This window comes from Bacillus sp. FSL K6-2971, from assembly GCF_038006405.1.
Classification (GTDB): Bacteria; Bacillota; Bacilli; order Bacillales; family Bacillaceae; genus Bacillus; species Bacillus pumilus.
In genome coordinates this window covers 3,673,747-3,789,089 of sequence record NZ_JBBOVD010000001.1, presented here as the reverse complement: position 1 = coordinate 3,789,089, position 115,343 = coordinate 3,673,747, and the positions used below count along the sequence as shown (strand labels likewise).

Here is a 115,343-nt window from a genome sequence, read left to right as displayed (position 1 = left end):
GCTATCATTCATTTTGCAGCGGAATCCCATGTTGATCGCAGTATTGAATCGGCAGAGCCCTTTATTCAAACCAATGTCCTCGGTACCTATCGTATGCTGGAGGCAGTCTTAAAGGGCAAGGCGAAAAAACTTATTCATATTTCAACAGACGAAGTATATGGAGATTTGGAACTGAATGATCCGGCTTTCACAGAACAAACACCACTTTCACCGAATAATCCTTATTCAGCAAGCAAGGCAAGCTCAGACCTGCTTGTAAAATCTTATATCCACACTCACCAATTACCCGCAATGATCACAAGATGCAGCAACAACTACGGACCGCATCAGCATGAAGAGAAATTAATACCGACGATTATTAGAAAAGCAATCAATGGAGAAAAAATCCCGATTTATGGAGATGGCCAGCAGATTCGCGATTGGCTGTATGTAGAGGATCATGCGAGAGCTGTAAAGCAGGTCCTTGAAAACGGAACAGCTGGGCAGGTGTACAATATCGGCGGTGGCAACGAGAAAACGAATCTCGATTTGACCAAAACCATTCTGACGCAGCTCGGGATCAGTCATGACCGTATTGCGTTTGTTGAAGACCGTAAAGGACATGACAGACGGTATGCGATTGACGCCAGTAAGCTAAAACGGGAGCTTGGCTGGACGCAGGAGACGTCATTTGAAGCAGGTATTGAAAAAACGATCAATTGGTATCGTGCCAAATATGATCAGAGCGAAGAAGGGTGACCGATGAAAGTTTTAATCACCGGTGCAGGCGGGCAACTAGGGAAGGAATTGAGCAGACAGCTTAAGGAGAAAGACATCACCGTCATTGCCTTAACGAGGAGCATGCTCAATATCGCAGATCAGCAAGCAGTCAGACATGCGATGAGACACTTTCGTCCTAATATTGTTGTCAGTGCAGCAGCATATACCTCTGTAGATCAGTGTGAAACAGAAACGGAAAAGGCGTATCTTGTTAATGGCATTGGCGCCTACTATACAGCGCTGGAGGCTAAGAACATAGGGGCTGATGTGCTACATGTCAGTACAGATTATGTGTTTGACGGGCAAGCAGACACGCCTTACCAAGTCGATGCACAGCCAGATCCTCACACCATTTATGGAAAAAGTAAAAAACTTGGTGAGGAATTGCTTCATCTTGTATCAGACGAAGTGAAAATCATCCGTACATCGTGGCTATACGGACATGAGGGACATAATTTTGTGAATACCATCCTTCGGCTCGCAGAAACAAAGGATCATTTGCGCATCGTGAATGACCAAATAGGCTCACCTACTTATACAAAAGATGTCGCAGAGGCCATCATTCATTTATTTGATCAACAGGCAGGAATTTATCATGTCAGTAACCGAGAAAGCTGTTCCTGGTTTGACTTTGCGTCAGAAATTGTGACAAAAAGCGGCCTGTCTACGACCATTGAGCCAATTTCCACAGAAGAGTACGGCTTCCAAACACCTCGTCCAGCCTATTCTGTGTTAGACCTTCAAGCGATTGAAGCCACAGGTTGGAAGCCGAGACATTGGAAGGATGCGCTTCACGAATTTTTGCAGAAAGAAGGGAGATGGCATCAGCATGATTGATGGTGTACAAACGAAAAAACTCATGAAACATTGTGATGATCGCGGTTTTTTTGCAGAGCTCATTCGAGATGATGAGCCCATGCTGCAACGTTTTGGGCAGGCATCGTGGTCGAAAAGCTTTCCAGGTGTGATCAAAGCCTTTCATTATCATGAAAAGCAAGATGATGTTTGGTTTTTCCCAGCAGGTCATGCTCAGGTCGTTTTATACGATTTGCGTGAGGACTCTCCTACAAAGGGTCAAACCGATGTGTATTATATGGGGGAAGACAATCCAATGCTCCTCCTCATCCCAAAGGGTGTCGCACATGGCTACCGGGTACTAGGCGAGACGCCGCTGCAAATTGTCTATTTCACGACAGAATCCTATGACCCGAAAAACCCAGATGAAAAGAGAATCGCTTGGAATGACGAGACAATCGGATTTGATTGGGAAACGACATTTAAATAAAGAACAAAGGCCTTTCGCAGGAGAAAGGTCTTTTTTTGTTGAAATACATTCTATAAGTGTCATTTTATGTATTTTTCTAAGTTAAGCAGAAAAGGGATGTGGATGAGTTTGTCTAAAAGAATTGCATTTGTAACAGGGGCAAGTACAGGGATTGGAAAGGCAATCGCCATAAAGCTTGCCGCCCAGGACCATGTAAAGGTCATCATCAATTCTAGAAATCAATCCTTACTAGAAGATGCGCGGCAGCATATTGAGCGTATGGCAGAAACAAAGGAGCCGGTGTCTCTTTTCTGTGGTGATATGTCGCATGAAGGAGTGCGAGCTGAGGCCTTTGCGGCAATAGATCAAGAGTTTGGCAGACTGGATGTGTTGATTAATAACATTCCAGGAGGGAAGCCAGATACTTTTAATTCATGTGAAAGTGAGCAGATGCTGGCAGCATTTTCTCAGAAAGCCCTAGCGTACATTGATATGATGAAACGTGCGGCAGCGATGATGAAAAGACATGAATATGGCCGGATCATTCAAATTGTCGGGAACCTTTGGAAGGAACCTGGTGATCAAATGTTTACGAACAGTATGATGAATGCAGCGATTATCAATGCTAGTAAAAATGCAGCCACACAGCTTGCGCCTTCAGGGATCACAGTGAATTGTTTAAACCCAGGATTTATTGCTACAGATCGATATGAACAGTTTATCGAAAACATGATGCGTGAGCAGTCATTATCACGGGAAGAAGCTGTACAGGCTGTTGCGTCAGGGATCCCGATGCAAAGAGTAGGTTCAGCGAGTGAAATGGCTTCATTGGCGGCATTTATCGCATCAGAGGAAGCCTCCTATGTCACCGGACAGCAAATATCTGTCGATGGTGGTTCGATGAAAAGTATATAAATATGAAAAACCCGCTATATGCGGGTTTTTTGTTGAAAACGAATCGGCAGTATATGCAGCCGATCGATAAAAAGGGCAAGCTGTTCAATTGGCGCCACCATTGAGATGCGGACATGATGTCTTCCATGTGTTCCAAACACACCCCCAGGCGTCACGACGACATTTGCATGCTCGAGTAAATAGTCGGCAAATGCATGAGAATCCTCGAAATCATCAGGAATCGGTGCCCACAAATAAAAGGCGCCGGCTGGACGTTCAATGGTCCAGCCAAGCTGCTTCTCCGCTTGACGGATGAAGAAAGCCATTCGTTCAATGTAGACTTCTTTCAATGATTGAATATGACAGTCATCACTTTGTAAAGCGACGGTGGCGGCATGTTGAAATCCACCATACATACTGACAAACACATGATCCTGGAAGGCGTTAATGGCATGAATGATGTCCTCATTGCCTACAGCAAAAGCGACTCTCCATCCTGCCATATTGAATGTTTTGGATAAAGAATATAATTCCACTCCTACGTTTTTCCCAAGAGGAGCCTTTAGAAAGCTCACTGGTTTTTGCTCATAATGAAAGGAACCATAAGCAAAATCATGAATCACATGCAGATCGTGAGCGGACGCAAATTCTGCAGCCTCTTCAAAAAAAGCTTCATTCGCCACAGCACCAGTTGGGTTATTCGGATAATTTAAGAAAAGCACCTTTGCCTTTTTTAACACGTCTGGATCAATTGAAGAGAAATTCGGCAAATAGCCATTTTTCTTTTCAAGCTGGATGCAATGTGGCTTTGCGTCCGCCATCAAGATACCTGAATGATATTCTGGGTATCCCGGATCGGGGACGAGGGCAATATTCCCTGGATCAAGCAGGCACTGACTCATCACATAAAGCCCTGTTTTTCCTCCATTGAAAAGGGCAATTTCCTTCTTCCGGTCAACCTCAATGCCGAATTCCTTTCTGTAGAAATCTGCAATGGCTTGCTTGAAAAAGTCAAAGCCTCTAAAAGGTGCATATTGCTGAAATTGCAAAGAGCCTGCTGCCTCTTGAAGGGCATTCACAATGTGCGCCGGAGTAGGAAGATCAGGATTTCCCTGACCAAGGTTCACAATGTTCGCTCCGTGTTGTGTTTTATGCGCAATTTTCTCAAATACGGTTCCAAATTTTTGTTCTGGCAGCCGTTCAATCATGTTAGATGGTAAGATCTTCACCACGACATCCTCTCTTTCTTATCCCTTCACTAATTCATCCATTAACTGAATGGCTGCCTGCTTTTGAATGTTACGGATGGAGGCGGCAACATCCTGAGAAGACGACCCTTTTAATTCAAGAGACACGATGCCATTAAATGCTTCAAATAAAGATAGATCTACAAAGGTTCCTTTAGGTGGGACAGATTCGCTGATGATGACAGTATCTCCAACTAAAGTGTCCTGCGGAATATGCACATGATCAATGGTGATGTGTGTGGCCTCAGGCGGAATGTGTCCGCTCTCTTTGAAATGCTGAGGGTATAAATGACAGTCTGCTACATAATGCGTATGTCCAGAAAGTAGTTCTTTTGGCAAATTAGCTTTTTTTCCATCGACTAATACATCAATCAGCAACTTAGCCATATCCACCCCAAAGACCTTTTTGATATTCGGAATCATATTCCAGCCAGCAAATCTAGCTGCTGATTCGATCAGTCCGGTTTCTCGATGTTTCATAAGCTTGATTTCTGTATGAGTGGCACAGTTTTCAAGACCTAATCCTTCATTTGCTTTCCTCGCTGCCTCAATGATGATTTGCTGGGCTTCATTGTCTAGGATCGACGGAGTGATATGAGCCGTTTCTGTAAAGCCGATTTGAGGGGTCTTATCATGAATGACAAAAGGGATATATTCACCCTCAACAACTAATCCTTCTACACTGACATAATCAGAATAGCCGTCGTCTTGATACCAATCCTCGTAAGCCCCCTCTAAGTACGTTTCAGCGACAAACGGTGCTTCATACGTCACAGCGTTTGGAACGGGAATGGTTTGCAAATAGGATTGTACGTTTAAAAAGAGATCATCACTGCCGGATCGGTCATGAAAAAGGGTCACGCCAATGGAGCTTGCTAAATATGTAGGCTTTAAAATAAGCGGTGTACCAATATGTTCAATGGCTTGCTGAAAATCAGCTAAAGTCGTGACAGGCTGAGTTTTTACTGCTTTGACCCCAGCTGCGTTGAATGCAGCCCTCATTTGGCTTTTATCACGCGCTAATTCAGCTGCCTTTACCCCAGCGCCGCGCAGCCCAAGTCGCTCAGCGGCTTTTGCCATTGGTGCAATGAATAATTCATTATTGGTGGTGATCGCATCCGCTTTGAAAAAGGAAGCGACGCGAACTAGGTCGTCCACCACCTCTTCCTCGGATTTTAGATAATCATCATGTGCCCAGTAAATCGAATCTGGGTGTTCAAAAGAAGGGTTTTTGTCAAAATAATCTCGATCTTTGATGACCGCAATAGAGTATTTTTCGATTAGCTCAGCGTGTCCCTTTGTAATAGCAAAAGGTCTCAGGATATAAGAAACGATATGATACGATGCAGCCACGCTTTCGTAAAACATATGGGGCGGGCATCCTCCTAGATCAGCAATGACAAGTACGGTTTTTTTACTCAATGAAAGCACTCCTTTTTATCTAGCGGTGTAACCGCCATCTGCTGTGACAACACTTCCAGTCATATAGCTGGATAGATCAGAGGCAAGAAACAGCATGACGCTCGCAATTTCTTCGGGTTTTCCGAGACGAAGTAATGGGTTCACCTTTGCTTTTTCCTTTTTAACAACCTCAAGGCTTTCTGAATGATTGTCTGAAAAGGATTTTTCATTTAATGGTGTATCAATAATGCCTGGGGCGATACAGTTCACTCTGATTTGATGGGCGGCATAGTCGACCGCCATCGATTTGGTGAGCTGGATGACACCGCCCTTTGTTGCGTTATAGGCAGGGATGTCAGGCCAGCCGACAAGACCCCCGACAGATCCGGTATTGATAATACTTCCGCTTTTCTTTTCAAGCATATGCGGCAAAGCATGCTTACTCATGAGAAATACACCCGTCAGGTTGACCTGTACAATGTGATTCCAATCCTCCAGCGTCATCTCGTGAACGGGAGAGACAATTTCAATGCCTGCATTGTTAATCAGCACATCGATTGTCCCAAACTGGGTCAGCACAGACTGAACGGTTTTTTGACAGTCAGACTCATTCGTAATATCTGTTTTGAAAAACGCAACATGCTCGTGCGCCAATGATTCGACGAGCTGTTTGCCGCTTTTTTCATTGATGTCAGCCACTGCGACTTTTGCTCCGTGCTCAAGGAAAAGCTTGACTGCGGCAAGCCCAATTCCCGATGCACCTCCTGTAATCAGGACGACTTTTCCGTCGAGGTTCATTTCTTCACCTTAGACGTTTTTGGCTTCAACCGATTATAGCGGGGAGGGAAGAAGAGATTAATAGACTTTGATGCTTCCGGCTTTGGATTTATCGCACCGTGGTCTTCCCTAGGGTCACAAAAGTAGGTAGTACCAAATTCCATTTTCTCTGTAAAGCCTTCAATCGTCATATCATAACCTCCGCTAATGCAAATGCCGATTTGTTCATTCCGGTGTTTGTGAAAAGGCATTTCTCCGCCATTTCCAGGAATGTTGGCTATCATGAGCTCCATCCAATCCTCAACAAAAAAGGTCACTTCCATGCCAGGAAGTAAATCTCGTGTTTTGAAAATGTCTAAGAAATAAGTAGGAGGCGCCGTGTATTCTTCGCCATCTTTTAATCTCTTAATATCAATAGCAATCACTTCTTCATCTGTCAGGTTAGAAGCGCCGTGAGGGACAAAAGGTGGTGCGATATACGCTGATTCTAAAGGGGTAAGCAATTGGGTCGATGGGCCGACTGTCATTTGAAGCTCGCCTTTTAATACGATGCCGATTTGTGCTTCGGGATGCTCGTGAGGTTTAATGATCGTGTGAGGAGGGATGTATGAGATGAGCACTTCCGTATCACCTCTGACCGTGGAATATTGTGTGACACCATTCTCCCATTCTATTTTTTTGGCTTGTGGAAAATATCGTTCTTGCGTTTTTTGTTCAGTTTGCATATTATATCTCTCCTTTTCCGAATATGGACCAGCTCATAGGAATGCTTTTAAACGTTCGAACGAAGGTGAGGCCATATGTGGCTCTGGCTACCTCATTGGTTAAAGCGAAATCAAATTCGCCGTCTCTTACTTTTTGTGCGGCAGTACTTGTCGAATTGACTAGCTCAAATTCAGCATTTTGGTGAATGAAATATTGAATCAAATTGACAGGTGCAGGGTGAGAGACAATTTTTAAATGGTGGAGCATTTGTTCTTGAAATGGAAAATCTGGTCTGACAGCCAAGCCATACATGGGTGTGTCACATCTGAAAATTTGTAAGAGCTGCAGGTCAGGTCTCATGTAGAAGTGTTTGATTCCTTCGTATGCGTGTGGAACGAGAGTGTATTGGAGTGCGTGAGAGAGAGTATGTTCAATGCAAGTTTCGAATGTGTCATAAAGGGATAGTTTCGTATGAGTGCCGAGAGTAGTGGTGGAATGAGAGATGAAGTGTTTTGCTGCGTATTCACTGCTTGTCCCCTTAGGGCCTAGTGTATTGACTGTAAACATCTTAGGTGAAACGATGGGCTCTTCTTTGAAATGAAAAACATCATTCTTTAAGATCATGTTTACCATCCAATCTTTTTCAAATTTTTACTAGATTATAAAAAATAAAATTGGCAATTGTCAACAAAATTTATAAAAAATGTATTTTATGATGATATTAAAAATTGATCTAAAAAACTGCACATACCTAGATGTGCAGTGAATTGAACTTACGTTTCAAATGTGTTTTTATGTTTCTGCTGTAAGGTTCGTTCACGTTTATAGCTGACGAAGCTAATAAGAAAACCAACAAGCGTAACGAGAGCACATACAAGCCCTACCGTATGATAGCCGAAATGGACATAGACAGGTCCCATAAGAGCGGAACCAAGCATAACGGCAAGATTGGACGCAAGGCTGTAAAAAGCCATCACTTTGCCTCGGTGGGTTTGGGAGCAGTCACTTAGAACAGTGCTCAAAAGCGTGACAGATAAACTTTGCATGGCACCCCAAATAAATAGGGCAAAAATCAGCAATGTCCATGAGAAAGGAGCATAAGGAAGTAAGGCGAGAACGAGCGTAATGCCGCCCAGCACAAAGAAAAGAGAACGAGTTTTGCCAAACCAGTCTGCTAATTTCCCTGTAAATACACTCATGGAAAAACCGACACCGTAAGCCATGATCAGAAGTCCTGCCGTCGATTGCCCTCCAGAAAACAAACTTTGTAGATACGCTCCTAAAAACGAGTACATGCCATAAAATCCAAGCATATTACAAAATGTCACGGTCAAATAGGCGGGGACACGATCAATTTTCAAAGCTCCCCATAAAGAGCCAGCTTTCTCCCTAGCTTGAGGTGTTCCTATATTCGCTGTGGCGGTTTGTTTACGAGATTCAAGGATGACGAGCAGCAGGACAATGAGACTCATGATGGCGAAAATCCAAAAGGTCCATCGCCAGTTTAAACTCTGCCCGATGAAGGCGCCAATTGGTACACCAAGGACAAGAGAAAGAGACCAACTCGACACAATGAGCCCCATCACTTTGCCTCGATATTCATAAGGAACCCGGTCACCCACAAGCGCATAGGCTGTTGGCACAAATACACCGGTCGCCAGCCCAGAAATAGCACGGCCTGCAAAAAATACGGCCAGATTCGGGGCAGCCGCACACATTACGGTGCCAATCAAAAAGAAAGAAAGCCCGATAATCAGGCATAGCTCCCTTGAATACCGGTCCCCTAAAGGAACAAGCAGCGGGGCTCCAACCAGCACAGCTAACCCATAAATGCTGATGGAAAGGGCGAGAATATCAAGAGAGTGCTGAAAAGAGTTTGATAAATCAGGCAGCAGTGGTGAAATCACCAGTTCTTCCGATCCCGCCGCAAAGACGCCAAGTGTGAGCGCAATGGCAAGTGTGATGGGAAATGTTTTAGAAGCCTGGCTGTCTAAAGATTCTTTCATCAGGTGATCCCTCCAAACTTGCTTTTTCATTCAATTCCGTTAAAATAAATTCTACCATTATTTAGTTTTATTTTACATTTCGCATCATAAGTATTATCATAAAATACTTTTCAAATGGAACGATTTTTGGATAGGAGAGGTACGAATGAAAATCACCGGTGTTGATGTGCATATTTTAAATGAATTGAAAGAAGATGCCCGCTTATCTATGAGGGAATTGTCCAAGCGGGTCAATTTATCCGCACCTGCGGTAGCAGAAAGAGTGCGTAAATTAGAAGATGCAGGGATTATCGAAGGGTATTCGGTTCAGGTTAACTATAAAAAATTAGGGCTTATGATTGACTGCCTGCTGGAAGTCACAGTGCTAAACGGGGAGTATCAACGTTTTGTGGCTTTTATGAATCAGCATCCACGCGCTTTTTTTGCTTATCGAGTGGCAGGGCAGTCATGCTTTTTCATTAAGCTGTCTGTCGCTTCCCTTGAAGAAATTGAAGCCTTTATTCAGGCAGTGTCTGGGTTTACCAAAACAGTATCTCATATCGTCTTATCAGGGCACTCTTTTTCTCATCCCATTCAGGAACGTGTGAAACCAATAGAAGAGCCAGAAGTGACCGTGGTGAAATAAAAAGTTTCAGATTGTTGACACAGGGCTAAAATGATCTTTATTTTAGCCCTGTGTCTTCTTTTCAGCTCAGCGTGATAGAAAACCTTTGAAGTCTAGGAAGGGCGAGCGCCGGAGCGGAGCGAATTTGACATTCGTGAGCTTTGGAGCGCAGGACTGACAACGAATGCGAGGGTTTGTCTACACGCTGAAAGGACCTGTCTCAGGTCCTTTTTATTCGTTTATCTGACTGATAGCTCATAATCGTAATGATAAGACCAATAAATGTCACAGCTGCAGCAAATAACGAAACAAGCTGTAAATGTGTTTTCGATAGCAAGACCGCCAAGCGCTGCACCGCCGGCATTTCCTATATTAAAGGCAGAATGGCTGAGGGCATATATAGAAAATAAAATTCTGTATTTCAAGATATCTTAAACAGACTAAATGTATTTATAAAAATGTGAATTGTTAATAAGGTATTATGGCTGATGTGAGTTTGTTGATGTGGATTTATATTAATCTTTAAAGTCTCTCAACCTATTGATATATATGCATCGACAAGGTCTTTTATGATTTCCCTTATATTTTTTGTCTTTTTATTGTGTATTTTTATATTAATGGTTACTTTAATCTATCTTGTTAATTACACATTATTGGCTTACTAATAAGCTTTCATTTATCAATTTATTTATTTAATTTGTTTCCAAAAAAATAACCTTTTTATGCTAAAATATTCGTATAGTAATAATTTGGGTTTAAAGGAGTTAATTCTTTTGAAGCTTTTAAAAGTAATAGATTACGCAGCATTAATGGATATGCACAGAACAAGAAGCAAAGAAAGTCACTATAATAACCTGCCTATTGACGTAGGTAATAGGGGTCGTTTTTTTAGTACTCAGCCAATTGATTTAGAATTTCACATCGATAACCATACAACAAACTTAAAAAGTGGAATATTTTCTTTTAATTCAAGCATCAAATCTGGTGTAGATAAGAATGACAAGGTTTCTGGGGAAGTGTTTTTACGAAAAGAGTCAAAATACAAGCCCAATGTAATCTTCGTACATGGATGGCGCATGGATTCATACGACAGAATCAAGAAGATTTATCACGATAAGATCGTTAAAAGTTATGATTGGAATATGTATTACTACACGTTGCCTTATCATTTCGATAGGGAACCGCAAAATTCAACATATTCTGGTGAACACATGATTAGCGCCAATATAAGTCGAACAGTGCAATCCTCCCAGCAAGCTATTGTTGAACTTAGAGGGCTGATTAAATGGATCAAGGAAAATGAAGGTGGGGAAATAATCGTAGTTGGTATTAGTTTAGGAGGGTGGCTAACAAACTTATTAGCAACAGTCGAGAAAGACGTGAATATTGTTGTATCAGCTTTTTATGCGAATAATATTGCGCATTCCATCTGGAACACTCTTCCTGGGAAGTATATACGAAGAGATCTGGAGGAACATGGGACAACGTATGAAGAACTCGACAAAGCTTGGGATATTATCAACCCTAGTAAAGCAAAACTTCTCGTAGACAAAGAAAATGTACTCTTAATATCAGGAAAATATGACATGTATATCGACATAAACGATGCTGATACTCTGTGGAATAGCTGGAATCAACCTAAAAGGCACGTATACAGTTGTGGGCATGCTGGAATTGTTCTATCTAGAAATAGAATAGCAGCTGACACACTTCAATTTATTGAAAGTAGGCTAAGGAAATAAAATGATGTTCATCCTAACTGCATTGTTGTGGGCCATGAGTTTAGTTTTGTTTCTTACTTATCCTGAAAATGAAAAAACAAGATGGGGTAGCTTTATTGGATTTTTTGGTGGTTTTGGTGGTTTAAGTGTAATTTTGTCGTATTACTTGGATGGTTCATCTAGCCATCTACAGCTAATCCATTACATTACATCATCTATTGGACACTATGGAACAGCATATGCAATCATGATTTTCGGCCTTGTGTTTTCAGAAATAATCAAAAGTAAAAAGCAAAGTTTCATTTGGAAAATAATTTTGTTCATACCCGTAATCATTATGCAAATTTACTTTACGGAATTCCCTCTATGGCAAACACATCATGTAGTTCTTTCATTATGGGTCGTACCATACGTCTTTATTTCTTTAGGATTGATGGTTTATGCAGCATATACAGATAAGAGTATAACAAGCAAAAGACAAAAAATTTATACTTGTCTAGTTATTGTACCAACACTCTTATTCGCGGTATTCACCAATATAATTTTAGAAGCCTTTGGAATATTTGGTGTGTGGATGCTAAACCCTTGGGTAATAGCTATTGCTTTTGTATTATTTGTTTATTTTATAATCAAATATGGCTTCCTGGGAGTACAAATAAAGTTTGAAAAACAAAGAAGAGACTTAACCATGAAGGCAGTAACATCTGGTACTGCCTTATTAAATCATTCAATAAAAAATGAAGTAGCAAAAATAGATCTTCTTGCAAATGACCTCAAAGAGTCAAAATTTGGGGAAAACCAGGAATCAGTTGATATGATTCTTAAATCAGCCACTCACTTGTTTGAGTTGTCGAGCCGTATTCAAAGTAAACTAGATATTATGGAATTAAAGGAAACAGAATTTAATATTATAGACCTTGTTAATTCAAGTGTTGAACTACTTCAGCCACAGATCAGCACTGTACAATTAAAGAAATTATTTGAAGTGGATGCGAATATCTATGCAGATCCTATTCACTTGCAAGAAACGTTATTAAATTTAATGGAAAACGCGATGGAAGCAATGAAGGATAATAAACAGATAAAGATTAGAGTCTACCAGGTGCGTCGTAAATTACATATTGATGTCGCTGATAATGGAAAGGGCGTTAATAAAGAAATGCAGGCCAAAATGTTAGACCCGTTTTTCTCTACAAAAAAGAAGGTTGGAAATTTTGGTCTTGGCTTAACATATTGTTATAACGTCATGACAAAACATAACGGCAGCATAAAAGTAAATAGCCAACTAGGAGAGGGAACAACTATAACCTTAACTATTCCTAGAAACAGAGTTAGCAACTTAAAATCAAGTTCGAAAAAAGAAATTGTTGGTGAAAGCTATGGATAATAGGATCAAGGTAATGATTGTTGAGGATGATCCAGTGTGGATGAAGGGTATTAGCGACTTAATTTCGAAAGAAAAAGATATGGTTGTTGTAAAAAAAGCTTTCACAAAAAGTGAAGCCTTGCAGCTGGAGAATCATGAAATTGATATTATACTTATGGATTTAACTTTATCTGAAGATGAGGAATTAGGCGGTTTAGATTTATCAAAAGAGTTGGTTGAAAGAGGTTTCCAGAAGATCATCATGCTTACTTCCTGGGAAGAGCCTGCAATCATTCTAGAGTCATTTGATCAAGGGGCCATGAATTACATTAACAAGTCATCGTACAAAGATATCCCAAAATTTATTAGAGAAGCTTTTATAGATAAGGTTACATTAAATGCTGATGTTTCAAGCCTGTTGATTAATGAACTGCGTATGGAGAGAAAAGCTAGCATATTAACTCCGGCCGAAAGAGAGGTTTATAAATTAAAAGAAAAAGGGTTAACAAGAGTGCAGATCGCGGAACATTTGTTTAAATCGGTCGAAACAATAAAAAAACAGTTGAAGACGATAAAGGAGAAACTTAAATAAAGGGGGGGTATAAAATTAACCCTCCCTTTTTGTTTTATCATCTTGTAAAGTAATATTCGTAATCGAATTTAAAAATGCCCTCAATAAGTCACGTTCCTTATCACTTAATTCGTTGAAGGATTGTATGAGGGGGCAATATTGTTCATATGTGAAAGAACAGTAGTTGATAAAAATGATTGAATAAACTCTATTTCGCCACCTGACATTTATTAAGTACATGCATAAGCTTTTCATTAATCTGAGCACTATCATCAATTTCAGGGAAGAGAGATTTAGGCAGAACTTCATAAAATATTTAAAGCATTGCAAATTTTAATCAGTGTCTCGATGTTTGGGTGAGGAAGTCCCCATTTCAATTTTACTTATAGAGGATTGGGAGACTCCTGAAAGGCGAGAGAATTCAGTAGATGATATCTTTAATGCTTGCCTGCGTTTGAGAATTCTTCTTCCTATTTCATTTTGTAATTCGTTCATAAGATCCACGCACCAATGTTTGTTATTAATTTAATAATAGCAGAAAAAGGTGAGATATTTTAATTTCTGATGAATATTCCTGAAGGAATAAAAGTTTTGAAAAATACCTTAAGGAGTTGAAAACAATAAAGAACATCGTTAAAGAAAAGAGAAAAGAAAAAGGGTGGACCCAGTTTCAGTTGGCAGCAGTATCCGGGGTTTCACAAGCAACCATCTCTAAGATTGAGAATGGTGACTATAATAAATCCTCTCTTGCTGTGATGATGAAAATCGCGCAAACATTAGGAATAAAGACAGAGGATTTAACAGAAAATTTATAAACGGTGGTGCAACATTACATATGAGACAGGTGCAAAAAATGTCAGAAGAAAAAATGGTAAGATTTGAATTTGTTGATCTTGCTAATACAGTGACGATTAAGACCTTTAATAAAGAGATTTATGTTCTGAAATCAAGTTTATTTGTTCAAAATGTCCATAATAATCAAGTCTTAAGATTGCATGAAATTTATTATGATATAAGAACAGTAAGAACAATAGAAGGCAAAGTTCTTGCTAAACGCAAGAATAGAAATAGTGAACTGGTTAAGGTTGGTAGGTCAAGATCAGTTAGTTATAGAGAGCAAGTTAAACTGTAATTGTTATTAAAATGTTCTTTTTAAAAAAATTATGCGTGGTGCTTGGTCGAAGATCACCAACCAAGTTAACTATACGACTAATCTAGTTAGTGGGGAGAAGCTTAAAATCCACTTGTGATCCAATTCGTGACTGAGGTTTTCTATTTATGATAGGAAATCCAAGGTTGTTGGTACATGCCAAAAACCAACATTATAAAAAGAGATAATACGAATAAATATGGAAGTTACATTTCTTGTACCATATAATGTATTTTAAGTTGGTTTCCATATTTAATTGTAGCATCTACAGTCTTTTATTACGGCATTCATTCTAACTTGACGTGCCATGAGATGAACTAAATAAATAGCAAGAAAAAAGAGTATTTCTTAAAAAGGAATACTCTTTTTTTATTAAAAAGGGTGAGGATATGTATAAGAAATTATTATTAAGGCGTTTATTGATTGTTTTAAGTTTAATTGTTATAGCTTCTTTAATGCTTTCCACAAATGATAACCCAACCACTAATTATACAGCCAAGAGGATAGAAACATTTGGGATTAATAATGAGGGCTGTTTAGAAATGGATGGGAAAGAAAAATTGATTAATCATGTTGAAAAAAATTTTAAGAATTAGTTTTTGAAGAACAGATTGAAAGTAATGAATTTGAACTGTCATTTTTATTCAATCTTTTCAAGAAAAATACGGCGTATGCAGCTGCACCAAAAATTGAATATAAAGGGGCTATTAGATGATGAAGAGAAGAAAACATGGAAACGTGCTGAAGGAATCGGTACGGTGGCAACGCGCGATTCTATCATTGAGCTACTAATCAAACGTGGTTACATTGAACGTAAAGACAACAAGTTAATTTCAACGTAGCTGGGAAGAACATAAATTCAAATGATGCCGGATGATTATCTTCTTACTAAAATGCATGCAACAGTATATCTAGAGTTATTGCTGTTGGAAGTTGAAGCATGCAAAATGACGAAATAAGACTTTTACATGGAATTGAGGCTTTTTATCAATAAAACTTGTACTGACATTAAGAACAACATTAAGACAATAAATTTGAACGAGAAGTAATAGCAACTGGTAAACAGTGCGGGAAACCTATTCTTGAAAATTCTAAGGCTTATAGTTTTTGTTTAAGAAAAATTTGGAGAAATTGGGGGAGAAAAAAGCCACGCCAAAGGAAACGACCAAATTACTAAATGGATACTGTAAAAATGAAACTAAAGTCAAGCTTTGAAAATAAAAGAGTGGAATTTTCTGAGCAAAGACAGCCTCCTATTTAGGAGGTTTTTTTCTTTCTTTACAATAGGAGGAGTCAATTTTGGTGAGGAGAAATATCTTATTGAAACTACCTAACACCTGGAATGTTTTGTTTATTGTATTTGCCGTAATCGTAATGATAGGTTTTTGTTATCTTGTTGCAAGCTTTCTTTCAAAAAACAAAAACAAGAGCAAATTCGTAAAGTCAAGCATTAAGGATATTGACCATATGGACGGTTTTCAGTTTGAGCAATACCTCGCATATATGTTTAGGGCCAATGATTATAAGGTTCAGGTGACACCTGAAAGGAAGGATTTTGAGGCTGATCTCATCATAAAAAAATCAGGCACAAAGATCGTAGTGCAAGCAAAGCGTCAAAAAGCTAAGGTCGGTATAAAAGCGATTCAGGAAATAGTGGCCGCTAAAAATCACTATAAGGCTGAAGAGTCCTGGGTGATCACGAACAACTTTTATACAAAAGATGCACGAGAACTGGCTGAAAGTAATGATGTTAAGCTTTTAGATAGATACAAACTCATTGAACTAATGACAGCACTCAATTTATCAGTAAGCATGACAGCTGGTGAATTCAAACAGAAAGTAAAGGCAAAGCCGATCAAGTGTGTTTGTGGAGCTCAAATGGCCCGTAAAAAAAATAGGCATTCTGGCCGTTCGTTTTATGGTTGCACAACATATCCCAAATGCTCACATACAAAGCCAATCCTGTGAATTTTCTTTCTGACTTCATAAGTATATATGTCTGTTGCTATTCAAATGAACCCCCACATCTATATGAGAATGGGGGGTTTTATGTTTCGATAGAACATAGTTTCAATCCATACTTTTCTTCTAAAAGTTTATTCATTTTTTTTAGATGTTTACTATAGAAAAGGGTAATCTCTTGATACATCTCTATAAGGGTTCAACATTAGGTCAGTAGAAGTTTTGGATAGTCTAATAACCATTATTGAGACCTCATATTATAGAAATGTGATTACCTGTTTCTTATTCCTTAGTTTAACCTTAAAATTACATAAATTTTAGGCTATTTTCGTAGTTTTTCCATCAAAAATAATATAAAATTAGAAAAATAAACCTATATTAGTAATACAGGTGAAAAATTGAAAACAGAAAGGATAGTATAAAATGCAACTTCGTAAGTTAATAACAGCAACATTAATAACAATTATCGCTACAACTTTTATCTTTTCGCCAAAAACAGAGGCAGCTGCTCCTAAGGTCAAATCTGGTGATATCTTAGTAACTCCAGTTGGACCAGTAGCAAAACTTGTAGGCCATACAGGTATAGTTGCGAATGATGGAAAAAGTGTTATTCACATTGCAGGACCAGGATATCATCCAAGAAAGATAAGTCTGAAATCTTGGAAATCAAGATTCCCAAAAACAAAGATTGTACGATACAAAAATGCAAGTAAAGCAAAACAAGCAGCAATATGGGCTGACAAGAACTTTATAAAAGGAAAATATAAAAAAATAAAATATTTTATTTCAAGCGGTCCATACCATTTTAGGTCAACATATTGTTCGAAATTAGTGTGGCAAGCCTATTATAAGGGTGCAAACGTTAAATTTAAAGATTGGTATGTAGCTGGTGGTCCATATGTATCAGTGACCGTTTTTGACGTCCCTGAAATAATTCAACCATATATGTTTTTAAGAAACGGTGACTTTAACGGCCTCAAAACAATTGGTAGAATAAATTAAAAAACATCCGAATGAGTTAACTCATTCGGATGTAATTCCTACTTTTTCAACTGCTGTTCTTTCTTTATCAACCCAACTATAAATAAAAACATCCTCTTTATCTTTTATCTTCACATAAGCTTCATAAGGAATAGAACCTCCCTTAATAAAGTTATATTTTATATCAATGTCAATAATATCCTTCTCAGAATAATCTTCTTTTACAAGTTCAAAAATAGTATCTCTCAACAATTCCTCTCGAGACATCATATCTCCATTAGCTAACCGGTTATATATAGAAAAACAAGAAAATAAGAAAAAAATAGAAAATAAGATTATAAAAACAAACTTTTTCATAACATCAACACCTCATTAAATATACTTTTTAATCTCAACATGCCAATGCAGCATGACCTCAAACGTTCCCTTCTTCTTCAATCTTGATCAGGCATGATTACTGTTGCACCTAGGGCATCTTTTCCATTCCAAAAGCTAAATCTTCTATCCAAATTTATGTTTAGTTCATCATAGCATAGGAAAGAATTTTTCCAACAAATTATTAATGTACTTATTTAAAGAATATATGAAAATTTTATCGCTCAAATTTGCAAGATGTCAATTTCGGTGGCGCTGATCAGTTCACCAGTATGTATTTTTGACCAAAATGCATATTTTTCTCCTTAGGCACAAGCCGTGCCGCCATGATCGCTCCGACACCAAAGAAGGTCCCGTGAGCAAATGATGTCAAAATACGTGCAGCCATTAATAGACCATAAGAGGTTGATATAGCAGCGACAGCATTTCCCGCCACGAACAGGATCATTAATAGAATGAGAAGACGTTTCCTCGACATTTTCCCAGTCGATAACGTTAAAATAGGTCCGCCAACTGCCACACCAAGTGCATATCCAGTAATCAGCTGCCCTGAAGCAGAGATAGATACATGAAGGTCGTTAGCAACGTTTGGTAAAAGTCCCATAATGACAAATTCAGTTATACCAATTGAAAACGCACCGAGCGTTAAAGCAAAAATAGCGATGGGGAAGTTTTTCATGATGTGATCACCCTTCTAAAAAAATATATAAAAAGGCTTCGGAAAGATCCGAAGCCTTAAGAGTTTATCATACATGAAAATAAGACGCCAGCTGCTCGTTTGCTAATCGGTTTCCGACAAAGAAAGAACCAAATTCGCCGTAGCGTGCACTGACTTCATCAAAGCGCATTTCATAAACCAATTTTTTGAATTGAAGCACATCGTCAGAGAAAAGAGTGACGCCCCACTCATAATCATCAAAACCGACGGAGCCTGTAATGATCTGCTTTACTTTCCCAGCATAACTGCGGCCAATTAAGCCGTGGCTTCTCATGAGTGATTTACGCTCATCCATAGAGAGCATGTACCAGTTGTCGTTGCCGGAACGTCTTTTATCCATTGGATAGAAGCATACGTATTGAGAAGAAGGGAGCTCTGGGTATAGACGCGCACGTACATGTGGGTTCTCGTAAGGATCTCCGCCATCTCCGCCTCCTGCTAAGTAGTTGCTAAGTTCAACAACTGAAACGTACGAATAAGCTGGGATCGTAAACTCTGCTAGTCGTGTCTTGTTGAATTCAAGTTCAATTTCACCCAGTTCTTCCATGGTTGGACGCAAAATCATGAGCATAATATCTGCTTTTTGGCCGACAATACTATAGATTGTTTGGCTTCCAGCCTTATCGTGCTCAGCTGTTTTCCATTTTTCTAATAGACCTGTGAACTCATGAAGAATCGCTTGGCGCTCATCACTTGTCAGCAGCTTCCAAGCTGTCCAGTCAAAGGTTCTAAAATCATGCAGTGCATACCAGCCGTCTAGTGTTTGAGCTGCTTCATTGGTTGTATGTTGTTCGCTCATTTATTTCACTCCTATTTACAGTTTTCCATCTGTTCCAACTATAACATAGTTTGTCCAAATGAAGATGTGATCAAAACTTGAACGACGAAGTCAGCTTTTATGGAAATTGATTAAATTAGTTTGAAAAATAAGAATTTAATTTGTAAGCGCTATAATGTAAGTTGGTAGTTTGAATTTATGGAGAAGAAGAGTATGCTTAAAAGAGAACGCTTTTTTTGTAAAATCAAGGAGGGTATATAAGTGGCAGATATTTTTTCAACAGTTCAGGAAAAGGTTGCAGGTAAAGGAGTAAAGATCGTTTTTCCTGAGGGAATGGACGAACGCATTCTAACAGCCGTTCAAAAACTAGCAGATGGCAAAGTCTTGCAGCCAATTGTTGTAGGTAAAACACAAGAAGTTGAAGCAAAAGCAAAAGAATTAGGTCTTACACTTGATGGTGTTGACGTGTATGATCCTCATACATATGAAGGTTTTGAAGAGCTTGTACAAGCTTTCGTAGAAAGACGTAAAGGCAAAGCAACAGAAGAGCAAGCAAGAAAAGCATTACTAGATGAAAACTACTTCGGTACGATGCTTGTGTACAAAGGTCTTGCAGACGGACTTGTGAGCGGTGCAGCACACTCAACTGCTGACACAGTACGCCCAGCACTTCAAATCATTAAAACAAAAGAAGGCGTAAAGAAAACATCTGGCGTCTTCATCATGGCTCGTGGCGAAGAGCAATATGTGTTTGCTGATTGTGCAATCAACATTGCACCAGATAGCCAAGATCTAGCTGAAATTGCGATCGAAAGTGCTAACACAGCCAAAATGTTCGACATCGAACCACGTGTGGCAATGCTTAGCTTCTCTACAAAAGGCTCAGCAAAATCAGACGAAACAGAAAAAGTATCTGAAGCAGTTCGTATTGCAAAAGAAAAGGCACCTGAGCTTGTACTTGATGGGGAATTCCAATTCGATGCAGCTTTCGTTCCTTCAGTAGCAGCGAAAAAAGCACCAGATTCCGTCATTAAAGGCGATGCTAGCGTATTTGTTTTCCCTAGCCTAGAAGCTGGAAACATCGGCTACAAAATTGCACAGCGCTTAGGTAACTTTGAAGCTGTAGGTCCAATCTTGCAAGGCTTAAACCAGCCAGTAAACGACCTTTCAAGAGGCTGTAATGCCGAAGACGTTTACAACCTTGCACTTATCACAGCAGCTCAAGCACTATAAAATAGCATCTCGGCTAAAACAGTCAGCGCGATAGATTCGTGCTGGCTGTTTTTTTATTTTGGACAAATGTGTACAATATAGAAAGAAAACAATCTGAACGTAGATAAAGCCGATAGGATGGGCAGGTGCTAAAATGGAGGATTTAATACATAAGCTTCAGCATAAGGTCGCGTTTTTAACTGATGCACAGAGGAGAATTGCAGATTATATCGTACAACATCCAATGGAGGTTGCGTTTTTAACTGTCGATAAATTAGCGTCAAAAGTCGGGACGAGTACAGCAACCATCATGCGATTCTCTGCTGCTGTGGGGTATTCTGGTTTTTCTGAGTTTCAAAAAGAGCTTCAATCAGCGATGAAGCATAAAGCTGACCCTCAAACAAGACTTGAGGCGAATCTCAAGCATTCAAATAAGAGTAAGCTCCTGCATAACCATGTAGAATTGCAATTTCAAAATATCCAGTACGCATTGGACAATATCACGGAAGAAACCTTTCAGCAAATTGTTGGGAAAATAGCCAATGCGCGCCACGTTTTGTGTACAAGTGTCCGAAGTGGAAGACCTGTTGGCGAATACATGTCGTTAGGAATCAATCGGCTATTGGGGAATTGCCAGTATATTGATGCAGATCAAAGTGACTGGGTGGATGATTTGGTTCATTTCAACTCGAGTGATTTCATTATAGCGGTCAGCTATCCGCGTTATGCAAAGCGTATGAAGGATTTGATGGAAGCAGCAAAGTCTTATGGGGTGGAAGTCCTTTTAATTACAGACAGCTACAGCTCTCCACTAACTAAATATGCACAATATGTATTACCGTGTTCCTCAGCAAGTGTAGGCTCTCATAACTCTGTCGTATCTGCTATCTTTATCGTCGATTTCATCTTAAGTGCATTAGCGATGAATGATCCTGAAAGAACAAAACCACGTTTAGATCAAATCAATCATATGTTAACGAAAATGAGTTATCACACAACACAATAGTCGTGTGGGGACTCATTTTTTATTTTTTGAAAGCGCTTTACTAATTAAAAATGAGATGGTATGATCATATCACAAAAGTAATGTATATTACTTTAAATGAATTAAATGTAATGAATATAACTCAAAGGGGATGATGGAAACAATGAGTACTGTTCATTTCGTGTCAAATGATCTTATAGCTAGGGCAAGAAAGCTTAACTCGACCTTGCTGTCAGACGTGATGGGATGCACCGGCGCGATGGATCATCAAATCAAACCAGTTGCGAGAGGCATGAATGTAGTCGGCACAGCTTTTACCGTGAGCTTACGGCCAGGAGATAATCTGTTTCTTCACCAAGCGATTTATTCTGCACAAGTAGGCGATGTACTCATCGTTGATGGGAAAGATCATAGGGGTCACGCATATTTAGGAGAATTGATGGCTAGTTCAGCAAAAGCTGTTGGAATAGAAGGAATCGTGATCGACGGTCTTGTCCGCGATAAAGTCGCTTTAGAGGAATTAGCTTTTCCGATCTACAGTAAGGGGTTCACGCCGAATGGACCTTTTAAGGATGGTCCTGGTGAATTGAATGAAATCATCTCGTGTGGAGGGGTCAAAGTATCACCAGGTGACTTGGTCGTTGCAGATGATGATGGAGTAGTGATTGTCCCGAAAGAGAAAGCAGAAGAGATGCTGTCACTAGCTGAAGAGAAACTAGCGTATGAAAACCACAGATTAAAGACCATTCAACATTATATGAGCGAAGGAAAGCAGGATATCAGTCTCTTAGCGCCTGCATGGCTAGAGGGCAGAATGAAAAAATTCCAGGGATAGGGGAATCTGTGATGAAGATAGGCTTTATTGGTTATGGAGAAGCTGCATATGAGCTGTCAACGGGATTGAAAACAGAAGGTTTAGATCATTTTTATGCGTATGATGTACTATTACAGAATGAGAAACTCGCTGGAACAATGAAAGAAAAAGCAGCCCGCACAGGCGTCGAATTAACAAGTAATGTGAGTGAAGTCATTGGAAAATCTGATATTGTTATTGCGGCTGTGCCAGCGAATAAAACCTTAGAAGTGGCTCAATCCGTATTAGATAGTTTGAAAAAAAATCAAGTATATGTGGATGTGTCGGCATCAACTCCAGATATCAAAAAACAAGTGGCAAACGAAATTGAAAAGCAAGAAGCTCTATTTGTAGATGTTGCCATGCTAGGATCTCTTCCAGTTAACAAACACAAGGTTCCAATCACTGCTAGCGGCAGTGGAACAGATCGATTCATTGAATTAACGAAAGAATACGGTATGAATATTACAAAAATCAGTGATCAGCCAGGAGATGCCTCAGCCTTAAAGTTAATAAGAAGCATTTATATGAAAGGGATTGTCGGTTTACTCATTGAATTTTTGGAAATTTCTAAAAAATATAATGTCGAAGATCAAGTGATTTCTTCACTAAGCGAAACGCTGGACAGCAAAAGTTTTGAAGAGACGATGAATCGTCTTGTGACAGGAAGTGCATTACATGCAAAAAGACGAGCGGTCGAACTACTTGGCTCTATTGAAATGCTGGATTCAGCTCATATTGATGCGAGCATGTGCCGGGCAGCACAACAGAAGCTAGAGAGATTAGCAGATTTTCAATTCGTTGAACGGTTTAATGGGGAAAAACCAGCCAGCTGGGAAGAAGTCATTGACGTGATGCAGCAAGGGTGATATTTGTAAGCGTTCTATTAAAATAAGGGGAGGCGAAGAAACGACATGGGTTTTATTGCATTGATTGTATTCATAGCCGTCATCATTATATGGAATGTCATCGTGAAACGAAATATGGGAGAAGCCATGCTATTAGGCTTTATTGCAACCACTTTGTTTGGCGGAATGGATGCATTAAGACTTTTCTGGGATGGTTTAAAATTTGCATCCACATATGAGGTGCTTTATGCAGCCGTTGCGTTTGTATTCATGGCCTATTTAATCGAAAAGCTGGAATTAATTCACGCACTCTTGCGCATCCTGAATTCGGTTGTCGGCAAGCTTCCTGGTGGAGCTGCTTATATGAGTACGTTAGGTTCAGCAGTGTTAGGTGCTCTTTCAGGTTCAAATTCTGCAAACACAGCTGCCACTGGCTCTATTACGGCTTCTTGGATGATTAAATCAGGCTGGAGCCGAACCCATACGGCCACGATTCTAGCCGGGAATGGCGGACTTGGAGCCGCGCTGCCTCCGAACTCTTCCATGTTTATCATGCTGGGCTTTGCACCAGTTGCAGCCCTTGTATCTGAGGGTGATTTATATATTGCTCTTTTAATAGGAGGGCTGTATCAAGTCGTATACCGATTTATTCTTGTGTATATTCTGGTGAGAAAAAATAAAATTCAAGCGATGCCGCCAGATGATATTGTCCCTTTTAGAGAAGCTGTGAAAAAAGGGTGGAAGTCGATCTTTATTTTTTTCGGTGCATTGATCCCGATTATCATGACGATTGGTCCACTTGCAAATTATTTAAAAGGTAATCCAGACATTGGACCAGAGGCGATGGATCAAATTTCTTTAATTACGTGGATTCCGATTCTCATGATGCTGATTAGCTTAACAATTGGAAGAAAAAAGGCGTCTGCTTTAGATTGGTCTAAGTTTTTCAAATCGGCCATTCCTAAGTTTACAACCATCGGAGCATTGATGCTGTTTGCTGTTGCTGCTAGTCAGGTGCTTGCTGAATTAGGACTTGCAGAAGATTTGACGCAAATCACATCAGTACTTGCCATTCCGAAGTGGCTCATGGTGCTCATTGTTGGTGTTCTTGTCACGCTGGTAGCTGGACCATTATCTTCAACTGCCACATTAACAGCTGTTGGACTTGTCTCATTTTCAGCTTTAATCTCAGTCGGAGTAGATCCAGTTGTCGCTGTTGTCGCCATTCTTGCCTTTTCATCAACAGAAGGCGCTTCCCCGCCGGCATCAGGATCAATCTTTATCGCTTCTGGTCTTGCAGGAGCCCGGCCGGAGAAGACATTTATACCACTCATTCTTTACTATATGCTGCCGATTGTAGGAATTGGCTGGCTCATCGGAATGGGCATACTTCCAGTATAGAAAGGAGAAACACATGAGAGCATTGATGGAATGTTTATTTAAAGTGCTGCTTGTCCTTTTCTTAACGTCAGGTACCCTGTTGGTATTCGGTCAAATACTAGGGATTCTCTTGCAAAATGGAGATTTGATCATAGCAAGTACGAACCTATTCAAAAATCCAACACTGGTGTTAAGCGCTTTTTTTAGTCTTGTCGGTTTCTCTCTTCATTATATTCCTGAAAAGAAAGACACGTCATTTAGCGATCAACCATCAGCATCAGCTGGTGATTCGGTCAAATAAGCGTCAAAAGCTGGATTCAGTTGGTGGATTCAGCTTTTTTGCGCGTGTGAATTAGGTATAAAAACCCAATACCTACGATTCATTTTTCGTTGAATTCGTTTTCAATCATATGCCTCTTGTGCTAGGAAATGGTAACATAACGGAGGACTATTTGAGGGATAGAGGTGTTTGACGATGTCTGGAGCTATCATCGGTTATACAACAGCCTTGTATTCGTTAAAGGCAGACATATCCATAAAAAAAGAACAAATCATAGAACTGAGCATGTGTCGAAAAGAAATAAAAGAAGCAAAGTCTGCTCTGGCAGATGCTAACAAGAAAATGACTTATCCAGATCTGACATCACATACATGGTTTGGCCATCTTGCAGATACGTTTGATGACATTCGAGAAGAGATGGCATCCGCCAGTCAAGAGATAAAAAGTGTACAGCTGACCAATCTAGTGAACCGAATTGATGAGAAAATCAGTGACCTAAAATCGGAAATCCATTCGTTAGAACATGAGATCCATTCCGTTGAAAGAAAAATAGAGAAAGAAAAGCAGAAACAATTGGAAGAAAAAAGAGGGAATTCACATGAGTAGAGAAATCAAAATAGATGTCAGTGAAATCAAACGAGTTTTACAACATGCAAAACAATCAGGCGCTCAAATGAATGCAAAACTTCCAACATCCATCAAAGGGAGAAACCAGCTCATAGAAGCAGACACATTAGAAAAAATCAATCAACAGTTGAACGAATTAAGTACATCCTACATAGGTATTCTTCAGAAACAGCTTGTGCAAACAGAACAAGCGGTGAACACCATGATCGAAACGGACAAGGCGCTTGCCTCCAGCAGTAAAAGAAAATAAAGGAGAACGCAATGAAAACCCTTGACGCTTTTGCGCTAATAAACGGAATGGACCAAACGCTGAATACATTAAAGCAGCAATCACAACAAATCAGCTCCATAGAAAAACAAATCCATCAGATCATCTCACTTGATGGCGCACTAAAGGGAGAGGCGGGACAAGCCATCCGCTCCTTTTATACAGAATGTCATATTCCCTTCCTGCAATTCTTTCAGGTCGTCATTGAGGAATACAGCACTGCGCTGAAAAGCACAAAACAGGCGCTTCATGCTCTTGAACCAAACCAGCACGGCTTGATCTCACAATCATTTATTGAACACGAACTAGATCAAGGACTAAAAAAAGCCGAGCGCACGATATCTGAGATTGTAACGGATGTAAACCATGCCATTGGCAGAATTGGTCATATTGTTCATTTGCCAAATGTAGACGAATCAGCTTTTCAGCAGAGCTATCAAAAAGCCTGGCTCGAGACCTCAAGAACCATTGGACTGCTTCATGCATTTGACCGAGAGCAGACAAGCGCTTTGCAAGAAACAAAAAGCTCCCTTCAAACAATGAAGCAATTCATCAACACGTTAAGCACCATGTTCACCGGCCCGAAAATCGACATCACCACCTATCAAAAAGGGTCTATTTTCAAAAATGGAAAAGAAGAAAAAATAAGCAGCACCGTCGGTGGATTAAATGACAAAATAGACAACCCGAAAGACAATAATCCGATGATGATCATGCTGAAGAAGCTGAGAGAGAAAGAACAGACGGATGTGGAGACGGTTGTTCGGGATGACACACATAAATACATCAACAAACAAGTCACAGTCAACGACCTATCCCTTACGACATTGCAAAGGGAAGCCGTGAACGGGAAAAACAAGATTCATAGAGACATCAGGGTCATAAATGGTAAACTATACAACGTCAAAGGCATTAAAAAATTAAAAGAATTCGATATCGCAGATGAAGTTGTCACCGACTCATCCGATATTGATTTTATTGGCGGCCGATACACCGTTTACGCCAATAAACAAATCATCCGAACGTATATCGCAAACGGTGTAGTAAGAATAGAAGAAGTAGACAAAATCCCAGAAAGCCGGAGCCGAGGCAACGCGAAGCGCATATTAGACGGTGAAGTTGTCTCAACAACCGAAAACATCATCCTAGAATACAGCGGAATCTACGACGGTTATCGAGCCGTCACCGGCAAAAACCCCGAAACCAGCCAAAACATCAGCAGCACAGACCAAGCTCTGTCCGCAGCTTCAATTATCCCAATCGCGAAAATAGTGAAGGTAGGGAAATATGTCTTTAAGATAGATCAAGGGAAGAGTGCGGTGAAGAGGATTACTACTAGTACAGGGAGTAAGATAGATTCTGATACAATAAAAAAATATGTTAGAGATATAGAAGGACGAACAGGTAGAGAGTTACCTAAAAACCAAATAGATAATTTGAAAGCAGCATTAAGAAATAAAGAGTATAGCAAAATGTCACCCATAGAAACGGCTAAGCATCGGGCGAAATTTGATAGTGTGAAAAATAAAGTAATCAAAGAGTGGGAAAGAAATACTGGACAAAAGTGGCCAGTGTATAATGAAAATATTATTTCAGGAAAAACTGGTAAAGTAATTAGAAAAAAAGGAGATAAGTATGATGCTCACCATATAATTGAAAATACTTTTGGAGGAGAGCATGAGTGGTGGAATATGCATCCTGCAAAATTTCCAAATGAGCATCAAGCAGGTATACATGGAGCAGGTTCACCAGCAAATACATTATTTAAAGGAGTTAAAAAATAATGGGATATGAAATTATTAAGAAAAACGAAGAAAATAGTTTTTTTTTAGTAACTGAAAAAGAAATCTTAGATGTTGAAAAGGAACTTGATTTAAAGTTTCCTAAGGAGTTAATTAGTTTTTATATAGAGGTAGGTTACGGTTTTATTAATGGGTCTGAGTTTAACACTAATCGCATTATGGACCCTTATTCTGTAAGAGACTTTCGATTAAGGGCTAATGATTTTGAATTCTATCCTGACATTGAAATCTATGATGAATTTGAGAATAACAAATTAATCTTTTTTGAAGCAAATGAGACAGCTTTAATGTCAATTGAATTGAATGAAAAGGATAGAAGCGCAATATATTATTATGATATACAAATTGCTAATTCTTTAGAGGAGTTTTTAACCAAAATACAAGAGGATGATAAATATTATCTAGATTTACTAGCAGACTATTAAAAGCCTTTCAAGATTTACTTTGCCTTCGATCAACTAATATATGAGAATTGGACAAGGGGAAATTCATAAATTGGAATATAATTGTGGATTGAGTGACCTGTTAAGTAAATCTAAAGATAAAGCAAAACTTCATAAACATAGCACTTATCTAGGAGGATCCAAATGGTCGATTTACCCCAAATCCCAGGCCTAATCATCAACAATCCAGAAACTGATATAAACATCAAAAAGGCAGAATCCCAACTAAACATGGTGCTACCCGATGCTTATAAAAACTTGCTGAAACAGACAAATGGATGTTCCATTGGTGGCGATGTTCTACTATACGGCACTGAGGACATTACGGAACGCAATGCAACGTGGGAGGTTCAACGGTATGCAGGAGGCTATATAGCGATTGGCGACGATGGTGGAGGGCAAGTATTTCTCATGCGTCAGACCAAAGAAGAGAAACTCGTGTGGGTTGTAGATGCTGGTGTAATGGTCCCTCAGCATGCAGAGTTAATCACTGAAGACTTGCTGACGTGGATGAGTGAAGGGGGTATCGTTGAAGCTTAATCAACAGGAGAGTGAGCGTATTGTCTGGAGCTCATGAACCAATTCCTGTCTCGGGGTTGTGAGACCTTCTGTTTTGATCTGAATTGGAGATAGTATATTGAAGATGGTGGGCGGCTATGTGACTTTTCATGTCATATAGCTTTTTATCAAATTGTAAAAGGTGGCCTTAGACATTTCTAGGCCACCTGCACACATCAAACTAATTTATTTTTTAACTGTCCAATTTGTCCAATTGTTACTTCCATTTCATCTCCAGCTTTAAGCCAATTCTGTTTATCAGGTGTATATCCCAAGATAACACCCTCTGGCGTACCTGAGAAAATAACATCCCCTGGTTTAAGCGTCATATACTTAGAAATGTAGCTAATGAGAGTGGCACAGCTGAAAATCATATTTTTTGTATTACTTGATTGTCTCACTTCACCATTAATTTTGCATTCAATTGATAGATTTGTTGGGTCTACCTCATCACTTGTCACCAGATAAGGACCGATCGGTGCAAATGCGTCAAGTGTTTTTCCAAGAAGCCATTGACCAGATTTCATTTGAAGGTCGCGTGCAGATACATCATTACCGACACAATATCCATAAATATATGACAGCGCTTCTTCTTCTGAGACATCCCGAGCTTCTTTACCAACAATCATCACCAATTCTGCTTCATAGTCATATTTCTCAGCAGTTTTAGGCAGTGGAATCTCTTGTTGATGTCCCGCTAACGTATTGTTAAATTTGCTAAACAGAACTGGAGAGTCTGGAATCGCCATATCTGCTTCTTCCACGTGAGGCATGTAGTTTAGGCCGACACATAGAATTTTTTCAGGGTTGATGACTACTGAATCAAATGTAATGTCCTGTTCTTTTACAAGATAGAGAGATGGGTCACTAATTGCTTCAAGAACATGATGAAGTTGTTCTCTGCCTTGTTCACCAGAGCGAATTAATGTATCAATTGACTCTGGAAGCGGAAGACCTTTTTGTTTTGCAGCTTCATTTACATTTATAATCCCATCTTCTGATTTGTAGCCAATGAATCGTTCATTATTTTTTATAAAATGACCTAGTTTCATTTAATTTCCTCCTTATTTGTACTGCAAGTACATCCAGCAGACATATGAGCAACCGCAGCATTTAATAGTTGTTTGACCACTAACACTTCTGATTTGTTACGAGGGGTATATATCATGAGATAAGTATCTGGCAGATTTAATTTAACCCCTGCTAGAGGGTGACGTTCTCCCCAGCCTTGTTCGATTACTTTTTTTGCATCACTTGGACTGAACACCATATGCATAGATCCGTCAGAAGGATGTATGTGTGCAATTTCTCCTTCGGTTTCCTTGGCAAGTGTTACCCCAGCATTTTTGTTAATGAGTGTAATCGCATCATTTCTTTTTTCAAAGAAACTTTTCTCATAGTGAACACATTGAGTATGTGATTGAACATATTCATTAAATACTTCATCAAGCAGTTCCCTTGTTCCTGGTTCGCTGTCCAATTGGTCCAATTGTCTATGTGGTACAGGATGTTTCCCGATTTTTGGACGAGGGCCTTTGCGCTTTTCTACTTCACCTAAACGAACAGAATCTTCTCTAGTATTCAATCTGTCATTATAGATATCTGTTTTGATAGGGTTCCGTTTATAAAAGCGGTAGTAAGTTACTAGCAACCAACCATAAACGTTATAAGGAACTCCACCTTTTCCAAGCTTTTTCCACTCTTCGTAATCTTTCTTTCCTAATAAGGTTACACCAATTATCAAAGGAACGTATTTAAAAAAAGATTTAAGCAACACAACACCTCCATGTTTTTATCACGGCGTATTAATTAAAGATAAGTTGAATTATAATGGGAATAAAATGGCTTGAGAAATGAATCTTTATTATTATTCCATAACTGATATGTTATGATCTTAATAAATTAGGGGACAGAGGTGATCATATATGACAATCACGCAATTATATATCTTTCTTAAGGTAGTGGAAGAGAAAAATTTCACAAAAGCTAGTGAAATCCTACATATAAGTCAGCCTGCAGTCAGTCATGCGATTTCTGGTCTTGAGCGAACCCTTGGTGTTTCTTTATTTATAAGAGATAAGAAGAAGGGGCTCGAAATCACTGAAATAGGCAGGAAAGTCGTTCCCTACGCAAAAGAATTGATTAAACAATATGAGTCCATTGAACATGAAGTGAGATTGTTCACCGAAAATAAAGCCGACGTGATACATATTAGTGGTTTCCCAAGTATCACCTCCGTATATATGCCAAAATTAATTTCGTATTTTAAAGAGCATGACCCATCCATTCAATTGTCTTTTACAGAAGGCAGTGTTAATAAAATAAAAGAATTGGTTATGGATGGTTCTGTTGATTTTGGAATCACCATCATCACTGAAGAAGACCATCAATCGATCTTTCTATTCGAGGAAGAGATGGTGATTGTTGCTCCCACTCCTCATCCTTTGGAAGAAGGTGAGGAAGTGAAAATGGAAGAAGTAGTTGATGAGCAAATCATACTTTGTGGTCATGGATTTGAAAAATCAACGATTGAAGCATTTCGGCAGCATCACTTAGAACTGAACATTAGCCATATTGTTGATAGTGTCAACACTGCCTTGAGCATGGTGAAAGGTGGGTTAGGCATTGCCATCCTGTCTCGAAAATCCTTTGAATATTTACCAGAAACACTTCAAACCATCTCCTTTACCCCTACGCTTCATAGGAAAATTGGGATTATTTATTCAAAAGATAAACCTCTCCGAAAATCTGTACAACTTTGTATAAAAGAAATTGGTAAATTTAATCAACTTAGTGAATAAGCCCATAACTTATAGGTTATGGGCTTATTCATATATTGTATTTTCTTTATAAAAATAAGTTTTTTATAATCAATGTATGTTAACGCTTTCTGATTCTAAAGAGAGGTAGAAATCGATAGGAAAGTATGGGTTATTTAGGTAATATTAACTATTTTTATCATTTTGAATAGTAAAGGGGATCTTTTTATGGATCATAAAAAGTTGGCTGCACAGATACTAGAACGAGTTGGTGGTCAGGAAAATATTCAATCCTTTTATCATTGTTCCACCCGGCTGAGACTACGTTTAAAAGATAATCGTAAGGCTTCTAAAGATCAGGTATCTTCACTTGAAGGTGTCATTCAAGTGGTTCAGGGGGGCGGAGAATTTCAAGTTGTGATTGGTAGTTCAGTATCAGAAGTACATGACGAGTTAAATCAATTGACCACAGGAGATTTTCAAGAAGAAACGACTCCACATCAAGAACAACGAAAAGGATTTAAAAACCGTTTCAATCAAGCTGTTGATATTATTTCAGGTATATTTACACCAATCATAGGGGCTTTAGCTGGAGCAGGTATTATTAAAGGAATTCTTGTCATTCTTAGTACAACAGGCGTACTCAATAATCAAGAAGGTTCATATAGAATTTTAAATGCAGCAGCAGACAGTGTTTTTTATTTTCTACCAATTGTGATAGCGCTTACGGCATCAAGGAAGTTTAAAGCTGATACGATCATATCTGTTATCATCGGAGCAGCTCTACTATATCCAGACCTTGTAACATTAATGGCAAGTGGGGAATCAATCACATTTTTTACAGTTCCAGTTCTGCCAGGTGTTTATTCTTCAACGGTTATTCCTATTATTATAGCTATATGGGTTCTTTCTAAATTAGAAAAGTTCCTAAAGCGAGTGACGCCAGATGTAATCAAAATATTAGTTGTTCCGGCTTTAAGTTTAGCCATTATTGTTCCTCTCACTTTGATCGTATTTGGTCCTGTTGGTAATTATCTTGGATACCTACTATCTAGTTCTTATGCCTTTATGTATCACTTAAGCCCTGCTGTTGCTGGCGCCTTTTTGGGTGGAACGTGGGCGATCCTGGTTATTTTTGGACTTCACAAAGTTTTAGTACCGGTTGGAATTAATGATATTGCACGATCTGGTCAAACAACAATCTTTGTGTTTTCAGCTGCGGCAAATTTTGCACAAGCTGGGGCAGCTTTAGGTATCTTTTTTAAATTAAAAGATAAAAAACAAAAATCGTTAGCTGGTACAGCCTCTTTAACGGCTCTATTTGGTATTACAGAACCTGCGATTTATGGTTTCACACTTAAATATAAAAAACCTATGATTGCTGCCGTGATAGGAGGTGCAATAGGCGGTATTATAACGGGTATTGCTGGATCAAGAGCAATCGCTGCCGCATCTCCAGGTTTAATGACTCTTCCTATATTCTTCGGGGATGGTTTCATTGGGCTGTTAATCGGTATCACTGTTGCTTTCCTTATCTCTTTGCTGTTAACCATTCTTTTTGGTTTCGAAGAACAGGGAGGCCGTGCTGAAGTGAATCAGCAGAAAGAGTCAAAAACAACTAGTCATCATGAAAGTACAGAAAAGGAAACACTTGTGGCTCCGCTGTCTGGAAGTTTAATTTCTCTTGAAAAGGTGAATGATCCAGTCTTCTCTTCCAAGTCTATGGGTGATGGATTTGCTATTATTCCTTCTGAAGGTAAACTATATGCGCCTGTTGAGGGGGTTGTTGCAACAGTTTTTCCAACTGGTCATGCCATCGGATTACGAAGTCATAATGGGGCTGAAATATTGATGCATGTTGGTATTGAGACGGTTAACTTACAGGGAAAACATTTCTCAGTTAAGGTAAAACCTGAGCAGGAGGTGCAGAAAGGTGATGTGCTGCTAGAATTTGATTTGGAAGAAATCATCAAAGCAGGATACGACAGCACCACTCCTATTGTTATAACGAATAGTCAAGAGATTTCTAGAACAATGAGAATCAGCAATAAAACGAATATAGCGGTCGGAGAAGAAGTAATGACCTTGAGTTGAATAATAAAAAGGAGCATATGATGATATGAAGAAATTGAATGAATTTCCAAAAGAATTCCTCTGGGGAGCGTCTACATCTGCCTTTCAAGTGGAGGGAGCGTATAATGAAGATGGAAAAGGTTTATCCATTGCTGATATGCAATCATTAGAGTCATCAACGACAAAAGCTGACACAAAAGTAGCAAGTGACTTTTATCATCGTATGGTTGAAGATGTCGCTTTAATGGTTGAATTAGGCTTAAAATCATATCGTTTTTCCATCGCATGGACAAGAATCTTTCCTAATGGAAATGATGAAGAGCCTAATCAATTAGGTCTAAATTTTTACAAGAAACTAATTAATGAATTGGTTAAAAATGGAATTGAACCTATACCGACAATGTATCATTTTGATTTACCTCAAGCACTGATTGACCAATATGATGGCTGGCATTCCTATCAATGTGTAGAAGACTTTGAAAGGTATGCACGTATTCTTCTAACCGAATTAGGAGAGAAAGTAAATTACTGGCTAGTCATAAATGAACAGAATTTGATGCTTAGAAAAGAAAAACTTATTGGAATTAAGGAAAAAGATCCTTTAAAACGTGAACAAATTCGGCACCAAATGAATCATCATATGTTTGTAGCAACACACCGTGCTATCGCCGCCTGTCGTGAAATTTGTCCGCACGCAAAAGTTGGGCCGGCATTTGCTTATCTTCCTTCTTATCCTGCAACTAGTAAACCAGAGGACGTTTTGGCAGCTCGTGATGCAGATAACCTTTACAATCATTATTTAGCAGATGTTCATGTGTTTGGAGAGTATCCGAAGTATTATTGGGACTATTTATGTGAACATAATTGGCAGCCGGATATCAAAGAAGGGGACATGGAAGTCATTAAGGCGAACAAACCCGACTTTTTGGCTTTTAATTATTATTTAACATTTGCAGCTGAATATTGTCCGCAAGATGTGGAAAATACCGATTATGTTAATATCTTAAATCTTGTTGTACCGGGCCGTTTCAGATATGTAAAAAATCCTTATCTAGATGCCACTGAGTATGGTTGGCAAATTGATCCGAAGGGGTTCCGGTTCGCTTTTAACACGTTATACGACAGGTATAGACTTCCATTGATGGTGACAGAAAATGGGATGGGAACAGCTGATGTACTAGAAGACGATTCAAAAGTTAGAGATGACTATCGAATTCAATATTTGAAGGACCATTTGTCTCAGATGAAACTAGCGATTAAAGACGGTGTTCCTATTATCGGCTACCATGTGTGGACTTTACTTGATGTCGTTAGTACAGGAAGCGGGTTTAAAAAGCGATACGGTTTGATTTATATTAACCGTGATGAAACAGATCTTAAAGATTTAAGAAGAATAAAAAAAGACAGTTTTTATTGGTATCAACAAAATATAGAGACCAATGGTGCCAACCTTTAACATAAGTTCAGAGACTTCTGCCCTTGGCAGGAGTCTTTTTAGTCATGAATGATAGTTTCAACTGTGAACCGACCTTTTTCCACATCACCAAGTCTCTCTCATTCTCCCTCCATTCATCCCATGTTATAATAAACACAGTTTATGAACGAGAGGATATGCAGGACATGAAAAATGAACCTATTGAGTTACTGACACAGCCGAAATGGCGAATCATAGATCAATCGAGCCTCGGTCTTTATGTGGACCCGAAGCAATCCTTTGCGATGGATGATACGCTTTGTGCGTCGGTCGGGAAGGGGCTCTCACCAGCAACAGCCCGTTCTTGGGTGCATCACAATACAATTGTGCTTGGTATTCAGGATACAAGACTTCCATTTCTTCAAGATGGTGTGAAGCTGCTTGAGGAAGAGGGCTATCGTGTGATTGTGCGCAATTCAGGCGGTCTTGCTGTGGTGCTGGATGAAGGTGTCTTGAATGTATCGTTAATTTTTGCGGAACAAAAGAAGGGCATTGATATTGACCGCGGGTATGATGCGATGGTGGAATTGGTACGCCGGATGCTGTCTAAGTATGAGGTGGACATTGAAGCTTATGAGATTGTCGGCTCTTATTGTCCTGGCAGCTATGATCTAAGCATCAATGGAAAGAAATTTGCAGGCATTTCTCAGCGTAGATTACGCGGTGGAGTTGCTGTGCAAATTTATTTGTGTGCAGATGGAAGCGGGCGGGAACGTGCCGACTTAATCCGCCGTTTTTATGATGCCGCCTTAAAGGATAAACGGCAAGAAGTGAAGGCAGTATTTCCTGATATACAGCCAGATACGATGGCGTCTTTATCAGAATTAACTGGAGAACCAATTGATTGTGCGCTTCTTATGCGTCTTTTACTAGAAGAGCTTCAAAAGCTCAGTGATCAGCTGACAGCGTCAGGACTAAACGCAGAAGAACAGCTTGAATTTGAAAAAAACATGACGCGGATGATTGAGCGGAATGAAAAGGTGTTTTCGTAAACATCAGTCTTTTAATCTTAAAAAGCATAGAGGTGAAGTGATGGAAACAAAGCTTGAGAAAGCCATTGAACTTCGAAAAAGTGGACACCATCTAGAATCAAATGAAATGCTCACTCATCTTGTAGAGGAGTATCCAGACGATGCCTCTATTCATTATCAATGTGCATGGAGTTATGATTTGTTAGGAGAGGAAAGGCAAGCTGTCTTTTTTTATGAAAAGGCCATCGAGTTAGGGTTGTCTTCAGGGGAACTGGAAGATGCTTTACTAGGGTTAGGAAGTACATACAGAACCTTAGGAGAATATGAAAAGTCCAAGCAGATATTCCTAAAAGGGATAGAAGCTTATCCTGATAACAAGGCCATTCAAACGTTCTATGCCATGACTTTGTATAATTTGAAGGAACATAAGAAAGCAATGGAAGTATTACTGAACTGTTTAACTGAAACGACAACAGATCCTACTATTTTGAATTATCGAAAAGCTATTGATTTTTATTCAAATCAGTTAGATAAATTGTGGAAATAAACCATTTACGATAGTCAAATAGAAATGGAGGGGGGCACTGTAATGAAAGAATCCCCTCCTTCGTTATGTAGTTTTATATGCGATAGTCTTTTATGACGTAAGAAAGAAGGAAAATGTATTGTCATTATTCACCACGTATTACCCGATGTTTATGCTTTGTGTTTTATCTGTGCTGTATGTAATATATCGTATTCAGCCGGTGGCCACTACTGTTAAAAAAATCATCATTGTGCTCTGTGTGTTAACAAATGCCGCCTATATTTGCTGGCGTCTTTTCTTTACACTGCCGCATGAAGGTACTTTTAATATTGTGATGGGTATTTTGCTTGTTGCCTGTGAATGCATTGGGTTTTTACAGCTGCTTGTGTTTTATACACTTGTTTGGAAGCCTTCCAATCGGAAACAAGTCATGATCAGTGATCTTGACAGGCTGCCAACAGTTGATATCTTCATAGCTACATATAATGAACCAATTGAAGTGCTGAAACGCACTGTTGCAGGTTGTGTGAATCTCTCTTATCCAAAGGACAAAGTCCACATCTATTTATGTGATGATGGCAAGCGGGAGTCTGTAGAGCAGCTTGCTTCTGAGTTGGGTGTTCATTATCTGACAAGAACAGATAACAAGTTTGCGAAGGCGGGTAACTTAAACCATGCGATGTCTCAAACGAATGGGGAGCTGATTCTCACACTTGATGCGGATATGGTCCCCCTTCCTTCGTTTTTAGAAAAAACAGTGCCTTACTTTCATGATGGAGCGACGGCGTTTGTTCAAGTTCCACAGGCGTTTTATAACGAAGATCCTTTCCAATATAATATGTTCTCGAAGGATCGAATTCCAAATGAGCAGGACTTCTTCATGCAAACCCTCCAAGCTGGTAAGGATCGGTTTAATGCTGTGATGTATGTCGGTAGTAATACTGTATTTAGAAGAATCGCCTTAGATGAAATTGGCGGATTTGCTACTGGGGTGATTACAGAAGACATGGCGACAGGAATGCTTCTCCAAGGCAAGTTCAAATCTGTATCTGTCGGAGAAGTATTAGCCGTCGGTCTGGCACCTGAAAGCTGGCTTGATTTGTTAAAGCAGAGAGATCGGTGGTCGAGAGGGAACATTCAGTGTGCCCGTAAGTTTAATCCTTTGAAGGTTCGCGGCTTAACGCTTATGCAGCGAGTTCTTTATTTAGATGGTATTGTGTATTGGTTTAACGGTTTGTTTAAAATGATTTACATTCTCACGCCGATTTTGTTTTTATTGTTTGGTATTCAAAGTTTCTGGGCAGATTTCCAGTCCATTTTCATGTTCTGGCTACCGGCGTTCTTTAGTTCCTATTTAGCATTTAAACTAGTGTCGAATCAAAAAAGAAGCATGTTTTGGAGTCATATTTATGAAAGCTCTATGGCATTCCACTTAGCTGGTGTGGCTTTAAGTGAGCTGTTTTTCAAAAAGAGAGTGGAATTTCTTGTCACACCAAAGGGAATTCAAACGGACAAAAGACACTTTCATTTGAAAACGATGATTCCCCATTTGATCTTTTTGCTGCTCTCATTGCTTGTCCTAGTGAAAATAGGATACGATGTGAAGGTAAATGGGACGATGAATGCTGATCTTACGTTGATTAATATATTTTGGGTGATGTATAACGGTGCAGGTCTATTCATGGCACTGCTTGTGGCGTTTGATCGTCCGCGTTATCGAAAATCAGAGCGGTTTGTCATTGAAAAAGAGGGACAGCTCCGTTCTGATCATCAAGATGAGTCGATTGCTTGTTTTCTACTAGATATGAGTGATTCAGGTGCGCGTCTATCCATTCCACTTGATCAAGCTCCTTCTCTCTATCAAGGACAAACGCAATTGTTCTTTTCAGAGGATGAAAGTGTGGCGTGTGACGTGGTCTGGAGCTATCCAGAGGAAGACAAGCTGATGGTTGGTGTTGCTTTTACTGACACACAAAAATCAGAGTATCTATCACTGATCCGCTTCCTATTCACACGAGAGCATGTATCGATAACGGATCGTGAGAAAAAATCCTATGCTGTTCGGACATTTCTCCGCTTTGTAAGAGAAACGAGGAAGGTACCAAAGGCCTTGCAGCGCAAATGGATGAGAAGGCCTTTGCAAGGTGTGGCAGGGACGCTGTCCTATGAGGGCCGGTTAGAAGAGAAGGTGCCGGTGAACATACATGATATTAGTTTATCTGGATGCAAAATCGAGTCTGAAGCTTCAATTGAATTAAATGAGAAAGTGCTGATCACCATTGACGCAGAATCTCTGACAGATCAGCCGGCAATTGCCGTTTGGACTTCAAAAAGGCGCGGCCGCACAATTGTCGGACTCAAGTTTATTCAACCTGAAATCAAGCAGATAGAAGAAAGAGAGGGAGTGGTTTCTTGAAATCCAAAAACGGCAGTTACCTCTATTTACTATGGCTTCCTGTTATCATGGGAGCCGGCTACGGCATTTCGCTTTTGGTGCCGTTTCTTCAGCCTGTACTGACACTTGGCATCGCAGGTCTTTATATTTTTATATTTGGTGATTTTCAGGTGAGACAAGTCAGGTATATTTTTATGTTTGTCTTTTTGATTAATGTCCTATTTAGTGTGATGCTATTTTTGGGCATTTAAAAAAGTGCTTCCCGCAGATGGGGAGCACTTTTTGTTATTCTGCCATTTTTTCGAGGTTGCCGTTTCGGTCCATTTTAAAGGTTGGAGCGGCAGTGTCATCCTCTTCAAACAAAACTAGTTTTCTTGCACGGTTCATGATTTTGACAAGTGTTTCATAATCTTCTTGAATCGTGAGCTGATCCTTCTCAAGCTTTTTCACTTCTGCTTCTAGCTGCGTGACTTTATGTGAAAGTTCGTTATTTTCTTGTTTTAACCGGCTGTTTTCCATGCGTAATGCAGAGGATTGCTGTCCATCGCCTTCATAGCGGCGCAAGAAATGAATGACATCTTCAATGGTTAACTCCTGTTGCTGCCTAAAAGGATTGGCTTCTGGCTTTTTCTCTACGACATGTGAAGCCTGTGACAATAAATGTGATAAACTAGCTAACTCTTCATTGTAGCTTTGGTCTACAAACTGGAGCTGCTCGGCTGTTTCAGATGCTGGTGCAAACGTTTCCTCCTGCGCTGGTTCCAGCTCCTGTGAGAATTCCTCTTGCGTGACTGTTTCTTCTACTTGCGGCTGATAGAGTAATCGTTTCTTTGCAGGCTGGCCATTGCCAAGTGCGCGCATCCGTTGTTTTCTTTGTTTTTTGGCAAGGGCTAACGCTTTTTCATATTGATGCCTCACAACAGCATTCCATCTAAAACCGCATGCCGCTGAGGTACGGTTCAGCTTGTCTCCTACTTCTTCAAACGCATTCAGCTGTGTGCTGCCCTCTCTGACGTGACGTAAGACGGTTTCTGCCAAAAGAAGATCATCTTCCTCTGACCAAGCATCTTGTCTTTGTTTTGACATGTTTAAACCCCCATATGATTTGATGGTATTAGATTAGCCAAGTTCAAGAAAGTTTATACAAGTTTGCTAAAAGGATAGTGGAAAATACTAGCTTTTATGTGAGCATGCTTCGGCGTTTACAATGCGTCTTGCAAGTCCAGCCGCTTCGATGTACAATGTTGGGTGGTATATTAAGACTCTTGGTTGTCCAACTGTTTCATATAAAATGAAGTTCATCATTGAAAGGAAGCGTAAGACCATGGCTAATGAGTTTCGCGTATGTGACGATTGCGATGCGACGAACCTAAAGACGTTGCTGCCTCGACTCAAATCGGTTGACCCTGATGCAAAAATTGAAATTGGCTGTCAATCCTATTGTGGTCCAGGACGAAAAAAGGCTTTTGCGTTTGTGAACAATCGCCCATTATCCGCACCAACAGAAGATGAGTTACTCGAAAAGGTTCAAAAAAAAGTCAAATAAATGTCACTGAATGTGTTCAGTCGACCTAAAAAGAGGTCCGCCCCTGTCAGGTCGGGCTTTTTACGTCCGTGCAATGGTTGAGAACACATTCACGAGCAAATTCAAGGATGTTTTCGGGAAAAGTTACCCGATATAATAGAAACACGTCTTAAAAAAAGAGGGACGAAACGATGGCGTATCCAAAAGGGAAATTATCTGAGGAAAAGGTATTTAAAGATCCTGTGCACCGTTATGTTCACGTACGGGACGCATTAATATGGGATTTAATAGGAACAAGAGAATTTCAGCGCCTGCGCCGAATTAAACAGCTAGGAACCACTTATTTGACGTTTCATGGTGCAGAACACAGCCGTTTCAATCATTCACTCGGTGTATATGAGATTGTGAGACGGATTGTGGATGATGTATTCAAAGGACGGCCGGAATGGGATGAGGGAGAACGCGAGCTTGTCCTGAGTGCGGCCTTGCTTCATGACCTCGGACATGGACCATTTTCTCATTCCTTTGAAAAGGTCTTCCACTTAGATCATGAATCGTTTACAAGAGATATTATTTTAGGGCAAACTGAAGTCAATGAAGTGCTTCGCCGGGTGAGTGATGATTTCCCGAAGCATGTGGCGGAAGTGATTGCCAAGACGTATCAAAACAAACAGGTGGTCAGTTTGATCTCAAGTCAAATTGATGCCGACCGTATGGACTATTTGCAGCGTGATGCCTACTATACAGGCGTCAGCTACGGCCATTTTGATATGGAGCGTATTTTGCGCGTGATGCGTCCGAGAGAAGATCAGATTGTGATGAAGCAGAGCGGGATGCATGCGGTCGAGGATTATATTATGAGCCGCTATCAAATGTACTGGCAAGTCTATTTCCACCCAGTGACACGCAGTGCGGAAGTCATTTTAACGAAAATTCTCCACCGTGCAAAAGAGCTGCATGAAACGGGCTATATTTTCACGCATGCACCTGTTCATTTTTATTCGATTTTCGAGGGGAATGTCACCACAGAGGACTATATTAAACTGGATGAATCCATTGTCTTATTTTATTTTCAGGCGTGGGAAGACGAAGAAGATCACGTGCTGGCTGATTTGTGCCGCCGTTTTATGAACCGCCGATTGTTCCAATATACAGAGTTTAATCCGAATGAAGAAATGACGAAATATTTCAAGCTGACCGCCTTGTTTAAGGAGGCAGGCATTGATCCTGACTATTATTTAGTCGTCGACTCTTCCTCTGACTTGCCATACGACTTCTACAGACCAGGGGAGGAAGAAGAGAGACTGCCGATCCACCTTTTGACGCAAAGTGGTCATATTAAAGAGCTGTCGAGACAGTCAGATATTGTTGATGCCATTTCCGGTAAACGAAGAACCGATCATAAACTTTATTTCCCGATGGACTTAATTGTAGATATGTCGGAAAAAGCTGAAGAAAAGAAGGCGATCATGAAGCTGCTTGGATTGGGATAAGGAAGTACTGAAAAAGGAGATGTCGGGAATTTGTTGAAAGAGCATGCAAAGTTGATGAAGGTATTCTCTGAATCCGGGGAAATCGTTGGACGGAAGAAGCTGCAAAAGATGATTTACATAGCAAAAAAGCTAGATTTTCCTTTTTACGAGAAATACGATTTTCACTTTTATGGCCCCTATTCAGAGGAGTTGACGCTCAGAATTGAAGAGCTGTGCAACCTTGGATTCTTGGACGAAATGAAGGAAAAAAAAGGCGGATACTATCAATATCGCTATTCGCTGACGGACAATGGGAAAGAGTTTCTCGATCAGTGTGAAGTGGACATGCCTGACCTCAAAGTGCTGACGAAGCAGATGAACGAGCAGTCGTCTCGTTTCCTAGAGCTCGTCTCTACGATTTTATACTTTGATGATCTGCCAGAAGATGAGGTAAAGGAAAAGGTCTTCACCATTAAAAGCAAGCTGCGCTATACGGACGAAGAATTTGAGGATGCTCTTGCTTATATTGATCAGTTGAAAGAATTGAACTAGTTTCGCAAAAGCCCAGCATTTAGGGCTTTTTTTTGTTTTGTAAGACCCAGACCAAAAGCGCTATTTTTCGATGAAATGTGTGCTGAAGGATCCGGAAAATTAGTGAATATGACGTATTTCGACTTTCTTCCTGTGTATCTAATTCCCTGTTTTTGACTGAATAGAAGGAAAAAAGTGAATTTTCAGTGAATATATAACTTTGTGAAAATCAAAGGAGGGATAGGAATGAAAAAGCGTTCAGTCTTTTTGTCATTTTTATTGGTAGGTAGTTTGTTACCGGGAGTAAGTTCAGCTTCAGCACCAGTCGCGAGTACTGGTCATGGGCATGATCATGGTCATGCGCCGTTCGAAACACATATTGGTGAGGGGTTGCCAAAGGCAAACGATTTTAAAGATTTGACGAAAGCACCTCCAATTGAACGAGATGTGACAACAAAGGTATTAGATGAGTCTGGTAAGCAGGTAGGCTCTAGAACCTTTAAGGCGAATACAGGAGATTCTATTTCAACAAAGGCAAGTACAGGCAGTCAAAAAGTAACGGTCTATGCTGTAGCAGATGCGCAGTATCGTGCGAAATATAGTGACTGGCAGACGAGAATTGTCAGCATCATCGAGCAAGCGGACGTCACCTTTAACCGTGATCATGATGTGGACTTTGTCGTACAAGCAGTAGGATCTTGGACATCTTCTGGATCAAATGCAGAGCAAATCTTATCTAACCTTTCGCGCAGCTTTGATGGCAGAGGATACGATTTTGTCACTGGATTTACAGCAAATCCAAACTTTGATGCGGGCGGAATCGCTTATGTATACAATAGTGCACCGCGCGGAAGTGCATTCGCCGTCAACCTTGATCAAGGAACAGCGAATACAGCAAAAGCGGCTACGCATGAATACGGCCATAACTTTGGCTTACCGCATGACCCTCAAGGCAGCGGCATTGTCTGCTTAATGAATTATGATTATTCCTACACAGTCGATTTCTTTGATGCGGCTCATAAAAATCAAGTGAACCGTAACAAAGCGTGGTACAGATAAGATAAGAGAAAAAAGGACAAACACCTATGTGCTTGTCCTTTTTTTATGCTTACAGGTCGCTCATTCGCTTTCCTGCTACGGCATAGTGTTCTTTTTTCATTTCTTCAATAATGACAGAGACTTTTTCTACACCTGCGCCTGTTGTTTCAACAACAGCATCAGTGACTTTCTCCACAAGAGCTCTTTTCTGCTCGTCTGTTCTTCCTTCAAGCATTTGTACGGTGACAATCGGCAATGCGAAAACCTCCTTTTTCCTTTCATGCTACGCTTCCCTTTAGTTTAAGGGACTTCTTATAGTATACTGAATGAAGTAAATCATTGTATAGAAAGAAAGAGGGATTCATGCCTTTGAACCAATTTCTTGTGTATCCATTAGAACTCATTCCATATGTCGCCATTACGCTTGTTGTTGCATTTACGATGCACGAGCTGGCGCATGCATATGTTGCGTATCGTTTCGGCGACCCGACAGCTAAGAACCAAGGGAGACTCACATTAAATCCACTGAAGCATCTCGATGTATTTGGGACGATTTTGATCTTTGTCGCCGGGTTTGGCTGGGCGAGACCTGTACCGGTGAATCGTTACCATTTTAAAAACCCGCGCTTAGCAGGAATCTGCGTCTCGATTGCTGGCCCTTTAAGTAACTTAGTGTTGGCGTTTCTAGGCTTTTTCGTGTACGTGCTTCTTCAGAAGTTTGGCGGGGAGTCGCTCATGCGCTTTGAGCCGGGAGTTGATCATTTCTTCCGGATATTTATTAACTTGAACGTCATTTTGTTCCTATTTAACTTATTGCCACTTCCGCCGCTGGATGGGTATCGTATTATTGAGGACGTCGTCAGCCCCCGTATCCGTGCGAAAATGACGCAATTCGAACAATATGGGATCATTATTTTTCTCATATTCGTGATCACGCCGCTAGGACAGTTTGTTTTTGGTCCATTGATCGGAATGCGGGATCAAATCATTCAATGGTTTAATCTTATTTTGAAGCCGCTGCTTTAGGAGGTTTAATGAATGGAAGGTAAAAAGAAGAAACCAATTGGTTTTAACATCATTAAAAAAACAGATGCAACCGACGGACACGGAGGCTTTGGAGCGGGTGTGCTCAGCCTAGATAACATTTCGCCGGTGATCATTGACGTAGAGGAAAAGGAAGCTGTCATTGATATTGGTGCGATGCATGCAAGAAGTGCCGTGGAAAAAGGGATTAAATTCTTGAAAACAAAAGAAGAGGTACCGAACGGAAAGCCGTATTGGCTCGTATGGGTGACCATTGACCGCAGAGAAGAAGGCCCTTATTATGCGGGTGTGACGGCTTGCGAAATGACCGTCGACCGTTCAATCCGCCGCGGGTATAAGTCGCTTCCAGAGCATGTGAATTTCATGGATAAATCAATGAAGCGAAATATCGTCGTCAGTCATATGGATGATGTATCGAAAAAGGTGCTGGCTGATTTCTTGAAGAGTCATAATGAAGCACTATGGGAAGCATCCACAGATGAATTAAAAGAAGGATTGTCTGTCTCTGTATAATTGTGAATTTTTTGTGAAGAATGGCGGATCATTACCAATTCCAGCTGGTTTTTGAGTAAACTGGTGTTAAAGCTAGGACATGGAGAATCCCGAGATGTAAATCTCGGGGTTTTTCATGTCTTTTTTTAACGTTTCAGCCACTTTTCCCACCATTTCTTTGGCTTTTGATCTTGAACTGGATCTTGCTCAGATGATTTATCCTCAGCACCGTAGCACACACCTGTCGGCTCCGTTCCTTCTATAAAATAGGTGAATACCTTTGATTCACATCCTGGGCCTGCGAGATCGCCGGTTTTTGGATTGATATACACACCTTTTACGCCGTCTGGCGGCATGAAGGAGGAGGCTGGCTGTTTGGAGAGGGCTGATTCCATAAAGGATGCCCATATCTTTTTTGCATAGGCTGTTTCTTCGACCGAGTCAATGGTACGCCCTTTATCATAGCCCGTCCACACACCTGTGACGAGCTGGGGAGAAAAGCCGATCATCCAGCTGTCGGCTCCTGTCGTTCCCGATTTTCCTCCGTATGTTCGCGTGAGATCCTTCATAATGGTGCGGCCTGTGACACTCGTATAGCCGTTTAACTGATCATTGAACATTCCTGACATCATGTCGGTGGTGACAAAGGCTGCCTTTTCATCTAAGACTTGCTCTCGTTTTTGTTTTTCTTCAAAAAGCACGTTGCCTTTAGCATCCGTTACTTTTGTAATAAAGGTAGGTTTGACCCGTTTTCCGCCATTGACAAGCATTGCGTAAGCATTGGTCATTTCAATTGGTTTGACAGGAGACGTGCCTAGGGCAAGTGATGGCACTTGATCTAGTTTTTCGTTGATGCCAAATGTTTTGCCAGCACGTACAAGCTGCTCCATTCCTAAAAATAGATGGGTTTTCACGGCATAAATATTATCAGACAGCGCCAAGGCTTGAAGCATGGTAATGCCGTCATTGGCGTAATAGCCATGATAATTGCTTGGTGAATAAGCAGCACCGCTTCCTTGATCATCGAGCTCAAAAACCGTTTCTTCACTGCGCATGACGGTTGCTGGTGTAAACCCATTTTGCAAGGCAATGTAATAGAGAAGAGGCTTCATTGTTGAACCGGGCTGTCTTTTCGCTTGTGTCACCCGGTTGAATGGACTTTTCTCATAATCTCTTCCCCCAATGAGGGCGAGTACATGACCAGTTTGGGGATGGATAGCGGTAAAGCCGATTTGGATGTCTGATTTCGAATAGATTGTGCTTTTTAACGTCTTCTCAGCAATTTTCTGTAACTCTGGATTTAAAGTCGTTTGGATATGAAGGCCATAGGTTTCGATCTGTTCCTCAGTTAACCCCAAGCTTTGTTTCAACTCACGAATCACATCATCATAAAAATACGGGGCTTGCTTTGCTTGCAGCTGCTTCTTTTGCAAAGGGCGATAGGACAGTTTTTCTTTCGCGGCTTCAGCGGCTGCCTTTTTCGTAATCATGCCGTCCTCTTGCATGTGCCTCAAAATCATATTCTTTCTTGCGCCGGCTTTCTCTTCATTCACATAAGGGGAGTAGAGAGAAGGGCCCTTTGGGATACCGGCAAGTAAGGCAGATTCGGCGAGGGTTAAATTCTTCGCTTCTTTCCCGAAATACAGACGGGACGCTGCTTCCACGCCATAAGCTCCATGACCATAATAAATGGTGTTCAAGTATCCTTCTAAAATCTCATCTTTTGTATAGTTTTGCTCTAAGCGAATCGTGTAAAAGGCTTCATTCCATTTTCGCTTCCACGTTTTATCATGATCTAAATACAGATTTCGTGCATATTGCTGGGTGATCGTGCTTGCGCCTTGTACCTTAGCCATGGCACGAATATCAGCCACTGCAGCACCCGCCATCCGTTTCACATCAAAGCCATGATGCTCATAAAAGGTTTTATCCTCAACAGCTACAGCTGCCTGCCTGATATGAGGGGACATGTCCTTTAAGGGCACCCAATATCTCTTTTCTCCAAAGCTGGATTCTCCAAGCTTTGAACCATCGGCTGCATAAATCGTCGTAGATTGGGGAACTTGAACAGAAGGGGCGCCTTGCCATTTGGCTATTAAAAGAATCGTCAAAAAGACAGTGCCTGCAAATAGAAAAGCGAGCAAGCCAATAAAAAAACAGGCTCGAATCGTTTTCACGGTCATGCGGATTTTTTTATTACTCATGATTGTGTCCATGCAAAGCCCCCATTTTGACGGTTTTTTATCAGTATGGAACAAAGAAAACCGTTTTAAACAAATGATTGCAAGAGCGTGCATTAAAATTGAAGAGAACTCATGCAGTTCTTTACAATTTGATATGAATCCACTATACTTTTTTCTTGGACAATCGATATAGTCATAGCCGTTAAAGGCGCTAACAATAGATGTTTGTTTATTATTGGATGAGAGGAAGATGGACAATGAGCGAACTTTGGTATACAGAGAAGCAAACGAAGAATTTTGGTATTACTTTGAAGGTGAACAAAACCCTTCACACAGAACAAACAGATTTTCAGCATTTAGAAATGGTGGAAACAGAAGAGTTTGGCAATATGCTGTTTTTAGACGGTATGGTGATGACGTCTGAGAAAGATGAGTTTGTATACCACGAAATGGTGGCACATGTTCCTCTTTTCACTCATCCAAACCCAGAAAATGTTCTTGTCGTAGGTGGAGGAGACGGCGGTGTCATTCGTGAAATCCTGAAGCATCCAAGTGTGAAAAAAGCGACACTTGTTGATATTGATGGCAAAGTCATCGAATACTCGAAAAAATTCCTTCCTTCGATTGCTGGGAAACTAGACGATCCTCGTGTAGATGTCAAAGTTGGAGACGGCTTTATGCATATTGCTGAAGCTGACAATGAGTACGATGTTATCATGGTGGATTCAACTGAACCAGTTGGACCAGCTGTGAACCTGTTCTCTAAAGGATTTTACGCAGGAATTTCAAAAGCACTCAAAGAAGACGGTATTTTCGTGGCACAAACGGACAATCCTTGGTTCACACCTGAGCTGATTACAAATGTACAGCGTGATGTGAAAGAGATTTTCCCAATCACGAAGCTTTACACAGCAAATATTCCAACGTATCCAAGTGGTCTTTGGACATTTACCATCGGTTCAAAAAAATATGATCCACTTGCTGTAGAAGACAGCCGTTTCTTTGATATTGACACGAAATATTACACAAAAGAATTACACAAAGCGGCATTCGTTCTGCCGAAATTTGTGAGCGACTTAATCAAATAAATCAAGCGAAGAGGAAATGCGCAAATAACAGTTTGCGCATTTTTTGAAGCGTAAAAGGAGGAATCTTGCATGAGATTCGACGAGGCTTATTCAGGAAAAGTATTTATTGGAAGTCATCCGACATGGGAAGATGCAAAAGTCATTTTATATGGTATGCCGATGGATTGGACCGTCAGTTATAGACCAGGCTCACGTTTTGGCCCAAACCGTATTCGTGAAGTTTCGATTGGATTAGAGGAATACAGCCCTTATTTAGATCGTGAACTGCACGAGGTGCCATTCTTTGATGCCGGTGACATTCCGCTTCCTTTTGGAAATGCTCAGAAAAGCTTGGACTTAATTGAAGAGTATGTCGACAGCATTTTAGAAAAAGGGAAGTTTCCATTAGGAATGGGCGGCGAGCATCTTGTGTCTTGGCCGGTTTTCCGTGCGATGCATAAGAAATATCCTGATTTGGCGATTATCCATATGGACGCACATACGGATCTTCGTGAGGAATACGAGGGTGAGCCTCTGTCTCATTCAACACCGATTCGTAAAGTAGCAGGACTCATTGGACCTGAGAATGTGTTCTCTTTTGGGATTCGTTCTGGGATGAAGGAAGAATTTGAATGGGCAAAAGAAGCGGGCATGCACATTTCTAAATTTGAAGTGCTGGAGCCGTTGAAGCAAGTATTGCCAAAGCTGAAGGGGCGTCCAGTTTATGTGACGATCGACATTGATGTACTCGACCCAGCTCATGCACCTGGTACAGGCACGGTGGATGCTGGCGGTATTACATCAAAAGAGCTGCTTGCATCTATTCATGCCATTGCAGGATCTGAGGTTCAAGTAGTCGGTGCAGACCTTGTAGAGGTAGCACCTGTATACGATCATTCCGACCAAACAGCGAATACAGCGAGCAAGCTTTTACGCGAAATGCTGCTTGGATTTGTGAAATAACACCTTGATAGAGGAGCTTGTCATCTCATGTGGACAAGCTCTTTTTTTACATGGATCAAAAAATAAAGGAGGCAGTTCATGTTTTCTTCTATATTGATGGTGCTTCTCGCTTTTTGTGTGTTAGCGGCGGGTTTTCTCACGCTGAAACGAGAGCTCGCAGCAGAGCCCCCTGTTTTTGCTTCGAAAAAGGAAGCAAAGGAAGAGATGTTGGGGTTGTTTCAGGATCGAGGCTTTTTCTATTTGACGGCCATTGCGTTATTCATGCAGGTGATATTTAAGCGAGCACAGATCGTGCCATTTGATTTTTTTCAGGTATTTTTGGCAAGTTCAGGCGTTCAAGCTCTTTTTTATTTAATCAAAAGAAAAGACATGGGCGTAAAGGCTGTGTTGGTGGTATTAGTGAGTTTCCTGTTTCTTTTTTTCTAAAGGGATAGCGTAAGATCAAAAACGAAGTTTAATCGCAGTGAAGAAGAGAAATGATGGTATGATAGGCGATCATGAATATGGTATACTATTTTAGTTAAACGGGTCTTAGCAAAGGAAGTGCAAAATGACACAAAACCAAATTTCAATTCATGTAAAGTCAGTGATGAAACCAGAGACGGAGCCGGCTGAAACGATCGAATTCCGCACGACTGGAACGTATCAAGAAAAGAATGACAAAACGTATCTCACTTACCATGAAGAACATGAAATGGGTCAAGTAAAAACCGTTGTGAAAATGAGTGAAAAAGAAATTTTTGTCATGAGATCAGGGGCCATTCAAATGAAGCAGCGCTTTCTCATTGGGGAAACGACCGTCACACATTACACGATGCCATTCGGTACACTACAGCTTGATGTACACACACATGGCATTGATCTCGATGTGAACAAGGGACTGCTGCACATTACGTACGATATGCTGACAGGGGAAGATCAAAAGCATTTACATACATTATCGATTTCGTATAAGGAGGATTTACGTTCATGAATATCGCAGAACAGGTCAAAGATGCGTTAAAAGAAGAAATCATTGCGGCAGTCGTCAAAGCAGGACTTGCTGATGAAAGCCAGGTACCAGATGTCCTTTTAGAAGTGCCGAAAGACAAAACTCACGGTGATTACTCCACCAACATGGCGATGCAGCTTGCCCGCATTGCAAAAAAAGCACCTCGCCAAATCGCAGAGGACATTGTCAAAGCGTTTGATAAAGGGAAAGCTTCTATTGAAAAACTGGATATCGCAGGTCCAGGGTTCATTAACTTTTATATGAACAATCAGTATTTAACAAAGCTCATTCCAGCTGTCCTTGAAGCAAAAGAGGCATATGGTGAAACGAATACAGGCGGCGGCCAAAAGGTGCAAGTTGAATTCGTCTCAGCCAACCCAACAGGTGACCTTCACCTTGGACATGCCCGCGGAGCAGCTGTAGGTGATTCTCTTTGCAACATCCTTGATAAAGCAGGGTTCGAAGTGAGCCGTGAATACTATATCAACGATGCAGGCAATCAGATCAATAACCTTGCTTTATCTGTAGAGGTACGTTACTTTGAGGCGCTCGGTCTTGAAAAAGAGATGCCTGAAGACGGCTATAGAGGAGAAGACATCAAAGGCATCGGGCAAAAGCTGGCAGATGAATTTGGTGACCGTTTCGTGCATGAGCCAGAAGAAGAGCGTATGAAGTTCTTCCGTGAATACGGCTTAAAATACGAGTTAGAGAAATTACGTGTAGACCTTGAGAATTTCCGTGTCCCATTTGATGTATGGTATTCAGAAACCTCTTTATATGAAAACGGAAAAATCGAACCAGCGCTGGAAACCCTTCGCGCTAAAGGCTATGTCTTTGAAGAAGACGGCGCAACGTGGCTGCGTTCAACTGATTTTGGCGATGACAAGGACCGCGTGCTCATTAAAAAAGACGGCAGCTTCACTTACTTGCTTCCAGATATCGCATACCATAAAGACAAATTGGACAGAGGCTTTGATCAGCTCATTAACATTTGGGGAGCGGACCATCACGGCTATATCCCTCGAATGAAAGCGGCGATCCAAGCACTTGGATATCCTGCTGGCAAGCTTGAAGTAGAAATCATTCAGCTCGTTCACCTATACAAAAACGGTGAAAAGATGAAGATGAGTAAACGTACAGGAAAAGCCGTCACCATGCGTGATCTGATTGAAGAAGTAGGTCTAGATGCCACTCGTTATTTCTTCGCGATGAGAAGTGCGGCAACACATATGGACTTTGACCTAGACTTAGCGATATCTACGTCTAACGATAACCCTGTGTACTACGCACAATATGCGCATGCGAGAATTTGCAGCATGCTGCGTCAAGGGGAAGAAAAAGGCTACGAGCCAAACCTTGAAAAAGCAGATTTCTCTCACATTCAATCGGAAAAAGAGTACGATCTTCTCAAAATCATTGGCAGCTTCCCAGAAGTTGTAGCAGAAGCAGCTGAAAAGCGTATTCCGCACCGTGTAACGAACTATATTTATGACCTTGCATCAGCCCTTCACAGCTTCTACAATGCCGAGAAGGTCATTGATGTAGAAAACGAAACAAAAACAACAGCACGTCTTTCACTCATGAAAGCAACACAAATTACGCTTGCGAATGCATTAAAACTCATTGGCGTATCGGCTCCGGAAAAGATGTAAGAACACGAAGAAACCCGCTCGGAACGAGAGTGGGTTTCTTCGTGTTTTTCATCAATCAGCTTTTAGATCACTTTTATTTCTCTGAAAAATCTCAATTTCATAATCCTCTAATGCTTGTTTAGGAAGCTTCTTTTCTAAGATAGATTGCAAACTTGCCATATCTTTTGAAGTATCGATGCCGATGGAAATTGTGGGATCTGTCTTGATAATTTGATAGTTAAACAATGCATGCTCTTCCCATAATGAGTCCAATACGTGGATGACCTTTTCATCTAATTCCTCTTCAGAAAGGGTGAGAGTTTTTGAAGTGAAGCTTAATCCAACAATACAAAGAGTAATAAAAAACAAACCAATCAAACGTTTTATCATTATATCTCCTTTATATAGTTAGTATATTCCTTAAATAGATCATAACATCCAATTGGGCTTGTTTGAATTGTTTAAAAGAAACCAGTTCATAAAGGGTCTTTTGAATTGATGATAATCAAACAAGGTTCCTTATAGTTATTTAAATGGCGCCATTCAGAATCTGTTAAATAAAAACATCCGCTATCTACTAGAGACAGCGGATGTTGAACATTACCCAAGCGTATTAATAATGTTAGAAATAGAATCGAATAATTGACTAAGTACATCAGAAAACATAGAGTGCATCCTCCCTTCGGTAAGCATGTAGTATGTGTGCGTTAATTAGAATTATCCAAGTGTATTAATAATGTTAGAGATAGAATCGAATAATTGGTTAAGTACATCAGAGAACATGTTTTTGCCTCCTCTCTTTTCTTTTTACATCTACTTAACGAAGGTGTTGGAGGGTTGGATCACTTTTTCTAAAAAATTTTTAAAAAAGATGGTGGCATAGAAAAAAGCACCACATATTCGGGTGCTTTTTTAGCCTTTATTAGTTATGAATGAATGCGCAGCTTCACGTCTCCATCTTTACACGCTAGCTTTACATTTCCACCAATCGGTAAGGTGAAAACCGGCTGCGTATGTCCAATATCGACATCGTAAATCACTGGAATGTGTTTGAGCATTGGGTGCTTATCTAGAATGAATCTTAAATGTTCTTCTGTCATCTCGGATTTCTTCTGAAATCGTCCGATGATCAGTCCTTTGATTGATTCTGCATGCTGCAAGAGGGATGTGAGGTCTCTGGCGAACATTTCAGGGAAAACCAAATCATCATCCTCCACAAATAAGATGGCATCCTTGATATGAGGCATAAACGACGTCCCTTGCAGTAAATTCAGTGTACAAAGGTTACCGCCATACAAGGTGCCTTCAGCTGTTCCTTCCTGATATATTCCCCATTTTGTCGGATGAAATTGCCTGTTCGCTTGATCAAGATACCACGCATCATCACTCCACTTTGTCGAAGGGATCACATCAAAAGACTTACCGTCATTCATCAAGCAGGCTTGAAACATAGCGGTCTGTTCCTCTTGTCCTTGCTCCATTTGGAAGCTGGAGAAATGAGGGCCTGAGTATGTCACCATCTCACATTTTGCAGTAATAGCGCTTGCGAGTGCGGTAATATCACTGTAGCCGCAAAGAACTTTAGAGTGCTGACGAATCAAGTCGTAATCAATGTAAGGCAAAAGCTCATTGCAATTGAAGCCTCCGATTGCTGTCAAAATACCGTCAACTTCATCATCTTTGAACGCCTTATGCAAATCAGACAAGCGGTGTTCAATAGATGAAGAGGAATGAAGATCACATTCAAACGCGTGCTTTCCAAAAGAGACAGTGAAACCTAAAGCCTCTAAACGCTTTTTTGCTTGAGCGATTCCTTCTTCTGATAAAATGCTGGCACTTCGGCTTGGGGCAATGACACGAAGATGACTACCTTTTTTTAAAGGAGGTGGTGTATGCATAAACAAATCTTCCTTTCCATCACATATTTATCCATTATATCGGATCAAATGGTCCAAGTCTGTAAAAGCTAGAAGAAAGGCATAGGTCGTGCGTTTCATACAAGCTGTGCAAAGGGTATGGAAGAGAAAAGACAGAAACGAATGAGGGCGGAGAATGTGAAAAAGAGGAGACTGGAATTTTTATTTTTATATTTTATGATATTCGGGGCATATGTGGTGTATTGGTGGCCGGTTCCAGCGTGGAGTGTTCAGCTGTACGCAGCGGTTTATATCGCCATTATTTTATTTAGTATCATCTCACTCATGCTAGAGAACCGTACATCACAGCACACACTCTTATGGATGTATGTGCTAATCTTTTTCCCGATCATTGGCTATATGTTTTATTTGTTCTCAGGACAGCTCTATGTGAAAGGTCATTTATTCAAATCAAAGAGAATGTACAACCGTGAAAAACTACGCAGAATATCTGAGCTTGAGAGCAAGCCGGATGAATCGCGTCTAACCGAAAATCAGCGGACTTTTTTTCATTACACAGAAAAAGCAACAGGCATGCATGTGAACACAAATAGTGATATGGACATTTTAAAAAATGGGGAGGAGACGTTTCCCCGTATTTTTGAAGAATTAAAAAAGGCAAAATCGTTCATCCATATAGAATACTACATGTTTAAATCGGATTTCCTCGGGCACCGGATGATGGAGATTTTGATAGAAAAAGTGAAAGAAGGGGTAGAGGTTCGCTTCATCTATGATGCGGCTGGCAGCATTCGCTTCTCCCGAAAAGATATTAAACGCTTGAAGCAGGCAGGAGTCAAGGTCGCTCCATTTCTGCCTTTAAAATATGGTTTCTTTAATCAAAAATTCAATTTCCGAAATCACCGCAAAATCGTGATCATTGATGGGAAGACAGGATTTGTCGGCGGGTTAAATGTCGGAAAAGAATATGTCGGACGTGATGAAAATATCGGTTTTTGGCGTGATACGCATACCATGTTAAAGGGTGAGGCTGTACAAACCCTTCACTCTATTTTTATGCTCGACTGGGAGTATGTATCAGATGAAGTATTAATTGATGATCCGAAATATCATACGCCGCATCCTGTGACGGGAGAGGATGTCATTCAGGTTGTACCAACTGGACCCGATATGAAAGAAAGTATGAGTGATTTATATGATGCACTCATCTCAAATGCGAAACAATTTGTCTGGATTGCGACACCTTATTTTGTCCCTAATGAATCCCTTCGTACAGCATTGAAAATTGCTGCTACAAGAGGGGTGGATGTCCGGGTGATGGTACCGGAGATCAATGACGGCTTTCTCACACAATACGCCACACGATCCTATTTTTCTGAGCTTCTAAAAGAGGGCATCAAGGTGTATCACTATCAAAAGGGCTTCATGCATCAAAAAGTAATGATCGCAGATGGAGAACTTGCCTCTGTCGGCACTGCAAATGTGGATATGAGAAGCTTTCAGCTCAATTTTGAGGTCAATGTCTTTACAGCCGCGAAAAAGCCCATTGAGCAGCTGATGGCACACTATGAGGAAGATATGATGGAATGTGAGCAGATGGGACCTGTTCATTTTTATAAAAGAGGCTTAAAAGAACGATTAAAGGAATCATTTGCTCGGTTGTTTTCTGGCGTTCTATGAGGATTTCTAGTCAAAGAAATCATTTCCTAATCTAGTATTTTGAAGAGGATTCCTCTATAATTGAAAATGATTATCAATTATAGAGGAAATGAGGTTCTTTTACATATGCTAAAACGCTTTTTCGCCTATTACAGGCCCTATCGAGGTCTGTTCTTTTTAGATTTCTTTTGCGCTGTCGCCGTTGGATTAATGGAACTGGGTTTCCCGCTTATCGTGAACTACTTTATTGATACATTGTTGCCAACAGGGAACTGGACAGTCATTGTCTGGACCGCATTTGCGCTGTTTGTCATTTATGCCCTCAGCTCGGTTATGCAATTTATTGTGTCGTATTGGGGGCATATGCTTGGCATCAATATTGAAACAGATATGAGGAAGAAGCTGTTTGATCACTTTCAGCGCCTATCCTTTAAATTCTTTGACAACAACAAAACGGGTAAGCTCATGTCACGGATGACAAACGACCTCATGTACATTGGAGAAGTGGCGCATCATGGTCCTGAAGATTTGTTTATAGCGATTATGACGATTCTTGGTGCCTTTGCAGTCATGCTGATGATTAACTGGCAGCTGGCCATTTTAACCTTCCTGATCATGCCGGTCATCATCTGGCTTGCTCTTCATTTTAATAAGAAAATGACGCATGCGATTACACAGCTGAACAATGACATTGGAGACTTTCATGCAAGGGTTGAAAACAATATCGGCGGCATTCGTCTTGTTCAAGCCTTTGCCAATGAACATTTCGAGAAAAAACGTTTTGCTGAAAACAACAACCGTTTTCGAAAGGCGAAGCTTCTTTCCTATAAAATTATGTCGGTCAATGGATCGATCAGTTACATTCTCACACGTCTTGTGACACTGTTTGTCCTTCTCGCAGGTACATGGTTTGTTCTGCAAGGTCAATTAACGGCAGGTGGCTTTATCGCGTTTGTTCTGATCACAAATGTTTTATTTAGACCGATTGATAAAATCAACACGGTCATTGAAATGTATCCGAAAGGCATTGCGGGCTTTAAAAGCTATGTCGATTTGCTAGAAACAGAGCCGGATGTGAAGGATACAGAGGGAGCACGTGATGTACACGGACTAAAAGGTGAAATTGAATATCGAAACGTAACATTTGGCTACGATGAACACAGTCATGTGCTGAATAATATCGATTTAAAGATTAAACAAGGAGAAACGGTTGCGTTTGTCGGGCCTTCAGGAGCGGGGAAATCAACCATTTGCAGTCTGCTGCCTCGCTTTTATGATGTGGATGAAGGGGAGATCACGATTGATGGTATAAGCACAAAGTCGATGACATTGTCTTCTTTAAGGCAGCAGATCGGTATTGTGCAGCAGGATGTCTTTTTATTCTCAGGCACCATTCGTGAAAACATTGCGTACGGCAACTTAGAAGCCAGCGATGCAGAGATTTGGGAGGCTGTAAGAAGTGCGCATTTAGAGGAACTCGTACAGCGTTTCCCAGAAGGGTTAAATACCGTCATAGGTGAGCGCGGCGTCAAACTGTCAGGCGGTCAAAAGCAGCGTCTGTCGATTGCGCGGATGTTCCTGAAAAACCCGTCCATTCTCATTCTAGATGAAGCCACGTCAGCACTTGATACAGAAACAGAAAAAGCCATACAGGATGCACTGAGTGAACTAGCTGTCGGCAGGACAACGCTCGTCATAGCCCACCGCCTTGCAACAATTAAACACGCCGATCGTATCATTGTCGTAACAGAGGAAGGCATTGAAGAACAAGGCCGCCACCAAGATTTAATTCAAATGGGCGGCGTATATAGCAGACTGCACGAAGCGCAGTTTGGTCATTAAAGATTAAGCCCTTTTGATAAGGGGCTTTTTTTGTTAGGATAGAAAAAACTCGTGTAGGAAGGATCTGATGGAATGAAGAGGCTTCGGCGATTACAAAAAGGCGATAAGATCGGTATTTTTTCACCATCAAGTCCTGCGTCAGCGACCTCGCCTCTTAGGTATGAGCGGGCGAAGAAGTGGCTTGAGCAAAAAGGATTCATTGTGGTACCAGGATCATTAACAGGGAAAGAGGATCACTACCGTTCAGGTACAATTCAAGAACGAGCAGATGAGCTGAATGAGCTAATGGCTAGGGAAGACTTGGCGTGCGTCATGTCAATGATTGGCGGGACAAATTCAAATAGCTTGCTCCCTTATCTTGATTTTGAGCTGCTGAATCAACATCCGAAGATCATGATCGGTTATTCAGATGCGACAGCGATTCTTTTAGCCGCTTACGAAAAAACGGGACTGCCTGTATTCTACGGACCGGCGCTTGTCCCATCTTTTGGAGAGTTTGAACCGTTCGTCGCTTATACGTATCAGTCGTTCGAAGACATCCTGATGCATCCTCAACCCATTCCTTATCAGATCAAAAAACCACCTTTTTGGACGGATGAACGAATCAATTGGGAAGAAAAGACGCGTGATAAAGAGCAGCGTCCGAACGATTGGCTGTGCGTCATAGAAGGACGGGCAGAAGGCAGGTTGATCGGCGGGAACCTGAATGCAATGTACGGCATATGGGGCAGTGAGTTCATGCCAGCGATCCAAACAGGAGACATTCTCCTCATTGAAGATTGCATGAAAACCGCTTCGGTTGTAGAAAAAAACTTCTCTTTATTGAAAGTAAATGGAGTGTTTGAGCGAGTATCAGGTATTCTTTTGGGAAAACATGAGCTGTTTGATGATGAGGGAACGGGAAAAGAACCTTACGAGATTTTACTTGAGGTGCTTGGAGAGACAAAGAGACCGCTCATCGCAGATTTTGACTGTGCCCATACGCACCCGATGATTACGATGCCAATTGGGGTACAAGTGAAAATGGATGCAGCTTCAAAACAAGTGTGGTTGACGAAAGAATGGATCTAACAAAAAGAGCGGCCTGAGGGCTGCTCCTTTTTATGAAACCTGCTCTTTTTCAAAAGGGTGCAAGAGGTCTTGCGCTTTTTTCCCCTCTACGACAATTAAGTAGTCAGACTCTAAATGAGTGAGCCTGAAGGTTTCAAGCTCTACGATGTTCTTGATGTTGCACATTGTTTTTTTAGAATACACATATAGACGATGTTGAGCCTGATGGCATTTTTCATAAAGAGAAATAAGCTTATGTAAATTCAATGCTTTCGCAGCGATTTGGATTGAATAGATTTGATACATCTTCATATCCTCCTGTTAATAACTTTCTCACAATAGCTTTGTTACCCCTGTTTGAACAGAGATAAACCTTTATCTATGATTTCCACTCAATGGTTCCTCCGCCGGTTCGCTTGTTGCCTCTTATCGCAGACAGCTCTTCGACAAGTCGGAGCAGTGCCTGATCCTTTAACTTCGCCTCAATCATAAAATCTACATCACGCCCATACGGTTTTAATGCATGAAAAAGCGGTAAGACAAAGGACATATCTACACCATCTGCATGACTGCGTATGGCTTTTTCTGATTTCGGTGAGGATAAATGGATTTTAGGCGGAATGCCAGTGCTCGTCCAAGTGTTGAACATTCTTGGCAGGATGTCTTCAAGCACGGCATCATCATCTTTATTGGCCACGTGATGATGATAATCAAAAACAAATGGAATACCGTGCTTTTCACATACATCAAGGGTTTCTAACGACGTATACGTTTTGTCATCATTCTCAAGCGTCATCCTCGCCTTGATATGCGCTGGTAGCTGTTTGATATTTTCATCAAAACGTTGAAGCGCCGAATCTTTATCACCGTACGCACCGCCCACATGAATGTTCATATAGCCTTCCTTTTCAAGCTTCATCGCCTCAAGCATTTGATAATGGTACGCCATGTCGATCACGGCATTTTCTGTGATTGAAGGCTTGGGGCTAGTAAACAAGGTGAATTGATTGGGGTGAAAGCTCACACGCAGTTCATGCCGTTTCACCAACTCGCCAATTTCAAGAAACTCCTTTTGAAAAGGTGTCACAAAGTCCCAGCGTACCTCGGGGTGGGTCGCAAGCGGGACGATCGAACTCGAAAAACGGTAAAGCGGGATATCATGGGCAATGGCAAAGTAAAGCGTTCTTAATGTATTCACGAGATTGGCCTTTGTTGTTCGTAATAAAGCCTCTTCTCTCTCTTCCTTTGAGAGCTTGCTGTATCTTGCAAAGGTCAGCCACTTGGCAGGAGAAGCCTCCCACAAGGTGACGGCATTGGATACATAACCGAATCGATAACGCATAGGTCAGCTCCTTTATAAAAAGTACGAGAACATGGCGCCAACCCATTCCAGCGGACGTGACAAAAGCGGACGCTGTGTCAATTTCTCCTCTGTCATAAGCTCAGACACTTCTATGTGCTCGCGAATTTTTTCTTCTACGTGTGCAGTAAAGTCGACATCATCAATGGCGACGTCAACTTCTTCGTTTAAAAACAAGCTGCGTTTATCAAAATTTGCCGTACTGATCATACAGCGTCTCTGGTCAATTAGAATGGCTTTCGCATGATAAAATCCTTTGTAAAAACGATAAACAAGGCAGCCAGAGGCAATGAGGTCCTTCAAATAATGAAATCCAGCCTCTTTGACGAGTGGATGATCTGCTTTCATTGGGATGATGATTTCAACCGTGACGCCTCGCTTTCGTGCATCAAGCAGTGCACTCAGAAGAGGAGCAGATGGAATAAAGTAAGGCGTACAGATGATGATCTGTTTCCTCGCCTGCTGAATATCTTTGAGGAACAAAGCTTCTAAAGAAAAACCAGCAGTCGCGCGTGTTGTGCATTGTAGTGTTCCCGGTTCCAAAGCAGGAAAAACCTCATATTGCAGCTGATGAATGCCAGATGTCCGGTATAAATCATTCAAAAACACATGCTGGAGATCTGCGACAACTTGCCCTGTCATGCGCAAATGATAATCTTTCCAAATGCCAAACCGACCCTTTTTTCCAACATATTCATCACCAATATTAAAACCGCCAATATAGCCAATCTTTCCATCAATTACCGTGATTTTACGATGATTTCTCATGTTTAACCGATAAATCAAAAAAGGGAAACGAGGCTTATTTAAAAAGTAAAATTGGATGCCGCTTTTCTCCAGCATATCAATGGACTTTTGATCAAACGGATAGGACCCTAATCGATCGGTCAGTAAAAAGACTGAAACCCCTTGTTCCGCTTTTGTTTTCAAAGCTTGTAACACCCTTTGACCAATCTTGTCGTTCTTTACAATAAAGAACATCATATGAATAGAAGAAGAGGCGTGCTGAATATCGGTGATCAGCTGTTCAAAGAGTGGTTCGCCATCATGATAAAAGGCGGCATCACCGCTTGTTTGATCAAAAGATCGTTCAAAAGCGCGGGTGGAAAAATATTTCTTTCCCATATAAAGGTCTAACAATATGAGACAAACGATGACAATGAGTACGAGTAGGATGATCAATGCGATCATGAAGCTTCCTCCTTTTTTGCATATTTCAATAGTGTACCCAAACGTGTAAAAAATATTGACTGAATACTCATTCATTATTTATGATAGAGGTACAACATGGAAACGGAACAAAGTGGGTTTTGGGGAATGAAAGGGGGAGCAAGATGAATAGCCTTTTAATCATGAACATGATCGCATTTGCGGCGGTGACCGCTTACGCTGTGTATTTGTTTATTTATCTCATTCGAACACGAGCAGCGTACATTCGTCTTGGTAAAAAAGAAGAGTTCCAACAAGACGTGAAAAAACGCTTAGAGCGTGTTTGGGTCAATGTATTTGGGCAAAAGAAGCTGTTAAAGGACAAGAAGAGCGGCATCATTCATGTGCTGTTTTTCTACGGATTTATCCTTGTACAGTTCGGAGCCTTTGATTTTATTATGAAGGGACTCGTTCCAGGCAGCGGACTCCCTTTAGGTCCGCTTTACGGTGTCTTTACCTTTTTCCAAGAGGTGGTCACACTTCTCATTTTAGTAGCTGTTGTTTGGGCGTTCCATAGAAGGTATGTGGAGAAGCTTGTCCGTTTAAAGCGTGGCTTTAAATCCGGTCTAGTGCTTTTATTTATTGGCGGCTTGATGCTGACCGTTTTACTTGGGAACGGGATGAATATCATCTGGCATGGACACTCTTTATCACCAACGGAGCCAATCGCATCCAGTGTTGCTTTCTTGCTGGGCGGTATTTCACCTCTTGCGGCAACGGTCGTTTTTTATGTCGCATGGTGGGTGCATCTCCTGATTTTGCTGACATTCTTAGTGTATGTCCCGCAGTCAAAGCATGCTCACCTCATTGCAGGACCGGTGAACGTATTTGCCAGCAGATTAGACCCGCCAGGCAAGCTGCAAAAAATTGATTTTGAAGATGAGACACAAGAGACCTTCGGTGTGGGAAAAATTGAAGACTTCCGTCAGTCACAGCTGATCGACCTTTACGCTTGTGTGGAATGCGGGCGCTGCACAAATATGTGCCCAGCAACAGGTACAGGGAAAATGCTGTCTCCAATGGATTTGATTTTAAGGCTAAGAGATCATTTAACCAATAAAGGGGCCGCCATTACATCAAAGACGCCTTGGGTTCCGCAGCTTGCCTTCAGGCAGACAACAGGAAATCAGCTGGCGCTTCAGGCGAGAGGAGCAGGTGCAGAGGAATCGGCTGCTAGCTCGATGTATCATCCTTCTCTTATTGGTGAAGTCATTACAGAGGAAGAAATTTGGGCATGTACGACGTGCCGAAACTGTGAAGACCAATGCCCTGTCATGAATGAACACGTCGACAAAATTATTGATATGCGTAGATATCTTGTGCTGACTGAAGGGAAAATGGATGCAGATGCACAGCGTGCCATGACAAGTATAGAGCGCCAAGGGAACCCGTGGGGATTGAACCGGAAAGAAAGAGAAAATTGGCGTGAATTGAGAGAAGATGTGCACGTGCCGACAGTAAAAGAGCTGAAAAAAGCAGACCAAACCTTCGAATATTTATTCTGGGTTAGTTCAATGGGGGCATACGACAATCGAAGCCAAAAGATTGCGCTTGCCTTTGCAAAGCTTCTCAACGAAGCAGGTGTGTCCTTTGCCATCCTAGGCAATAAAGAAAAAAACTCAGGTGATACACCAAGAAGGCTTGGAAACGAATTTTTATTCCAAGAGCTTGCCGCAAAAAACATTGAAGAATTTCAGAAAAACGGTGTCACAAAGATCGTTACGATTGATCCACACGCCTACAATTTATTTAAAAATGAGTATCCAGACTTCGGGCTTGAGGCAGAAGTGTATCATCATACAGAATTACTGGCAGAGCTAGTGAAAGAAGGAAAAATAACGCCTGTACATGAAGTGAACGAGGTGATTACCTTCCACGATTCTTGCTACCTAGGCAGATATAACGAAGTGTATGATCCGCCGAGAGACATTTTAAAAGCCATCCCTGGTGTGACGCTGAGAGAAATGGAACGGCATCGTGAAACGGGTATGTGCTGCGGTGCAGGCGGGGGCTTAATGTGGATGGAAGAAGAGACGGGTACCCGGATTAATACTGCCCGAACGGAGCAGGCGTTACAAGTGCAGCCGTCCATCATTAGCTCAGGGTGTCCTTATTGCTTAACGATGCTGGGAGATGGGACGAAAGCGAAAGAAGTAGAAGAGCAGGTAGGTACATTTGATGTCGCAGAGCTTCTTGAAAAATCAGTGTTTGGCGAGGCTGGAAAGCAGGTTTCGTAAACAAAACAGGCCGATGAATAGAATGTTCATCGGCTTATAAATGGCGCTGTACATCTGCTGTTCAGATAATATGTAAGCGGTAACAAAAGGGAGGGGACATACATGAGTAAGACAGTCATTGTATCTGGAGCAAGAACACCATTTGGAAAACTAGGCGGTGCTTTCAGCGGGTTGACTGCCGCAGAACTAGGCGGAGTGGCAATCAAGGCTGCGCTGGAAAGAGTGCCGGGTTCACATCATGTGGATGAGGTCATCATGGGAAGTGTTTTGCAGGGAGGACAAGGTCAGCTTCCTTCAAGGCAAGCAGCAAGACATGCTGATCTTCCGTGGTCCGTTCCGACGCAAACTATCAATAAAGTCTGTGCATCAGGAATGCGCAGTGTGAGCACAGCAGATCAAATCATCCGAGCTGGAGATGCGGAGGTCATCGTAGCGGGCGGTATGGAATCCATGTCACACGCCCCTTATTTGCTAAAAAAAGCGCGATGGGGCTACAAAATGGGAGATGGTGCGGTACAAGATGCGATGATTTTAGATGGATTAACCTGTTCGTTTACAGGCGTTCATATGGGTGAGTATGGGAGCATGGCTGCGAAGGAGCTCGGTATCACGCGGGAAGAGCAAGACCTTTGGGCATTAAGAAGTCATGAACGAGCGATCGAAGCGCAGAAAAACGGCTTTTTTCAGCATGAAATCACTCCCGTCACCGTCAAGACGAAAACGGGAGAGCGGCTGATGACAGAAGATGAATCCCCGCGTCGTGATACGTCATATGAACGGCTATCAAAGCTCATGCCTGTTTTTGATCAAACGGGTACCATTACCGCTGGAAATGCACCAGGTGTCAATGATGGAGCAAGTGCGCTTCTTTTAATGAAAGACACATATGCAAAGCAGCATGACGTCAAGCCATTGGCAATCGTGCTTGGTCATACGCAGGTAGCTGTAGAGGCAAAGGATTTTCCGAAAACACCAGCCTTTGCTATCGAGAAAATTTTACAGAAAACAGGCAAGCGCCTAGAGAATATCGATCTATTTGAAATCAATGAGGCCTTCTCAGCTGTGGCGCTGGCATGTGAAAAAATAACCGGGCTTGACCGGCGGAAAATGAATATCAACGGTGGTGCAGTTGCGCTTGGTCATCCCATTGGGGCAAGCGGAACACGTATCATATTGACCTTGATTCATGCATTAAAACAAAGAGGCGGCGGTATTGGCATTGCGGCGATTTGCAGTGGAGGCGGTCAAGGAGATGCCATCATGATAAAGGTAGATTAAAAGGGAGGCGTTCATCGTCATGAGTACAGAAGAAACCGTCATGGTCGTTGGAGCTGGTCAAATGGGATCAGGCATTGCCCAAGTTTTTGCTCAGTCTGGCTACACAGTCCTGCTGCATGATGCATCTGAAAAGCAGATTCATCGAGCCATTTCCTCCATGACCAAACAACTGACGAAACGAGCAGAAAAAGGAAAGCTAGCCCATCAGGCAGTCCGAGATATTACGCAGCGGCTTGCCGTATCTACAGATTTAAAGGACGTGCAGCAGGCTCATTTAGTGATTGAAGCTGTATCTGAACAAATGAGTGTGAAAAAACAAATCTTTGAAACACTCGATCAATTTGCAGAGGCGAAGACGATATTTGCAACAAACACATCCTCCTTGTCGATCACAGAATTAGCAGCTGTTACGGGGAGACCGGAGCAAGTGATTGGCATGCATTTTATGAATCCGGTGCCTGTCATGAAACTCGTTGAGGTCATTCGAGCGCTGCAAACGAGTGACGACACGTATCAACTCGTTTGTGAAACAGCAAAGAATTTAAACAAAACCCCAATTGAAGTGGAAGACTTCCCAGGGTTTGTATCAAACCGCATATTGATGCCAATGATCAATGAAGCCATTTACACCCTTTATGAAGGCGTGGCAGATGCAGAAAGTATTGACGGTGTCATGACGCTTGGAATGAATCACCCAATGGGGCCGCTTCGTCTCGCTGATTTCATCGGACTAGATACATGTTTATTTATTATGAATACCCTTCATGAGGGACTTGGGGATAGCAAATACCGACCTTGTCCTCTTTTGAAAAAATACGTGAATGCAGGCTGGCTGGGCAAAAAGACAAAGAGAGGTTTTTACACATACCACGACCACTCATAGGGGGAGTCAAAATGGATGTTTTGCTTACGGATCAACAGCGACTCTGGAGAGAACAGGCAGCAGAATTTGCAAGACAGCGTGTATTCCCTGAAGTGGAAGCCATGGAACAAGGTCAGTTCCCAAGAACACTTTTAGCAGAAATGGGACGAAAAGGCTTTCTGGGGATTCCAATACCAGCTTCGTATCAAGGCTTAGGAGCAGATTTTACAACGTATATCATCGCCATTCATGAATTATCCAAAGTGAGTGCGACCATCGGTGTCATTGTGTCCGTTCATACATCTGTTGTGACGATGCCTATTTTGGCTTTTGGAACGAATGAGCAAAAAGAATCCTATGTTCCGCTGCTTGCATCCGGGCAGAAACTGGGAGCATTTTGCCTGACTGAACCGAAGGCAGGCTCAGATGCCTCCAATATTCAGTTAAGAGCAGAGCGGGCGGGCGACCATTATGTGTTAAATGGTACAAAAATGTTTATCACAAGCGGCGGGGAAGCAGAACTGTATCTTGTCTTTGCCGTGACAGATCCTGCTTCTGCGAAAAAAAATATATCGGCATTCATTGTCGAGAAAGATACACCCGGATTTACGATCGGAAAAGATGAGAAAAAGATGGGACTGCATGGGTCAAAAACCGTTACGCTTCATTTTGATGCTGTGCGGATTCCAAAACAGCAGCTGCTCGGTGCAGAAGGAGAGGGCTTTCACATAGCCATGTCTAGTTTAAATGCGGGGAGAATTGGTATCGCGGCTCAAAGCCTCGGTATAGCTGAAGCCGCATTAACTGAGGCAGTGACTTATTTAAAGCAGCACCCGGCAGGTCTAGAAACGACCATTCGGCTGGGTGATTTAGCAGCGAAGCTTGAAGCTGCCAAGCTATTAGTCTATCAAGCGGCTTTTTATAAAGAGACGAATCGTCCGGTGACAAAGGAAGCATCCATGGCAAAGCTATTTACGTCAAAAACGGCGGTTGAGATCAGTACAGAAGCGATCCATTTACTCGGCATGGACGGTTATACGAATCGCTATCAAGCAGAACGTTACTTTCGTGATGCGAAAGTTTGTGAGATCTATGAAGGAACAAGTGAAATTCAAAGGCTGGTCATTTGTAAACAGCTAATATGAAACGAGGTGGCTCATGATGCAGTTTCAATTAAGTGATGAACATGAAATGATTCAAAAAATGGTGAGGGATTTTGCGAAAAATGAAGTAGAGCCAACAGCAGCAGAGCGGGACGAGACAGAAACGTATGATCCAGCTATTTTTCGCCAAATGGCGGAGCTCGGTTTAACGGGCATTCCTTGGCCGGAAGAGGTAGGCGGGATCGGTAGTGATTATTTAGCCTACGTCATCGCAGTGGAGGAGCTTTCAAGAGTGTGCGCCTCTACAGGCGTCACCCTCTCCGCCCACACCTCTCTCGCCTCGTGGCCTATCTATACTTTCGGAACAGATGAACAAAAAGAGACCTATTTAAAGCCGCTTGCAGAAGGACAGAAGGTAGGGGCATATGCACTCACTGAGAGCGGTTCGGGTTCAGATGCCGGCGGAATGAAGACAACGGCAGTAAAAGCAGGCAGTGAATACGTCCTGAACGGTGCGAAAATCTTTATTACAAATGGAGGCATTGCAGATTATTATATTGTGTTTGCTGTGACAGACCAAGAAGCTACATCTCGAAATACGACCGCCTTTATTGTAGAAAAAGAGACACCGGGCTTCTCTGTTGGCAAAAAGGAAAGCAAACTGGGCATTCGCTCATCGCCAACGACCGAAATTCGATTTGAAGATTGCCGGATTCATGAAAGAAACCGGCTCGGACAAGAAGGAGAAGGTTTTAAAATAGCTATGATGACCCTCGATGGCGGAAGAAACGGTATTGCTGCACAGGCTGTTGGGATTGCACAAGGCGCTCTTGATGCGGCAGTCGATTATGCGAAGGAGCGAAAGCAATTCGGCAAACCAATCATTCAGCATCAAGGAATTGCTTTTAAGCTCGCAGATATGGCAACCGCAATTGAAGCATCTAGGCTGCTCACTTATCAGGCAGCATGGCTCGAAACGAAAGGGCTCCCGTATGGAAAGGAATCAGCTATGTCCAAGCTCTTTGCTGGAGATACAGCCATGAAGGTAACAACAGAAGCCGTCCAAATCTTCGGCGGCTACGGGTATACAAAAGATTACCCAGTCGAACGATACATGCGTGATGCGAAAATCACCCAAATTTATGAAGGCACACAGGAAATCCAGCGCCTAGTCATCTCGCGCAAACTGCTAGATATGTAGAAACAAAGCAAAGACCACCTGATGTGAGGTGGTCTGTTTTGGTTCATGAAGCATTAATCACTAGCATCATCCAAAGTTTTTTTATTTTAGGATTGTAAAAGGATAGTGTCGGCAACAGGAAGCAGCTTTAACGTATGAGTGATTTGTAACTGGTGAAGTAGTGAGTATTGGTACATGTGAATTGGCAATATACCTACTAAAGAATTAGACCACAAGAATGATATAGCTATAACCCACATACAAGGTAATAGTCAGGTTTTCCTGAATTTAAGATGATTTCCAGTATCGATCCATATTATATTAGCATTATGTTAAAATTAAGAAAATAAAAATATGGGAGGTTATTATGACCACAACTACTACCATTTTAGCAATTGTGACTTTGGTGATATGGATCATGGTTTCCGCAGAACTTTCGAAGTCTTCAAAGAAAGATCACAATGAAAAAGAAAATAGCCGTAGAAAATTAATTGTTTTAATGCTTGCAGGCATCATATTGACCATAGCAGTAGTCATCTCATTACTTCAGAATCTCTAGCCTTAAAATAAACGATAAAAGTGTATCGTTATGAAAGCATATTTCAATGCTTGAGAACTAGATAACAAGTTCATCTCATTCACTAATGTGTTTAGACTTTGCAGAAATGTCAGGGTTCAGCCTCATTTCTAACGTGATGGTTATGATTCTGCCTACATAAAGGAGCAATGCTTTTTTTGCCCGAATATCTGGATCTAAAGAAAATACAGAAATGACTATACAGACGATTCATGCAAAAAGCAGCCATTATTTTTCATCATACGTTCAAAGATTTGAATAATGGGTATCTATTTTGATATCAAATCGAAGTCGAGACAACTCAATATGAGTGTCTCGATTTCTTTTGGAATTGAGGAAATTGATTCAATTCAACTAGGCAATTTAATCCATTTTCTTCTTTTTCGACTCCGATTTGTAGGGACTTATGTTGTGTTTTAGAGAATAGTATGTTTATCACATTTTCTAAATGTTACAATTTTTCAAAAGCTATGATAGGAACTGAAATGTATAAAGATACTGATATATTTCCAAAAATGAATCGCTCCCTAATACAGGATACGGTTCTTCTCTCCTTAGGGTCAATGTGTATAACTTACTTCCCATTCCATTCATCATTTCTCTTGAATTCAAAATAAAATCAACTCTTTTTCCACATCTATAACATGATCTTTCAGTGATTTTTTGAACTTGGTCTCTGTCTTTAACGAAGGTGAGCTCCGATTGTTGATGAATACCTCAGTAATAATTGAAGTACTACAAGCAGGAAACGAGCATCTCTTAAAAAAATTCATCATAAAAGTTTACCTGTCTCTAAAAAGAAGGCATTGAAGATTTGAAACGAATTGATTTTTTGATAGTGTTTATCAGAAATTCTGACTAGATTTAAATGAATCAGAGCATTTTATGCTATTACATAAGTGCCCGGTAAAAATGGAAAATGAACGTAAATCCTGATAAAAACTGATTACAAATACCGTTAATTAAATAAATATTACAAATTTTCCAAAAAAATATTGAAATGTAATTTACTTCTTGCTAGACTAAAGAAGTAGTAAATAATCGAAGGAGGTCATATTATGACGAAAGCAACAGATTCTAAGTTTTATGCTTTATTATCGCTGTCACTTCTTGCGGTAACATTAGTAGCTTTAGTGATTGGTAATGGTTCTTTGATTGCAGCAAATCTGGGTGTTAGTACTGCAACTGCGGCAACAGTAGTGAATTTCTTAGATACTTGGTCCTCAGTAGCAACTGTCATTACAATCGTTGGTGTTTTCACTGGCGTAGGCACAATTAGTTCAGGTGTAGCTGCTGCTATCTTGGCTATTCTTAAAAAAGAAGGAAAAGCGAAAGCTGCTGCTTTTTAATCTAAAAAAAAATCATCTCAATCTTTATTGAGATGATTTTTTTTCAAAAGTGTATTGATATCAGATGAAACAACGTTCAATAGACAGGGACTTAAAAACTAATTTAACGTTTTATGCCCATCCGGCTTGTAATAAAACATTAATTAGGAGGAAATTTTATGATAAAAGCAAAAAATCTTGGCTCATTCTCACTATTGTTATTTGCAGATACAGTCGCATCTTTAGTCGTTGGAAATGGTTCAAAGATAGTAGCCAATCTAGGTGTTAGTACTGAGGCTGCCGCTGCTATTTTGTTTGTACTTAAAAAACAAGGAAAAGCCAAGGCTACTGCTTTTTAAAATGACTTATGCATAAAACAAATAAACTATTTAAAATATATGATCAAAGTATAATGGGGTACCTCAATTATATTGGGATGATTCTTTTTTCTTTCATTGTGATGGTAGCGTTGATTTTCTATCGGGGTGAGATTCCCGGCACTTACCTAAACAGCTTTGTTTTTATTTCAATATACATTGTAGCTACAGCTAATATTAATCGTTGTGTATTACCGTATAGAAGACAGCAGCCAGGCGTGGTCTTTGTCTCTAAACAATTGTTGTTGAAACATTTATTCTTTACAATTAAAAAAGGATATTCAGTTCAATTACTTTTGGCTTGTTTCATTGCTTTAACCTTTTTGTTAGTAGAAAATCAATATTTCATTATGATACTAGCATTTATTGTCGTGATGCTTTCTTTTGCATCTCAATTATTGTCAGGTCTATTCAATATCATCAACAGAATACTCCTTTTGTTGCAATTTTGGTATATCATAACGTCCGTTTTTGAAGCAGTGATGATACTGCAAATAGTACAGTCTCTTCTTATTTACATTTACATAAGTAATTCTCATAGAATACCTTTGACAACTGGACTTTCCTTCCTAAAAAGTGCGAATAAGCAATATAGGTCTGGAAATATTCTGTATTTATTTTTGTCATATATCACTAGTAATAAAATATTGATCATTTTAATAGGTGCCTTAGTATCAATGCTTACTTATTTCGTCCAATCCTTTTTAACGAAAATAGAAAATTTGCCTGCGCTCATTTTAGTCTATATTAACTTTATTACGATCTTAGAAATCTTAATAGGGTCGAAAAAGGAAGAGATTGTGCTTGATAGGGCAAGAATCGAGACGTTGCAATCCTCTTTGATTGTGAGTCCGTACGAGAGATTTAAATCCAGTACGATATATTTACTATGTCTTGTACTGATTTTTGTCAGTGTGTGTGGAATAGTCGGAGTAATGATCAACACGTCCGATATCTCAATCATTCTTAAAAATACGTTATCGTTGCCTTTAATCATCTTTATTGGGGTCGTATATTTCAGAAAAACAGAACTATTAATCAACGATTATGAACATAAGTTATTGAAGCTGTCCTTGCCTATTTTATTACTCATATGCATTACTATTTTCACGATTACTTCATGAAAAGAGGAGGAAAATGATACATAAAAGATTGAAGTATTTTCTGTGGTACTACTCTATCTACTGTATATTGCTGATAGGTACAGGGATTTATCTAGGGAATATAGTCAACAAAGATTTATTTGAAGCCGCACCACCAACTTCGGGCCAGGAATTTATGTCTGTAGTCCTGACACATAACTTAACGAACTTTGCGATGTATTTACTGGGTTTCTTGTTGTCGCCGTTATTTCAAATAATGGATTTTGGAGGTTCGTCCTTCGTCATTACGATGGGTTTTAGAACGCTAGGAGCACAAGAAGCTTTAGGTAAACTAATTCCTCATGGGCTATTAGAATTTCCAAATATGTTGTTTTATCAAGGAATCAGCCAGTATGTGCTTTTCACACTAATTTATACGAAATCAATTAAAGCTGCTTTAGGTGTCATGAAAAAAATGATTCCTTATTATCTACTATCGTTAGTCATCCTAATAATAGCTGCTTTTATTGAAGGGTATGATTCTTTATTATTTTCTATCATGATCAATCATAGATGGTTTTATTGAAGACTCTATACGACAGAGAAGGGGATTCAAGTGGGATTAGAATTTGTAGAATGTACGAAGAAGTTCAAAAACAATACCATACTAGATAAAGTGAATTTTTCAATTCCAACAGGTCTCTTTCATTTAGTGGGGAGAAATGGTGCAGGTAAAAGCACTCTCCTTAAAATGATAGCTGGTTTAGATAAGAGATACTCTGGAAATATTGAGGCAAACAAAGAATCGACTCTTTATTTAAATGTGGATCCTATTGGCATTCACCCATTTACAATTAGAGAAAATCTAGAGATTCTGTGGAATACGTTTAAAATTGTGCCGACTGAAGAACAAATGGGGAAAGTGAATGAATTTTTCGATGGTAACCTAGATGGCTCGTATAGCAGAGCATCTACGGGTATGAAAGCGAAGGTAGGATTATCTTTATTATTCGTAAAAGATTGGGAAACCATTCTAATTGATGAAACCATGTCATCTCTAGATTCAGAAAGTATAGAGATGCTATCTGAGAGGCTAGTGAATCTCTCTATTAAAAAAATTTCAACCATCATATATGTTTCCCATAGCATGGTGAATAAACGCTTAAACGATCATTCAAGCATTGTGAGTATAGGGGATGGGAGGCTATTATGGAACAACGTCCAAGAATAACATCATTGATATCATTGGTCATTTTTATTATGGCCAATTATTATTTCGTTACTTTTGCTATTGAGTTGAATGGCTACATTTCGCAACTAGATGATTTAAGAGCTTTGTTAGAGGATATGTCCTATGAAACGATGCTGAATCTCATTGTTGTCATTACAACAATTCTAACCACCATCAGCCTATTAGTTCAGTATCTCATCGCAAAATTCCTATTAATCATCTTTGCTCCAGAGGTTAAGGGTCATTTGTTTTATGCTCTAATTCCTAAGATTATCATTATGTTTATTAATGTAATATGTATGGGGATCTTGCAAATACAAAGCTTATGGCTGTACCTTTTCACGGCACTCATAGGAGCAGTGTTGATCTTGTTCTTTTTTCAATACAAAAAAGCGAACTGGAAAGCTTCGATTCTCTTTGCGGCACCATTTATTATAGATGCTTTCATTTCCTTAGGAAAAGAAATAGTCGCTGTACTGTAATGAATAATAAATAGAGCATGAACTCTTGCGAAAAGAAGTAACGGTATTCGCATAAAAGTGAATTCAAGGTTACTTGAGAAAAAAGGTGTTATACAATTTTTTTCATTATAGGTACACGCCAACTGAACCCGTTGGTGTGTACCTTTTTATACGCTTTATAAAAAATGGACAATCACTTCGTTCGAATGATAGCCAAAATTTATTCATTCACCATTGCTGCCTGATTGTTCCCATTTTTTCGTTTGGAATGAATAAAACGGTTTACAAAATGCAGGCCGGACACAAAAGCTAGACCCATTTCACCTAAATGATGAACCATTAGTTGCTCCCCTTGAGAAAAAATCAAAAATTAACATGATTAAAGGTGGCATAAACTCCCCTAATTTGTTTATAATGAGAGGTATGGTTTGTCGTAAAAATAAGGGATAAACACTTATTATTTCACTGATAAATGGATACATACATGTAATAGAAAGGGAGTGTCTGACCTTGAGTTTGAAAGAATACTCACAGGAGCAGCTCAAGCACATGTCTTTAGTTGAACTTGCTTATGAAATTTTCAGAGACAGTAAAACACCGATTACGTTTTCCGAGTTAATAGATGAAATGGTCCGTTTACAAGGAATACAAAAATCTGATCTTGATGATCGCCTTGCTCAATTTTATACAGACTTAAATATAGATGGCCGCTTTATTTCGTTAGGTGATCAGAGATGGGGACTTCGCAGCTGGTATCCAGTTGATCAAGTCGAAGAAGAAGTTCAGCCAGCTGTGAAAACAAAAGCGAAAAAGAAAAAAACAAAAGCAGCTGTCGTTGAAGAAGACTTCGATGAAATTGAAGAGGAAGAGGAAATCGAAGAGCTTGAAGAAGAACTTGATCTTGTTGAAGACGACGATGATCTCGACCTAGACGATGATGAGGAAATCGAGGAAGATATAGAAGACTTCGACGAAGACGATGACGAAGATGATGATGGCTTAACAGAAATTGACGAAGACGATTTAGACGATAATAAGGAAGAGAAATAACCCTCACAAACCGGTCCTCAAAACAGGATAAAACCGTCTTGACTTTCGAGAGCGAACTATGTAGTATGTATTTTGGGCTCTCTAAAAAGAGTACGTAAAGATACGTTCATTTACGCTCCCTTTCATTTATTTGAAAGGGAGCTTTCTTATTTTTCAAGAGATTTAGGGATACACTCTAAAAAGGATGAAGCTGTGCATGTCTAGTCATGCAAGGGTAAAAAAGAGAGGAGCATACGAAATGACAAAGTATATTTTTGTAACAGGAGGAGTTGTTTCCTCACTTGGAAAAGGGATCACGGCTGCCTCGTTAGGCCGCCTTCTGAAAAATAGAGGGATGGATGTCACCATTCAAAAATTCGATCCATATATCAACGTAGACCCAGGGACGATGAGTCCATATCAGCACGGTGAGGTCTTCGTCACAGATGACGGTGCTGAAACAGACCTTGACTTAGGTCACTATGAGCGCTTCATTGATATTAACTTAAATAAGTACAGCAACGTTACAACTGGTAAAATCTACTCTACTGTTCTGAAGAAAGAGCGTCGCGGCGACTATCTAGGCGGAACTGTACAGGTTATTCCCCATATTACAAATGAAATCAAAGACCGCGTGTACCGTGCCGGAAAAGAAACAGGTGCAGATGTGGTCATTACAGAAATCGGAGGAACAGTAGGAGACATCGAATCCCTTCCTTTCCTTGAAGCGATTCGTCAAATGAAGAGTGACATTGGCCGTGAAAACGTGATGTACATTCATTGTACGCTTGTTCCTTACATCCGAGCAGCAGGTGAACTGAAAACAAAACCAACACAGCATAGTGTAAAAGAACTTCGCAGCCTTGGTATTCAGCCAAACGTTATTGTGGTTAGAACTGAAATGCCAATGACCCAAGACATGAAGGACAAAATTGCGTTATTCTGTGATATTGATACAAAAGCTGTTATCGAATGTCAGGATGCAGACACGCTGTACTCTATTCCGCTTGATTTACAAAAACAAGGACTAGACAAGCTTGTATGTGAACATATGAAACTTGACTGTCAAGATGCAGACATGACGGAGTGGACAGCGCTAGTCGAAAAAGTGCAAAACCTCTCAAAACAAGTCACAATTGGTTTAGTAGGAAAATATGTTGAACTGCAAGATGCCTACATTTCTGTCGTTGAATCACTTCGCCATGCTGGTTATGCATTTGATTCAGACGTTCAAATCAAATGGATCAATGCAGAAGAAGTGACAGCAGAAAATATGGCTGATTTCGCGCAAGATGTCGACGGCATCATCGTTCCTGGAGGCTTCGGAGACCGCGGAGTGGAAGGGAAAATCATTGCTACACAATATGCCCGTGAAAACAAAGTGCCTTTCTTTGGAATTTGCTTAGGAATGCAAGTTGCGTCAATCGAATATGCACGAAACGTACTAGGCCTTGAGGGAGCTCATTCAGCGGAAATTGATCCTGAAACAGCGTTCCCAATCATTGACCTTCTTCCAGAACAGAAGGATGTAGATGATCTAGGCGGAACACTTCGTCTTGGTCTGTATCCATGTAAATTAGATGAAGACTCCAAAGCATTTGCTGCATACAATGATGAAGTGGTCTACGAACGCCACCGCCATCGCTATGAGTTTAATAATGAATTCAGGCAGCAAATGGAAGCTGCAGGATTTGTCTTCTCTGGTACAAGCCCAGACGGACGTCTTGTTGAAATTATCGAGCTGAAGGATCATCCTTGGTTCCTTGCTTCTCAGTTCCACCCAGAATTCGTCTCAAGACCGACAAGACCTCAGCCATTATTTAGAGATTTCGTTGGTGCTTCACTGCAAGCATCTGAATCAAAATAAAACAAAAAAACTGCCGAGAATATCATCTTCTCGGCAGTTTTTTATTCATATTCCTCCACGATTTCTTTCACAGTAAACGATAGAGCGTGGTAGACGTATAAGCATGTCATTAAAGCAGGATAACCGAACCTTGTTCCGTCATCAGCAGGCACAAGCGGTTTCTTGAGCTGGAAATCAATGTGGACATCACAATGCTCTTCAATCATGGACGACTCCTTTTGTGCCGGCCCGACACCGACAACGGGCGTCCCTTGCGCGTGCAGTTCTTTTACAAGAGATTGAATCTCCTCGTCTTCTGGGTCTGAATAAAATAGCAGCACTCTATCGCTTGGATGAAGCAAGCTGCGCTCCGTTTGATCAAGCGGCAGCACTTTCGCACCTGGAAATGGCTCCTTGCTTTCAGTTGCCTCTATGGCTACAGCGGCCAGTTCATTCTTCCCATGAAAATAAACAGCATGTCCACTGACAACGGCTTGTGTAAGAAGGCGTGCACCATCCTCGATCGCTTCAGCCTGCTTTTCTCCAATACGTGAAAAAATACCTGATAACTGGGTCGTGAAAATTTTTAACAAGACTGATTTCCTCCTTCGGTCAGATCATTTTATAATAGAATATAAAGAGAAAATTAGGAAAAATGCTCAGAAAATGTCGTAAAGTAAACTATTATAAATAAAGGAAATGTGAAAATCAAACAGAATTATTTAACAACAGCTCTTTTTATGGCGAAAAATGAAAGCAATGGGGTGTAACAGATGAATGAGAAAATTTTAATTGTCGATGATCAATATGGTATTAGAATATTATTGAATGAAGTGTTTCATAAAGAAGGTTATCAAACCTTCCAAGCAGCCAATGGACTTCAGGCGTTAGATATTGTGAAAAATCATAGACCAAACCTTGTGCTGCTTGATATGAAGATTCCCGGAATGGATGGAATTGAAATTTTAAAACGCATGAAATTAATTGATGAAGACATCCGCGTCATCATTATGACAGCCTATGGCGAATTAGACATGATCCAAGAATCCAAAGAACTCGGTGCTTTGACGCACTTTGCAAAACCTTTTGATATTGATGAGATCCGAGATGCTGTCAAAGAATACTTGCCGCTCGAAACAAATGGGTAGTTGGAAATATTGAATCGAGTCATTCTGTTGCCGATTTGTCGAATAATTGGTATCCTAGATAAGAAGAAGAAAGCGATCTGACTTTGAAAGTTTACATATGGCGAGAAATTCTGGTCATGCTAGGGTGGAGAGCTTTTTTTAGTAAGCAAATTAGCTACATAGGGAGGATTTTTCATCATGCCTTTAGTTTCAATGACAGAAATGTTGAAAGACGCAAAGGAAAAAGGTTACGCTGTTGGACAGTTTAACTTAAATAATTTAGAATTCACGCAAGCGATTTTACAAGCTGCTGAAGAAGAGAAATCTCCAGTTATCTTAGGAGTATCTGAAGGAGCAGGACGCTACATGGGCGGCTTCAAAACAGTTGTCGCAATGGTTAAAGCGTTAATCGAAGAATATAATGTAACAGTTCCTGTTGCGATTCATTTAGATCACGGTTCAAGCTTTGAATCTTGTGCAAAAGCGATCCATGCAGGATTTACTTCTGTCATGATCGACGCTTCTCACCATCCATTCGATGAGAACGTAGCAACAACTGCGAAAGTAGTTGAGCTTGCACATTTCCACGGTGTATCTGTAGAAGCTGAGCTTGGAACTGTTGGCGGACAAGAAGACGACGTCATCGCTGAGGGCGTTATTTATGCTGATCCAAAAGAGTGCCAAGAGCTTGTAGAACGCACTGGTATTGACTGCCTTGCACCTGCATTAGGTTCAGTACATGGTCCATACAAAGGTGAACCAAATCTTGGTTTCACTGAAATGGAAGAAATTGGTAAAATGACAGGTCTTCCACTTGTTCTTCATGGCGGAACAGGTATCCCAACAGCTGACATCAAGCGCTCAATTTCACTTGGTACAGCAAAAATCAATGTAAACACTGAAAACCAAATTGCTTCTGCGAAAGCAGTACGCGAAACACTTGCTGCAAAAACAGAAGAGTATGATCCACGTAAATATCTTGGACCAGCTCGTGACGCAATTAAAGCGACTGTTATCGGCAAAATGCGTGAATTTGGTTCTTCTAACCAAGCATAATTTGATGAGAACCGAAAGCCGCCTGAGTCACAGGCGGTTTTCTCCATATCTTGAGAAAGCGCAATCAAAATTTACATTTCAGACAATTTATTGATAGGAGAGTGGCACGGTTATGTTATTTTTCGTAGATACAGCGAATATCGCAGACATCAAAGAGGCGCACGAGCTTGGCATTTTAGCAGGCGTCACAACAAACCCTAGTTTAGTAGCGAAAGAAAAGGACGTATCATTCCACGACCGTCTTCGCGAAATCACTGACGTGGTATCAGGTTCTGTCAGTGCAGAAGTCATTTCCCTCAAAGCAGAAGAAATGATTGAAGAAGGAAAAGAGCTTGCTGCCATTGCACCAAATATCACGGTTAAAATCCCAATGACAACAGATGGTCTTAAAGCTGTCAAAGCGTTAACAGACCTTGGAATTAAAACAAACGTCACTTTGATTTTTAGTGCAAACCAGGCACTTCTTGCAGCTAGAGCTGGTGCGACGTATGTCTCTCCATTCCTCGGCCGCTTAGATGACATTGGCCAAAATGGTCTCGATCTCATCAGTGAAGTGAAAACCATTTTTGATGTTCATGGCTTAGATACACAAATCATTGCTGCATCCATTCGTCATCCGCAGCACGTGACAGAAGCTGCACTTAGAGGTGCTCATATCGGCACAATGCCGCTGAAAGTCATCAAGCAGCTGACGAAACACCCATTAACGGATGCGGGCATTGAGCAATTTTTAGCTGACTGGAATAAATAAGTGATTGTGGCAGGCGGGATTGTCTCCTGCTTGCCGCAGTTTTCCTTAAAAACGCTAAGAAATGTTTTGTGCAAAGAAGAGAACATCACAGCCTCGCAAAGCTTCGATTATTTTTCTTCCGACAAATTTCGTTTAACCTGTATTCTTTCTCTTGATATTGGCTAAATTTTGGACAAGACCTTTTAAAGCGCGACATCCACAAACAGTATAACTCCAACAGTGATCTTCTTTAAGAAGGGAGACAAATATGGAAAAGTTAAACATTGCCGGCGGTGACCCCTTACGCGGGACCGTACATATTAGTGGTGCGAAAAATAGTGCAGTGGCACTGATTCCTGCCACGATTCTCGCTGATTCTCCAGTAACGATTGAGGGCCTTCCGCATATTTCAGATATTGACACATTACGAGATCTGTTAGAAGAGATTGGCGGAAAGGTCACATTTGAAAAAGGTGAAATGGTCGTCAATCCTGCTTCCATGATCAGTATGCCGCTTCCTAATGGGAAAGTGAAGAAACTGCGTGCGTCTTATTATTTAATGGGCGCTATGCTGGGAAGATTCAAGCAGGCTGTCATTGGGCTGCCAGGAGGGTGCCACTTAGGACCTAGGCCGATCGATCAGCATATTAAAGGCTTTGAAGCACTCGGAGCCGAGGTGACAAACGAGCAGGGTGCCATTTATTTGCGCGCTGAAAAATTAGTCGGAGCCCGTATTTACCTTGATGTGGTCAGTGTAGGGGCGACCATCAATATCATGCTGGCAGCCGTACTGGCTGAAGGAAAAACGGTGATTGAAAATGCCGCAAAAGAACCCGAAATTATTGATGTAGCGACACTGCTTGCAAGCATGGGGGCCAAAATCAAAGGTGCGGGTACTGATGTGATTCGAATCGAAGGTGTAGAATCTCTTCATGGCTGTAAGCATTCCATCATCCCTGACCGTATAGAAGCAGGCACATTTTTAATTGCTGGTGCTGCGATGGGAGATGAAGTTGTACTTGATAATGTGATCCCAACTCATTTAGAATCAATTACGGCGAAACTTAGAGAGATGGGGTTCACCATTGAAACAAGCAACGATCAGATGCTGATCGTTGGCAGAAACGAAGGACTCAAGCCTGTCGATATCAAAACCCTTGTGTATCCGGGCTTTCCGACGGACCTTCAGCAACCGATGACGGCGCTGTTAACAAAGGCGAAAGGCACGAGTGTGGTCACAGATACGATCTACTCAGCCCGCTTTAAGCACATTGACGAATTGCGCCGAATGGGGGCAAACATGAAGGTCGAAGGAAGGTCTGCCATTATCACTGGACAAACGCAGCTTCAAGGGGCAAAGGTGAAAGCAAGTGACCTGCGTGCAGGTGCTTGTCTCGTCGTTGCAGGGCTAATGGCAGACGGTGTGACCGAAATCACAGGGCTTGAACATATAGACAGAGGATATAGTTTGCTTGAGAAGAAGCTTGAAGGCTTGGGTGCAACCATCTGGCGTGAAAAGCTGAGTGACCAAGAAATAGAAGAACTTCAAAATTCATAAGGCTTTGACTGTGAGAGGAGATTTGGACAAAAATGGAAAGAAGTTTATCGATGGAACTAGTACGGGTGACAGAAGCAGCCGCATTAAAATCTGCTCGTTGGATGGGAAGAGGATTAAAAGACGAAGCGGATGATGCTGCAACAAGTGCAATGCGTGATGTATTTGATACCATTCCGATGAAAGGAACAGTGGTCATTGGCGAGGGGGAAATGGACGAAGCACCAATGCTTTACATTGGGGAAAAGCTTGGGAACGGATACGGACCTCGCGTGGATGTAGCTGTTGATCCATTAGAAGGAACAAATATTGTGGCAAGCGGCGGCTGGAATGCCTTAGCTGTTATTGCGGTTGCAGATCATGGCAATTTGCTGAATGCACCTGATATGTACATGGATAAGATCGCAGTAGGTCCAGAAGCGGTAGGCTGCATCGACATTGAAGCGCCTGTCATTGACAATCTTCGTGCTGTAGCAAAAGCAAAAAACAAAGATATTGAAGATGTGGTTGCAACGATTTTAAACAGAGATCGACATGAGAAAATCATTGCTGAACTGAGAGAAGCAGGAGCAAGAATCAAACTGATCGATGATGGTGACGTTGCAGGAGCCATTAATACAGCATTTGATCATACAGGTGTTGATATTCTATTTGGTTCAGGCGGAGCGCCAGAAGGTGTCCTTTCTGCTGTTGCGTTAAAGGCACTTGGTGGTGAAATCCACGGAAAGCTTCTTCCTCAAAGTGAAGAAGAACTGAGACGCTGTGTGAAAATGGGGCTGGATGTTGGCAAAGTTTTAAGAATGGAAGACCTCGTGAAAGGCGACGACGCCATTTTTGCAGCGACTGGTGTAACAGACGGTGAGCTATTAAAAGGTGTTCAATTCAAAGGCTCTGTTGGAACAACACATAGTGTTGTTATGCGTGCGAAATCAGGTACAGTTCGTTTTGTAGACGGTAGACATAGCTTAAAGAAAAAACCGAATCTTGTCATTCGTCCGTAATCTGAAAGCGGGTATTCATTACCCGCTTTTCATATAGGTGTCAAATGTATATCATTTTCTTTTTAAAGTTGAATATTCTCTGCAAATGAGGTAAAACTAAAGAGTGCTGCGAAATTTTCTGCGAATTTACTTCTTTTAAGCTTCAACAAGTTTAAATACTGCCGCATCATGACGATATACTCATTATCCTTCTCTATGTTGACAAAGCTCGAGTTCACATTGTTCCTATCTTTACGATAAAACGAGTGGGAGCGTTACCATGAGAGCGAGGTCATTCCAACAAAAACGGAATTAAAAGCTAATCAAATACAATGGTCATGCATTTGTAATGAAATACATTGACTAGAAAAGTGTGGTGTCCATATTGAAAGATGTTTCGATTTCATCTTTGGAAAATATGAAATTAAAAGAGCTGTATGAGTTAGCAAAAAAGTACAAAATCTCTTATTACAGCAAACTAACAAAAAAAGAATTAATCTTTGCCATCTTAAAGGCGAACGCTGAGCAAGAGGATCTCTTATTTATGGAAGGGGTTCTTGAAATTATTCAGTCTGAGGGATTTGGTTTCTTAAGACCAATTAACTACTCCCCAAGTTCTGAAGACATTTATATTTCAGCTTCACAAATCAGACGCTTTGATTTACGAAACGGAGATAAGGTGTCTGGAAAGGTACGACCTCCAAAAGAGAATGAACGCTACTATGGCCTCCTTCATGTCGAAGCGGTAAATGGGGACGACCCAGAATCAGCTAAGGAACGTGTTCACTTTCCTGCACTCACGCCGCTATTCCCTGATCGTCAAATGATTCTTGAAACACAGCCTAATCACCTGTCTACTAGAATTATGGATATGATGGCGCCAGTTGGGTTTGGGCAGCGTGGTTTAATTGTTGCACCGCCTAAGGCTGGGAAAACCATTTTGCTCAAAGAAATTGCCAACAGCATTTCTGAAAATCACCCAGAGTCAGAGCTGATTGTCCTTTTGATAGACGAACGCCCGGAGGAAGTAACAGATATCGAACGTTCTGTTGCAGGGGATGTTGTTAGTTCAACCTTTGACGAAGTACCGGAAAACCACATTAAAGTAGCAGAGCTTGTATTAGAGCGTGCGATGCGTCTTGTTGAACATAAGAAAGATGTCATCATCTTAATGGACAGCATCACAAGGCTTGCTCGTGCATACAACCTTGTCATCCCGCCAAGCGGCCGAACGCTTTCCGGCGGTATTGATCCAGCGGCTTTCCACCGTCCAAAACGCTTCTTTGGTGCTGCGCGTAACATTGAAGAAGGCGGAAGCTTGACGATTTTAGCCACTGCGCTTGTTGATACGGGATCACGTATGGATGATGTGATTTATGAGGAATTTAAGGGGACGGGGAACATGGAGCTTCATTTGGACCGCTCTCTTGCAGAAAGAAGAATTTTCCCAGCGATCGACATTCGTCGTTCTGGTACGAGAAAAGAAGAACTGCTTGTACCAAAAGAGCATCTTGATCGTTTATGGGCGATGAGGAAATCGATGTCAGATACACCTGACTTTGCTGAGAAATTCATGCGCAAAATGAGAAAAACAAAGACAAACCAAGAGTTTTTTGATATTTTAACGCAAGAATGGAAACAAGCGAACATGTCTGCATCAAGAAGATAGTTTGTTGAAAAAATACATTTGCAATCATAGACTCACACTGTTATAATTTCATCATGTGCGTTTCAGAATTTATTCTGAGATATTAACTCTGTTTCCGAATTGGATTCAGGGCGGAAGGAGATGACAGTAGATGAAAACAGGAATTCATCCTAACTACAAAAAAGCTACAGTCAAATGCGCTTGTGGAAATGAGTTTGAAACTGGATCAGTAAAAGAAGAGGTACGCATCGAGATTTGCTCTGAATGCCATCCTTTCTATACAGGCCGTCAAAAATTCGCTTCTGCTGATGGACGTGTTGACCGCTTTAACAAAAAATACGGTCTTAAGTAATAATAGATACAATAAACAGGCAGGAATCCGTTCTTGCCTGTTTTTTTACGTGGATTGATGGAACTTTAAAACGGGGGAGAAGACCTTATGTATGTGATGAAACAAAGCGGTTGGCTTGAAGTCATCTGCGGAAGTATGTTTTCTGGAAAGTCGGAAGAATTGATTCGGAGAGCCAAAAGGGCCACCTTTGCCAAACAAGAAGTAAAAATATTCAAACCAGCGATTGATAACCGGTATAGTACAAGCTCAGTTGTTTCACATAACGGTTCATCGGTCGATGGGATTGCAGTAGCCTCACCAAAAGACATAATAACGCACATATCAGAAAGAACCGATGTCATTGGCATAGATGAGGTGCAATTTTTTGATGAGACAATCATTGACATTGTCACTCAATTGGCTGATAAAGGTTACCGAGTCATTGTTGCAGGCCTTGATCAAGACTTCAGAGGAGAGCCATTTGGTGTTGTTCCGCATTTAATGGCATGTGCAGAGCTTGTAACAAAACTTCAAGCAGTTTGTTCGGTATGCGGCTCCCCAGCGAGTAGAACACAACGCTTGATCGACGGTAAACCCGCATCCTATGATGATCCCATTATTTTAGTAGGTGCGCAGGAATCATACGAAGCACGATGCAGACATCACCATGAAGTATCAAGACTTGACGTTGGTACAACACTTGACAATTAAAAAAATAGCAAATGCCGCTGTGTTTCGTTTTTCGAGATTTTGGCTGAACACCCATCATTTGTACTTAAATAAATTAAATAACGCTACGAAAAAATTATCTAATTTTCAACGCTTGCGTTTTAGTATAAGCAGGCATAAAATGACTAACTGTAGTGTAAAGCATTTTAACGAAAAGTTCGATTTCTTGTCATAATTTTTTTGATTAAGGATTATTCTCCTTAATCGTTCTTTAAATTAATAGTTCACTTTATTTATATTTTAGAAAGAGGGTAGTTTTTGATGAACAACGTGAAGAAAACAAAAGAAGGGTACCTCGAAACCACTTTGACAGGTAAAGATGTATTATCGATTCCAACGTTGAACAAAGGCGTTGCTTTCTCTGAAGAAGAAAGACAAGAGCTTGGACTAGAAGGCTTACTTCCTCCAACTGTTCTCACTTTAGAACAACAAGCGGAGAGAGCGTACAAGCAATTTCTAGCACAGCCAGATCGTCTTCGTCAAAACGTATACTTAAGTGATTTGCAAAACCGTAACGAAGTATTGTTCTATAAGCTTATATCAGACAAGCTTCGTGAAATGCTTCCTGTTGTGTACACACCAACTGTTGGTGAAGCGATTCAAGAATACAGCCATGAATACAGAAGACCTCATGGTGTCTATCTTTCAATCGACAACATTGACGGCATTGAGAAAGCATTTGAAAACTTACATGCCACAGCAGGAGATATCGACCTTATCGTAGCAACTGACTCTGAGAGCATTCTTGGAATTGGTGACTGGGGTGTTGGTGGTATCAACATCGCAATTGGTAAATTAGCTGTCTACACGGCTGCTGCAGGTATTGATCCAAGCCGCGTGATTCCAGTCGTATTAGATGTTGGAACAAACAATGAAAAATTATTGAATGATCCATTATACATCGGAAACCATCACAAACGTGTACAAGGTGAAAAATACGATGAATTCATTGATGCATATGTAAAAGCAGCGCTTAAATTCTTCCCGAAAGCATTACTTCACTGGGAAGACCTTGGAAACAAAAACGCGCGTAACATCATGAAAAAATACAATCATAACATCCTAACGTTCAATGATGATATTCAAGGTACTGGTGCCATTACTTTAGCGGGTGTACTTGCAGCTGTCAAGAAAACTGGTACACAATTGAAAGATCACCGTATTGTGATTTTCGGAGCAGGATCAGCTGGTATCGGAATCGCAGATCAAGTGCGTGACACAATGGTACTTGAAGGTCTGACTGAAGAAGAAGCAAACAATGCATTCTGGACATTAGACTACAGAGGGTTGTTAACAGATCAATTTGAAGATGAAGTGCTTGATTTCCAAAAACCATACCTTCGTTCTTCTGATGAAGTAGAAGGCTGGGCTCGTGATGAAAAAGGGCAAATCTCATTTGCTGAAACTGTTCGCAGGGTGAAGCCAACGATTCTAATTGGTACATCAGGTCAAGGCGGCGCATTCACTGAAGAAATCATTAAAGAAATGGCAGCTCATACAGAGCGTCCAGTGATCATGCCAATGTCTAACCCAACACCACTTGCTGAGGCAGTGCCAGAGGATCTGTTTAAATGGACAGACGGCCGTGTACTGATTGCAACAGGAAGTCCGTTCGAAAACGTTGAGTATAACGGAATTGAACATGAAATTGGACAATCAAACAATGCGTTCGTTTTCCCTGGACTTGGTCTTGGCTCAATCGTAACGGAATCTAAAATCATCACAAAAGGCATGTTCGTTGCTTCTGCGGATGCGATTGCTGAAATGGTTGATCATGATAAACCAGGTGCTGGTCTTCTTCCAAGCATTGATAAATTGCAAGAAGTTTCTATCAAAGTGGCCATTGAAGTGGCAAAAGCAGCAATTAAAGATGGTGTCGCAAGAAGAACGCCTGAAGACATCGAACAAGCTGTGAAAGATGCAATGTGGATTCCTGAATATAAAAAAATTGTAAGAGCATAATAAATTGTGTAACGCGGCATTGTTTAGGGTAATTTAAACAATGCCGCAATAAATAGAAACTTGTAAGGATTTAAGGAGGAAGAGTAAGGTGGACTTTTTAAATATTTTGATCCTCCTAGCACCGATTTTTTTCGTTATCGCGCTGGGTTGGTTCGCAGGACACTTCGGTAGCTATGACGCTAAATCTGCAAAAGGTGTAAGTACACTTGTGACAAAGTATGCTTTGCCAGCGCACTTTATCGCCAGCATTCTGTCAACACCAAAAGATAAATTCTATAGTCAAATTCCATTTTTCGTTGCATTGATTTTAGGAATCGTTGGTTTTTATATCATTATCCTTCTTGTTACGAAATTTGCTTTTAAATACGATTTAACAAATTCATCTATTTTCTCGTTAAACTCAGCTCAACCGACCTTTGCATTTATGGGGATTCCAGTCCTAGGCAGTTTATTTGGGGCTCAAGAAGTTGCAATTCCGATTGCAATTACCGGAATAGTTGTAAATGCAATGCTTGATCCAATTGCGATTATTGTGTCAACTGTCGGTGAAAAAACAAAAGGAAAAGCCAAAGACGGCGAAAGTTTCCTTAAAATGACGACGAAAGCCATTTTGCACGGTTTATCAGAGCCGCTTGCACTTGCACCGCTAGCAAGTATCATTCTTGTTCTTTTAGGATTTAAACTTCCTGCAATTGGACATGAAATGTTAGAGGAAATTGGAAGTGTTACATCAGGGGTTGCGCTATTTGCAGTCGGTGTCACTGTTGGTATCCGTAAAATTAAATTAAGCCTACCAGCATTCAGTATCGCATTGCTAAAAGTAGCTGTACAACCATTGCTTATGTATTTTATCGCCATTTTCATGGGTCTTTCGGCTGATGAAATTACAAAAGCTGTATTACTTGTTGCCTTCCCAGGTTCAGCTGTTGCAGCCATGATCGCAACCCGATTTGAAAAACAAGAAGCAGAAACTGCATCCGCATTTGTGATCAGTGCAATCATGTCATTAATTTCATTACCGATCATTATTGCACTTACCTCATAAATAAAGTAGAAAGGCTGCCTAACGAGGCAGCCTTTTTAGCGAAATGAATGAAACATAGGGAAGAGCGCACGCTTTTTTTTGATGTCAGTGTGCGTGATTTCTTTTTTTTCTTCTATTTGAGAGGGTTGTTTCAAGCTCCCAGCAAGACGCTCAAGTTTAGTGGTGAGATCTTCAATTTCTCTACGGTGCTGGAGCAGCTGATATGATACACCTTCATCTGCTTTTTTAGCCAGTTTCCGTTCGAGTTCTTGCAGTCGTTTTTCTACATCAGTGCTGTGTAATTGCTGCTGAATGAGCTGATTCACTTGCTTTTCTAATGCTTCAATCCGCTTTGTGGAGGCATCAGTTTCTGCAGCAGGCGATAACTGTTGAACGGTTTTCGCGTGGATTGGCAATCGAATGTCTTGAAGGATCACACCCTCACTCATTTGGTGTTTGACTTCTTTGAGAAGCTGTACAATATCTTCATGAAATTCATAATGTCCAAGTTCATTCCGGGCGACAGGGATGTTGAGCTGTTTGACCCAACGCTGAATCGTTTTTGAAGAAACGCCAATTTCTTTTGCAACCTCATTTGTATTCAAACCAAATGCCCTCCCTTTTTTCAATTATAAGTACCATTCTCTTCAAGAAGGACCTGTTCCTTCACGTTAGACAAAACAAGTAACCAATCGCCAAAGATCGTGTTTTCTAGCGAAAAATTGCAGAAAATCAATTGTTTTGGAAATTTTTTTGACTGTCATACCCCGCTATACTATAATTAGACTGTTACGCACAAAACAGAGGTGAAGACCATGTTAGACCGTTTAAAATCAATTGAAGAACGCTATGAAAAGCTAAATGAATATTTAAGTGACCCTGAAGTGGTGAACGACCCTAAGAAGCTTCGTGAATATTCAAAGGAACAATCTGATATTCAAGAAACTGTTGAGGTATATAGACAATATCGTGCGGCATACGACCAGTTGAGCGAAGCGAAAGCAATGCTGGAAGAAAAGCTGGATGCCGAGATGCGCGACATGGTCAAAGAAGAAATTTCAGAGCTCACAGAGGAAACGGAACGTTTAGAAGACGAGCTGAAAATCTTGCTGATCCCGAAAGATCCGAATGACAACAAAAACGTTATTGTGGAGGTTCGTGGTGCAGCAGGAGGAGAAGAGGCCGCGCTTTTTGCTGGAAACCTTTACCGTATGTACAGCCGTTATGCTGAAATGCAGGGCTGGAAAACAGAAGTAATGGAAGCGAGTGTGACTGGAACTGGCGGTTATAAAGAGATTATCTTTATGATCAGCGGGAAAGGCGCATATTCCAAACTAAAGTTTGAAAACGGTGCACACCGCGTGCAGCGTGTCCCGGAAACGGAATCAGGCGGACGGATTCATACATCAACAGCGACAGTTGCTGTCTTGCCCGAGGCTGAAGAAGTTGAAATTGATATCCACGAAAAAGACATCCGTGTAGATACTTTCACATCAAGCGGACCTGGCGGACAAAGTGTTAACACAACCATGTCTGCTGTTCGATTAACTCACCTACCAACAGGCGTGGTTGTATCCTGTCAGGATGAGAAATCACAAATCAAAAACAAAGAAAAAGCCATGAAAGTGTTACGTGCAAGAATTTATGATAAATTCCAGCGTGAAGCCCAGGCTGAATATGATCAAACGCGTAAATCTGCTGTTGGAACAGGGGATCGTTCAGAGCGTATCCGTACGTACAACTTCCCACAAAACCGTGTAACAGACCACCGCATCGGATTAACGATTCAAAAGCTTGATCAAATTTTAGAAGGAAAACTTGACGAGATCATAGATGCATTAATTATGGAAGACCAAGCAAGAAAGCTTCAAAATGCAAAATAATCAGCGAACCAATTTTGAAGCCCTTAAATGGGCTTCTTCTTTGTTAACGGAAGCCGGTAGAGACCAAAACGCAGCAGAGCTCCTTTTGATGCATGTACTGGGCCTAAGCAGAAGTGAACTTCTTGCATGTTTTCATGATCAGCTGCCAGAGGAGCAAGATCGGTTGTTCAGCGAGTTTGTCACGCAGCACAAGAAAGGCGTGCCTGTTCAGCATCTAACAGGTATTGAATTCTTTTACGGCCGTCCATTCGAGGTGAACAAACATGTTCTCATTCCTCGCCCTGAAACGGAAGAGGTCGTTTTGGCGGCGCTGAATTTGATGAGTGACATCTTCCCGCACGATCAGCCGCTCAAAGCAGTAGACGTTGGCACCGGAAGCGGGGCAATTGCGATTACGCTCGCTCTTGAAAAAGAAACACTATCTGTCACAGCAACGGATATTTCACATGAAGCACTTGCGGTAGCAAAGCGGAATCAACAAGCGCTAGGTGCAGACGTCCATTTTTTACAAGGGGACTTACTCGAACCTATCAAAGATCAGGGCATCAAAGTGGATCTGTTTATTTCCAACCCACCTTATATTGCGGCAGAAGAAATGGACAGCTTGTCAGAGGTGGTTACGAAGCATGAACCAGTAAATGCGCTGACAGATGGACGTGATGGTCTGTGGTTTTATAAGCGTCTCATTCGTGATCTTCACCATGTACTTCATAAACAGGCGGTCGTTGTCTTTGAAATTGGACATACGCAAGGGCAAGATGTAAAAGCACTTCTCTTGCAGTCATTTCCCGCGGCAGATGTCCGCATCGTCAAGGATATTAATGGGAAAGACCGAGCTGTTTGCGCACACATTCAAAACGGAAAGTCCGGCTGAATAAAGTCGGACTATTTTATTATGTAAAGATGAAACTTATGGTAAAAGAGAAACGTATATATAGAAGAATGAACATTCTGATCATGATTTTTTTACATAAATTTGTTTTGAAGGAGCGAATGGTGTGAACAGAAGGTATGCGATGGTGTTGGTCATCGTCAGTGTACTATTGATTGTGAGTGCTTGTGGCAAACCGAGCTTTAAAAAAGAAGCAGCAGCATTTGGAGAAAGCTATAAAAAAGCACAATACACAGTGAATCGAACAGATGACCTAACTGATATGAAGGAGAAGCTGAAGTCTTATTTAACCGAGCATGAATATCAAGAATATACACAAGACAGCATGTTCCCAAGCGTGTTAGAAGCAGCAAAGGATCAAGATTGTCAAATTAAGCTGAAGAAAATTACGTTTACGCCTTCAGATGAAAGCGATGACAGAATTGAATTTAACTATGAAATGATAATTCAATTTATTAATCAAAACGGAAAAGTCAAAAAAGAAATCAAGAAAAAAGGAGCAATGACTGTCATCAAAACAGATGCAGGGTTAAAAATCAGCCGAGATTGGGATGGAAGACTGTACCCTTCCGATTACCAATCCTCACTCCAAAGCCGTTCTTAATGGAACGGTTTTTTTCATTTGACTCATAATCTATTAAAAAAATCATTTTTCCTGTTTATGAGATGGGTTTCCTGGACACAATGTTTGTAGCGAAGAGAAAAAGTGGGGGAAACACATCATGTTTAAAAGTAAAATGATGATTTGTCTTTATATGTTTCTATTATTATGCGGTGCTTTTGCAAACCTTGGCAGAGAGGAGACAGCGGCTGCTTCTGCAAATCAGCCTGTTGTGATACCAGAGGAAGCCATTCGATTACGCATTTTAGCAAATAGTGATCGTTCAGCAGATCAGGATGTGAAAAGAAGCATTCGAGACGAAGTCAATGCTAATATGACAGAATGGGTCAAAGACCTTACATCCATCGAAGAAGCAAGACGTGTGATTCGGTCCAAGCTGCCAGAAATCAATCGCATTGCCAAAGCGAAATTGAAGGAGCAGCACATTGATCAATCCGTATCAGTCAGTTTTCAAAAAGCCTCATTTCCAACAAAGCTCTATGGAAATTTCGTCTATCCTGCAGGGAAATATGAAGCCATTTTAATTACGCTTGGAGAAGGGGATGGAGCCAATTGGTGGTGTGTGTTATTCCCGCCGCTCTGCTTTATCGATTTTTCAAATGGAGAAGCCATCGCGTCGCCAGAGGGGGATGAGGATTCCGAAGTGACAGCGCAGCAAACAGATGAATCTGTGAATGAAGTGGTCAAAGACGAGAAAGAAGAGAAGGGTGAAGTGAAATTCTTTTTATTCGAATGGGTCTCTAGTCTTTTCTCCTAAAAAAGGTATAAATCTGTTTTTGCCTCATAGAGTTGAAGTAAGAGATCAAAAAGAGGTGAAAGCATGTTTTATCAATTAAGAATAGCCACAGAAGAAGATGCCCCAGCGATCAATGCTTTTCTTGAAAAAGGACAAGCGAAAGGCGGCGTCACGCTTGCAGAGCGTACGACATTTGTTGTCATGGAAGATGCAGAAGGTCAGCTGGCAGGGTGTTTAGGTCTTGAACAGCTTAGTGAACAAGAGGGCTTGCTCCGGTCTCTTGTCATATCAGATAAACTAGGTCAAGGACACATCGTGTCTTTGTTCCAAAGTGTTCAAACGCTCGGAGGGAAAATAGGTGTGGATACGTTTTATGTCGTTGCCAACCACTCCTCTTCGCATGACTTTTTGGCATTGATGGGCTTCACGGCTTTAGAGGATATTCCAGAAAGCATGTGGGTATCTGCACATGCAAAAGAGATCTTAGCGAAAGAACAGGCTGTGGTTCTTCAAAAAAAAGCCAGTTAATCACAATATATTGAACTTATACACATACTTATCCACTGTTAAACAAGCGTTATCCACAAATTGTGGACAACGCTTGTTTTATTGATCATCATCTTTTATACTTTCAAAAGGATAATTGAGATATATCAACAGTTTTATCTTTTTTAAAAGGAGTTTGTATGATGTTAAATACAAAAAGGTGGTCTGTGGATTTAGAAAAGGATTTATCCACATACTATCCACAAATTGAACAGGCAGCGTTGTTATTGCAGCAAAACGAAGTGGTCGCTTTTCCGACAGAGACAGTGTATGGACTAGGGGCTAATGCGAAAGACACAGAAGCTGTCATGAAAATATATGAAGCGAAAGGGCGTCCAAGTGATAATCCATTGATTGTCCACATTGCGGAGATTGAGCAGCTTCATGAATTTGCACAAATAGAAAGCGAAAAAGCAAAGGCATTGATGGATGCCTTTTGGCCGGGTGCTTTAACCATTGTTCTTCCGTGTAAGCCGGGCGCTTTATCAAAGCAGGTCACGGCAGGTTTATCCACGGTCGGTGTGAGAATGCCTGACCATCCGATTGCGCTGGAGCTTATCCGAACGGCTGGCCTGCCGATTGCCGCACCAAGTGCCAACCGTTCAGGCAAACCATCACCAACACAAGCTGACCATGTAGCGAGTGATCTCGATGGAAGAATCGCTGGGATTGTCGATGGTGGTTCAACTGGTATTGGCGTTGAGTCAACGGTTGTATCCTGTGTCGACGAGATTCCAGTCATCCTAAGGCCGGGCGGAATTACAAAAGAAGCTTTAGAAGAGGTAGTAGGAACGGTCAGTATTGACCCAGGGCTGACAAAAAAGGACGAGGCGCCTGTATCGCCAGGGATGAAATACACACACTATGCCCCTGAAGCTAAAATGTACCTCTTTTTTGGAAGTGATGAAGAGATGCAGCTTCACATTCAAACATACCAAGCAGCAGGTTTAAAAGTTGGTGTGCTGACAACAGAAGAAAAGAAATCGTTGTTTGCGGCAGATGTTGTTTTCAGCTGTGGATGGAGAGAAAAACCTGAAACGATAGCGGCGAACTTATATCGTGTACTGAGACAATTTGATGAGACAGATGTAGATGTTATTGTTTCAGAAGCCTTTTCAGAACAGGGGGTTGGTTCAGCAATTATGAACCGTCTGCAAAAAGCGGCAGGAGGCCGAATCCTCTCTTCATTCAAATAGTTCTAACCCTTCTTGGACAAACATAGGTTAAAGGAGAATGTGTGTCCAAGGGGGATTTACATGTACGAACTAGCTGGCGAATTGCTGACGCTCAGCATCATGGCTTTTGCACTGGGGATGGATGCTTTTTCGGTTGGATTTGGCATGGGAATGATTCAGCTGAGGTTCCGCCAGATCATTTATATTGGACTTGTCATTGGGATATTTCATATGTTTATGCCGCTTTTTGGCATGTTAACAGGTCAGCTCTTATCAGGCTGGCTCGGTCTCCTTGCCACCTATATCGGCGGGGCGCTGCTTTTGGTGCTCGGGCTGCAAATGATCATTGCCTCTATTCGCAAAGAAGATAAACCATTTATCGCACCTGTGGGCACTGGTCTTGTTCTTTTTGCAACAAGTGTCAGCTTAGATAGTTTTTCCGTTGGTTTAAGCCTCGGAATTTACGGTTCTCGCGTGTGGATGACCATTTTATTGTTTGGTTTTTTTAGTATGATCCTCACATGGCTTGGATTATTACTCGGTAAACAGGTTCGATCATGGGTGGGATCATATAGCGGGGCGCTTGGCGGAATCATTTTACTAGCCTTTGGTATCAAATTATTATTTCCGCTCTAGTCAGTCTCCTTACATAACATGTAGAATGAAATGCTATATAATAGAAGAAAAGGAGGGCGAAAGATGAAAATCTTATTTGTTTGTACGGGAAATACATGCAGAAGTCCGATGGCTCAAGCCCTTTTTGCTTCAATTGCACATGATAAAGGTTTAGAGGTCACTGTTAAATCAGCGGGCATTTTTGCCTCAGATGCTGGGAAGGCTTCTCCTCAAGCGGTCGAAGCGTTATTTGAGAAAAGCATTCCGCTGAATCACTCTTCAGCAAAACTGACAGAGGATCTTCTGCGAGAAGCTGATTACGTTTTCACCATGACCATGCAGCATAAACAGTTGATTATGGAGCAATATGCACATGTAAAAGACAAGATCTTCACTCTAAAGGAATTCGCGACAGGAACAGAAGGCGATGTTTCCGATCCATTTGGAGGAAGCCTGTCTGTTTATCAGGAAACACGTGATGAACTTGAAGCATTGCTCCATCAGCTGGCTGAGAAATTGAAAAAGGATCGGACATCCTCATAATGGACAACCTGTAAAACCGTTGCAACAACGGTTTTTCTGCTTTTGTTTGCAAATGACTAAGCAGAGGTTAAAATATAACTGTAAATAAAAAATAAATGTAAGGCTTAACAGATCAACTCACCCTTAGGAGGAATTGCCCGATGAAAGTAGCTATTGCATCCGATCACGGCGGAACGAATATTCGTGAAGAAATCAAACAACTGATGGATGAATTGAAGATTGAATACATTGATATGGGTTGTGAATGTGGATCAGGTTCTGTAGACTACCCAGATTATGCTTTTCCTGTAGCCAATATGGTGGTAAACGGAGAAGTTGACCGCGGCATTTTAATTTGCGGGACAGGCATCGGTATGAGTATCTCGGCAAACAAAGTAAAAGGAATTCGCTGTGCGCTGGCGCATGATACATTTAGTGCGAAAGCGACTAGAGAACATAATGATACAAACGTCCTTGCAATGGGAGAACGAGTCATTGGACCTGGATTAGCACGTGAGATTGCACATATTTGGCTGACAACAGAATTTACGGCAGGACGACATGCTGTACGGATTGGTAAGATTGCTGATTACGAAGAAAAGCACCTATAAGGAGCGCTTAACATGAACATTGGTCAAGATTGGCTTGAAATGTTAAAAGAGTTTCATCAAATGGTCGAACTGCGTGCTGGGCAAATCTTAGTGATCGGCTGCAGTACATCAGAAGTGGCTGGTGAGCATATTGGGACAGCAGGAAATGAGCAAATAGCTGCGTCCATTTATCAAGAATTGGATCAGCTAAGACGAGAGACCGGTATTGACCTCGCTTTCCAGTGCTGTGAGCATTTGAATCGTGCTCTTGTTGTGGAAGAAGAAGTGGCTTTCCGGCTTAACCTAGAGATTGTGGCGGCAGTACCTGTCCGAAAGGCGGGTGGTTCGATGGCGGCTCATGCGTATCAGCACATGGAACATCCTGTGTTAGTTGAATCCATCGAGGCGCATGCTGGAATCGATATCGGTGATACATTAATTGGGATGCATCTAAAGAGAGTCGCTGTACCTGTTCGCCTTAGTCGTCATCAATTAGGACATGCACATGTGACGTTTGCGAAAACGCGTCCGAAGCTGATTGGCGGAGAACGAGCGGTTTATACAAGATCTTAGCTTAGATATATTTCTAATATAATGTTGAATGATGAAGGCGCTTCACCACTTGAACATTCGGTTTTTCGCAAAAAAAGAAGTCAATTTCCCAAAAAAACTTTTACATTTCACTCAAAAACCGTGTACAATGAGATGGTGAAAACATCGAATGGAAATAGATTGGAGAGGATTTCGCTGATGAAACATTTACCTGAGCAAGACGCACAAGTATTCAAGGCAATTCAACTAGAGCGGAAACGCCAGCAAGACAAAATTGAATTAATTGCATCAGAAAACTTTGTAAGCGAAGCAGTCATGGAAGCGCAGGGCTCTGTATTAACAAACAAATATGCAGAGGGCTACCCTGGTAAACGCTACTATGGCGGTTGTGAACATGTAGACGTTGTAGAAGATATCGCACGTGACCGCGCAAAAGAAATTTTTGGCGCTGAGTATGTGAACGTACAGCCTCACTCAGGTGCTCAAGCGAACATGGCCGTATACTTTACCATTCTTGAGCATGGCGATACAGTGCTAGGTATGAACTTATCACATGGCGGGCATTTAACACACGGAAGCCCTGTTAACTTTAGTGGTGTACAGTACAACTTTGTAGAATATGGTGTTGATAAAGAAACGCAGCATATCGACTATCAAGATGTACTTGAAAAAGCACGTGAACATAAACCAAAGCTAATTGTTGCGGGTGCAAGTGCATACCCACGTCAAATTGATTTCAAAAAGTTCCGTGAGATTGCGGATGAAGTCGGTGCTTACTTTATGGTCGACATGGCTCACATTGCAGGTCTTGTTGCAGTAGGTCTTCATCCAAATCCAGTTCCTTATGCAGATTTTGTGACAACGACAACTCACAAAACATTGCGTGGACCTCGCGGCGGAATGATTTTATGCCGTGAAGAGTTTGGTAAAAAGATCGACAAATCGATCTTCCCTGGTATTCAAGGTGGACCACTGATGCATGTCATCTCTGCAAAAGCTGTTTCTTTCGGTGAAGTATTGAACGGAGATTTTAAAACGTATGCACAAAACGTCATTGACAATGCAAAGCAGCTAGCTGAAACCCTTTTATCTGAAGATATTCAGCTTGTGTCCGGTGGAACGGATAACCATCTTGTTCTTATCGACTTGCGTTCTCTTGGCATTACAGGAAAAATTGCAGAAAATGTTCTTGATGAAATCGGTATTACAGTGAACAAAAATGCGATTCCTTATGATCCAGAAAAACCTTTTGTCACAAGTGGTGTACGTGTTGGTACAGCAGCAGTGACAAGCCGCGGTTTCGATCAAGAGGCGATGAAAGAAGTAGGTTCCATTATTGCGCTTGCTCTAAAACATCATGAAGATGAAGCGAAATTAGAAGAAGCGAAAAAGCGTGTATCTGATCTAACTGCCCGCTTCCCTCTATATAACGAATTAGATTATTAAAAGCAGACCCATTTGCCTATTTTTGGCATGTGGGTTTTTTTTGTAGGATTTGCGAATCATATTGAAAGATGATGTCTTTTTATGTAGAATTGTAGGAAGTGTGCAAAGTTCACCGGAAGATGACAGAAAAGGAGTTGTAGCAAGCAATGGCAAAGGTTTATGTATTTGATCACCCGCTTATTCAACACAAACTTACATATATTCGTGACGTTCATACAGGAACAAAAGAATTTAGAGAGCTAGTGGATGAAGTCGCAACATTAATGGCATTTGAAATCACAAGAGATTTACCGCTTGAAGAGGTAGATGTAGAAACACCTGTACAAGTAGCGAAATCAAACGTGATCTCAGGGAAGAAACTCGGTGTTGTGCCAATTTTAAGAGCAGGTCTTGGAATGGTGGACGGGATTTTGAAACTCATTCCAGCTGCTAAAGTGGGACATGTCGGTTTATACCGTGATCCGAAAACATTAAAGCCTGTTGAATATTATGTGAAGCTTCCATCTGATGTGGAAGAGCGTGAATTTATCGTAGTAGATCCAATGCTTGCAACTGGAGGTTCAGCAGTCGAAGCATTGAACAGCTTGAAAAAACGCGGGGCAAAAAACATTCGCTTCATGTGTCTGATTGCTGCTCCTGAAGGTGTAGAAGAAATGCAAAAGCATCATCCTGACGTTGATATCTACATTGCAGCATTAGATGAGAAATTAAACGAAAAAGGTTACATTATCCCAGGCCTTGGTGATGCTGGTGACCGTATGTATGGAACGAAATAATTAACAAAGAAGTCATGTACATATCATGTACTTGACTTCTTGGTTTTAAAAAATGCTCTTATTTAAATTTTTAAAGGACGTTCGTCATAGGGAGTCCTGTTATGAACCTTGGGAATTCTCATATTTCTCGAGTGCTTTGTGATATTTTTATACAATTATGTTGAAAATGTGAACATTCTGTGTGCGCCAATATTTATAGAAAAGTTTTTTAACTTTCAACTGATTGACACATCATAGAGCCTATTGTATGCTAAACGAGGGTATTATGGTAAGGTTTTCATAGCCTATAGCACTCTATCAATCCTCAATATGAATCCTAAAAAACCCCGAAAAAAATGGGTTCATACCAGCTAATGAAGCAGAACCCCATAAATTTTAAGATGTCAAGTCTGATTGCACAATCAGTTTCTTGGTGATTTGTTTTTCTGAATAGAACGGCGTAAAAACAAATGTCTTTTCTATGGATTTAATCACCATTTATTGACTTTTTTCACAAAATTCTTCATCAGGAGATAGATATTTGATGGATGAGCCAAACCTTATTTTTCGTAGGCAAAGTAAATATTTGTTATATATCTTGGCTGCATTTGTTTTAGGTTATGCATTGCCAAGTTATAAAACAATATTTCTTGGTTTAATTATCGGCACGTTATTCAGTTTTTTTAATTTACTGCTTGTGATTCGAAGAATGAATGCTTTTGATCACTCCATTGAAACAGGTAAACCTGTGCGATCTCTAGGAAGTGCGGCAAGATGGTGCAACGGACTTATCGCAGTTGCCATTGCTTGGCGTTACCCAGAATATGTTCATCTGGTAGGTATTGTTTTTGGATTAATGACAATTTATCCTGTCATTATGATAGATTCCTTCATTCAGCTTAAACGCTCTACAACGGAAGAGAGGTGAATACTCTTTGAACCACGGTGCAAGAACAGAAGAATTTCTAGGATTAACATTTAATATGTCCAATGTTCTTATGATTACTGTAGCCAGCATCATCGTTTTTCTCATTGCAGTTCTTACTACACGTACATTGGCAATCCGTCCAACCAAGGCACAAAACTTTATGGAATGGGTTGTTGATTTCGTCCGTAATATTATTGGAAGCTCGATGGACATGAAGACAGGTGCTCCTTTTATTGCACTTGGCGTCACATTGCTTATGTACATATTTGTCTCTAATATGCTTGGTTTACCATTTGCCATTACTATTGGAAATGAGCTTTGGTGGAAATCACCTACTGCTGATCCAGGCATTACACTCACTCTAGCGATTACTGTTGTGGGTCTGTCTCATTACTATGGGATTAAACATAGAGGAATGAAGAATTATGTAAAAGGTTTCCTCGCGCCTATTCCATTTCTATTCCCGCTTAAGATTATTGAAGAATTTGCAAACACGCTAACGCTCGGTTTGCGTCTTTATGGTAATATTTTCGCCGGGGAAATCTTGCTTGGTCTAATTGCAGGATTATCCACGAATTTTTATGCTCAAAATATTGGGCTTGGCATCGTCGGAACAATTGGTGCGATTGTGCCAATGCTTGCTTGGCAAGGTTTCAGTCTGTTTATTGGAGCCATCCAAGCATTCATTTTCACTATGCTGACAATGGTGTACATTTCTCATAAAGTCAGCGACGAACATTAATTTTAAAATTTTCTTGTCCTTATGTGGACGTAAATTAAAGGAGGAGCTTTATAAATGAATATTTTAGCAGCAGCAATTGCAATTGGTTTAGCAGCACTAGGTGCAGGTATTGGTAACGGTTTAATCGTTTCAAGAACAGTAGAAGGTATTGCTCGTCAACCAGAAGCTGGAAGAGAGTTAAGAACAGTTATGTTCATCGGGGTTGCATTAGTTGAGGCCGTTCCGATCATCGCAGTAGTTATCGCATTCCTTGCATTCTTTGGTTAATGTGTTAAGAACTGCACTATAGACTATATGAGACGAAATGGCGAAGATCATTCTAGACAGAACCTTCGCCATTCCTTTATGTTTTATGGTTTCTTAACAATTAACTTTAGGAAGGGAGTTGCCTAACAAATATGTCACAGTTACCAATGGTACTAGGAGCAAGTACTGGTGTATTTACAGGTGGAGATATGATTTTCCAACTTTTAAGTTTGCTCATCTTGCTTGCACTTTTAAAGAAATTTGCGCTTAAGCCTTTATTAGGGATTATGAAACAGCGTGAAGATTATATAGGAAATGAAATTTCAAGTGCTGAACAAAAGCACGTTCAAGCTGAAAAGCTTCTTGAAGAACAACGTGTCTTATTGAAAGAAGCACGCGAAGAATCACATACACTCATCGAAAATGCGAAAAAGATTGGTGAGAAGCAAAAAGAAGAGATCATTCAAGCAGCACGTCAAGAGTCAGAGCGCTTGAAAGAGTCTGCTAGAACTGAAATCGTGAAAGAAAAAGAACAAGCTGTGGCTGCACTGCGCGAGCAGGTTGCATCACTATCTGTACTTATTGCATCTAAAGTGATTGAAAGAGAACTTGATGAGCAAGCACAAGAGAAATTGATTCAAGAGTATCTTAAAGAGGCAGGCGAAAGCCGATGAGCGTGACTATTGTCTCTAAGCGTTACGCTTCTGCTCTTTTTGACATCGTTCTTGCTTCTTCGGCAGTAGACGAAACTGAAAAAGAGCTGAATGAGATCAAAAAAGTTCTAAAGGCTGACCAAGAATTGAATGACTTTCTTGTTCATCCAAAGATTACGGCAGACAAAAAGAAACATTTGATTGCAGAAGCTTTCAAAGGTGTTTCGACACATGTATTGCACACAATGTATTTATTAATTGACCGCGGGCGCACGAATATTTTCTCTGAAATGACGTCTGAGTTTGTGAAACTGGCAAACCGCACGAAACAAATAGACGATGCGGTCGTGTATTCAGTGAAACCGCTGAGCGGCGCTGAAATTCAATCTTTATCTGAAGTATTTGCCAAAAAAGCCGGAGTCACATCACTGCGTGTTGAAAATGTGATTGACAAGGATCTAATAGGCGGAGTGAAAATCCGTATCGGAAACCGCATTTATGACGGCAGTGTCAGCGGAAAGCTTTCCCGCATTGAACGTCAGCTTGCAGGCGAAAATCGTTAGAAGGGGTGAAACCTTAGTGAGTATCAAAGCTGAAGAGATTAGCGCGCTGATAAAGCAGCAAATCCAAAACTATCAATCTGAAATTGAAGTAAAAGATGTCGGTACAGTCATTCAAGTAGGGGACGGTATCGCGCGTGTACATGGCCTTGACAACATTATGGCAGGAGAGCTGGTTGAGTTCTCTAACGGTGTAATGGGTATGGCTCAAAACCTTGAGGAGTCTAACGTAGGTATCGTTATTTTAGGACCTTACAAAGATATCCGCGAAGGTGATGATGTAAAACGTACAGGTCGTATCATGGAGGTTCCAGTAGGTGAAGAGTTAATCGGACGTATTGTGAACCCACTTGGTCAGCCTGTTGATGGACTAGGTCCAATTTTAACAAGCAAAACTCGTCCAATCGAAAGTGAAGCACCAGGCGTGATGGATCGTAAATCTGTACATGAGCCGCTTCAAACAGGGATTAAAGCAATTGATGCCTTGATTCCAATCGGACGTGGACAGCGTGAATTGATCATTGGTGACCGTCAAACAGGTAAAACATCTGTTGCAATTGATACGATCCTAAACCAAAAAGATCAAGACATGATCTGTATTTATGTAGCGATCGGACAAAAGGAATCAACGGTTCGTGGTGTTGTTGAAACACTTCGTAAGCATGGTGCGCTTGATTACACAATTGTAGTCACAGCTTCTGCATCACAGCCAGCTCCGCTACTATACCTTGCTCCTTATGCAGGTGTAACGATGGGTGAGGAATTCATGTATAACGGCAAGCACGTACTTGTTGTATATGATGACCTTTCTAAACAAGCGGCAGCTTACCGTGAGCTTTCATTATTGCTTCGTCGTCCTCCAGGTCGTGAGGCATTCCCTGGTGATGTTTTCTATCTTCACTCTCGTTTATTAGAGCGTGCAGCGAAGCTTAGTGACGAAAAGGGTGGCGGTTCTATCACAGCATTGCCTTTCGTAGAAACGCAAGCTGGCGATATCTCTGCATATATCCCAACAAACGTTATTTCAATCACAGATGGACAGATTTTCTTACAATCTGACCTCTTCTTCTCAGGCGTACGTCCAGCTGTAAACGCAGGATTGTCTGTATCCCGTGTAGGTGGTTCTGCACAAATCAAAGCGATGAAAAAGGTAGCAGGTACACTTCGTCTGGATCTTGCTTCTTATCGTGAGCTTGAAGCATTCGCTCAATTTGGATCTGATCTAGACCAAGCGACTCAAGCAAAATTAAACCGTGGTGCTAGAACAGTTGAAGTCTTAAAACAAGACTTGAACAAACCGCTTAAAGTTGAAAAACAAGTAGCGATTCTTTATGCACTTACAAGAGGATACTTGGACGATGTCGCGATTGCTGATGTCAAACGTTTCGAAGCTGAGTTATTCATGTACATTGAAGAAAACCATAAAGACTTGTTTGACACGATCTCTCAAACAGGAAACATGCCTGCTGATGAAGAGTGGAATACAGCAATCGAAGGCTTTAAACGTACGTTTGCACCAAGCAACTAATTAGTAATCTTTCCGAGAGAAAAAGATTCTCTTTTTCTCTCTTTTCACGTAAATGAACACGGATTCCTGAAAAAAGGTGGTGAAATCTTTGGCCTCATTACGCGATATAAAGTCAAGGATCACGTCAACGAAAAAATCGAGTCAGATCACAAAAGCGATGCAAATGGTATCAGCTGCGAAACTGAATCGTGCTGAAAACAATGCGAAGTCTTTTGTTCCTTACATGGAGAAAATCCAGGAAGTCGTTGCTGCAATCGCAACTGGAACAAGTGCTAAGCACCCAATGCTTCTTTCAAGACCTGTCAAGAAAGCAGGGTATCTCGTCATTACATCTGATCGAGGACTTGCAGGACCTTTTAACAGCTCGATTTTGCGTGCCGCTTACCAAACCATTCAATCTCGTCATCAATCCGCTGATGAATATACGGTGATTGTGATTGGTAAAATCGGACGCGACTTCTTCAAAAAGCGCGGTATTCCAGTTATTTCTGAAGTCACAGGGCTTGGAGATGAAGTAGCGTTTGCTGATATTAAAGAATTAGCAAGCAGTACAGTTCAAATGTTCTCTGATGAAGCGTTTGACGAACTTTACATGTTCTACAACCACTTTGTCAGTGCCATTTCACAAGAAGTAACAGAGAAGAAATTATTGCCGCTAACGGACATTTCGGCCGCAGCGACACCCAATAAACGTTCCGCATCTTATGAGTTTGAGCCTTCTGAAGAAGAAATTCTTGAAGTTCTCCTTCCTCAATATGCAGAGAGTTTGATTTTCGGTGCGCTTCTTGACAGTAAAGCAAGTGAACATGCTGCAAGGATGACAGCAATGAAGAGTGCAACAGACAACGCAAAGGAATTGATCGACAGCCTGACACTCTCTTACAACCGTGCTCGTCAAGCAGCGATTACACAAGAGATTACAGAAATTGTCGGCGGAGCAGCTGCCTTAGAATAGAAATAATTGTCAGGAGGGAATGCAATGAAAACAGGACGCATCAGTCAGATCATGGGACCAGTCGTAGACGTTCATTTTGAAGACGGTCACTTGCCTGAGATTTATAATGCGATCAGAGTTTCGCATAAAGCGGAAAGTGAAAGTGAAGTTACGATCGACTTAACTTTAGAAGTAGCACTACATTTAGGTGATAATACAGTCAGAACCATCGCAATGGCATCAACAGATGGTGTGAAGCGCGGTATGGAAGCTGTAGACCTTGGAAAACCAATTTCAGTACCAGTTGGTAACGTAACACTTGGACGTGTATTCAACGTACTGGGAGATAATATTGACTTAGATGAGCCACTTGGTGTGGAAGCTCAAAGAGATCCAATCCACAGACAAGCGCCTTCTTTTGATCAACTTTCTACAGAAGTTGAAATTCTTGAAACGGGTATTAAAGTTGTTGACCTTCTTGCTCCTTACATCAAGGGCGGAAAGATCGGTCTATTCGGTGGAGCCGGTGTAGGTAAAACCGTTCTGATTCAAGAATTGATCAACAACATCGCACAAGAACATGGCGGTATTTCTGTATTCGCTGGTGTTGGAGAGCGTACACGTGAAGGAAACGACCTTTACTACGAAATGAAAGATTCTGGCGTTATCGAAAAAACAGCCATGGTCTTCGGTCAAATGAACGAGCCACCAGGTGCACGTATGCGTGTTGCCCTAACTGGTTTGACAATGGCAGAGCATTTCCGTGATGAACTAGGTCAAGACGTATTGTTCTTCATCGATAACATCTATCGTTTTACACAAGCAGGTTCTGAAGTATCAGCCCTTCTTGGACGTATGCCTTCAGCGGTAGGTTATCAGCCGACACTTGCAACAGAAATGGGTCAGCTGCAAGAGCGTATCACGTCTACAAACGTAGGATCGGTTACATCGATTCAAGCGATCTATGTACCTGCGGATGACTATACGGATCCAGCTCCAGCAACAACGTTCGCTCACCTTGATGCAACGACAAACCTTGAGCGTAAGCTGACTGAAATGGGTATTTACCCAGCGGTTGATCCTCTTGCTTCAACATCTCGTGCACTTGCACCTGAGGTCGTTGGCGAGGAGCACTATGCCATTGCGCGTGAAGTGCAGCAAACATTGCAGCGTTATAAAGAACTACAAGATATCATTGCCATTTTAGGTATGGATGAATTATCAGAGGACGATAAGCTTGTGGTACACAGAGCGCGTCGTGTTCAATTCTTCCTATCTCAAAACTTCCACGTAGCAGAGCAGTTCACTGGCCAAAAAGGTTCTTACGTGCCATTGAAGGAAACTGTTAAAGGCTTCAAGGAAATCTTATCTGGTAAATACGATCACCTTCCAGAAGATGCATTCCGCTTAGTTGGACGCATTGAAGAAGTGGTTGAAAAAGCCAAAGAGATGGGTGTAGAGGCCTAATCTGGTCCTTAGGAGGGTAAAAGCATGAAGACCGTTCAAGTCAATATCGTTACTCCCGACGGCCCAGTGTATCAAGCGGATGTGGAAATGGTCAGTGTCAGAGCAGAAAGCGGTGAGCTTGGTATTTTAGCTGGCCACGTTCCAATGGTTGCTCCGCTAAAAATCGGTGCAGTTCGCTTAAAACATAGTGGATCAACTGAATTGGTTGCAGTAAGTGGTGGATTTGTTGAAGTTCGCCCTGAACAAGTAACCATTCTTGCTCAGGCCGCTGAAACATCAGATAAAGTTGATGTCGATCGTGCTAAATCAGCGAAACAGCGTGCTGAAGAGCATTTGAACCACCCGAATGAAAGTGATATACGCCGGGCGGAACTCGCATTAAAACGGGCGTTAAACCGTTTAAATGTAGCAGGGAAATAAAACAGAAAATCCTTCTTATCACAATGATAAGAAGGATTTTTTTAAAGTGACATGAGGGATTGGTACATTGACACATATGGATGAGAATCCTGTTTTTCAAGATATAAGTGCTCGCAAAACTGCGTACTATGCCACGTTTTATTGTGCCGTCGCAAACCCAGCGTATATTGATGTGGAGAGTCCATATAAGGCCGTACCACCCAGTCAGCATCTGAATGATGACGAAGAACAACCTCTCCCATATACACACTCATCATCGCTTCTAATGCATCTATTGGCATTTTCCACTCGGCAAACAGCTGCTTGGTAAATGCATCAAAGTAAAGTGATTCTAACTGATTCAGGCTTTCCTCAGAGTAATCCAAAGAAATGTTATGAAAATGACACAATTGCGCTAATTCTTCTAGCTGTGTCTGTCTATAATCAAAGTAGAAAGCAATGGCCTCCCATTCATGATCAAATGAGGGAACCAGTTCTCCGTACAAATCAACAAAGTCAGGAAAAGAATCTTTCAATATGTTCAGCTCCTTCCACACGCAGTATATCATCTCCTTGGTACCAGGATAAGAGGGGATTTACTCTAAATGTAGCTCTTTTTTCCAAATGATTCATCTTTCCGATTTTCGAGGATATAATGAAAGGGAGTTTTCCTTTACAGAAATAAATAAAAGGAGGATTCAACTGTATGGAAGACGTAGGACAACAAGCAATTGTTAGTATCGTGATCCACCTGTTTTTTATTGCGGTTACATGGTGGGCATTGCTTGCCGTAAATATTGACCCACTGATTAAAAAAGGGAAAATCATTCAGGCAAGATTGCTGATGATGCTCATTACCATTGCTATTGCATCTGCAGTCAGCAATTTCTTCCTTGATTACTTAAATTTCTCCAGACAAATACCTTATATGTTCTAACGTAAAAGGTTTGGTCACTGCCTTATGCGGGAACTTAAAAAGAAGTGTCAAAAGTATGGCCTTTGATGACTTTTCCACGTATGCATAGACCTCCTTGCGGCAACACTTGTAGCAAGGGGGAATGACAAGTGAGAAAGTATGTAAAAGGTTGGCCATTATTTGCGTTTATTCTTTTTTTTGTTCTGATGATTCAAGGTGTTCGTGCGGAAGAATCTTCTCCGCTCGTCCAAATAGCAGAAGGTCTAAAAAACCAGCAAATTGAAGTAGATGGATGGACTCTTCACGCCAAAACAAATGTAGACATTTCATCCGAACAATTTTCAAAAAAAGTGAAACGTTTCAAAGACGAACTACGACAGTATGAGTGGACCGAAAAAGAAGAAGAACATGTCACCAAAGTCACAGGAATTTACAAAGATGAAAAAAATGATACATTATCGAAAATTTTACTCGTGAAGACCGACACAAAATCCAATCAAAAGTCGTATTTATTATATGAGCAAAAAGGTGCTCGCCCACTGAATACCTGGGAGCATACATATGATCAGTTCGTACGTCATGCAAAAAGCATATTACAAGAGAAATTTGTAATTTTTACTTGTCTCGATGGTCATGTAAATGGTATGATGGATGTTGTTTTGCAAAAAAAAGCTGAAATGTTAGCAAATGAATTTCAAGCAAAACCAGTTGAGTATCTCGTTGAGTCTAATTTTGTGTCGCTTTCCGCTTACACAGATAAGTGGGAACAGTTCATTATGACTTCAAATGATAAAATGAATGTTCAAATTGCCATCAGAAGTTCGGAAATGAACGAAAATCATACGATTACGGTTGGCACACCAATCGTAACGACTGAATATTAATATAGAGAATTTGGGACGCGGAGGGGAAGACCTTGGAAAAAATCATCGTCCGCGGCGGTCAAAAGTTAAACGGCACAGTTAAAGTAGAAGGAGCAAAAAATGCCGTTTTACCAGTTATCGCTGCATCTTTGTTAGCAAGTACAGAAAAAAGCGTAATTTGTGATGTACCTACGCTCTCCGATGTATATACAATCAATGAAGTGTTACGTCATTTAGGAGCAGAAGTACATTTTGAAAATAACGAAGTATCAGTGGATGCATCTCATGCACTAGAAACTGAGGCTCCGTTTGAGTATGTCCGTAAAATGCGAGCGTCTGTGCTCGTCATGGGACCACTTTTAGCAAGAACAGGTCATGCAAGAGTTGCATTACCTGGAGGGTGTGCGATTGGTTCAAGACCAATTGACCAGCATTTAAAAGGCTTTGAAGCAATGGGAGCTAAAATTCAAGTAGGAAATGGTTTCATCGAGGCTGAAGTTAAAGGCCGTTTAAAAGGTGCGAAAATCTATTTGGATTTCCCAAGTGTTGGCGCAACTGAAAACATCATTATGGCAGCAGCATTAGCTGAAGGAACAACGATTTTAGAAAACGTAGCAAAAGAACCTGAAATTGTTGATTTGGCAAACTACATCAATGCCATGGGTGGTAAGGTTCGCGGAGCTGGTACTGGTACAATCAAAATCGAAGGTGTGGAAACACTTCACGGTGCAAAACACAACATCATCCCTGACAGAATTGAAGCAGGTACTTTCATGGTGGCAGCAGCCATTACAGAAGGAAATGTTCTTGTGAAAGGCGCAGTGCCGGAGCACATGACATCACTTGTAGCAAAAATGGAAGAAATGGGTATTCAGATCATTGAAGAAGAAGAAGGTTTAAGAGTCATTGGACCATCTGAGCTCAAGCCAATCGATCTAAAAACAATGCCACATCCTGGTTTCCCAACGGATATGCAATCTCAGATGATGGCGCTATTGCTTCGTGCGAACGGAACAAGCATGATCACAGAAACGGTATTTGAAAACCGCTTTATGCATGCAGAAGAATTCCGCCGTATGAATGGTGATATTAAAATTGAGGGTCGCTCTGTCATTATCAACGGGCCGGTTCAACTTCAAGGTGCTGAAGTGTCAGCGACTGATTTAAGAGCAGGAGCAGCACTTGTACTTGCTGGATTAGTAGCAGAAGGTCATACACGTGTCACTGAGTTGAAGCATATCGATCGTGGTTATGTGAACTTCCACCAGAAGCTTGCAGCAATCGGTGCAGATATTGAAAGAGTAAATGATGAAACAGCAGATGTGACACAAGAACAAGTTGTATCAGATCTGAACGCGTAATCATAAAGAAATCAGTGTGTCCATTGGGGCATGCTGATTTTTTTTTAGAATCATAGAATGATTTATTTTCAAAGCTTATCATTAGTGTATCCAGCCATCTTAAATTTTATTCATAAAGACGAACAGTAAAATCAGTTGATAAACAGCCTCTTATCTTCATCAAAAGACTTGTCCACCGAATGAAAGAAGCTGTCATATTAGCTTGTCCCCGCCCATAGGATAAAAGAGATTCAATGACAAATGGGGGCAGCCAAATATGAAACCAATGATATGGACAATCGCAGGAATATGCATCATTATTTTAATGATTCCAACTTTACTTGTGTTGCCGACGTTTCAAGGGAAACCGGAGGCAAGCCAGCATGTATCAGCGGAGCCATCAGTTAAAAAAGAAGTGAAGGGTACAGTCAAATTGAAGCAATCACCCGTCGCTATCCCCGTCTATCGTTCAGCTCATCAGCAGGTAGAAAACATCCCCTTAGAAGAGTATGTGATCGGTGTCGTAGCATCTGAAATGCCAGCTGATTTTGAGATGGAAGCACTTAAGGCACAGGCACTCGCCGCAAGAACGTATATCGTCAGACAAATGATCATCGATAAGACCGTCAAATCACCAAAGGGCTCTCTTGTAGATGATACCCAAATGTTCCAAGTTTATAAAAACAAGCAGGAACTCAAGAAAATTTGGGGAAAAGCGTACAATTGGAAGTTAAAAAAAGTCACAGAAGCTGTCGCTAGCACACAAGGAAAAGTGTTGACCTACGACGAGAAACCAATTGATGCCTCATTCTTTTCAACAAGTAACGGGAAAACGGAAAATGCGGAAGCTTATTGGAAAAATGAAATCCCATATTTGAAAAGTGTCTCAAGTAAATGGGACGAAAAATCGCAAAAATTTCAAAACAAGAAAACCATCCCAGTTAGTGAATTTCAGCAAAAATTAGGTGTGACGCTCACTCAGCAGGCTCAGGTAGGACAGATTGTAGAACGGACACCTGGAAATCAAGTGGCGAAAGCCGTAATAAACGGTAAAACACTGTCAGGTAGAGATATTCGAGAGTCATTAGGGCTTCACTCAGCGGACTTTACATGGGAACGACAGGGCCAGCAAATTATCATCACGACAAAAGGGTATGGCCATGGTGTTGGAATGAGTCAGTACGGTGCGCATTATATGGCACAGTCAGGCAAAAAAGTAGATGCTATCGTGAAACATTATTATAAAGGGATTCAAATTGAATCAGCTGATCGTTTTCTTAACACATATATGGCTAAAAAATAAAGCAAAGGTGCCTCAAAATGGGGGCATCTTTTTTGTGTGTTCCAAGAGGTTTGAACAGAATGTGTCAATTTGCGACTTAAGACGCACCTCAGGAAATCTTAAACATTTACGTCCCGACAAGAACCGATGGCCGATACAAAGCCCCTCGAAAGAAGGAGAAAACAAAAGAAAAAATGATGTGTTGGGTGAATATATCTAGACAACTGACAGATTTTTAGTGATTTTGATGAAAGAGAAAAAGGGACCGAGTCCTATACCATTCCAAGACAGAATATTTTACGATTAAGATGTTTCAATTTAATACATAGGGAGGAAGGAAAAAATGATGTTGAAAAAAGTATTTACACTCGTAACCTTAGCTGTATTGACATTATCTATGTCAATCTCTTCACCAGTATTTGCAAAAGCATCTACAGTCAAAAAACATAACAAAGATGTAAGAGTCACCATCTTACTTGATGCAAGTGGAAGCATGGCAAGAAAAGTAGAGGGAGAACGCAAATTTAACCTCGCAAAACAAGAGGTATTTAAATTTGCTCAGTCACTTCCAAAAGACGCTAAAATTCGTATGAGCTTGTTTGGCTCTGAAGGAAACAACAAAAATTCAGGTAAAGCTCAATCATGTGAAGTCATTAGAGGCGTTTATGGCGTACAGCCTTACGAAAAAGAAAGCTTTGAAAACTCTTTAAACGGACTTGGACCAAATGGCTGGACACCGATTGCTCGTGCTCTTGAACATGCAAAGCAAGCGGATGAACAGCTTAATAATGGAACAAAACATATTGTGTACCTCATCACTGATGGCGAAGAAACTTGTGGCGGGGATCCAGTAAAAGTAGCAAAAGAATTGCATAACTCAAAAGGCTCGACTGTTGTTAATGTCATTGGATTAGACTTTAACGATGGCTATGAAGGTCAATTAAAGCAAGTAGCCAAAGCTGGTAAAGGCCATTACTACCAAGCAAGCACTGGTAAAGAAATGGGTTCTATCCTGTCAGCAGAATCATTAAAACTACACGAATAACTTGCTGAACAAAAGGGAAACGATTGATGTATGCTTTCGTTTCTCTTTTTCTGTACAAATGTAAAAAGGGAGGTTTTTATGAATGAAACGCAATATTGTATTAACCATTTTGGCTAGTCTTGTCCTGCTTCTTTCTTCACCAGCTCATGCTGTGACAAAAAAACAGGAGCCGGCTCATGTGGTGATATTACTCGATTTAAGCGGCAGCATGGCGCAATCAATTGAAGGCGAAAAGAAAATCGATATCGCCAAACGTTCTATTCAAAGCTTCGCAAGTATTTTATCAGATGATACACAAGTCCTTCTTCGTGTATTTGGTCATGAAGGAACCAATAAAAATGCTGGAAAAGCAATTTCTTGTGGAAGCTCTGAAGCCGTTTATGGATTTGGATCATATGAGTCATCAACATTTCAGCAAGCACTGAATGTGTATAAGCCAACTGGATGGACACCACTTGCAAAAGCATTAACAGATACGAAGCAAGATTTTGAAGATCACCAGGCTGAAGGGAAAAACATTGTCTATGTCGTCAGTGATGGTAAAGAAACTTGTGGAGGAAGCCCTTCACAAGCAGCAAAGGAATTACATGAAGGCGGAATTGACACCATTGTTAATATCATCGGCTTTGACGTGAATGAAAAAGAAGCCAAAAGTCTAAAGTCTGTTGCAAAAGCAGGCGGTGGACAATATCAACCGGCTGCAAATGCCGAAGAATTGAATCACATTCTACAAAATGCAGCGAGCGCTTTTGGTCAGTAGGATATGAATGGGAGCTGGGGATTGTTTTCCCCAGCTGTTTTTTAGTTTAAGATCAATTCAAAGTGGTTTCTAATTCATCAATTCGTTTCTCCACGTAGTGCTGGTCTTTTCTTGCATGAAAGGTTTCAGCTTTTTCTAATATAGCCACCGTATTATATTCGGGAATCTGTGAGTAGCTCTCATACACACCCTTTGGAATTAAAACGTTCCCTTCAGGCCAGTAAACAGCGATATTGCCACGTTTCAACTCCCCGAATTGAGCGACTCCTTGGTAGGATCCATATTGATTAAACAAAACAACTGGATCACCTTCTTTGACATAAAGCTCTTTAGCATCTTCGTCATTCATCAAGATAGAATGACGCTTCCCACCATTAAAGGCATCCTTTTCACTATAGATCATCGAGTTGAATTGCTTTCCTCTTCTTGTCGTGATATTAAAATGTCCCTCGGTTTTTCGGTATTGAGGCAGCTGGGCAGGAAGAAGATGTCCTTTGCCGTCCGGTGTTGGACACTCTCCGTCTTCACATAGCCAGGCACCTCCCCATTGAAAAACGTCTCCTTTATGACGTAAATGCTGGATGCCATCATAGTTTCGATTTGCGATCGCAATCTCACGGCGAATGTCTTCAGCCGTTTCGAAATGAATCAGCTCAGCATCTTGTGGGCGTACTCTTTTTGCAAGATCAATATAAATATCCCATTCTGCTCTGGCTTCCTCAATCCGAGGTCCTTCAATTTCTGGACTGAAATATACCATGCGTTCCGTACTAGTTGATGTACCGCCGCCTGGCTGTTCATATCTTGTCATAGCAGGCAGAACAATTACCGTCTCTTCTGCCTCTACTAGCGTAGAGGTATTCAAAATGATATCTTGATGGACACGGAGTTCAAGCTCAGATAATGCTTTTTCGATCGCATCTGGATTTGGCATCGTTTCTAAAAAGTTCCCGCCGCTCGTAAACAGCATTTTGAGTTTTTGCGGATGTTCTTTTGGGAGAGCCATTTTCTCAAAGGATTGCCCAATGGTGTCACCATGCCATTTCGGAATGTCAAACCCCCAAATATTTTCGATTCTTTCAATATTCTCTTCTTCAAAATCACTGCCCGGCAAAACAAATGGGTCAGCACCCATTTCACCAGAACCTTGAACACCGCTATGCCCGCGAATTGGCATGACACCACAATGTTTCCTGCCAATAAATCCACGTAACATAGCAAGGTTAGCGACCTGTGATATATTATCCGTTGCAAAGCGGTGCTGGGTAAGACCCATGCTCCAAATAAAAACGCCTGAATTGGCATTGGCAAGAAGGATGGCAAATTCCTTCATTCTTTCTTTTGATAAGCCTGATGATGCCTCAAGGTCGTCCCATTTCAACTGTGTGACATGCTGCTGTAAATCCTGTATGCCGGTAGTATGAGCTTGAATAAATTCATGATCAAGAGCGGAATGGGGCGCGTGTTGCTCCATGTCAAACCAATGTTTGATGACACCGTTCATAAACGCAATATCGCCGCCTATATTGACTTGATAGAAATCATCTGCGATTTTTGTGCCGAATAAAGCACTTTCTGGAATAGAGGGAACCCAGTACTTTTCCATGGCAGGTTCTTTGTATGGATTGATGACAATAATTTTGGTTCCTTTCTTTTTCGCCGCATACATATATTTAGTGGAAACGGGCTGATTGTTTGCTGCGACAGATCCCCAAAAAATTAAGACATCTGTTCCGATCCAATCGTTGTAATTACAGCTGGAGGCTCCTATGCCAAGAGATCGCTTAAGAGCGGTTTTGCTCGGTGAATGACAAATGCGAGACGCATTATCAATATGATTTGTCCCGATAAAGCGAGCTGCCTTCGCAGCGGTATAATAGACTTCATTTGTAATTCCTCTAGCTGTTAAATAGAAAGCGAGCTGCCGTTTATCAATTGATTTGATTTTAGCTGCGATTTGATCTAATGCATCATCCCAAGAAATACGCATAAAGGCATTGTCACCTTTTTTTCGAATCAGTGGATAAGGGATACGGCCAAGTTTGCGGAGATTAGTGCTGTCCATTTGTTTGAGTTGTTGAATGTCTTCAAACCATTTTGGATCAATAGCTGGCATTGTATTAAGACGAAGTACATTTAGTCTTGTGGTGCATATATGAGGTCCTGCGAGCGTTTGGTCATATAACCCTGAAACACCAAGGGCACAGCCGTCACACACGCCTTGCGTTAAAATACGATATGCATAGGGGAGATTATCCTTGTTCTCCCAAGCCACTTTCATCGTATCTCGAATGTGTTTCGGCTTTACTTTTCCAAGTCCCATAGGCGCAAAAGAGGCCCATAGCTTTGGTGAGGGTTTTTTATTAAGCTTAATAGGCCCCTTATGTTTTGTTTTCCCCATGATATCATCACCCTCCTATTACTTTATAAAGCGTTTTCATATCTAAAAATTACCTTTAGATTGTGATTCTGTCAAATTCAAATTAAGGTCGGGATGAGACAGAAGCAGCAGCAGTAAGGTTTGTTTCTCTAAGCTGCTGAATATCCTTCCGTATGAGAAGAGATATGATAAAAGCGATGAAAAATAAGCCAGAGAACACCATCAGACTCTGCGTGTAGTTACCTGTTATATCCCGGATAAAGGATGAAAATAAAGGTCCTGCTAAACCAGCAGCTGCCCAGGCTGTCAAAATATAACCGTGTATGGCACCAAGTTGTTTCGTGCCAAATAAATCCCCAATATAGGCTGGAATTGAGGCAAACCCTCCTCCATAGCACGTATAAATGATTGCCATCACGATTGAAAAAACGAGTGGTTCTTTTAAGTAGGGAAGTAAAGGAAAAGCAATGAGCTGGATACTAAAGAAGATTGTATACGTATTCGGCCTTCCGATATAATCTGAGAAGGAAGCCCAGCCAATCCGTCCTAAACCATTAAAAGCACCTAAAATGCCAACAAGGGTAGCTGCAGCACCTGCAGTGAATCCAACACTTTCTTGAGCAAGAGGCGATGCTACTGAAATAATGGCAATTCCGCATGTGATATTAATAAAGAGCATGAGCCACAAATAATAAAAACGTCGTGTTTTGATCGCTTCATTTGCTGTAAGCTGTGATAAATCCTGAGGGATTTTTCTTTGATTTGTTTTTAACACATCAAATTGTTTGATGTCATCAGGTGTTGGTGGTGATAAATAAAGAGACGAAATCACCATGATCATAAAATAGGAAATTCCAAGAATGTAAAAGGTATTTGTGATATCTACTTTTTCAATGAGATATTGGATAATTGGGCTGCAAATAAGAGACGCAAATCCAAAACCCATAATAGCTAAGCCGGTTGCAAGTCCTCTTCGGTCCGGAAACCATTTCACTAAAGTTGATACAGGTGCAATGTAGCCTACCCCTAATCCTATCCCAGCGAGTACACCATAAAATAAATAGAGGAGAGGGAGTGAGGACATGTGGACAGCGAATCCTGACCCTGTCATCCCGATACCGAAGAAAATGGCTGAGAAGAGCCCTGATGCCCTTGGACCATATCTTTCAACGAAATGCCCCATGAAAGCAGCAGATAATCCTAAAAATAAAATAGCAATACTGAAGGTCAGGCTTATTTCTGTGAGTGACCACTGAAAGGCCTGATGTAAAGGATTCGTAAAAACACTCCAAGCATAAACAGACCCAATAGACAAATGAATTCCTACAGCACTTGTTGCGATGAGCCAGCGATTTTTCGATTTGTTCATTTTGTTCCCCCCCATATAAAGCAATCAAAAAGTTTGATAAGATAGAAATATGTTACATTTTTATGACTTTTTAAAATAATATCACAATTTGATTGGTTCATATAACTAAATTTGTGCTGAAAGGAAGGTCATACAATGAATCCTTCTGTTAAAAAGAAACGAGTCATACACCGATACCGTGAAGGTCAATTTACTTGCAAAACAGATGAAGTTGTAGAAGAATTTCCTTTAACTGTGATCGTGAATGGAGAGGAATTTGTAACACTTGTTTGTTCACCAGATCATTTGAAAGAATTGGTGATCGGTTTTTTAGCTTCAGAAGGAGTCATTCGATTTGAAAATGAGATTAAAAGGTTTACAATAGATGAAAGTATGGGCTTTGCCTATGTTGATTTAGTTCACTCAAGCCGATTTCAGTCATCAGATTTTACAAAGCGGGTGATTGGTTCTTGCTGTGGGAAAGGGAGACATTTTTATTTTCTCCAAGATGTGAAAACAGCAAAAACAGCCATTGATCGAATCAACATTTCTGCTGATACTTGTATACGTCTAATGAAATGTTTACAAGAAGAAAGTCAATTGTTTCAACATACTGGTGGTGTGCATAATGCTGGACTGTGTGATACAGAAAAGCTATTCATCACTAGAACTGATATAGGAAGACATAATGCATTAGATAAAATCTATGGATACTGTTTACTTTATCAAATTCCACTTAGAGATAAAATTCTTGTGTTTAGCGGCCGGATATCGTCAGAAGTTCTATTGAAGGCAGCAAAACTAGGAGTGTCGATCGTCATCTCAAAATCAGCACCTACTGAGCTGGCGCTTAATATGGCAGAAGAATTAAATATCACGACAGTTGGATTTGTCAGAGGAGAATCTTTTAATATCTACACTCACCATCAGCGTATAACAGAATAGGAGGCAAAGTATGGACAGTATATTGGATAGGAGACATCGACCATTGCGCGATTTAAGAATATCAGTAACAGATCGCTGTAACTTTAGATGTACGTACTGTATGCCTGCTGAAATTTTTGGACCAGATTATCCTTTTTTGAATAAAGAAGAACTGCTTAGTTTCGAAGAAATTGAACAGCTTGCTACCCTTTTTGCAAAGGACCTAGGTGTGGTAAAAATACGCATCACGGGTGGTGAACCTTTAATGCGAAAAGATTTACCTATCTTAATAGA

124 protein-coding genes and 1 pseudogene (2 of these 125 only partly in view) are annotated in these 115,343 nt (G+C 40.9%); 99 read left to right on the top strand and 26 right to left on the bottom strand.

The window, feature by feature from the left end:
* The 4 genes from rfbB to MHI33_RS20155 form a co-directional block, all read left to right on the top strand.
* On the top strand, window positions 1-738 hold the 3' portion of the coding sequence (gene rfbB / locus MHI33_RS20170) for a dTDP-glucose 4,6-dehydratase (protein WP_065097812.1). 228 nt of this gene lie to the left of the window's left edge; only the last 738 of its 966 coding nucleotides appear in the window; its start codon lies beyond the left edge, outside the window; the stop codon is at window positions 736-738.
* A gap of 3 nt (window positions 739-741) precedes the next feature.
* Window positions 742-1,596: a dTDP-4-dehydrorhamnose reductase gene (gene rfbD, locus MHI33_RS20165; RefSeq protein WP_003214612.1), complete on the top strand. Its 855-nt coding sequence runs from the start codon at window positions 742-744 to the stop codon at window positions 1,594-1,596.
* Window positions 1,589-2,044: a dTDP-4-dehydrorhamnose 3,5-epimerase family protein gene (locus MHI33_RS20160; RefSeq protein WP_003215275.1), complete on the top strand. Its 456-nt coding sequence runs from the start codon at window positions 1,589-1,591 to the stop codon at window positions 2,042-2,044. The genes rfbD and MHI33_RS20160 overlap by 8 nt, the downstream gene beginning before the upstream one ends.
* Before the next feature lie 102 nt (window positions 2,045-2,146).
* Entirely contained in the window at window positions 2,147-2,938 is a 792-nt protein-coding gene (locus tag MHI33_RS20155; protein ID WP_269199666.1) for an SDR family oxidoreductase, read from the top strand.
* Between the two features lie 14 nt (window positions 2,939-2,952).
* Here the strand turns inward: MHI33_RS20155 and MHI33_RS20150 are convergent, their stop codons facing one another.
* The 6 genes from MHI33_RS20150 to MHI33_RS20125 form a co-directional block, all read right to left on the bottom strand.
* The gene (locus MHI33_RS20150; RefSeq protein ID WP_065098078.1) at window positions 2,953-4,146 is read right to left on the bottom strand and encodes an aminotransferase class I/II-fold pyridoxal phosphate-dependent enzyme; all 1,194 of its coding nucleotides are present in this window, start codon (window positions 4,144-4,146) and stop codon (window positions 2,953-2,955) included.
* An 18-nt stretch (window positions 4,147-4,164) separates the two neighbouring features.
* Window positions 4,165-5,586: an ATP-grasp domain-containing protein gene (locus MHI33_RS20145; protein ID WP_065097814.1), complete on the bottom strand. Its 1,422-nt coding sequence runs from the start codon at window positions 5,584-5,586 to the stop codon at window positions 4,165-4,167.
* 15 nt (window positions 5,587-5,601) lie between these two features.
* The gene (locus tag MHI33_RS20140) at window positions 5,602-6,363 is read right to left on the bottom strand and encodes an SDR family NAD(P)-dependent oxidoreductase (protein WP_050944484.1); all 762 of its coding nucleotides are present in this window, start codon (window positions 6,361-6,363) and stop codon (window positions 5,602-5,604) included.
* The gene (locus MHI33_RS20135) at window positions 6,360-7,067 is read right to left on the bottom strand and encodes a cupin domain-containing protein (RefSeq protein WP_065097815.1); all 708 of its coding nucleotides are present in this window, start codon (window positions 7,065-7,067) and stop codon (window positions 6,360-6,362) included. The genes MHI33_RS20140 and MHI33_RS20135 overlap by 4 nt, the downstream gene beginning before the upstream one ends.
* A gap of 1 nt (window position 7,068) precedes the next feature.
* On the bottom strand, window positions 7,069-7,671 hold the full coding sequence (locus MHI33_RS20130) for a hypothetical protein (RefSeq protein ID WP_003215386.1): 603 nt from the start codon (window positions 7,669-7,671) through the stop codon (window positions 7,069-7,071).
* Window positions 7,672-7,820: 149 nt separating this feature from the next.
* Window positions 7,821-9,053, bottom strand: coding sequence for an MFS transporter (locus MHI33_RS20125; protein ID WP_340913395.1), 1,233 nt, complete (start codon window positions 9,051-9,053; stop codon window positions 7,821-7,823).
* A gap of 145 nt (window positions 9,054-9,198) precedes the next feature.
* Here MHI33_RS20125 and MHI33_RS20120 point away from each other — a divergent pair, with 145 nt between their 5' ends.
* Window positions 9,199-9,678, top strand: a complete 480-nt coding sequence (locus tag MHI33_RS20120; RefSeq protein WP_185107670.1) for an Lrp/AsnC family transcriptional regulator — start codon at window positions 9,199-9,201, stop codon at window positions 9,676-9,678.
* A 199-nt stretch (window positions 9,679-9,877) separates the two neighbouring features.
* On the opposite strand, the gene MHI33_RS20115 is transcribed toward MHI33_RS20120, so the two are convergent.
* Window positions 9,878-10,012, bottom strand: coding sequence for a hypothetical protein (locus tag MHI33_RS20115; RefSeq protein WP_260406807.1), 135 nt, complete (start codon window positions 10,010-10,012; stop codon window positions 9,878-9,880).
* 418 nt (window positions 10,013-10,430) lie between these two features.
* Between MHI33_RS20115 and MHI33_RS20110 the strand changes: the two genes are divergently transcribed.
* Genes MHI33_RS20110 through MHI33_RS20100 form a run of 3 tightly spaced genes read left to right on the top strand, consistent with a single transcriptional unit; the run spans window position 10,431 to window position 13,336 of the window.
* Entirely contained in the window at window positions 10,431-11,399 is a 969-nt protein-coding gene (locus MHI33_RS20110) for an alpha/beta hydrolase family protein (RefSeq protein WP_226804352.1), read from the top strand.
* 4 nt (window positions 11,400-11,403) lie between these two features.
* The gene (locus tag MHI33_RS20105) at window positions 11,404-12,765 is read left to right on the top strand and encodes a sensor histidine kinase (RefSeq protein ID WP_268453518.1); all 1,362 of its coding nucleotides are present in this window, start codon (window positions 11,404-11,406) and stop codon (window positions 12,763-12,765) included.
* A 13-nt stretch (window positions 12,766-12,778) separates the two neighbouring features.
* Window positions 12,779-13,336, top strand: a complete 558-nt coding sequence (locus MHI33_RS20100) for a response regulator transcription factor (RefSeq protein WP_229200331.1) — start codon at window positions 12,779-12,781, stop codon at window positions 13,334-13,336.
* Window positions 13,337-13,648: 312 nt separating this feature from the next.
* Here the strand turns inward: MHI33_RS20100 and MHI33_RS22125 are convergent, their stop codons facing one another.
* Complete coding sequence (locus tag MHI33_RS22125) at window positions 13,649-13,810, bottom strand: helix-turn-helix domain-containing protein (RefSeq protein ID WP_226804346.1); 162 nt, start codon at window positions 13,808-13,810, stop codon at window positions 13,649-13,651.
* Between the two features lie 116 nt (window positions 13,811-13,926).
* On the opposite strand from MHI33_RS22125, the gene MHI33_RS20095 reads away from it, so the two are divergent.
* The 6 genes from MHI33_RS20095 (at window position 13,927) to MHI33_RS20070 (ending at window position 17,429) form a co-directional block, all read left to right on the top strand.
* A complete protein-coding gene (locus tag MHI33_RS20095) occupies window positions 13,927-14,130 on the top strand; it encodes a helix-turn-helix transcriptional regulator (protein ID WP_226804344.1) in 204 nt (67 codons plus the stop codon).
* A 38-nt stretch (window positions 14,131-14,168) separates the two neighbouring features.
* Window positions 14,169-14,447 (top strand): hypothetical protein, encoded by a 279-nt coding sequence (locus tag MHI33_RS20090; RefSeq protein WP_226804342.1) that lies wholly within the window; start codon window positions 14,169-14,171, stop codon window positions 14,445-14,447.
* A 407-nt stretch (window positions 14,448-14,854) separates the two neighbouring features.
* Window positions 14,855-15,061, top strand: a complete 207-nt coding sequence (locus MHI33_RS20085) for a hypothetical protein (RefSeq protein WP_268453520.1) — start codon at window positions 14,855-14,857, stop codon at window positions 15,059-15,061.
* A gap of 75 nt (window positions 15,062-15,136) precedes the next feature.
* On the top strand, window positions 15,137-15,307 hold the full coding sequence (locus tag MHI33_RS20080; protein WP_268453521.1) for a hypothetical protein: 171 nt from the start codon (window positions 15,137-15,139) through the stop codon (window positions 15,305-15,307).
* 478 nt (window positions 15,308-15,785) lie between these two features.
* Window positions 15,786-16,433 (top strand): restriction endonuclease, encoded by a 648-nt coding sequence (locus MHI33_RS20075; protein WP_268453523.1) that lies wholly within the window; start codon window positions 15,786-15,788, stop codon window positions 16,431-16,433.
* A gap of 417 nt (window positions 16,434-16,850) precedes the next feature.
* Window positions 16,851-17,429 carry a YiiX/YebB-like N1pC/P60 family cysteine hydrolase gene (locus tag MHI33_RS20070; RefSeq protein WP_268453525.1) on the top strand — a complete coding sequence of 193 codons (579 nt, stop codon included), beginning with the start codon at window positions 16,851-16,853 and terminating at the stop codon, window positions 17,427-17,429.
* A 21-nt stretch (window positions 17,430-17,450) separates the two neighbouring features.
* Here MHI33_RS20070 and MHI33_RS20065 read toward each other — a convergent pair whose 3' ends face one another.
* The 3 genes and pseudogenes from MHI33_RS20065 to hemQ form a co-directional block, all read right to left on the bottom strand.
* The gene (locus MHI33_RS20065) at window positions 17,451-17,765 is read right to left on the bottom strand and encodes a hypothetical protein (protein WP_268453526.1); all 315 of its coding nucleotides are present in this window, start codon (window positions 17,763-17,765) and stop codon (window positions 17,451-17,453) included.
* 313 nt (window positions 17,766-18,078) lie between these two features.
* A pseudogene (locus tag MHI33_RS20060) lies at window positions 18,079-18,462 on the bottom strand (MFS transporter); the annotation flags it as partial.
* A 67-nt stretch (window positions 18,463-18,529) separates the two neighbouring features.
* Window positions 18,530-19,300: a hydrogen peroxide-dependent heme synthase gene (hemQ, locus tag MHI33_RS20055; RefSeq protein ID WP_003215092.1), complete on the bottom strand. Its 771-nt coding sequence runs from the start codon at window positions 19,298-19,300 to the stop codon at window positions 18,530-18,532.
* A 240-nt stretch (window positions 19,301-19,540) separates the two neighbouring features.
* Between hemQ and pta the strand changes: the two genes are divergently transcribed.
* The 11 genes from pta (at window position 19,541) to MHI33_RS20000 (ending at window position 28,517) form a co-directional block, all read left to right on the top strand.
* Entirely contained in the window at window positions 19,541-20,512 is a 972-nt protein-coding gene (gene pta / locus MHI33_RS20050) for a phosphate acetyltransferase (protein WP_003215086.1), read from the top strand.
* A gap of 133 nt (window positions 20,513-20,645) precedes the next feature.
* Window positions 20,646-21,497, top strand: coding sequence for a MurR/RpiR family transcriptional regulator (locus MHI33_RS20045; protein WP_113767832.1), 852 nt, complete (start codon window positions 20,646-20,648; stop codon window positions 21,495-21,497).
* Window positions 21,498-21,639: 142 nt separating this feature from the next.
* The gene (locus MHI33_RS20040) at window positions 21,640-22,311 is read left to right on the top strand and encodes an RraA family protein (RefSeq protein WP_113767831.1); all 672 of its coding nucleotides are present in this window, start codon (window positions 21,640-21,642) and stop codon (window positions 22,309-22,311) included.
* 11 nt (window positions 22,312-22,322) lie between these two features.
* Window positions 22,323-23,198 carry a prephenate dehydrogenase/arogenate dehydrogenase family protein gene (locus tag MHI33_RS20035; protein WP_340913380.1) on the top strand — a complete coding sequence of 292 codons (876 nt, stop codon included), beginning with the start codon at window positions 22,323-22,325 and terminating at the stop codon, window positions 23,196-23,198.
* A gap of 45 nt (window positions 23,199-23,243) precedes the next feature.
* Window positions 23,244-24,578 carry a TRAP transporter large permease subunit gene (locus MHI33_RS20030; protein WP_268453538.1) on the top strand — a complete coding sequence of 445 codons (1,335 nt, stop codon included), beginning with the start codon at window positions 23,244-23,246 and terminating at the stop codon, window positions 24,576-24,578.
* A 13-nt stretch (window positions 24,579-24,591) separates the two neighbouring features.
* On the top strand, window positions 24,592-24,858 hold the full coding sequence (locus tag MHI33_RS20025; protein WP_126740941.1) for a hypothetical protein: 267 nt from the start codon (window positions 24,592-24,594) through the stop codon (window positions 24,856-24,858).
* A gap of 174 nt (window positions 24,859-25,032) precedes the next feature.
* Window positions 25,033-25,443 (top strand): YwqH-like family protein, encoded by a 411-nt coding sequence (locus tag MHI33_RS20020; protein WP_126740940.1) that lies wholly within the window; start codon window positions 25,033-25,035, stop codon window positions 25,441-25,443.
* Complete coding sequence (locus MHI33_RS20015) at window positions 25,436-25,714, top strand: YwqI/YxiC family protein (protein ID WP_126740939.1); 279 nt, start codon at window positions 25,436-25,438, stop codon at window positions 25,712-25,714. The genes MHI33_RS20020 and MHI33_RS20015 overlap by 8 nt, the downstream gene beginning before the upstream one ends.
* Window positions 25,715-25,725: 11 nt before the next feature.
* Entirely contained in the window at window positions 25,726-27,516 is a 1,791-nt protein-coding gene (locus MHI33_RS20010; protein WP_340913375.1) for a T7SS effector LXG polymorphic toxin, read from the top strand.
* Window positions 27,516-27,959, top strand: a complete 444-nt coding sequence (locus MHI33_RS20005) for an SMI1/KNR4 family protein (RefSeq protein WP_340913372.1) — start codon at window positions 27,516-27,518, stop codon at window positions 27,957-27,959. The genes MHI33_RS20010 and MHI33_RS20005 overlap by 1 nt, the downstream gene beginning before the upstream one ends.
* A gap of 162 nt (window positions 27,960-28,121) precedes the next feature.
* Window positions 28,122-28,517 carry an SMI1/KNR4 family protein gene (locus MHI33_RS20000; RefSeq protein ID WP_340913369.1) on the top strand — a complete coding sequence of 132 codons (396 nt, stop codon included), beginning with the start codon at window positions 28,122-28,124 and terminating at the stop codon, window positions 28,515-28,517.
* Window positions 28,518-28,711: 194 nt separating this feature from the next.
* Here MHI33_RS20000 and MHI33_RS19995 read toward each other — a convergent pair whose 3' ends face one another.
* Together MHI33_RS19995 and MHI33_RS19990 are read right to left on the bottom strand one after the other, a co-directional pair.
* The gene (locus MHI33_RS19995) at window positions 28,712-29,587 is read right to left on the bottom strand and encodes a fumarylacetoacetate hydrolase family protein (protein ID WP_340913365.1); all 876 of its coding nucleotides are present in this window, start codon (window positions 29,585-29,587) and stop codon (window positions 28,712-28,714) included.
* Complete coding sequence (locus MHI33_RS19990; protein WP_340913362.1) at window positions 29,584-30,309, bottom strand: luciferase domain-containing protein; 726 nt, start codon at window positions 30,307-30,309, stop codon at window positions 29,584-29,586. Before MHI33_RS19990 ends, MHI33_RS19995 begins: the two co-directional genes overlap by 4 nt.
* A 151-nt stretch (window positions 30,310-30,460) precedes the next feature.
* On the opposite strand from MHI33_RS19990, the gene MHI33_RS19985 reads away from it, so the two are divergent.
* The 7 genes from MHI33_RS19985 to MHI33_RS19955 all read left to right on the top strand — a co-directional run bounded on the left by MHI33_RS19985 (window position 30,461) and on the right by MHI33_RS19955 (window position 38,984).
* Window positions 30,461-31,336: a LysR family transcriptional regulator gene (locus MHI33_RS19985; RefSeq protein WP_340913360.1), complete on the top strand. Its 876-nt coding sequence runs from the start codon at window positions 30,461-30,463 to the stop codon at window positions 31,334-31,336.
* A gap of 186 nt (window positions 31,337-31,522) precedes the next feature.
* A complete protein-coding gene (locus tag MHI33_RS19980; protein WP_340913358.1) occupies window positions 31,523-33,388 on the top strand; it encodes a beta-glucoside-specific PTS transporter subunit IIABC in 1,866 nt (621 codons plus the stop codon).
* A 25-nt stretch (window positions 33,389-33,413) separates the two neighbouring features.
* Window positions 33,414-34,823: a glycoside hydrolase family 1 protein gene (locus tag MHI33_RS19975; protein WP_340913356.1), complete on the top strand. Its 1,410-nt coding sequence runs from the start codon at window positions 33,414-33,416 to the stop codon at window positions 34,821-34,823.
* 164 nt (window positions 34,824-34,987) lie between these two features.
* Complete coding sequence (locus MHI33_RS19970; RefSeq protein ID WP_185107694.1) at window positions 34,988-35,833, top strand: lipoate--protein ligase family protein; 846 nt, start codon at window positions 34,988-34,990, stop codon at window positions 35,831-35,833.
* A gap of 40 nt (window positions 35,834-35,873) precedes the next feature.
* A complete protein-coding gene (locus MHI33_RS19965; protein WP_268453547.1) occupies window positions 35,874-36,359 on the top strand; it encodes a tetratricopeptide repeat protein in 486 nt (161 codons plus the stop codon).
* A 118-nt stretch (window positions 36,360-36,477) separates the two neighbouring features.
* Complete coding sequence (locus tag MHI33_RS19960; protein ID WP_340913350.1) at window positions 36,478-38,754, top strand: glycosyltransferase; 2,277 nt, start codon at window positions 36,478-36,480, stop codon at window positions 38,752-38,754.
* Window positions 38,751-38,984 carry a DUF5970 family protein gene (locus tag MHI33_RS19955; protein ID WP_113767824.1) on the top strand — a complete coding sequence of 78 codons (234 nt, stop codon included), beginning with the start codon at window positions 38,751-38,753 and terminating at the stop codon, window positions 38,982-38,984. The genes MHI33_RS19960 and MHI33_RS19955 overlap by 4 nt, the downstream gene beginning before the upstream one ends.
* Window positions 38,985-39,018: 34 nt before the next feature.
* Here MHI33_RS19955 and MHI33_RS19950 read toward each other — a convergent pair whose 3' ends face one another.
* Window positions 39,019-39,819, bottom strand: coding sequence for an RsfA family transcriptional regulator (locus MHI33_RS19950; RefSeq protein ID WP_058013438.1), 801 nt, complete (start codon window positions 39,817-39,819; stop codon window positions 39,019-39,021).
* Window positions 39,820-40,057: 238 nt separating this feature from the next.
* On the opposite strand from MHI33_RS19950, the gene MHI33_RS19945 reads away from it, so the two are divergent.
* From MHI33_RS19945 to MHI33_RS19930, 4 genes are all read left to right on the top strand, one after another.
* Complete coding sequence (locus MHI33_RS19945) at window positions 40,058-40,279, top strand: DUF1450 domain-containing protein (RefSeq protein ID WP_003215259.1); 222 nt, start codon at window positions 40,058-40,060, stop codon at window positions 40,277-40,279.
* Window positions 40,280-40,449: 170 nt separating this feature from the next.
* Window positions 40,450-41,751, top strand: a complete 1,302-nt coding sequence (locus MHI33_RS19940) for an HD domain-containing protein (RefSeq protein WP_007497716.1) — start codon at window positions 40,450-40,452, stop codon at window positions 41,749-41,751.
* A 30-nt stretch (window positions 41,752-41,781) separates the two neighbouring features.
* The gene (locus tag MHI33_RS19935) at window positions 41,782-42,282 is read left to right on the top strand and encodes a YwgA family protein (protein ID WP_113767823.1); all 501 of its coding nucleotides are present in this window, start codon (window positions 41,782-41,784) and stop codon (window positions 42,280-42,282) included.
* Window positions 42,283-42,507: 225 nt separating this feature from the next.
* Window positions 42,508-43,320, top strand: a complete 813-nt coding sequence (locus MHI33_RS19930) for a zinc-dependent metalloprotease (RefSeq protein WP_003215273.1) — start codon at window positions 42,508-42,510, stop codon at window positions 43,318-43,320.
* Window positions 43,321-43,369: 49 nt separating this feature from the next.
* Here MHI33_RS19930 and MHI33_RS19925 read toward each other — a convergent pair whose 3' ends face one another.
* Window positions 43,370-43,555 carry a 2-hydroxymuconate tautomerase gene (locus MHI33_RS19925; protein ID WP_106029520.1) on the bottom strand — a complete coding sequence of 62 codons (186 nt, stop codon included), beginning with the start codon at window positions 43,553-43,555 and terminating at the stop codon, window positions 43,370-43,372.
* A 113-nt stretch (window positions 43,556-43,668) separates the two neighbouring features.
* Between MHI33_RS19925 and MHI33_RS19920 the strand changes: the two genes are divergently transcribed.
* Both MHI33_RS19920 and MHI33_RS19915 read left to right on the top strand, forming a co-directional pair.
* Window positions 43,669-44,325 (top strand): site-2 protease family protein, encoded by a 657-nt coding sequence (locus MHI33_RS19920; protein ID WP_223251196.1) that lies wholly within the window; start codon window positions 43,669-43,671, stop codon window positions 44,323-44,325.
* A 12-nt stretch (window positions 44,326-44,337) separates the two neighbouring features.
* Window positions 44,338-44,856 (top strand): YwhD family protein, encoded by a 519-nt coding sequence (locus tag MHI33_RS19915; RefSeq protein ID WP_340913342.1) that lies wholly within the window; start codon window positions 44,338-44,340, stop codon window positions 44,854-44,856.
* A gap of 125 nt (window positions 44,857-44,981) precedes the next feature.
* On the opposite strand, the gene MHI33_RS19910 is transcribed toward MHI33_RS19915, so the two are convergent.
* Window positions 44,982-47,051, bottom strand: a complete 2,070-nt coding sequence (locus tag MHI33_RS19910) for a transglycosylase domain-containing protein (RefSeq protein WP_340913341.1) — start codon at window positions 47,049-47,051, stop codon at window positions 44,982-44,984.
* A gap of 224 nt (window positions 47,052-47,275) precedes the next feature.
* Here MHI33_RS19910 and speE point away from each other — a divergent pair, with 224 nt between their 5' ends.
* From speE to argS, 5 genes are all read left to right on the top strand, one after another.
* Complete coding sequence (gene speE, locus MHI33_RS19905) at window positions 47,276-48,106, top strand: spermidine synthase (RefSeq protein WP_003214614.1); 831 nt, start codon at window positions 47,276-47,278, stop codon at window positions 48,104-48,106.
* 69 nt (window positions 48,107-48,175) lie between these two features.
* A complete protein-coding gene (gene speB, locus MHI33_RS19900; RefSeq protein WP_003214818.1) occupies window positions 48,176-49,048 on the top strand; it encodes an agmatinase in 873 nt (290 codons plus the stop codon).
* A gap of 78 nt (window positions 49,049-49,126) precedes the next feature.
* Window positions 49,127-49,474 carry a hypothetical protein gene (locus MHI33_RS19895; RefSeq protein ID WP_044140187.1) on the top strand — a complete coding sequence of 116 codons (348 nt, stop codon included), beginning with the start codon at window positions 49,127-49,129 and terminating at the stop codon, window positions 49,472-49,474.
* Window positions 49,475-49,598: 124 nt separating this feature from the next.
* The gene (locus MHI33_RS19890; protein WP_044140186.1) at window positions 49,599-50,021 is read left to right on the top strand and encodes a DUF1934 domain-containing protein; all 423 of its coding nucleotides are present in this window, start codon (window positions 49,599-49,601) and stop codon (window positions 50,019-50,021) included.
* A complete protein-coding gene (gene argS / locus MHI33_RS19885; protein WP_044140185.1) occupies window positions 50,018-51,691 on the top strand; it encodes an arginine--tRNA ligase in 1,674 nt (557 codons plus the stop codon). The genes MHI33_RS19890 and argS overlap by 4 nt, the downstream gene beginning before the upstream one ends.
* A gap of 51 nt (window positions 51,692-51,742) precedes the next feature.
* On the opposite strand, the gene MHI33_RS19880 is transcribed toward argS, so the two are convergent.
* On the bottom strand, window positions 51,743-52,060 hold the full coding sequence (locus MHI33_RS19880; RefSeq protein ID WP_340913335.1) for a hypothetical protein: 318 nt from the start codon (window positions 52,058-52,060) through the stop codon (window positions 51,743-51,745).
* 536 nt (window positions 52,061-52,596) lie between these two features.
* A complete protein-coding gene (locus MHI33_RS19875) occupies window positions 52,597-53,568 on the bottom strand; it encodes a S66 family peptidase (protein ID WP_340913333.1) in 972 nt (323 codons plus the stop codon).
* 156 nt (window positions 53,569-53,724) lie between these two features.
* On the opposite strand from MHI33_RS19875, the gene cls (MHI33_RS19870) reads away from it, so the two are divergent.
* From cls (MHI33_RS19870) to MHI33_RS19860, 3 genes are all read left to right on the top strand, one after another.
* Window positions 53,725-55,227 carry a cardiolipin synthase gene (cls, locus tag MHI33_RS19870; RefSeq protein WP_340913330.1) on the top strand — a complete coding sequence of 501 codons (1,503 nt, stop codon included), beginning with the start codon at window positions 53,725-53,727 and terminating at the stop codon, window positions 55,225-55,227.
* Between the two features lie 105 nt (window positions 55,228-55,332).
* On the top strand, window positions 55,333-57,048 hold the full coding sequence (locus tag MHI33_RS19865) for an ABC transporter ATP-binding protein (protein ID WP_340913881.1): 1,716 nt from the start codon (window positions 55,333-55,335) through the stop codon (window positions 57,046-57,048).
* Window positions 57,049-57,120: 72 nt separating this feature from the next.
* Window positions 57,121-58,119 (top strand): S66 family peptidase, encoded by a 999-nt coding sequence (locus MHI33_RS19860; protein ID WP_340913329.1) that lies wholly within the window; start codon window positions 57,121-57,123, stop codon window positions 58,117-58,119.
* 30 nt (window positions 58,120-58,149) lie between these two features.
* Here the strand turns inward: MHI33_RS19860 and MHI33_RS19855 are convergent, their stop codons facing one another.
* The 3 genes from MHI33_RS19855 to cls (MHI33_RS19845) form a co-directional block, all read right to left on the bottom strand.
* Window positions 58,150-58,404: a general stress protein gene (locus tag MHI33_RS19855; protein WP_340913327.1), complete on the bottom strand. Its 255-nt coding sequence runs from the start codon at window positions 58,402-58,404 to the stop codon at window positions 58,150-58,152.
* Between the two features lie 73 nt (window positions 58,405-58,477).
* Window positions 58,478-59,440, bottom strand: coding sequence for a UV DNA damage repair endonuclease UvsE (uvsE, locus tag MHI33_RS19850; RefSeq protein WP_340913324.1), 963 nt, complete (start codon window positions 59,438-59,440; stop codon window positions 58,478-58,480).
* Between the two features lie 12 nt (window positions 59,441-59,452).
* Window positions 59,453-60,649 carry a cardiolipin synthase gene (cls, locus tag MHI33_RS19845; protein WP_065097845.1) on the bottom strand — a complete coding sequence of 399 codons (1,197 nt, stop codon included), beginning with the start codon at window positions 60,647-60,649 and terminating at the stop codon, window positions 59,453-59,455.
* 143 nt (window positions 60,650-60,792) lie between these two features.
* Between cls (MHI33_RS19845) and MHI33_RS19840 the strand changes: the two genes are divergently transcribed.
* The 14 genes from MHI33_RS19840 (at window position 60,793) to pyrG (ending at window position 75,279) form a co-directional block, all read left to right on the top strand.
* Window positions 60,793-62,904: a heterodisulfide reductase-related iron-sulfur binding cluster gene (locus tag MHI33_RS19840; RefSeq protein ID WP_065097846.1), complete on the top strand. Its 2,112-nt coding sequence runs from the start codon at window positions 60,793-60,795 to the stop codon at window positions 62,902-62,904.
* 102 nt (window positions 62,905-63,006) lie between these two features.
* Window positions 63,007-64,182, top strand: a complete 1,176-nt coding sequence (locus MHI33_RS19835; protein ID WP_065097847.1) for an acetyl-CoA C-acetyltransferase — start codon at window positions 63,007-63,009, stop codon at window positions 64,180-64,182.
* Between the two features lie 19 nt (window positions 64,183-64,201).
* Window positions 64,202-65,065, top strand: coding sequence for a 3-hydroxybutyryl-CoA dehydrogenase (locus tag MHI33_RS19830; protein WP_044140176.1), 864 nt, complete (start codon window positions 64,202-64,204; stop codon window positions 65,063-65,065).
* An 11-nt stretch (window positions 65,066-65,076) separates the two neighbouring features.
* On the top strand, window positions 65,077-66,189 hold the full coding sequence (locus MHI33_RS19825) for an acyl-CoA dehydrogenase family protein (protein ID WP_065097848.1): 1,113 nt from the start codon (window positions 65,077-65,079) through the stop codon (window positions 66,187-66,189).
* Window positions 66,190-66,205: 16 nt separating this feature from the next.
* The gene (locus MHI33_RS19820) at window positions 66,206-67,348 is read left to right on the top strand and encodes an acyl-CoA dehydrogenase (protein ID WP_065097849.1); all 1,143 of its coding nucleotides are present in this window, start codon (window positions 66,206-66,208) and stop codon (window positions 67,346-67,348) included.
* Window positions 67,349-67,694: 346 nt separating this feature from the next.
* On the top strand, window positions 67,695-67,886 hold the full coding sequence (locus MHI33_RS19815; RefSeq protein ID WP_034620267.1) for a hypothetical protein: 192 nt from the start codon (window positions 67,695-67,697) through the stop codon (window positions 67,884-67,886).
* Between the two features lie 1,076 nt (window positions 67,887-68,962).
* On the top strand, window positions 68,963-69,253 hold the full coding sequence (locus MHI33_RS19810; protein WP_003214902.1) for an uberolysin/carnocyclin family circular bacteriocin: 291 nt from the start codon (window positions 68,963-68,965) through the stop codon (window positions 69,251-69,253).
* Between the two features lie 158 nt (window positions 69,254-69,411).
* The gene (locus MHI33_RS19805; RefSeq protein ID WP_265208913.1) at window positions 69,412-69,591 is read left to right on the top strand and encodes a hypothetical protein; all 180 of its coding nucleotides are present in this window, start codon (window positions 69,412-69,414) and stop codon (window positions 69,589-69,591) included.
* A 695-nt stretch (window positions 69,592-70,286) separates the two neighbouring features.
* A complete protein-coding gene (locus MHI33_RS19800; protein WP_238153554.1) occupies window positions 70,287-70,733 on the top strand; it encodes a hypothetical protein in 447 nt (148 codons plus the stop codon).
* A 13-nt stretch (window positions 70,734-70,746) separates the two neighbouring features.
* Window positions 70,747-71,277, top strand: a complete 531-nt coding sequence (locus MHI33_RS19795) for a stage II sporulation protein M (RefSeq protein ID WP_065097851.1) — start codon at window positions 70,747-70,749, stop codon at window positions 71,275-71,277.
* A gap of 30 nt (window positions 71,278-71,307) precedes the next feature.
* Window positions 71,308-71,922, top strand: coding sequence for an ATP-binding cassette domain-containing protein (locus MHI33_RS19790; protein WP_106066997.1), 615 nt, complete (start codon window positions 71,308-71,310; stop codon window positions 71,920-71,922).
* Complete coding sequence (locus tag MHI33_RS19785) at window positions 71,901-72,404, top strand: hypothetical protein (protein WP_113767807.1); 504 nt, start codon at window positions 71,901-71,903, stop codon at window positions 72,402-72,404. The genes MHI33_RS19790 and MHI33_RS19785 overlap by 22 nt, the downstream gene beginning before the upstream one ends.
* 489 nt (window positions 72,405-72,893) lie before the next feature.
* Window positions 72,894-73,433 (top strand): DNA-directed RNA polymerase subunit delta, encoded by a 540-nt coding sequence (gene rpoE / locus MHI33_RS19780; protein WP_065097853.1) that lies wholly within the window; start codon window positions 72,894-72,896, stop codon window positions 73,431-73,433.
* A 238-nt stretch (window positions 73,434-73,671) separates the two neighbouring features.
* A complete protein-coding gene (gene pyrG, locus MHI33_RS19775; RefSeq protein WP_340913306.1) occupies window positions 73,672-75,279 on the top strand; it encodes a glutamine hydrolyzing CTP synthase in 1,608 nt (535 codons plus the stop codon).
* A 41-nt stretch (window positions 75,280-75,320) separates the two neighbouring features.
* Here the strand turns inward: pyrG and MHI33_RS19770 are convergent, their stop codons facing one another.
* On the bottom strand, window positions 75,321-75,851 hold the full coding sequence (locus tag MHI33_RS19770; RefSeq protein WP_113767805.1) for a DUF2529 domain-containing protein: 531 nt from the start codon (window positions 75,849-75,851) through the stop codon (window positions 75,321-75,323).
* A gap of 180 nt (window positions 75,852-76,031) precedes the next feature.
* Between MHI33_RS19770 and MHI33_RS19765 the strand changes: the two genes are divergently transcribed.
* The 10 genes from MHI33_RS19765 to MHI33_RS19720 all read left to right on the top strand — a co-directional run bounded on the left by MHI33_RS19765 (window position 76,032) and on the right by MHI33_RS19720 (window position 86,421).
* Window positions 76,032-76,406, top strand: a complete 375-nt coding sequence (locus MHI33_RS19765; RefSeq protein ID WP_003214681.1) for a response regulator — start codon at window positions 76,032-76,034, stop codon at window positions 76,404-76,406.
* Between the two features lie 177 nt (window positions 76,407-76,583).
* Window positions 76,584-77,441, top strand: coding sequence for a class II fructose-bisphosphate aldolase (locus tag MHI33_RS19760; RefSeq protein ID WP_003214879.1), 858 nt, complete (start codon window positions 76,584-76,586; stop codon window positions 77,439-77,441).
* A 112-nt stretch (window positions 77,442-77,553) separates the two neighbouring features.
* Complete coding sequence (gene fsa / locus MHI33_RS19755) at window positions 77,554-78,192, top strand: fructose-6-phosphate aldolase (protein WP_003215343.1); 639 nt, start codon at window positions 77,554-77,556, stop codon at window positions 78,190-78,192.
* Window positions 78,193-78,439: 247 nt separating this feature from the next.
* Window positions 78,440-79,729 carry a UDP-N-acetylglucosamine 1-carboxyvinyltransferase gene (locus tag MHI33_RS19750; RefSeq protein WP_003214820.1) on the top strand — a complete coding sequence of 430 codons (1,290 nt, stop codon included), beginning with the start codon at window positions 78,440-78,442 and terminating at the stop codon, window positions 79,727-79,729.
* A gap of 32 nt (window positions 79,730-79,761) precedes the next feature.
* Window positions 79,762-80,727: a class II fructose-bisphosphatase gene (glpX, locus tag MHI33_RS19745; RefSeq protein ID WP_065097854.1), complete on the top strand. Its 966-nt coding sequence runs from the start codon at window positions 79,762-79,764 to the stop codon at window positions 80,725-80,727.
* A 364-nt stretch (window positions 80,728-81,091) separates the two neighbouring features.
* Window positions 81,092-82,375 carry a transcription termination factor Rho gene (gene rho, locus MHI33_RS19740; RefSeq protein ID WP_003215202.1) on the top strand — a complete coding sequence of 428 codons (1,284 nt, stop codon included), beginning with the start codon at window positions 81,092-81,094 and terminating at the stop codon, window positions 82,373-82,375.
* A gap of 130 nt (window positions 82,376-82,505) precedes the next feature.
* Window positions 82,506-82,706, top strand: coding sequence for a 50S ribosomal protein L31 (gene rpmE / locus MHI33_RS19735; RefSeq protein WP_003215407.1), 201 nt, complete (start codon window positions 82,506-82,508; stop codon window positions 82,704-82,706).
* 87 nt (window positions 82,707-82,793) lie between these two features.
* Window positions 82,794-83,396 (top strand): thymidine kinase, encoded by a 603-nt coding sequence (locus MHI33_RS19730; RefSeq protein WP_044140163.1) that lies wholly within the window; start codon window positions 82,794-82,796, stop codon window positions 83,394-83,396.
* Between the two features lie 279 nt (window positions 83,397-83,675).
* Window positions 83,676-85,376: an oxaloacetate-decarboxylating malate dehydrogenase gene (gene malS, locus MHI33_RS19725; RefSeq protein ID WP_113767803.1), complete on the top strand. Its 1,701-nt coding sequence runs from the start codon at window positions 83,676-83,678 to the stop codon at window positions 85,374-85,376.
* Window positions 85,377-85,464: 88 nt separating this feature from the next.
* Window positions 85,465-86,421: an AEC family transporter gene (locus tag MHI33_RS19720; RefSeq protein ID WP_044140161.1), complete on the top strand. Its 957-nt coding sequence runs from the start codon at window positions 85,465-85,467 to the stop codon at window positions 86,419-86,421.
* Between the two features lie 35 nt (window positions 86,422-86,456).
* On the opposite strand, the gene racA is transcribed toward MHI33_RS19720, so the two are convergent.
* Complete coding sequence (gene racA, locus MHI33_RS19715) at window positions 86,457-87,005, bottom strand: chromosome-anchoring protein RacA (protein WP_126741256.1); 549 nt, start codon at window positions 87,003-87,005, stop codon at window positions 86,457-86,459.
* 210 nt (window positions 87,006-87,215) lie between these two features.
* Here racA and prfA point away from each other — a divergent pair, with 210 nt between their 5' ends.
* From prfA to MHI33_RS19610, 21 genes are all read left to right on the top strand, one after another.
* Window positions 87,216-88,283 (top strand): peptide chain release factor 1, encoded by a 1,068-nt coding sequence (gene prfA, locus MHI33_RS19710; protein ID WP_044140158.1) that lies wholly within the window; start codon window positions 87,216-87,218, stop codon window positions 88,281-88,283.
* Window positions 88,273-89,157: a peptide chain release factor N(5)-glutamine methyltransferase gene (prmC, locus tag MHI33_RS19705; protein ID WP_126741257.1), complete on the top strand. Its 885-nt coding sequence runs from the start codon at window positions 88,273-88,275 to the stop codon at window positions 89,155-89,157. The genes prfA and prmC overlap by 11 nt, the downstream gene beginning before the upstream one ends.
* A 142-nt stretch (window positions 89,158-89,299) precedes the next feature.
* Complete coding sequence (locus MHI33_RS19700; protein WP_340913879.1) at window positions 89,300-89,779, top strand: hypothetical protein; 480 nt, start codon at window positions 89,300-89,302, stop codon at window positions 89,777-89,779.
* A gap of 118 nt (window positions 89,780-89,897) precedes the next feature.
* Window positions 89,898-90,554, top strand: coding sequence for a stage II sporulation protein R (gene spoIIR / locus MHI33_RS19695; RefSeq protein ID WP_340913293.1), 657 nt, complete (start codon window positions 89,898-89,900; stop codon window positions 90,552-90,554).
* A gap of 63 nt (window positions 90,555-90,617) precedes the next feature.
* Window positions 90,618-91,061: a GNAT family N-acetyltransferase gene (locus MHI33_RS19690; RefSeq protein ID WP_003215151.1), complete on the top strand. Its 444-nt coding sequence runs from the start codon at window positions 90,618-90,620 to the stop codon at window positions 91,059-91,061.
* A 161-nt stretch (window positions 91,062-91,222) separates the two neighbouring features.
* Window positions 91,223-92,275 carry an L-threonylcarbamoyladenylate synthase gene (locus MHI33_RS19685; protein ID WP_278176925.1) on the top strand — a complete coding sequence of 351 codons (1,053 nt, stop codon included), beginning with the start codon at window positions 91,223-91,225 and terminating at the stop codon, window positions 92,273-92,275.
* Between the two features lie 60 nt (window positions 92,276-92,335).
* Complete coding sequence (locus MHI33_RS19680; protein WP_044140153.1) at window positions 92,336-92,890, top strand: manganese efflux pump MntP; 555 nt, start codon at window positions 92,336-92,338, stop codon at window positions 92,888-92,890.
* Between the two features lie 63 nt (window positions 92,891-92,953).
* The gene (locus tag MHI33_RS19675; RefSeq protein WP_265208899.1) at window positions 92,954-93,412 is read left to right on the top strand and encodes a low molecular weight protein arginine phosphatase; all 459 of its coding nucleotides are present in this window, start codon (window positions 92,954-92,956) and stop codon (window positions 93,410-93,412) included.
* A gap of 140 nt (window positions 93,413-93,552) precedes the next feature.
* Entirely contained in the window at window positions 93,553-94,002 is a 450-nt protein-coding gene (rpiB, locus tag MHI33_RS19670) for a ribose 5-phosphate isomerase B (RefSeq protein ID WP_044140151.1), read from the top strand.
* A 12-nt stretch (window positions 94,003-94,014) separates the two neighbouring features.
* Complete coding sequence (locus MHI33_RS19665) at window positions 94,015-94,554, top strand: TIGR01440 family protein (RefSeq protein ID WP_065097862.1); 540 nt, start codon at window positions 94,015-94,017, stop codon at window positions 94,552-94,554.
* Window positions 94,555-94,731: 177 nt separating this feature from the next.
* The gene (glyA, locus tag MHI33_RS19660) at window positions 94,732-95,979 is read left to right on the top strand and encodes a serine hydroxymethyltransferase (RefSeq protein ID WP_012011552.1); all 1,248 of its coding nucleotides are present in this window, start codon (window positions 94,732-94,734) and stop codon (window positions 95,977-95,979) included.
* Window positions 95,980-96,125: 146 nt separating this feature from the next.
* Window positions 96,126-96,755: a uracil phosphoribosyltransferase gene (upp, locus tag MHI33_RS19655; RefSeq protein ID WP_003214553.1), complete on the top strand. Its 630-nt coding sequence runs from the start codon at window positions 96,126-96,128 to the stop codon at window positions 96,753-96,755.
* A 523-nt stretch (window positions 96,756-97,278) separates the two neighbouring features.
* Entirely contained in the window at window positions 97,279-97,662 is a 384-nt protein-coding gene (locus MHI33_RS19650) for an ATP synthase subunit I (protein ID WP_044140148.1), read from the top strand.
* 7 nt (window positions 97,663-97,669) lie between these two features.
* Window positions 97,670-98,404: a F0F1 ATP synthase subunit A gene (gene atpB, locus MHI33_RS19645; RefSeq protein ID WP_044140147.1), complete on the top strand. Its 735-nt coding sequence runs from the start codon at window positions 97,670-97,672 to the stop codon at window positions 98,402-98,404.
* A gap of 54 nt (window positions 98,405-98,458) precedes the next feature.
* Window positions 98,459-98,671, top strand: coding sequence for a F0F1 ATP synthase subunit C (gene atpE / locus MHI33_RS19640; protein ID WP_044140146.1), 213 nt, complete (start codon window positions 98,459-98,461; stop codon window positions 98,669-98,671).
* A gap of 131 nt (window positions 98,672-98,802) precedes the next feature.
* Window positions 98,803-99,324 (top strand): F0F1 ATP synthase subunit B, encoded by a 522-nt coding sequence (gene atpF, locus MHI33_RS19635; RefSeq protein ID WP_044140145.1) that lies wholly within the window; start codon window positions 98,803-98,805, stop codon window positions 99,322-99,324.
* Window positions 99,321-99,866, top strand: a complete 546-nt coding sequence (locus tag MHI33_RS19630) for a F0F1 ATP synthase subunit delta (protein WP_034660287.1) — start codon at window positions 99,321-99,323, stop codon at window positions 99,864-99,866. Before atpF ends, MHI33_RS19630 begins: the two co-directional genes overlap by 4 nt.
* A gap of 16 nt (window positions 99,867-99,882) precedes the next feature.
* Window positions 99,883-101,391, top strand: coding sequence for a F0F1 ATP synthase subunit alpha (gene atpA, locus MHI33_RS19625; protein ID WP_034660286.1), 1,509 nt, complete (start codon window positions 99,883-99,885; stop codon window positions 101,389-101,391).
* A gap of 88 nt (window positions 101,392-101,479) precedes the next feature.
* Entirely contained in the window at window positions 101,480-102,346 is an 867-nt protein-coding gene (locus tag MHI33_RS19620) for a F0F1 ATP synthase subunit gamma (protein ID WP_044140144.1), read from the top strand.
* 24 nt (window positions 102,347-102,370) lie between these two features.
* The gene (gene atpD / locus MHI33_RS19615; protein WP_044140143.1) at window positions 102,371-103,792 is read left to right on the top strand and encodes a F0F1 ATP synthase subunit beta; all 1,422 of its coding nucleotides are present in this window, start codon (window positions 102,371-102,373) and stop codon (window positions 103,790-103,792) included.
* 24 nt (window positions 103,793-103,816) lie between these two features.
* Window positions 103,817-104,212 carry a F0F1 ATP synthase subunit epsilon gene (locus MHI33_RS19610; RefSeq protein WP_044140142.1) on the top strand — a complete coding sequence of 132 codons (396 nt, stop codon included), beginning with the start codon at window positions 103,817-103,819 and terminating at the stop codon, window positions 104,210-104,212.
* A 41-nt stretch (window positions 104,213-104,253) separates the two neighbouring features.
* On the opposite strand, the gene MHI33_RS19605 is transcribed toward MHI33_RS19610, so the two are convergent.
* Window positions 104,254-104,760 (bottom strand): hypothetical protein, encoded by a 507-nt coding sequence (locus MHI33_RS19605; RefSeq protein WP_376699995.1) that lies wholly within the window; start codon window positions 104,758-104,760, stop codon window positions 104,254-104,256.
* A 137-nt stretch (window positions 104,761-104,897) separates the two neighbouring features.
* Between MHI33_RS19605 and MHI33_RS19600 the strand changes: the two genes are divergently transcribed.
* The 6 genes from MHI33_RS19600 (at window position 104,898) to MHI33_RS19575 (ending at window position 110,397) form a co-directional block, all read left to right on the top strand.
* Window positions 104,898-105,128 (top strand): DUF1146 family protein, encoded by a 231-nt coding sequence (locus tag MHI33_RS19600; protein ID WP_044140141.1) that lies wholly within the window; start codon window positions 104,898-104,900, stop codon window positions 105,126-105,128.
* Window positions 105,129-105,256: 128 nt separating this feature from the next.
* A complete protein-coding gene (locus MHI33_RS19595) occupies window positions 105,257-105,991 on the top strand; it encodes a YwmB family TATA-box binding protein (RefSeq protein ID WP_044140140.1) in 735 nt (244 codons plus the stop codon).
* Window positions 105,992-106,023: 32 nt separating this feature from the next.
* Entirely contained in the window at window positions 106,024-107,331 is a 1,308-nt protein-coding gene (gene murA, locus MHI33_RS19590; RefSeq protein ID WP_034660278.1) for a UDP-N-acetylglucosamine 1-carboxyvinyltransferase, read from the top strand.
* A gap of 256 nt (window positions 107,332-107,587) precedes the next feature.
* On the top strand, window positions 107,588-108,613 hold the full coding sequence (spoIID, locus tag MHI33_RS19585) for a stage II sporulation protein D (protein ID WP_340913272.1): 1,026 nt from the start codon (window positions 107,588-107,590) through the stop codon (window positions 108,611-108,613).
* A 325-nt stretch (window positions 108,614-108,938) separates the two neighbouring features.
* Window positions 108,939-109,637, top strand: a complete 699-nt coding sequence (locus tag MHI33_RS19580) for a VWA domain-containing protein (RefSeq protein WP_340913877.1) — start codon at window positions 108,939-108,941, stop codon at window positions 109,635-109,637.
* A gap of 82 nt (window positions 109,638-109,719) precedes the next feature.
* A complete protein-coding gene (locus MHI33_RS19575) occupies window positions 109,720-110,397 on the top strand; it encodes a VWA domain-containing protein (protein WP_065097868.1) in 678 nt (225 codons plus the stop codon).
* 52 nt (window positions 110,398-110,449) lie between these two features.
* Here the strand turns inward: MHI33_RS19575 and MHI33_RS19570 are convergent, their stop codons facing one another.
* On the bottom strand, window positions 110,450-112,798 hold the full coding sequence (locus tag MHI33_RS19570) for an FdhF/YdeP family oxidoreductase (protein WP_340913270.1): 2,349 nt from the start codon (window positions 112,796-112,798) through the stop codon (window positions 110,450-110,452).
* Between the two features lie 82 nt (window positions 112,799-112,880).
* Window positions 112,881-114,146, bottom strand: a complete 1,266-nt coding sequence (locus MHI33_RS19565) for an L-lactate MFS transporter (protein ID WP_065097870.1) — start codon at window positions 114,144-114,146, stop codon at window positions 112,881-112,883.
* Window positions 114,147-114,281: 135 nt separating this feature from the next.
* On the opposite strand from MHI33_RS19565, the gene fdhD reads away from it, so the two are divergent.
* Both fdhD and moaA read left to right on the top strand, forming a co-directional pair.
* Window positions 114,282-115,070, top strand: a complete 789-nt coding sequence (gene fdhD, locus MHI33_RS19560) for a formate dehydrogenase accessory sulfurtransferase FdhD (RefSeq protein WP_065097871.1) — start codon at window positions 114,282-114,284, stop codon at window positions 115,068-115,070.
* Between the two features lie 10 nt (window positions 115,071-115,080).
* A protein-coding gene (gene moaA / locus MHI33_RS19555) for a GTP 3',8-cyclase MoaA (RefSeq protein ID WP_065097872.1) crosses the window boundary here: on the top strand, window positions 115,081-115,343 show its beginning. Its footprint extends 745 nt past the window's final position; only the first 263 of its 1,008 coding nucleotides appear in the window; it begins with the start codon at window positions 115,081-115,083; its stop codon lies off the right edge, out of view.

Excerpts from the sequence above, each read along its gene's own strand:
- MHI33_RS19785 (WP_113767807.1), top strand. The coding sequence starts at position 71,901 with ATGGAACAACGTCCAAGAATAACATCATTGATATCATTGGTCATTTTT.
- atpD (WP_044140143.1), top strand. The coding sequence starts at position 102,371 with ATGAAAACAGGACGCATCAGTCAGATCATGGGACCAGTCGTAGACGTT.
- MHI33_RS20130 (WP_003215386.1), bottom strand. The coding sequence starts at position 7,671 with ATGATCTTAAAGAATGATGTTTTTCATTTCAAAGAAGAGCCCATCGTT.
- malS (WP_113767803.1), top strand. The coding sequence starts at position 83,676 with ATGAACAACGTGAAGAAAACAAAAGAAGGGTACCTCGAAACCACTTTG.
- MHI33_RS20160 (WP_003215275.1), top strand. The coding sequence starts at position 1,589 with ATGATTGATGGTGTACAAACGAAAAAACTCATGAAACATTGTGATGAT.
- MHI33_RS20155 (WP_269199666.1), top strand. The coding sequence starts at position 2,147 with ATGAGTTTGTCTAAAAGAATTGCATTTGTAACAGGGGCAAGTACAGGG.
- MHI33_RS19915 (WP_340913342.1), top strand. The coding sequence starts at position 44,338 with ATGGAAGGTAAAAAGAAGAAACCAATTGGTTTTAACATCATTAAAAAA.
- MHI33_RS19820 (WP_065097849.1), top strand. The coding sequence starts at position 66,206 with ATGCAGTTTCAATTAAGTGATGAACATGAAATGATTCAAAAAATGGTG.
- hemQ (WP_003215092.1), bottom strand. The coding sequence starts at position 19,300 with ATGAGCGAACAACATACAACCAATGAAGCAGCTCAAACACTAGACGGC.
- cls (WP_065097845.1), bottom strand. The coding sequence starts at position 60,649 with ATGATCGCATTGATCATCCTACTCGTACTCATTGTCATCGTTTGTCTC.
- MHI33_RS20080 (WP_268453521.1), top strand. The coding sequence starts at position 15,137 with ATGCAGCTGCACCAAAAATTGAATATAAAGGGGCTATTAGATGATGAA.
- MHI33_RS20090 (WP_226804342.1), top strand. The coding sequence starts at position 14,169 with ATGTCAGAAGAAAAAATGGTAAGATTTGAATTTGTTGATCTTGCTAAT.
- MHI33_RS19795 (WP_065097851.1), top strand. The coding sequence starts at position 70,747 with ATGATACATAAAAGATTGAAGTATTTTCTGTGGTACTACTCTATCTAC.
- uvsE (WP_340913324.1), bottom strand. The coding sequence starts at position 59,440 with ATGCGTTATCGATTCGGTTATGTATCCAATGCCGTCACCTTGTGGGAG.
- MHI33_RS19570 (WP_340913270.1), bottom strand. The coding sequence starts at position 112,798 with ATGGGGAAAACAAAACATAAGGGGCCTATTAAGCTTAATAAAAAACCC.
- MHI33_RS20035 (WP_340913380.1), top strand. The coding sequence starts at position 22,323 with ATGAAGATAGGCTTTATTGGTTATGGAGAAGCTGCATATGAGCTGTCA.
- MHI33_RS19995 (WP_340913365.1), bottom strand. The coding sequence starts at position 29,587 with ATGAAACTAGGTCATTTTATAAAAAATAATGAACGATTCATTGGCTAC.
- MHI33_RS19965 (WP_268453547.1), top strand. The coding sequence starts at position 35,874 with ATGGAAACAAAGCTTGAGAAAGCCATTGAACTTCGAAAAAGTGGACAC.
- rpiB (WP_044140151.1), top strand. The coding sequence starts at position 93,553 with ATGAAAGTAGCTATTGCATCCGATCACGGCGGAACGAATATTCGTGAA.
- MHI33_RS19985 (WP_340913360.1), top strand. The coding sequence starts at position 30,461 with ATGACAATCACGCAATTATATATCTTTCTTAAGGTAGTGGAAGAGAAA.
- prmC (WP_126741257.1), top strand. The coding sequence starts at position 88,273 with ATGCAAAATAATCAGCGAACCAATTTTGAAGCCCTTAAATGGGCTTCT.
- MHI33_RS20020 (WP_126740940.1), top strand. The coding sequence starts at position 25,033 with ATGTCTGGAGCTATCATCGGTTATACAACAGCCTTGTATTCGTTAAAG.
- glpX (WP_065097854.1), top strand. The coding sequence starts at position 79,762 with ATGGAAAGAAGTTTATCGATGGAACTAGTACGGGTGACAGAAGCAGCC.
- pyrG (WP_340913306.1), top strand. The coding sequence starts at position 73,672 with ATGACAAAGTATATTTTTGTAACAGGAGGAGTTGTTTCCTCACTTGGA.
- spoIID (WP_340913272.1), top strand. The coding sequence starts at position 107,588 with ATGAAACCAATGATATGGACAATCGCAGGAATATGCATCATTATTTTA.
- atpF (WP_044140145.1), top strand. The coding sequence starts at position 98,803 with ATGTCACAGTTACCAATGGTACTAGGAGCAAGTACTGGTGTATTTACA.
- MHI33_RS20125 (WP_340913395.1), bottom strand. The coding sequence starts at position 9,053 with ATGAAAGAATCTTTAGACAGCCAGGCTTCTAAAACATTTCCCATCACA.
- atpE (WP_044140146.1), top strand. The coding sequence starts at position 98,459 with ATGAATATTTTAGCAGCAGCAATTGCAATTGGTTTAGCAGCACTAGGT.
- MHI33_RS20005 (WP_340913372.1), top strand. The coding sequence starts at position 27,516 with ATGGGATATGAAATTATTAAGAAAAACGAAGAAAATAGTTTTTTTTTA.
- MHI33_RS19680 (WP_044140153.1), top strand. The coding sequence starts at position 92,336 with ATGTACGAACTAGCTGGCGAATTGCTGACGCTCAGCATCATGGCTTTT.
- MHI33_RS20120 (WP_185107670.1), top strand. The coding sequence starts at position 9,199 with ATGAAAATCACCGGTGTTGATGTGCATATTTTAAATGAATTGAAAGAA.
- MHI33_RS20085 (WP_268453520.1), top strand. The coding sequence starts at position 14,855 with ATGTATAAGAAATTATTATTAAGGCGTTTATTGATTGTTTTAAGTTTA.
- MHI33_RS19700 (WP_340913879.1), top strand. The coding sequence starts at position 89,300 with ATGGTGTTGGTCATCGTCAGTGTACTATTGATTGTGAGTGCTTGTGGC.
- MHI33_RS19895 (WP_044140187.1), top strand. The coding sequence starts at position 49,127 with ATGTTTTCTTCTATATTGATGGTGCTTCTCGCTTTTTGTGTGTTAGCG.
- MHI33_RS19765 (WP_003214681.1), top strand. The coding sequence starts at position 76,032 with ATGAATGAGAAAATTTTAATTGTCGATGATCAATATGGTATTAGAATA.
- MHI33_RS20015 (WP_126740939.1), top strand. The coding sequence starts at position 25,436 with ATGAGTAGAGAAATCAAAATAGATGTCAGTGAAATCAAACGAGTTTTA.
- MHI33_RS19575 (WP_065097868.1), top strand. The coding sequence starts at position 109,720 with ATGAAACGCAATATTGTATTAACCATTTTGGCTAGTCTTGTCCTGCTT.
- MHI33_RS19880 (WP_340913335.1), bottom strand. The coding sequence starts at position 52,060 with ATGATAAAACGTTTGATTGGTTTGTTTTTTATTACTCTTTGTATTGTT.
- MHI33_RS19970 (WP_185107694.1), top strand. The coding sequence starts at position 34,988 with ATGAAAAATGAACCTATTGAGTTACTGACACAGCCGAAATGGCGAATC.
- MHI33_RS19875 (WP_340913333.1), bottom strand. The coding sequence starts at position 53,568 with ATGCATACACCACCTCCTTTAAAAAAAGGTAGTCATCTTCGTGTCATT.
- MHI33_RS19840 (WP_065097846.1), top strand. The coding sequence starts at position 60,793 with ATGAATAGCCTTTTAATCATGAACATGATCGCATTTGCGGCGGTGACC.
- argS (WP_044140185.1), top strand. The coding sequence starts at position 50,018 with ATGAATATCGCAGAACAGGTCAAAGATGCGTTAAAAGAAGAAATCATT.
- MHI33_RS19800 (WP_238153554.1), top strand. The coding sequence starts at position 70,287 with ATGCTTACTTATTTCGTCCAATCCTTTTTAACGAAAATAGAAAATTTG.
- MHI33_RS19610 (WP_044140142.1), top strand. The coding sequence starts at position 103,817 with ATGAAGACCGTTCAAGTCAATATCGTTACTCCCGACGGCCCAGTGTAT.
- MHI33_RS19675 (WP_265208899.1), top strand. The coding sequence starts at position 92,954 with ATGAAAATCTTATTTGTTTGTACGGGAAATACATGCAGAAGTCCGATG.
- MHI33_RS20025 (WP_126740941.1), top strand. The coding sequence starts at position 24,592 with ATGAGAGCATTGATGGAATGTTTATTTAAAGTGCTGCTTGTCCTTTTC.
- MHI33_RS19980 (WP_340913358.1), top strand. The coding sequence starts at position 31,523 with ATGGATCATAAAAAGTTGGCTGCACAGATACTAGAACGAGTTGGTGGT.
- MHI33_RS19730 (WP_044140163.1), top strand. The coding sequence starts at position 82,794 with ATGTATGTGATGAAACAAAGCGGTTGGCTTGAAGTCATCTGCGGAAGT.
- MHI33_RS20030 (WP_268453538.1), top strand. The coding sequence starts at position 23,244 with ATGGGTTTTATTGCATTGATTGTATTCATAGCCGTCATCATTATATGG.
- MHI33_RS19605 (WP_376699995.1), bottom strand. The coding sequence starts at position 104,760 with ATGATATACTGCGTGTGGAAGGAGCTGAACATATTGAAAGATTCTTTT.
- prfA (WP_044140158.1), top strand. The coding sequence starts at position 87,216 with ATGTTAGACCGTTTAAAATCAATTGAAGAACGCTATGAAAAGCTAAAT.
- MHI33_RS19760 (WP_003214879.1), top strand. The coding sequence starts at position 76,584 with ATGCCTTTAGTTTCAATGACAGAAATGTTGAAAGACGCAAAGGAAAAA.
- MHI33_RS19600 (WP_044140141.1), top strand. The coding sequence starts at position 104,898 with ATGGAAGACGTAGGACAACAAGCAATTGTTAGTATCGTGATCCACCTG.
- spoIIR (WP_340913293.1), top strand. The coding sequence starts at position 89,898 with ATGTTTAAAAGTAAAATGATGATTTGTCTTTATATGTTTCTATTATTA.
- MHI33_RS19950 (WP_058013438.1), bottom strand. The coding sequence starts at position 39,819 with ATGTCAAAACAAAGACAAGATGCTTGGTCAGAGGAAGATGATCTTCTT.
- MHI33_RS19860 (WP_340913329.1), top strand. The coding sequence starts at position 57,121 with ATGAAGAGGCTTCGGCGATTACAAAAAGGCGATAAGATCGGTATTTTT.
- MHI33_RS19910 (WP_340913341.1), bottom strand. The coding sequence starts at position 47,051 with ATGGACACAATCATGAGTAATAAAAAAATCCGCATGACCGTGAAAACG.
- MHI33_RS19830 (WP_044140176.1), top strand. The coding sequence starts at position 64,202 with ATGAGTACAGAAGAAACCGTCATGGTCGTTGGAGCTGGTCAAATGGGA.
- MHI33_RS20100 (WP_229200331.1), top strand. The coding sequence starts at position 12,779 with ATGATTGTTGAGGATGATCCAGTGTGGATGAAGGGTATTAGCGACTTA.
- upp (WP_003214553.1), top strand. The coding sequence starts at position 96,126 with ATGGCAAAGGTTTATGTATTTGATCACCCGCTTATTCAACACAAACTT.
- rpmE (WP_003215407.1), top strand. The coding sequence starts at position 82,506 with ATGAAAACAGGAATTCATCCTAACTACAAAAAAGCTACAGTCAAATGC.
- fdhD (WP_065097871.1), top strand. The coding sequence starts at position 114,282 with ATGAATCCTTCTGTTAAAAAGAAACGAGTCATACACCGATACCGTGAA.
- MHI33_RS19690 (WP_003215151.1), top strand. The coding sequence starts at position 90,618 with ATGTTTTATCAATTAAGAATAGCCACAGAAGAAGATGCCCCAGCGATC.
- MHI33_RS19805 (WP_265208913.1), top strand. The coding sequence starts at position 69,412 with ATGATAAAAGCAAAAAATCTTGGCTCATTCTCACTATTGTTATTTGCA.
- MHI33_RS20045 (WP_113767832.1), top strand. The coding sequence starts at position 20,646 with ATGGAGGATTTAATACATAAGCTTCAGCATAAGGTCGCGTTTTTAACT.
- fsa (WP_003215343.1), top strand. The coding sequence starts at position 77,554 with ATGTTATTTTTCGTAGATACAGCGAATATCGCAGACATCAAAGAGGCG.
- speB (WP_003214818.1), top strand. The coding sequence starts at position 48,176 with ATGAGATTCGACGAGGCTTATTCAGGAAAAGTATTTATTGGAAGTCAT.
- MHI33_RS20070 (WP_268453525.1), top strand. The coding sequence starts at position 16,851 with ATGCAACTTCGTAAGTTAATAACAGCAACATTAATAACAATTATCGCT.
- MHI33_RS19665 (WP_065097862.1), top strand. The coding sequence starts at position 94,015 with ATGAACATTGGTCAAGATTGGCTTGAAATGTTAAAAGAGTTTCATCAA.
- MHI33_RS19630 (WP_034660287.1), top strand. The coding sequence starts at position 99,321 with ATGAGCGTGACTATTGTCTCTAAGCGTTACGCTTCTGCTCTTTTTGAC.
- MHI33_RS20040 (WP_113767831.1), top strand. The coding sequence starts at position 21,640 with ATGAGTACTGTTCATTTCGTGTCAAATGATCTTATAGCTAGGGCAAGA.
- speE (WP_003214614.1), top strand. The coding sequence starts at position 47,276 with ATGAGCGAACTTTGGTATACAGAGAAGCAAACGAAGAATTTTGGTATT.
- MHI33_RS20140 (WP_050944484.1), bottom strand. The coding sequence starts at position 6,363 with ATGAACCTCGACGGAAAAGTCGTCCTGATTACAGGAGGTGCATCGGGA.
- MHI33_RS20065 (WP_268453526.1), bottom strand. The coding sequence starts at position 17,765 with ATGAAAAAGTTTGTTTTTATAATCTTATTTTCTATTTTTTTCTTATTT.
- rfbD (WP_003214612.1), top strand. The coding sequence starts at position 742 with ATGAAAGTTTTAATCACCGGTGCAGGCGGGCAACTAGGGAAGGAATTG.
- MHI33_RS19650 (WP_044140148.1), top strand. The coding sequence starts at position 97,279 with ATGGATGAGCCAAACCTTATTTTTCGTAGGCAAAGTAAATATTTGTTA.
- MHI33_RS19815 (WP_034620267.1), top strand. The coding sequence starts at position 67,695 with ATGACCACAACTACTACCATTTTAGCAATTGTGACTTTGGTGATATGG.
- MHI33_RS19565 (WP_065097870.1), bottom strand. The coding sequence starts at position 114,146 with ATGAACAAATCGAAAAATCGCTGGCTCATCGCAACAAGTGCTGTAGGA.
- MHI33_RS20105 (WP_268453518.1), top strand. The coding sequence starts at position 11,404 with ATGTTCATCCTAACTGCATTGTTGTGGGCCATGAGTTTAGTTTTGTTT.
- MHI33_RS19855 (WP_340913327.1), bottom strand. The coding sequence starts at position 58,404 with ATGTATCAAATCTATTCAATCCAAATCGCTGCGAAAGCATTGAATTTA.
- MHI33_RS19890 (WP_044140186.1), top strand. The coding sequence starts at position 49,599 with ATGACACAAAACCAAATTTCAATTCATGTAAAGTCAGTGATGAAACCA.
- MHI33_RS19940 (WP_007497716.1), top strand. The coding sequence starts at position 40,450 with ATGGCGTATCCAAAAGGGAAATTATCTGAGGAAAAGGTATTTAAAGAT.
- MHI33_RS20010 (WP_340913375.1), top strand. The coding sequence starts at position 25,726 with ATGAAAACCCTTGACGCTTTTGCGCTAATAAACGGAATGGACCAAACG.
- MHI33_RS19580 (WP_340913877.1), top strand. The coding sequence starts at position 108,939 with ATGTTGAAAAAAGTATTTACACTCGTAACCTTAGCTGTATTGACATTA.
- MHI33_RS19865 (WP_340913881.1), top strand. The coding sequence starts at position 55,333 with ATGCTAAAACGCTTTTTCGCCTATTACAGGCCCTATCGAGGTCTGTTC.
- MHI33_RS19930 (WP_003215273.1), top strand. The coding sequence starts at position 42,508 with ATGAAAAAGCGTTCAGTCTTTTTGTCATTTTTATTGGTAGGTAGTTTG.
- MHI33_RS19835 (WP_065097847.1), top strand. The coding sequence starts at position 63,007 with ATGAGTAAGACAGTCATTGTATCTGGAGCAAGAACACCATTTGGAAAA.
- MHI33_RS19810 (WP_003214902.1), top strand. The coding sequence starts at position 68,963 with ATGACGAAAGCAACAGATTCTAAGTTTTATGCTTTATTATCGCTGTCA.
- glyA (WP_012011552.1), top strand. The coding sequence starts at position 94,732 with ATGAAACATTTACCTGAGCAAGACGCACAAGTATTCAAGGCAATTCAA.
- MHI33_RS19825 (WP_065097848.1), top strand. The coding sequence starts at position 65,077 with ATGGATGTTTTGCTTACGGATCAACAGCGACTCTGGAGAGAACAGGCA.
- MHI33_RS19945 (WP_003215259.1), top strand. The coding sequence starts at position 40,058 with ATGGCTAATGAGTTTCGCGTATGTGACGATTGCGATGCGACGAACCTA.
- MHI33_RS19750 (WP_003214820.1), top strand. The coding sequence starts at position 78,440 with ATGGAAAAGTTAAACATTGCCGGCGGTGACCCCTTACGCGGGACCGTA.
- MHI33_RS20000 (WP_340913369.1), top strand. The coding sequence starts at position 28,122 with ATGGTCGATTTACCCCAAATCCCAGGCCTAATCATCAACAATCCAGAA.
- MHI33_RS20135 (WP_065097815.1), bottom strand. The coding sequence starts at position 7,067 with ATGCAAACTGAACAAAAAACGCAAGAACGATATTTTCCACAAGCCAAA.
- MHI33_RS22125 (WP_226804346.1), bottom strand. The coding sequence starts at position 13,810 with ATGAACGAATTACAAAATGAAATAGGAAGAAGAATTCTCAAACGCAGG.
- MHI33_RS19685 (WP_278176925.1), top strand. The coding sequence starts at position 91,223 with ATGTTAAATACAAAAAGGTGGTCTGTGGATTTAGAAAAGGATTTATCC.
- MHI33_RS19975 (WP_340913356.1), top strand. The coding sequence starts at position 33,414 with ATGAAGAAATTGAATGAATTTCCAAAAGAATTCCTCTGGGGAGCGTCT.